Below are 115,343 nucleotides of genomic sequence, written 5' to 3' on the forward strand. Positions count from 1 at the left end.
GAGCTATTGCTTGCCGAATAAGGTTTACCATGCGACAGTGGAAAGCTGCACTCAAATGGTACAGCTCCATAGTAGACAGTGCATGGGCCGGAAGCACATGGAATTAAATTCGTGGGGATCCCTCAGGTTCTGACCCCCTTTCTATTAGGTTTTCTATTAGGGCTTTAACGAACTGTTGGCAGCCTTTTGCTGTCGATGGGTCGTAGTGGCCTTCGTTGGTAAGGTTATTCGATAGCACTCTAACGCCTAGGAAGGGAACACCGTAGCCATGAGCTATCTGCGCCGCTGCTGCGGTTTCCATTTCTTCTGTACTAGTACCAAATTGCTCGTGCAGCCATGCAATTCTATCTAGTTCATTATTCCAAAAGTTACCGCTTGCTATAGTGCCTTCTACTACTTTGCCTCGCTTGTATTCTGGCTTTACTTCTCGTGCAGCATCAAGCAAGGCTTTGTGTCCCATATAATAGCGAATTCGTTCGGCATCTTTCGCTGAGTCGCCTTCACCTGCGCTACCTTGTGAAGCCAGCAAATCCATAGGTAACCATTGCAATGGCGCAGAGCCTTCACCTCTTTTTCTAAACGGGGTTTTAAAGTTACTAGCATTTACTGCGCGCTTACCCAGCACAATATCGCCCACATTGAGAGTAGGATCATGACCACCGCTTGTGCCTTGATTGATAATGGCTACAGGGTGGTAACGCTCTATACCTACTGCTGTAGCGGCAGCAGTGTTTTCTAACCCTTTTCCCGTTTGCGCAACAACGATTGGATATCCATTGAGATTTCCAAGGTAAAAAGTAGCGTGGCCTGCTTTTTCAATGCGCACATCTGTTAATAAGCCAGCAAAATATTCTGCCTCTATTGGCATTGGACCTTGAATCATGAAAGGCGCGGGGTTAGCCACAGAAGTATCGATTTCTATCTTTTTAAAGCGATGTTGTGCGACATCATCATTACTCCCAGTTACGGAATTTGCTGACAATGCAGCAACACTTAGCGCGCAGAACAACCAGCTTGCTAGCGTAATCAATACTGTGAGTGTTTTTGTAGCCTTTGATTTTGAAACCCTCATTTAAACCCCAAATAGATAAATGAATATGAAAAGGAATGTTTTGCGCTGCTACACCGAAAACACCGCCTAAATCGAAGTGTTAAGTACGCAGCGCTCTATTGCTTTTAACGCTTACTGGTTTTATTGCAAACCTGCGGGTCGTAGCTGCAAATAAACGGAAAATGGTTTTCAATATTGGGTAGCGGTGTATTGTTCAACCGCTCGTTTATAAAGTCTTCGGTTTGTTGCTCTAGCTTTAACAACAATGCCTGACGCTTTTCTTCACCAATAAAGCTGTGTTTAATTGCATTACTATTAAGCGCGACCAATTCCTCCCACGACAGGTTGAAGTGCTTTACAGCAAGGTAATACTCATCGGTTAAGTTGCTGCTCCACATGCCTCTGTCATCGGTTGAAAGAGTAACAGGTACGCCTGTTCGTAGGTACTCTGGAAAGGGATGCGTGTCTAAGGAGTTTGTATACTCTAATAAAAGGTTTGATATAAGATTTATCTCAACGAGGTACGGTCCATTACGCATCATCAATAGCGTGTCAGGGTCTTCAATAAGGTTAAATCCATGACCAATTCTGTCGGCACCTAGCAATAAGGTATCTTTAATATGTGTATTGGGCTCATCCGACTCACCTGCGTGAATACTAAGCGGAATTGCCTCAGATTTAGCTCGAAGCTTGCGCAGCGTGGGCAAAAAACGAAGAGGATATCCCTTGTCATTGTCTTCCCTTCCCACCAGGTTTATGCCAACAAATAACTCTCTGTGCGCATTTACAGTCGCCCAGGTTTTTTCTAATTGCTGTTCAGCATCAGGTAGAAAGCGTACCAGGGCGAGCTGAAAGCGAACCGTAACATTGGTTTTTTTTGCAGCATCACTTTTTAACGTGTCACTTAGTATTTGAACTACTTCATCTGACGTGTATGGAGTGCCATCAGGATAGCGCATTTGCGATATTTGTAGCTGAGTCTCCAGATACAACACGTTTTCGCGCTGATAAGCCTGCATATTTTTAAGCAGCAAATGGCCATAAATATATGGGTTTTGCAGCATGTCTCCCATGCGTTGCCAGTGCGCCTGAAAGAATTCATCTCTGCCTTCATGGGGTTTATCTAACTTTATGCTGTTTAAAAATGCCTGTTTTTGTTTTTGGTTTAGCTCGCTAAGCGCTGTGTAATTATCTTGTTCACACGTTGAAAGCTTTTCATAACTCAACGTTGAAACAGTATGGAACAGCAATAATTGTGGGTTAGTGCCAAATTCGTTAGTACCGTATCCTCGACACAGAGAAAGGTCTGTTTTGGTGTAGTAAGTGTAGCCGCCATTTTTGTTTAAATTAGTGGCAATATCCCACCACCAATCTCCCATACCAGAACCGGAAAGATGATGATGAATGTCGCCGCCTTTTGGCATAGCGTGCAGAAAATCGTATAGCTGTGCTGGCGTGGCTTGCTGCTTAAAATCACGAAACCAATCGGACATTACCAATGAAGTATTCGATGCTCCAGCGGGCATACTCGAAACCAGCAGGTATAAAAAAAGGCACACAAACACCTTTATACGATTTATCAAAAGCTATCTCCTATGAGACTGATAATTGAGTTTAATGTTGTAATTTAGTGATTGGGGTCATAATTCTGTAAGCAATTCACAACTGTTTTTCTTGGGTATTTGTGCTTTGCTGTGCAGCTTCAGCCGCCTATGTGCCATATTATATGTTACTTCGGCAAAGCTATAATCTTAGTTGGAGGTTGTTGCAATTATCTATGCAATTCTCTGACCACTCAGTCTATTTTAAAGACTAGTGGTAAAACACTGTTTTGTATATTAATAAAAACTGATTAAAGCAAATAGCTGACAGCTAAATTATGCTAACTGCACCTAAAGTAATAGTGTGGTGAAAAATGGTGCGCAGTAATAAGTGATAAGAAATATTTTTGGTCTGAAGCCTTAGAGCGATTCCCATGGCCGTCTGCAAATCATGCCCCAAAAATAAGCTTTTGGGGCATGACATAGCAACTTCAGCGAAAGCTAAAATTTAACCATTGTTTGGATAGAAATTTATTTGGCTTTCTAAACCCTAACTTTTCTCATTGAGTGCTTTTTTGAAATAGGTATACACACCATTCGTCCAGCCAAAGCCTAATTGAACATCGTATTCACCACCGCCAGCCGTTTCATTCGGCGTGCAGACGTTGTATTTCTCCAACAAGGCTCCGGTAGCTGCAAAGCGGTCTTCTACAGTATTACAAAAGCGTTGCATAATATCGTTTGCTTCTTTCGTGAACCCATATGATTCTAGCCCCAGGGCAGAAAAAAACTGCAGTGGGGCCCAACCATTTGGTGAATCCCATTGTTGAGAGGTTGTATTCTCTGTTGTGACTATACCGCCTTTTTTGAGCAGTTTTTGCATAAGCACGCTTTGAACTACGCTTGCTTGTTCAGTACTGGCAATACCCACATACAAAGGAACGCTCATAGCAGCTGACACTACACTCGTGTTTTTCATAGAGGGAAAGTGAAAGTCAAAATATCCCTGTTTGATATCACTATACAAATAGTTATTTATCGCATCTACACGCTGTTTCGCTGCACCACTGTAAAAGGCCTGCTCTTTGCCATCTGTAACCATTGCTAGAGTTTGCTCTAATGAGACCAAAAGGGCATTCAAATCGACGGGAAGGAGCTCTGTAGTGCGAATGCTTTCTAGTTGTTGTGAATTTTTAAGCCAACGAGAACTAAAATCCCAACCCGATTCACAGGCTGCACGAATATGCTGATAAAACGTCGCACTATCGGTAGTAATATGACTAGCAGTCTCTATATCCTCTCGAAAAGACTCAGGACGAGGCGTGGCTTCAGAATCGAAATAGCGATTCAATATTGCCCCGCAGGGCATACGAACTACACGGAGCACGGCGTGCGCACTTGCACTGCCTGTAACTGTTAGGGTTTTATCTGCTCCCTTCATCCAAAACGCATATTCTTTTTTCAAACCATCAATGACATATTGCTTTTGTTCAGAGGAGAGTTGCTTTTCAAGCAGCTGATAAAATAATGCCAAAATAGGAGGCTGACTTCTCGAATAATAATAAGCACGGTTGCCATTGGGTATACAGCCAACTTCATTGAGAATATCAACGAAGTTCTCAAGCATGTTTACCGCCATTTCTGTACGCCCAGCATCTACAAGACCTTGTGCTGTGAAGAAGCTATCCCAATAATAAATTTCACGAAAACGGCCACCTGGCACAATATAAGGTCTCGACAGTGCTATTAAACTGTCTTTGTCTTGAACATCGGGAGTGCGCGTGAGTACATCCCACATGCTCGCGATATAACTTGTAATGTCATGACTGTGCAGCTGTAAATTAGCATTTTGACCGTCGGGTAGAATGAAGTGCGTATTGACAAATTCACGCAAGTTGACCTGAGTACTATTGTCTTTTGCCTCTAACATCGCCTGTTTATATTGCTCCAAAACAAAGCTCAGGTCCGTTTTGACTATCGCATCGGCAAAGGTTTTACTATCGGGAAAAAGCGATGCCATTTGCACGTGTTTGAACAGATCGCTTGAAAAAAATGCCAAACTGTCGCGCCAATTGTGTAAAGACGAGGTCATTATGATTGTGCACCTTGTTGGTAAATTGAAGATGATGCTTTTTTGAAGAAAAAGAGCGTTGCCATAAGAGCGGCAATGGGGACTAGCGATAAATAAAATGCGTTTTGTCCGCCAATGGCATCGAAGACAAACCCAGTGATAATAGATCCTGTTGTTCCCCCTAATGCCGAAAATACCACGATTAAACCTGTCATGGGGGCATGCTGCGCTAGCGGCAGTGTGCTCAACATTACCGAGTTAATAACTGGGTAAATTGGAGCCATCATTAAGCCAATCATGGGGATAAGAAAAGCAGCCAAGGGGGCATCACTCCAACTTGCCACATCAGTTTGTATGTCGTTGGTTTCGGCCAATGGTAAGCTAATAAGCATTACAACAGCCATGCCTGCTAAGCATATATTTAAAAAAGGATACCAATTCATTTTTCTAAGAACTGCGCCTGCAGTTAATCGCCCAACTGCCAGCGCGATTGCGAATATACTCGTTATTTGAATGCTGACTTGTGTAGGAAGGCCTAGTACCTCATTATTGAAGGTGGGTAACCACGAACCAATGCCTTGCTCAATGAGCACATAGAGAAAAATTGAAAAAATAAATACGAGTACCAGCGGCTTATAGGCAAGCTTGAGCATACTTGTGAATTCACTAGCGATTGTTGATTCGTTTGCCAACTGCACTGGCGCAATAGGAGCGAACATTACAATCAGGAAAGTGAATGCCACCATTGTGGCGAGAAGGTAGTAGACATTCAGCCAAGCAAGTGAAGCGTCGTTATTGGGGTCAATAAAACCAGCGAATATCCAATAGCCAGATAACACGCCCAGCATAAATATGCCTTCAATAGTATTCATTAATGATGAATGCGCTTTTGTGTACGAGGAAAGCTGTCCAATAACGGCGTACACAGATACTTTTACAAGCGCAAACGCTGTTCCTATGCACGCGAAGAGTATTTTAATAAACAAAAAATTAGCTATCGATGGCGCGAGTGAGCAAGCAACAGCCACAAGCGCAAGCCCAAACAACATGGCAAGCTTATATCCAACACGGGGAATAACGCTTGCAATCAGGAAGGACACAATAGCAATAGAAAGATCCTTAAACCCCTCCAAGGTACTAGCCTGAGGTTTACTGATATCGAAGCTATTAATTGACTGGAGAATGACGGTGCCCACACTGTTTAGCAGTATGGCAAACACATAATAGCTCACTGCAATGGCAGCAATAATCATAAAACGAGACATGTGTAAACACTCTGTTAACTTAATTAAGCTGGAGTGTAATGCGAAGAAAATAAAAATGCAAACGTTTGCAAAAGGCGGTTGCTCGAAAATAAAATGCCTCAATAAGTTCGCAGTAGACAAGCAGACTGAGGATGCCTCTTGCCGCTATAGCCTCTATTTACGTGCGCCGGCTTTTATTTAGTTGAGCGCCTTACAATGAGAGATGTTTCCACAACTTGGTTATTTACGGGCTTTCCCTCAAATTGACATAATAATTGATCAACCATGAGTTCGGCCGCTTGCTGCGTGTTCTGTCTTATTGTTGTTAGGGAAGGGTGGATAAGTTCGGCGAGTGGTATGTCATCATATCCGACAATTCCTACGTCACTAGGAATACCAACATAGCGCTCTTTCAAGGCTTTTATTGCGCCAAGCGCTACCATGTCACTCACACAAACAATACCGTCGAAGTCTAGCCCGTTAGCTTTTATACGCTGGTTCATATACTGATAGGCGGTTTTTGATGTAATATCAATAGCGCCCACATGAGATACGCCTGGTTCAATATTGAACTCAGCGTGAGCCTTTTGATACCCCCTTAACCTCTCTCGCATTTCAGCGTGTTCTGAGTCACCGAGAAACAAAATTTGTTCTGCTCCCTGTTCTAGCAAGTATTTGGTTGCCTCATAGCCGCCTAAAAAATTGTTACCACCAACTATTGGATAGCTCGCCTTAGTTTTTGTATCTCCCCACACAACAATGGGTATACCGCTTTTGGCTGCAAGGTCGATCTTTTCGGTTGTTTTTCCCTGTCCGATAACCAAAATGCCATCTGCTCTCTGGCTACGAATGAAGTAATTTGCCCAATCATCGGAGGCCATAAATGAGTTAGAAAGAAGTAACTCATACCCTTTAGCGTTAAGTGCTTGGTTCAATTCACCCACTAACTTGAGAAGAAACGGATCGGTTGTACTTTGTTCAGTGTTATCGATTAAGTTAAGTATGACAGCAATAACATGGGTTTTTTGAGTGCGAAGTCGGCTAGCTGCAGCATTGATACTGAAATTATGCTCGATTGCTAATGCCTGTATCCTTTCACGAGTTTCTTTTCTAATAAGCGGGTTATCTTTGAGTGCTCTTGAGGCAGTAGAGGTAGAAACCCCAGCTAATTCGGCAAGTCTAGCAAGCGTTAGTTTTGTTTCAGCTGTCAATGTAACGATTCTCTGTTGTTGGGTTTTTAGTTTGCAAAGCATTTTGCATGTTTTCTATCAATAAAACAGTTTGATAGCCAAACGGTAACGCGTGGTGCGTCATGCTAAACACAATATAGCGCACTAATACGCCGAAGAAAATCAAAGTGAGATTTGATTATTAAAAAATTGCAAACGATTGCATTTTATTCTTGCAATCGTTTGCAAACAGATCTATTTTGTTATCAATTCGTGATGCAGGTAACAATTTTGAAACGTGTTACCCGCATTCAGTTAACAACGCAATATAACATTTTCGGGAGCACACACCATGAAAACGTTGTTTACAAAAGCTTCGCTAGCCAGCGCAGTTGCAGTGGCGCTGGCACAACCTGCTATCGCACAACAAGAATCAGAGCAAACTACTAAAGAACTCGCAAAAGAAAACGCTGAAGTGATTGTAGTAAGTGGTACGCCGGGCGGTGCTGGAATAAGAAAAATAGACGCGAGCTTTGCCGTTACAAATATCGACGCGAGCGATATAGAAAAATTAGCGCCTAAGTCTACCGCTGATTTGTTTAAGGCCATTCCTGGTGTTTGGGTTGAAAGTTCTGGCGGTGAGTCTGGAGCCAATGTTTTTGTGCGTGGTTTTCCAGGTGGTGGCGATGCTCCGTTCCTTACTATTGCCCTTGATGGGTCGCCTATTTATCCAGCGCCAACCCTTTCATTTTTAGAGAACTCTCAGCTTTTCCGTATCGATGAAACCATCGAAATGGTAGAAGGTTTGCGCGGTGGTCCTAACCCTGTTGTGAGTAACGGCCAACCTGGATTAACAACTAACTTCAGAATGAAGCGCGGCGGCGAGTCTAGTGAGGCAATGGCTAAATATACGGTTTCAGACTACGGGTTAAATCGTGTTGACGTAGTTGCAAGTGGTGCACTCGCTGATGACCTCTACTATATGGTAGGTGGTTATATCAAAAGTTCTGAAGGGATCAGAGACGCTGGCTTTAACTCAGAGCAAGGCAATCAGTTTACTGTAAACATTACGAAAGTGTTCGATAAAGGTGAGCTTAATCTATATACCCGTCAAACTGACGACCGTGGTACTTGGTATTTACCTACGCCGCTTAATGTAGATGGTATTGATGCAAATTATACCCAGATAGGTCCACTTAACAGACAAGCCACCATTACCTATGGGCCAGACGATACTACCGAAGCGTTTGATTTTGGTGATGGGCGAGGCTGGGACGGTCACGTAAGTGGAGGTAGCCTAAAATTAGATCTAGGTAATGACTGGTTTCTTATCGACCGCTTTAACCTAACCAAAGGTAAAGCGAACACGTTTGGTCTTGTACCTAATGGCGCTGCGGTAACTGTCGCCGATGTAGCAGATAATGGTGAGTCGGCCATTGGAGCTGTGACTGGCACTACCTATGCTGGAGATACACCCATTCAGCAAATAGGTCGCTGGGTTGTGCTTAAAGACATTGAAGCCTTTACCAACGATTTGGCTGTGTCGAAAAGCTGGGATGATTTCGATGCATCATTTGGTATTTACAGTGCTTCAACTAAATCTGAAGACTGGTGGAGCATAGGTAACACGGCTTATCACGTATTAGTACCAGGTGGCGAATTGTTAGACGGTATTGAGTGTAATAGTGACGCTGAAGGCTGCGGATTTAACTACGACATAAATTCTGTAGGCGACGCAAGCACTATGGCGTTTTATGCAACGGGTAAATGGTACGCTACCACAGACCTAAGCATCGACTTAGGCTTGCGCCGTGAAAATCACGAAGTCAATTATTCGGTAGACGAAGGCCTCGACGGCACTATTACTAAAGCCCTTGAGTACGATGAGACGAAAACGTCTTGGACACTTGGTGCGAACTACGCTTTAAATGACAATAGTGGTGTTTTCATTCGCACTAACCGTGGGTACAAAATGCCTTACTTTGATGACTTCCGTGACAACTGGGGTGCATACACTGGCGGAAATGATCTTATCCAAGAAATTACGCAAGCAGAATTGGGTTATAAGTTCATGAATGATAGCGTCCAGTTTTTTGCTACTGCTTTTGCTAACGAAGTTGAAGGTGATACTTTTGTACGCAGACCTGGCGCACCAGCCGAAATTCTTACTAATGAAGCTTATGGTGTTGAGCTAGATGGTAGATATAGCCATGATTCTGGTTTCTCACTAAGTGTAAATGCCACCTTGCAAGAAACTGAAATTACAGCAAGCGCGACTAATGAAGGTAATGAGGCCCAGCGTCAGCCGGGTTGGCAAGTGCGAGTAACGCCAAGCTACGATTTTGACATTGGTGACATGTACGCAACAGTTTATGGAACCCTGTCAGCAGTAGATGACCGCTTTGGCAATAACGAAAATACGGTTGTGCTAGAAGGATACGAAAAAATTGATGTGGGTATGACATTAGACCCAACAGAATCACTTCGCCTTCAACTATCGGTTGATAACTTGACCGATGAGCAGGGCATTACCGAAGGCGACCCGCGTAATCCTGATGCGCCAAATGGCCGTTTTATTATGCCGCGCAGCGTACGATTTAGTGTTTCTTACCTCTTTTTCTAAATGTTTGTAGAAAGAAGAATGGTAGATAAAAAGAAACGTGAATCATAAGTAACACAATAAAATTGAAGAGGCTGGCGCCAAATACGCCGGCCTTTTTTATTTGCACTCCCCACTAATATCTCTCGTCAGTATTCATCTTGCCAGCAGAAAGCGAAAAAATGCACAGTTGGTCATAGAGCTCCATTGCCTTGCAAATTCATATGCACCATTGTTATAAAAGTAGAATATCTCTATAGTTCGAAGAAATTTTTGTTTCTGTAAATAAGTGCTTGTATTTAATAGCTTGGCAATTGGGTTTATGAGTTTTTGGCTAGTCTGTTTATAAGTACTTTGCGAGTTCAATATACGCCACTTTATTCATTCCAAACGCATTCTGGTTCCTCAATTATATGAAAATATTGCATACGTCCGACTGGCATTTAGGGCAAAGCTTTTTTACAAAAAGCCGAAAAAATGAACATGACGCATTTCTCAAATGGCTGCTCAACGAAGTTGAAAAACATGCAATAGACGCAGTTATTGTGGCGGGCGATGTGTTTGATACCGGCACACCTCCTAGCTATGCCAGAGAGCTTTATCATGGGTTTATCGGTGCATTGCAGGGCACACAATGTACCTTGATAGTGCTTGGCGGAAATCATGACTCGGTTTCAGTACTTAACGAGAGTAAATCACTGCTTAAGCACCTCAATAGCCACGTTATTGCTAGCACATTTGGTAACAGCAGCGAGCAGGTTATAGCTTTGAATAATAGAGCGGGCAATGTAGGTGCAATACTGTGTGCCGTTCCGTTCATTCGCCCTAAAGATGCAGTAACAAGTGCTGCAGGACAAAGTGGGGTAGATAAACGCCATGCATTGGGTGAGGCAATAAAACAGCACTACGCAATGCTCTATCAGCAAGCCATCGAGCTTCGAAATTCAATTGCCGCAGAAACGCAGCAGCTGGCCGAGACTATTCCTATTGTTGCCACGGGGCATTTAACCGCACTTGGCGTGAGTCAATCGGAAAGCGTACGCGATATTTATATTGGCACGTTAGAAGGGTTTGATGCGGGTGGTTTTCCACCGGCTGATTACATTGCCCTTGGGCATATCCATAGGCCACAAAAAGTGGCCAAAACCGAGCATATACGTTATTGCGGCTCGCCAATTCCCCTTAGCTTCGACGAACTAAATACCCAAAAGCAGGTTGTTATGGTTGAGTTTGCTGCATGTCAAACCGCTATCACACCTCTACCCGTACCGCGCTTTCAAGCCATGGAAGTCATCAAGGGTGATTTACAACACATAGAAGCTGAAATTAACAGCAGCAGTGTTATTGCTGATGCCACCGAACTCTCACCCGTCTGGTTGTGCATTGAGGTAGAAACTCAAGACTATTTAACTGATTTACAGCAGCGTATTCAGAGCTTACTTGAAGGAAAAAATGCTGAAATTCTGCAGCTGAAGCGGGTGAAAAAGAGCCGTTTTAAAAGTTTAGCTGAGGGTGAAAATAGGCAATTAAGTGAGCTGTCTGTTGAAGAGGTTTTTGAAGCAAGATTGGCTTTAGAAAATATCGACGAGTGCGATGAGAATAACGAGGGTGAGGGAGATGAATCTGCAGGCACCTCTCGAAAACACCGAATGAAGCAACTATTTTCTGAGGCGTTAGAGCGAGTGCATGGCAACGATGAGGATAATATGGACACCTCTGTTGAGACTAGTGTTGATGATCGTGCTGATAATAGTGGCGCGAATAAGGAGCAAGCAAAGTGAAAATACTCACGCTGCGACTTAAAAACCTAAATGCATTAAAAGGCGAGTGGAAGATAGATTTCACTCAATCGCCCTTTGTTGATAATGGATTATTTGCCATTACTGGGCCAACGGGAGCCGGTAAAACCACGTTGCTCGATGCCATTTGTCTAGCGCTTTACCACCAAACCCCGCGCTTGGGCACTATATCTTCTACCTCTAACGACATTATGACTCGCGGTACTGCAGAGTGCCTAGCAGAGGTAGAGTTTGATATTAAAGGTAAAGCCTACCGTGCGTTTTGGAGCATGCGACGTGCGCGTGGAAAGCCTGACGGTAATTTACAAAGCGCCGATGTTGAATTGGCCGAGGCAGACACTGGCAAAGTATTAGCCACTCAGGTTCGCCCTAAAAGCGACGAAATAGAACGACTCACCGGGCTTAATTTTGCTCGTTTCACAAAGTCTATGATGTTATCTCAGGGCGACTTCGCGGCGTTTTTAAATGCCAATGAAAACGACCGAGCTGAGTTATTAGAAGAGCTTACGGGAACGGAAATATATGGCCGTATTTCTCAAGAGGTTCACGCACAGTTTTCTGAAGCTAAGCAAAAAAAGAAAGAGTATGCACTGCGGCTAGAAGGTGTAACGCTACTCAATGAGTCTGAGCACAAAGGGTTAACCGATGAACTTGAGCACACCAAAAAGCAGGTGGTTGCTTTAACCGAGGAATTAACTGCGCTACACCAGCAAAAGCAGTGGCAAGAGGCACTTGAAGAAAATGGGAATGCGTTACAAGAAGCTCAGCATTTAAAAACAGCTGCTCAAAAGGCGCATGAAGAGGCAAAAGACAAGCTTGATAAGCTTACGCGCAGTGAACCTGCCGAAACATTGCGTACGCCACATCTTCGGTGTGTATCGTTTCAACAGGATATTGCTTCTTATCAAACCCAATTAGACGAAAAGAAACAACAGCTTCCTCTAACGCAATCCAATAAACAAGAAGCGCAAAAAGCCCTTGCTAGCGAAGAGCAAGCGCTCAAAGAGGTAAAAGATAAAAGCGCACAGTTAGAACACCGGATCAGCAACGATGTATTGCCCATCGACGCAAAAATAGCGCAGGTTTCAGAGTTGCTAGCTGTGTCAAACAACAGTATTGCTGCGTTAACGGCGTCTATTAACCAGCATCAGCAGAGAAAAGCGTCTTTAGAAGAAGAGTTTGCAGAGAAGAAAAATCTGCAAAATGTGTTGAGCAGCTATCTTATAGAAAATAAATCAATAGGGGATATGGCCGAGCACATTAGTGGTTGGAGTGAGTCAGCGCAAACTATTGCTTCAGAAAAGAAGCTGCTTGGCCAGTTAGTAGCTAAACAAGAAAGCAATGCTCGCCAATACGATGAGCTTTCAGTGCAGGCCAACAAGCAGGCTGTTAAAATTGAAGTGCTGAATAAAGAAAATCATGTGCTGAAGGAAAACGTCGAACAATGCCAGCAAGCCTTAAATACACTCTCGGAAAAGGGCAGTAAAGCGCAGTTAAACGATGAAGTATCGGTAAAGCTTAAGCACTGGGACAGCATGGTTCAGTGTCAGCATTTGCAAAAGCAACATGATGAACTCTCACAAAACTATAATAAACTCGTTGCTCAAGAAGCAGAGCTTAACAGCACCAAAGAAGCGCAGCAGGCCGCACGCAAAAACTTGGTGGCGCAGTATCAAGTTACTAAGGCCCGCCTAAAAGATGCAGAGCAGTTAATATCGCTGAATAACGAAGTAGCCCACTTGCGCGCCCAACTTAAAAAAGGCGAGCCTTGCCCTGTCTGCGGGGCAAGGGATCACAACGAAGACTCAGTAATTATTGACGTGCCCGAAACCGTACAAAAGCGTGATGCACTTCAGCGGCAGTTGGACAGTATTGAGCTCGATGGAGCCAAAGCGAGAGATGCATTAGCTAATACTGAGCTTGCTTTAGTGCAAACCACAAAACTAAAAGAAACTACCTCTGAGGAGTTAGAAAACGCAAAGCAAGAGTGGCAAAAGCAGCAGGGTGTAGTGAGTTCTGCAGTAGATGCTGGTTTTAGCGAAATAGCAATAGAAGACAAAGGCGCTTTTTCGGCTTTTGATGCAACCTATAAAAAGCGTATTGAATGGCTACAGCGTCAGATAAAAGCCATAGAGCACACAGAGAAAAATTTTGCTGACGCGCAGCATCTCTATAACCAAGCAATGGCGACGGTGTCGCAAGCGAAAAATGAGTATGAGCTCTTAAATCAGCAGCAGAATACTTTTATTACAACAGCGAATGAGCTTGGCGAAGAAATAAAACATAAGCAATCTGCGTTAGTGAAAAAAGAGCAAAAGCTAGCTGCCGCAATTACTGAGCTTGGACATGCAATTCCAGAGCAAGCTAGCCTCTCTACCTGGCTATCTGAGCAAGCAAACGCACTAAAAACATTTAAAGAAAAACAGCAAGAGTTAGAGCGGTTAACGCCAAGTGTTGATGTGTTTAAAGATGACGTTGCCACCATCGCGCGCGCCATTGAAAGTTTTCAAGAGCGGCTGAATGAAGCAAAAGAAAGCGCAAAACAACACGAAGACGCACTGGCTTTACTTAGGGCAAAAAGACAAGAGGTGTTCCCAGAGCAAGATATTGACACAGTACGCTCAGCCGTTGCCGAACAAATAGCTCAACGAGAACAACAGCTTGAAGCATTAAGGCTCAGGCAAGAGAGTGCTAATAGTGCGTTGTCCCGTTTAGAGGCGGCAATGGAACAGCTCAGTGAGCAGCTAGATAAAAAGCAGCAGCAATACCAAGAGGCTGATAGCGATTTTAGGTCTTTATTAGCCAAAAGCCCTTTTAAAAACGAGGCAGCATTTACCCGTGCTCTACTTGATGAAAATGAGCGAGAACAATTGGTGGCGCTTAAACAAACAATATCTCATCAACAGCAGCACGCAGATTTGCTGTTATCAAATGCTCAGGCACAAGCCGAAAAACTCAACGCAAACGACAATGCCGAGCAGTGGCAACATTACCTAGAGCAGTTCGGCGCGCAGCAAGTAGAAAACGATATTGCAGATAAAACAGAGCGTAAAGATGCTCTGTTATCTGCGCAAGGGCAGATAGCCCAGCAACTGAATGCCAATGAGCAGGCGCAAAGCAAACAGCGCCAGCTGCTCGATGAAATGTCGACGTTTGATGCCTATTACGACGATATTACGTATTTGCATTCCTTAATCGGCTCAGCCAGTGGTGACAAGTTTAGGCGCTTTGCTCAAGGTCTTACTTTAGATAACTTGGTGGTATTGGCTAATCAGCAGCTCGATAAGCTACACGGTCGCTATCAGTTAATTCGCAAAGAAAATGAAGGGTTGGGTTTAAGCGTAGTGGATACATGGCAGGGCGATGTTTTACGAGATACTAAAACCCTATCTGGGGGAGAGAGCTTTTTGGTGAGTTTAGCGTTGGCGCTGTCTCTATCTGATTTAGTGAGTTATAAAACAAGTATCGACTCCTTGTTCTTAGACGAGGGCTTTGGCACCTTGGACGCTGAAACCCTAGACGTCGCCTTAGACGCTCTGGATAACCTAAATGCTAGCGGCAAAATGATAGGTGTTATTAGCCATATAGAAGCTATGAAAGAGCGCATTCCTACTCAGTTGAAAGTCATCAAGCGAAACGGCGTAGGGTTAAGTGCATTGGAAAAACAGTACTCGATGGACTGATGAAACCTAAAAAAGACGCTGGTTGCAGCAACCAGCGCCTTTTTAAGTATACCTATTCTTTGGGGTTATTTGATGAACGGGTCGTCAAAAATATTCACGAATGACGTTTGTGTGTGTTTTTTCGTTACCATTTTGACAGTTGGGGCTAATGTACCGGCAAATTCACCTTGAACGTTGTCTAAGAAAGCCTCAACAAAACCTCCGGGCATAACATACCAAGAGTAAGCCTGCTCATTGTTCTGAGGAGGATTCGCAAGCACCAATCCACTGCCATTTAGTGGAAGGTAGTCACTTCTAATTGACGGGCCGACAAATCCGTAAAGACCATCTACGCCATTGTCTTGTAGCGCAGGCGAGAAGGTGAACTTATGACTTATTGTCCATAAATAAACCAAGCCACCAGAAAAGGTTGCATGAGGTCTTTCAAGCTGTTGGTTAGTGCAGTTAGCATGAAGAATGGGGGGAAGCAGTTCAAAGTCTTCCATACTGTCTTGTTTTGCAGCAGCAAGACCAATGTTGCCGTTATAGTATTTTGCCTGAGGGCTTACTGGCAGAGTGTTGTTCGCCTCGTTACTATTGTTTGCCCTATTATACGGACTAGGAACAACCGGAGCAGGGCCTGAGCCATCATCTACACCACATGATACTTCTTCACCAGGACTATTTCCTTCAAACAGCATATAAACTTGGCCGTCTTGCGGATTTCTGAAAACAAAGGGGTCGCGAAAACCGTATATAATTGGGCCTGCTTTTGATTGCTCTAGCGTTTGATACATGTCGCCATCAGCTTTCGCGATCACTTTATGTTCGCTCCAATCGCTGAAAGATATTCCGTCTGAATCTGCAGAAATAGTGGCACTTGCTACAACTAATTCTTGCGTAAAATATTCCGCATCTGTTGGGCCTGCACCTTCACTACCTGAGGCTGTGTAATAAAAGTAAACCGTGTCGCCCACTAAAATTGTTGAACCTGCCCATTCGCGAAGCCCAGGAGTATCGACTTCTTCCGGGAACACGTCACCTTGGTAATCCCAAGATTTTCCGTCCCTAGAAATAGAATAGCCAATTTCAGCACTCCAGTGTCGTTGGGGAAATTCTAAGTCTCTGTCTGCGGTGAGCGAGAAAATAACTTTATAGCCTTTGTAATTAACTGTGCGAGTATCAAGGTTAGTCATTGGCCACGTATCCCAGATCCACACCTCGTCAGTAACAATATCTACAGGCATTTCATCTAGTAAAGGCAATGTATTATCTTCATTTAATGCAATTTTTGATGCTTCTTCTCGAGACCAAGCGTCGGTATAGTCTGCCCAAACTGGATAGCTCATTTGTTTTCTGGGGTTCTCAGATGGCTCTGCATGCACAACATTAAACGCACTAAATCCTAATGCCACGATAGCAGAGGCTGAAATACTCGTAAGAGGTTTTTTCAGAATCATAATTAAGCTTCCTATTTTTCAATGAAAGAGGCAGCCGCTCCTCGGCATACCTTCAAAGTGTTATCAGCATTCGATATGCCAATTTCCATTTTTATGTGAATTTAAGTTTGCAAGATATTGAAGTTAATTGGTTTTTTGTTTTTTTTAGGCGTGACTAGAAAAAAGGAAAAGTTTTTTTATTCTATAATATGAATCTTTTTTGCAACATCTGGCCCATATGATGATAAATACATTAAAAGTAATTAACTTAAACGATTAAGTTTGGCTTTTTTATAGGTTTAATTGATTTTAATGGTGAGTTTAGACGTTGAATATAAAGGGCTGTAGCGCTTTTTTTTGTAATTGTTGATGGTTTTAGGGGGAACTTTGCTGTGTCGCTAAGTGAAGATACTCTTTTTTATTCGCTCTTGCTCCGCTTCATGAGCCAGCCGCTTGTGATCTCTTGTCTAGCTGAGTAAGTTACAATTACAACACAAAGATAAAAAAGTTAGTTGCTTTACTGTATCGTAAGCTAAACTCACTCGTAATAAGCGATTTGTTTAAGGGCTTTACACTCAAGGCTTGGGTTAGCGACATTGTGATAAAAGAATAGCGGCTGAGGTAATTATCCCCCACTATTTTTGGAAATATCGGCAGGATAAGTATGTACTTGGAAACAGACATTAAGAAGCGAAACAATGTGCGTGTGGTTGGCGACGGTGAGAATACACTGGTTTTAGGTCATGGTTTTGGCTGCGACCAGCGCATGTGGGACTATCTTGTTCCTTATTTTAATAAAGACTACAAGATCGTTTTATTTGATTATGTTGGGTGTGGGCAGTCTGACCTTAGTGCATTCGATAAAGAGAGATATTCTCAGCTTAGCGGTTATGCGAAAGACGTGGAAGAAATCTTTGATGCGCTTGAGCTAAGTAACGCAATTTTTATTGGGCACTCTGTGAGCAGTACCATTGGCATGCACGTAGCCATCGAACGTCCAGACTTAATTAGTAAGCTGATTATGGTTTGTCCTTCTCCATGCTTTTTAAATTTGCCGCCCGACTACATGGGAGGGTTTGAGAAAGAAGACTTGGAAGAGCTCATCAACTTAATGGACAAAAATTATCTTGGGTGGGCTAGCTACTTTGCCCCCTTGGTTGTTGGGGAAGGGCATGATGAGTCGGTTAGACAGGAACTGGAAGATAGTTTTTGCTCAACAGACCCCAGTTACGCCAAGCCTTTTGCAAAAGCCACGTTCTTTGCTGACGATAGGCATTTATTACCAAAGTTAACCGTACCCACCCTTATACTTCAAAGCCAAGACGATAGTCTTGCATCTATTGAGGTTGGCCGGTACATGCATAAAGCAATAAAGCATTCTATATTTACTGTTTTAGAAGCTAAAGGGCACTGCTTACACATGACAACACCAGAACAAGTGGCACATGCTATCGAGGAGTTTCTCGATTGAGCAAAGTCGATATTGATAATTTTCCCTGCTTGCTACTAGTTACTCATATTGATAACACACAGGTATTATCTGGTAATAGTTTCGCAAAACAATTTTTAAATGTTTGCTTTGAGGAGAGCTCGTTAACGCTCACCGACATTCTTTCGAAAGCCTCACTCATTTTTTATGAAAGCTATCTAAAACCTATTCTTATTAGTAATGGTAGTTGTAAAGAGGTGCAACTAACTGTTATTGCAAATGGAGGCTCAAGAATTCCGGCAGTAGCGAATATATGCCTGGTTGATGAAAAACTATTTTGGGCAGTTTACCCCGCCGAAGAGCGCGATAAGCTTTATCAGGAACTGGTCTCGGCTCGAGAAAACTTAGAACAAAAAACCGAAGAGCTCACTCGCTTAACGCGTTTAGATCCGCTTACTTCTTTGCTTAATCGCAGAGCATTAACTACTGATCTCACCAAAATAATCACATTCATAAGGCGTAAATACGTGCCTGTGTGCTTAGTACTCATCGACATCGATTACTTTAAACCTATTAACGATAATTTTGGTCATGAATACGGCGATGAAGTGCTGTCAAAACTAGCGTCTACGTTAACTAATGTTGTCAGGGAAAGTGATCTTGTTTCCCGTTGGGGAGGCGAGGAATTTCTCGTTGCGCTTTACAACACGGACATTCAAGATGCTCAATATTACTGTAATCGAATCCACGAAGCTGTTCAAAAAATTACCCTACCAAACAGCAAAAAACTAACAGTGAGTATTGGTTTAGCCGCACTAGAGCCTCAAGACCTAAGAGATGAAGACGTTATTGCAAAGAAGATTAATAAAGCAGATAACGCGTTATATAAAGCAAAAAACAATGGTAGAAACCAAACACAGTTGGGCTGAACAATTGTGGATAGCTTTTCATGCGCTTACGGGAGTTTTTGGTTTAAAAGTAGCGGTAGAGATCAGCGAAATAGAAGAACGCAATCGAACCAAAGTGGAATGCAAATGAGGATGGAAATGAAAAGATTGATGTTACAGGGTAGTGCTCAAACTAAATTTAGCAAGGTTCTGCGTGGAGCAATTTTCTTAGCTATTGTGGGCACAGCAGGGTGCAGTGATAGTGAAGTAGGCGATGTTTCTCTTGGCGTTTTCACAACCAAAGACATTAAAATTGATGCGTTGGTTGACCCCATTGTTACGGGCGTGACATGTCACATATCGAGTATTGAAGCCGATTTAGACTTTTCCGATCCATCAGATAGTGCAATAGCGTGCAGACAAACTGGGCCTATAACAGCAGAAATGCTAGAGAATATTGATAAATCACCCTCTGGTGACGTTATTTTTAGAAAATCTAAGAGTATATTTTTTAAAAATATGAAACTTCGTAGAATTTATGACGAAGAGTCTAAGACACTCATGTACCTGTCTTATAGCACAAAAGAAACATCAGGTAGTTACAAGCATAGTTTATCCACAGTACCACTGTGGGAAACAGCGGCTTTTAATAATTAAGCGAGTGCTGCGAAAAAGCCTGTGGTGAAAGCTCACTTTTAATAGCGCACGATAAAAACGATTTTTTGTCGTGCGTTATCATAACCAATGTAATTAAAGTCGAGTTTGGTTTTAAATAGCTATTTAGAACATACGCGAGTAGACCAGTGTAGCGCTCAGTGCGGTGTCGTCATCGGTGAGTGGGCTGTCACTTATACTGCTATCGAAAAATGTAGCACCTACGTCAACTCGCGTCATGCCGCCTAAAAACTTACCCGTAGACACTGCTACTCTTACTTCGGTATTTGTCGCGCTGCTGCCTTCATACAAACCTCTAAATGCAGTGACTTCTTCAGGACGCACGCCGTAGTAATAATCTACATAGTTACTGTCTTGAAAGCTAAGACCAACTGAGGGTTCAATCAAAAAGCCATTTACTCTGAACTGTTTGCCTATTCTTGCAGTTGCTTGAAAGCCGTCGTACTTTCCTAGCATATCGGCGTTTGTTGATAGGGAATATGTCCAGCTTTGGGTGTTGTAAGTTGCACTTATTCCAGCGGCAAAGCTGAAGTCTCTGTCTTCCATTCCTTCAAAAATGAAACTGTCAGATTCTTCATAACCTGCAAAGACAGGAACTAATTGAGCATCTATTGTTAAACCCTCACGCTGAAACATTTGATAACTCACGAAGGGCCCATAAACCCGCAGCTTCTCGCCGGCGTAGCCTATAATTGGAATAGGCACAATACGATTGTCGAAGCCTGCATAAACATCTTGAGATGCGCTAACACCAAAACCCCACATCCAACCTTGAGGTTGCTGGGGAGCTTGCGCACTTGCTGAAATAGACGCGGTAAGCGCTGCTAGTGTAAGGCCTATTTTGATACAAGATTGTATTTTCATGGTTTTGGTTTCCTTGTTTACATAGCATTACGATACATTTAAATCATGACAATTGATCAGCAATTCCAATATTTTGTGTGTAACGAAGTATTGCGAAATCTTTTTCATTTCAACTCACTTTCTCTCGGCCATGTTAAAACGCAAACAAATGAAGATTTGAGAGATAAGAGCAGCAAGGTTCTTTTTTGAATAAAAAGCCTGTTAGTTGACGGCGAACCTTGTGATAAAGTGAAGAAATATAAAGTAAATGTTTCGAGATTCGGGTGATACACAATTATATAATTGGCATTGATGGAGGCGGCTCACACTGTCGCGCTATTCTACAAAATAGTGATGGAAAACATATCGGAGAAGGAGTCTCAGGCGCATCAAATATTATGAGCGACCCGCATAAAGCGCTAAGCTCTATAATAAGTGCTTCAGAAACTGCTATTGCAGATGCCAATCTGTCTGTCTCACTTTCCGATGTTGTCGTAATGGCAGGGCTAGCGGGAGCAAACATACCTAAGGCAAAGGATTATTTTCTATCCCTGCCTTTGCCGTTCAAACAAACCCATATAATGAGCGACCTTCACGCAGCGTGTATTGGCGCACACCGGGGCGCTAACGGCGCGTTAATAATTTGCGGCACAGGTTCTGCGGCGACAAATTATATAAACGGTGAGTTTACTGATTTAGGCGGCTATGGACTCAACTTGGGGGATAATGCCAGTGCCGCTTGGCTGGGGCTGCATGCTGTTAAAAGTACGCTACTTACCATGGACGGCGTAGAAAAAGAAAATAAGTTAGCCAGTGATGTCATTGCGCATCTTGGTATTAATAGCGCACAAGAGCTTGTGGCTATATTGTCTGCTTATCAGCCTAGTGAATTTGGCGCTCTCGCTCCTTTAGTTACCAAAAATTATAAACTTGGCTGCAACATGGCGAACGAGCTTATTCAAGCCGGTGCCGACTATATCTCTTCGTTAATCTTTGCTCTTTTAGAACAAAGAAACACGGCTAAAGATGATGAAAAAGATATGTCGGTTTGCTTTGTTGGTGGGTTAGCGAATATATACATACCTCTGTTATCTTCATCAGCAAGAAAGCTGTTAAGCTCGCCAAAGGCTAACGCACAAGAAGGTGCAATCCACTATTTTACGGCTTTCAGCGGTTAAAACTGCAGTAAGCTTAGCTTTCTGAGCACTTCTTTTATCCTCATTCGCGTTGCATTTTGCAACGCGAAATCGAATATTCCCGGTAATTCTTTTTAAAGTTATGTGAGTGAAAAGCATAAGTAGCTGAAAAATATCATTTTCATATTTCCTCCAAGTTGGTATCTATTTTGAAACAGAATAATGTCTAGGAGGCTATCATGCTAAATATAATCGATGTTGTTCGGTGCTTTATTCATCATCAGGGGTACTCACAACGAGGAATATCTTTCATACACAATCGCACGGGCTTTGCACAATGTTTGGTTTCTGAAGAACGTATTAACGCTGTATCGCCTGTTATTGACCAAGCAATAAAAGCGGCGCTGCAAGAGCCCGTTCTATTGCCAATTATTTTTATAAAAGAGCGTTCTGGATTAAAGATATGGTTTAACGACAGTTGTCTTGCCAACTTTGCCGGTGAGGTTTCCTATTTGTCCCCCTGCTTAGCGAAAACAGAGCTTTTACGGTTTGGGCGGCCTCTACACTCCATCGAAGATGTCCAAGCCTATAGCGAATATCGAATGGGGGACGCGCGGTGGCAATGGCGCTGGTCTAGAGACTGTGCAACATCGAACTCGACGAACTCAACAGTCATGGTTTATCCCATTGACGAGATTGAGAGCAGCTTAGATTCAAATCCGCATAGCAAAAAAGTGTTTTTCCCGTTTTTAAGTAGCGAGATAGATGCGGTGCTCAATTCATTAAGAAAAGACCAAGTTTCAGTGCTAATTGCCGATGATAGCCCTTCGAGCCTTGGCGTAACTGCAGCCATTTTGCAAAGCTTGGGGGCTAATGTCTGCACAGCAAAAGATGGCCTGGAAGCGTTATCTTACGCTATGACCAAACATTTCGATGTACTCATTTTAGACGAGAAGATGCCACAACTTTACGGTAGTGATGTGTTTGAGCAAATAAAAGTCTCTGGTCCCAACATCAACTCTGCACGGCTAATTTTGTCGGGTGTAACCTCGCCAAATGCGGCAACTAAAATGGCGAAGAAAGGCGTTGACGGTCTACTTTGCAAACCGGTAACCAAAACAATGCTAAAAAGCACCATGGGCTCGTTAATGTTAAAGCGTAAATCATTTCAATTAACGCCGCTTTGATGCACATTGAGATAAAAGAATGTCCGATACTAGCAATAACTATATGCTGGACATATTGGCACTATCTGGGCAGCACACTGTAATCTGTGATTATTCGCTTTTTGTAAAGCAGTGCAGTTTTGCCAGTGGTGAACAATCGAGCCTGTCTTCATCCCTGTTGATTGGTCTTAATGCTGCCAGTTTTATTGAGGTTGAAGGTGTTGAACTGGGGGCAGTATGTAATTCTATTCGTGTAAATACGAATAAGAGTATCGTCGTTCAGGTCACAAAAATGATTTCGCTTTCAACGCGGTATAACGCGAATATTGTTAAAGCAAAAAACACTATCGTCTTTTTTCTCACCCCAATTAAATCGGCTTGTTCAAACGAAGCAGAGCCAATAAAAAACAAGTTACAGCCAGATACAACTTCATCTCCATCCTCAACCCCATCCTCAACTACTATGCTTAATTCAATGTCAGCATTGTGGTCTCAAGTTGGGCACGAGCTGAGAACGCCACTAAACGCAGTACTGGGTGCGTCGGAATTGTTAAAAGACACGCAGCTTACACCACATCAAACCGAATTGAATAACTTACTGTTCGTTAATGGCAAAATACTATCGCACACAATCAATAATGCGTTGTGCCTTTTAAGCGAGCAGTCTAGTACGGATAAGGAGCAGAGCGTAACTAACGCAAACGCGCCGTTTAGTGTGGCCAGCTTAGTTGACTCCGTGTTGCTTAAAACCGCTGAGTTAGCGCCTGATAAAAAACATCAATTGGTGTGCGATATAGAGCCACGTTGCCCGTTAAGCGTAATTGCTGACAAAGCGTTAATAACTAAGGCTTTGGTCAATGCTGTATTGGAGACGGCGAAATTGGCCTCTACACATTATGTAGTTTTGAAGCTCGTCTACGAAAAACCTGTAGTAAAAAATAAGCCCATTCACCGCCTTCTCTTTCAAATACAATTGCTGGGAGAAGAGCTTGAAACAGTCGACTCTTTAAAAGTTCCTGCAATAGGTGTTCTAGAGAGCATAGCGCCGCAAGGTGCTTATAACTATTTTAATGACTTAAACTTGGGGCTAACGGTATGCCAACACATTATTCATGGTCTTCAAGGTGAAATGATTGCTAATAGCAACACAGAAGGGCACTACTACCATCAAATAACACTTCCTGTTGAGTTGCACGAGCAAGATAAAAAGGCAATAGGCAGCGTTTACCGCTATGTGGTTTTTAGTGCCAACAATATTGTATCTAATGCGCTTAAAAATACGATTGAATGGTTTGGGCAGCAGTGCCATCTGGCCTCATCGCTAGACGAATGCCGAGCTTTTATATCTAAAAATACACGGTTTGTGCTGCACGGAAATACCCCTTCATTTATTGACTTTATTGATGGTGAGCTTCAAGGCGGGCTTGCTTTAATCATCAATAATAAAGACCTAAGAACGGAAACACTCTGCAATATTCAACAGGCTGCGTTTGTCGAAGGGGGCGTTTCACCCTTGCTATTTAAGCATGCCAAACAAGTATTTCATCAGCGCCATTTAGATTTTGGCTTGAAGCACGATGATGAGCTTGATACTTGCAGCCCAATAAACCACTTGGTTAGAGATTATCAGTTAGCTTCTATTCTTGTTGTTGATGACAACATGAATAATCAACGTGTAGCTAAACATCTTCTTGAAAAGTTTAATTGCGAAGTGACGTTGGCTAACAGCGGATATGAAGCTATTAATGCTTATGCCAATCAATCTTTCCGTCTTGTATTTATGGATCTGCGAATGCCAGGAATGGATGGCATTGAAACCACAAAAAACATAAGGGCAATGCTAAGTAAAGAGCGAGCGATTGTGGTGGCGATGACCGCAGAAGATGAAGAAAAGGCAAAACAGCTTTCTTTTAACGCTCAAATGGACGGCTACATACTTAAACCAATCAATACTGAAAATGTGATTGAGACCCTAGATAAGTTTCTAAACCCTACATTTGGTAATGATTCGACGTTGGAAGGTATTGCGAGAGCAAATACTTGGGTGCATAGGATGCTTTCTCCTTAATTGCTTTGCATTTTGCAAATCACTAATGAAAATCTATTAGGTAATTACCTTGTGTGGCTGTTTTTTAATTAAATATCAGCTAATTAGAATAGTTCTAAGTGTGGTCAGTTCCTTGCAGTATCTTTTTTATGAACCTGGGGAGGTAATCATGAAAACGATAATAAAATTCATGCTTTGCATGATGAGTATGCAGGTAATTGCACAAAGCAATTTAAGCTATATCGAAATGGCAGACGGCAATAAGGTAAAAAAAGTTGAGCACTTGGTTAAGTGGACCCATACAAGGTTTGTTTTTAAAAAAGAGGTGAAGCGTGTTGCCGTGGGCCGCGAGACCACGCTTGATGTGCAAGTTGTAGGGGGGAGAGAGTTACTGATATTAGCCAAGAAGCTTGGCAGAACATCAATGATGGTATGGTATCAAGACAATAGCTCCGAAACTTTCTTACTCAGTGTAACTGAAGATTACAGTGTTCTTGAAAACGCGCTTAAAGATATTTATCCCGATTTAAGGCTAACCATCGCTCCAGATCGACACGCAATAGTGCTTCGTGGAACGGTTCCAACCGCCAACTACCGGCAGTCTGCCTATACCGCCGCGAGAAACTATTTGTATGCGAGCAGTTCCCAACAGTCACAGCCCGTATTAAATCCTCAAGCCGACCAGAATTTACTTAACACACTGCAGCAGCGGCTACAGGGCACAGGAAACTTATCCTCTATGATGCAGCAAGCTAACAAGGTTGCCATCATAAACTTAATAAAAGTAACGCAGAAACCGAAGAAGAAAGAAGAGAGGATCGCCGCTTTGCTGCGAGATCTCGGCGCGCCTGATGTAACGGTAGAAAGAATTCGAGTTAGTGAAATTGATACCGACGATCAGGACGTGTTTATGCTTTCTGGCAGTGTAGCGAATCAAATAGAGCTGGTAAGAATACTGAGTGCTGTGAGCAAACTTTTTATTCCCGCCGGACTTGGTATGGCTCAGCAACCTGCACTTAATTTGCCAGGCGGTGGTCAGCAAGCTGCGATAGCTGGCGATCAAGCCATGATAGAAGTACTGGCAAACGAGTCTGGTGCACTAGCATCAGCAGATACCAGCCAACTCAAGTTGAGCAATGTTAATTCAAATGTAGGTAGGGCAACCTTGCTTTCTATTGCGGGTGGTCGTGTGCTTTCAAGTATTGAGGTTAAGGATCTTCCGCAAATTCGAGTGTCAGTGCAGCTATATGAAGTTAATCAGCGACAGCTCGAGCAGTGGCGGCCTGATATAAGTGTACTGACTAACGGATACTCACAAGGCGACGGGCTTTTCGGTTTAGGTGGGCTGTCAGAAAGGCAAAACGGTAGTGCTAGTGTAGAAAATGCGCTTCAGCTTATTAGCGGTCAATTAACGAATAATATTCAGCTCAGTACTTCGCAATTTGCTATCGATATGTTGTTTTCACTACTGGAACAGGAAGGGATATCGCGTACCCTCTCGCGTCCTACATTAACAGTGTTGGCAGGTGAAAGCGCGGTATTTAAAGTGGGTGGGGAAATTCCTGTACCCACAACTTATAGCCCCTCTGGAATACAAGGGCAAGACCAAGGGATAGGGGGCTCTGTATTCAGTGGTACAGAGTTTAAGTCATTTGGTGTTGAGCTAAGTGTGAGGGCCTTGGTAGACGAAAAAGATAGAATAACCCTGGATATAAATCCTGTCATTTCTCTTCCAGACACCACCCTAACAGCGCAAATAGCGCAAAGCAGTGGCTCAGATTTAAACAGCAGTGCGTTTAATACTCGCAGCATGGAAACATCGGCCCGACTGCGCGATGGTCAGCCATTAGTTGTGGGTGGTTTATTAAGCTCAGACAGTAATACAAGCCACGACTTTGTGCCCAACTCCAGCGGCAGAAGTCTTTTTGGGAAATTGAGTGAGTCAACCAGCAACAGCTCAAACAGTAGGGAGCTTATTATTGTTGTAACGCCAACACTGGTGCGGGAGCCCATTAATGACAGTACCCACTGGATGACGCTTTCTTATTCCGACGACATGATGGCATATTTAAAGGAGCTTGTGCTATGAGGCAATACAGCACTGTACTTAGCCGTGCCCTTGCATATGCAAAGCGCCTGTTTATTTTTTCTTTTGCATTTCTGTTGTCAGCTTGCGCAACTGTTGATTTTATCCCTATTTTAAATCCCGATGCGGCGTTAGAAAGTTTAATCATTAATTATGAAATTGAACAAAAAGGCATTACCTGTCGCGGGCCAAATAAAATAGATTGCTCAAGTGCGGCGAGAGAAATTCAGAAGCTCTTGTTAGCTAACCCAGATCACACAGCCACTCAAGTTTTAGCTGCTTCTTTATTTATTAACACAGGGCGCAGAATACAAGCGCAGGTTGAGCTAGATAAAGTGGTGAGGAATTACATGCCGCCTTTAGTTGCGTTAATCATGCGCACCGATTTAGCCCTTGGAGAGGGGAACGTTAAGTTGGCTAAACGGCTCAGCGATTACTCTATTTCACTTTATGCCGGAGAGGCAAAACCCTATCTACAACGCGCTTCAATAGAATATATAAAAGGTGAGTACGACAAGTCGTTAGCGTACTTGAGCACATCCCTTCGCTTCGGGCTCGATGAAAGTATTTATTACTATCACTTGGGCTTGATTAATCAGGCAAAGCACCAAGTTATGCAGGCCTGCCAGTATTACAAGCGCTCATTGTCGCTTATGCCACCAAACAGTGCTTTAGTTACCTCCCGTTTAGCATCATTACAACACCTCCCCAATTGTTAAATTGATGCGCAAAGGCCTTCGGGCCTTTTTTTATTTTAAGTACGAAAATTGTGATTTGCATTTTGCAAAGCAAAATAAGTAAACATGAAGACATTTAGCTCTATTTTTAGGTATGCATTTGAATTATATGGCATTAGTTTTGTGGCACGCTTATAGCAACAAAGCTAACGGGAATAGTCCTTAAAATTTTGATGCACTAAGGTGATAGAGATGAGAAAAGTTAAATCAGGAAACACGGTTAAAAAGCAAAAAGGTTTTGTTCTTACATCTGAGCTAATCATTCTTTCTACTTCTATGGTAGCAGCGTTGGTGATTGGCTTAGCCACATTAAGAGATTCAGTAACCGCAGAGCTCGAAGATGTTGCAGAAGCGATTGGTTCTCTTGACCAAAGCTATGCATTCGACGGAATCATCAGCGGCGGCGCAACTGCAGAGATCAGTGGCTCTGGCTTTATTGACGGTGTAGATACCAACGCAGGTGACCAAGTTGGATTTAGCTTTGTTGATTCTGACTTCAGTGAAACCGCTTCATCACTCGGCGCTACTGCAAGCACAGCAGCAGATGGCCCTGCCGCGAATGGTTCGTTTGACGACTAAGCTGGCTCTGCAATTGTCGTTACGCGTAAAGCGCGTAGCGACACTTTTGGCAGGTAGGGGGTGTGATGAAAGATAGAAATAGTAAGGGTGCAACAACGGTTGGTATTACTCTGCTAATGACTTCGGGTCTCATGGCTTCTGCATTAGGCGTTCGTCAAATAAACAGTGAAGATACACAGGCAATTTGGGTACTTAACAAAAACATACCCGCAGGACATGTGATAACCACTAAAGATATTACGCAAAGCGAGTTTTCTGGTGAGGATTTGAATACAGTTTCCCTCAGTGTCCAAAACCCCAGAGCAATAATTGGAAAGAAAGTTTCCAATGCGAAATATAAAAATGAAATGTTGTTTTCCTCCGACTTTGCGAGAGCGAAAACGAAGGCTTTGTCTGAAGCAATACCTGCAGGAAGAGTGTTATATACGCTTCAACTGCCGAATTTAGATATACCAATTTCTCGCCTTCACAAAGGCGATAGGCTGGACATTGTTGCAAAGACAGGTCGTACCGTAAGAACAGTTGCAAGAGATGTTCAGTTAATCGGTGTCTCCAAACAACCGAGTGGGAGCGGCAAAAGCAAAGGGGCTATTGACTCGGCTTCGTCGCAAAAAAATGGCGGAAATTTAGTCACGTCTCTCGTTCTGGCAGTGCTACCAACTAACGTGTATTCACTTGCAGGTATTGACTCCACCGACAATGTTTCTGTGGTTGTTCACAGTGCGTTTGATATTGAACAAGGCAAGCTACAAGATTTTTCGAGACTTCAAACCACTAGGCCTGTGGAAGTGGTGAAGGGTGTAAAAAAAGAGTTTGTTTATGTTGCGAGGTAATTACCATGTTCAGACGTTCAATAAGCCAAGCTGCACCTCTTGAAATCTCGTTATCAGAACTCAAAAATGAACTGCACCAGGCCATAATAGAAGAGTTTGAGAAAGACCCATCTCAGCTATTCACAGCGAATTTAATGGAAGTGCTCAATGGGCTATGCGACGAACTACCTCGTTTTGTTGATGCTGAGCTATCTTCCTTCCAAAAAAATCAAATTGTTCAGTCTGTAAACGATGAGGTTCAGGGCTTAGGTCCGATAGCCGAGTTGATGTTAGACGACGAAATATCCGACATTCTTATCAATAACTTTGATGAAGTTTGGGTAGAGCAAAGAGGGCAGTTAGTAAGAACCTCTACTCGTTTTGATGACGCTGCCCATTTACGCAGATTTACAGACAGGCTCTTAGAGGGCTGCGGCCGACAGGCAAGCACCGTTAAGCCTATCATTGATGGTAAGTTACCAGACGGCAGCCGTCTGCATGTGCTAGTACCTCCGGCATGTGTTCAGGCGGCTGTAGTCTCTATTAGAAAGTTCAGTCATAAAGTTATTAGCGAACAGTTTCTGGTAGACACTGGGTACGTTGAACGACCGCTAATGAATTTTCTAAAGCGCGCTGTTGAAACAGGCGTAAATATGGTGATATGCGGCAATGCTGGGGCGGGCAAAACATCGTTAATGAATGTTTTGGCCAGTAATATTAAGCCCCACGAGCGTGTTGTTACTATTGAGGAAAGTATTGAGCTTAAATTACACCACCAGCATGTGGTACAGCTTGAAACTCACAATGCTAACAGCGAAGGACACGGAGCACTTACTCTACGAGATCTCGTAAGAGCGTCGCTTCGAATGCGAGCAGATAGAATAATTGTGGGCGAGGTAAGAGGCGGCGAAGCAGTAGACATGCTGCAAGCGATGAGTTGTGGCCACCAAGGTTCCATCACTACAATTCACGCGAATAGCAGTTTTGATGCTGTGACTCGCTTGAGTACACTCATTCAATTAGATAATCAGCAGCTTACCGATAATCATGTTAACGCCATTATTGGCGGCAGTATCCAGCTTATTGTTCATGTCGCTAGAGATGTGAATGGCAAAAGAGAATTAAAAAGTGTCGGTGAAATTTGTCGCGTAGGAAGTGGGTTCGAACACAACACGCTTTACAGCGCAGACGGCAGCGAGCCAACGGTAGACTTTAATCATTATGACTCGCCGGTGCTAAAGTTGATTGGCCATCACGGACATGACATCAATAGTTTTCTCCACTTTTTTGAATTAGAAGGGGAGTATGATCAAAACGGAGATACAAGATTTAAGAGGGCGATAAATGGATAGCACGGACTTTTTGCTAACCGGCGGCGCTCTTGTGGCAAGCGGCATTGCGCTTTCTCTATTGCGTGACCCTGACACGCCTTCGCCGGTTAAACCGGTAACGCTAGATACCTTAAATGAGCGTGACGTGTTAACAACGTCGCTATCGGTTTTGGGTATCAAAGTTCCACCTGCTATTGTCATTCTTAGCTTTCTGATAATCAGCGGCGCGGCTTGGACCGCGACAACATTACTTTATCCTTCAGCCACAACCAGTGCTTTTATTATTGCCCTAGTTATCTTTGTAAGCCTGTTCATCTTAGTGGTTGATGTTGCAAGAATAATTTTGGCAAAGTTTGAGCACGAGTTCTTATCATTCATAGAGTCTGTTCAAGCCTGTTTAAGTACAGGTATGTCTTTGCACATGGCAATAAAATTTGCTCGAGATCACAGTGAAGGCAGGGTGAAACGGGAGAGCACTGCTCTACTAAATAGGTTGTCGCTTACCTCCAATATTGACGCCTGTTTTACACCTTTGGTTCAACGCTATAACTGTGAAACCGTTAGGCTGTTTAGTCACAGCGTAATTACGTACAGTCAAAGTCATTGCGATTTACATGACATGCTCAAGGGCGTGTGCACAATGATGTCCTCAAGAGAGATGGACCGCCAGCAACTAAGGGCCAAATTATCTGGTACTAAATATGCCGCGTTGTTCAGTGGTCTGTTGCCTTACTCTCTTATTCCTCTGTTTAGTCATAAAGACCCTACATGGTTCGATCCTCTTCTTAATCACCCAAGCGGCAGCGCATTCTTAACAGCAGCAATTTTATGTCAGCTGTTTGGGCTGCTGTGGCTTAGGTTATCAGTAAGGATTCCTCTGTGATTGATTTACTGTTACTCATTGGTTTTATTATCAGTGCTGGTCTGTTGATTCGAATTGAAACCAGCGACAGCAATAAGCTTTTTGAGGCTAAGCCTGCGGTAGTAAAGAAACCTTCGTGGAACCCACTTATGGTGATATCAAACAAGCATCTTCGCCAAGCTGGGGTATATGTTAAAACTGATATTGTGCTGATTTATTGTTTAAAAGGATCTGCGTTATTTACAACTTATATTGCGCTTCAGCTTTTTCCGTTGGAATTAGATTTTAGCTCCATTCTTATCATTAGTGGTTTAGCGTTTTTTCTACCTGATATGTGGTTTTACGCTAAACGAAGCTCTCGACAAGCCGCTATAGAAAACACGCTAGAATTCTTTTTGCGGGTTCTTTTGGTTTATATGCGGGCAGGGTTTAACTTTGAGCGGGCCTTCGCTTTAGCCGCAAATCATGGTTTAAGTAAAAAACACCCTCTAGCGGTGGAGCTGAAATTATTTATTTACGAAATAGAAGCAGGTTCACCTCGTAATGATGCATTTAAAGCGCTATACGAAAGAACGGGAGTTAAAGGGGTAAAGCGCTTGGCAAACCTCATGTCAATCGGGGTGGAGCTAGGAACCTCTCTTACCCAAGCCGTTGAAGCTCAACTACAGACTTTCACACTTCAGCGTGGTGCCACGCTAGCTAAAAAAGTAAATAAGAAGGCCTTACATACTACGTTCCCTATCATATTAATTAGTTTTCCAATGTTTTTGGTTCTTGTCTTTTTCCCTGCAGCGCTTCAAGTACTAACGGTACTAAAACTGCTGGTATCTAACTTATGAAGGGCAAGCAATGAAAAAGCGCGAGCGAGGTTTTGTCCTTACCATTGAGTTGATACTGATAATAACCATTCTGGTTATTGGCTCGTTTGCCGGTATCGTAATGGTGAGAGATGCCCTGTTTAAGCGCTATATGTCGAAGGTAGATACTCAGGCTACCGTGGTAGATGCAAATAATACCCCCCTTGGAATAGCCGTTGGTTTTGATGAGCATCAGGCTCCACTTATTTTTTATTTCGACCGCGAGGGTGAGCAAGCGTATCGCACCTTGATTGGTATTAGAGATGATAGGTTTACAAGCCGGGAGGCGGTTTATTACAACGCGCCTAACTGCCAAGGTGACCCGTGTATTAAAGGGTTGAGTGACGAAACGTCAGACTCTAGAGGCACAGGTCAACTAACCGCCACCGGTAACGTGAGCTATCTGAATGCATTACAGGGCGGTCCTAACTATGCAATAGGCTTTAGTGGCGATGTGAAAGGGCAACTATTACGCAGCACTGCACTAGCATGCCCTGCTGAGGATGAAGATATTCAATCTCGTTACGTATCTCAAAAAGTGGTGGCCGGTACGCCATGTGAGCCATTTTCTCTAGAATTGGTGCCAGCAGATTCGAGTTGCTTGGTGGGTTTAACCGCACTTGGTGATTCGCTTCTTGGTACGGCTGATGTTGAGTTGAGTGCCGCGTGCTCTGATTGCCCTTCAGGGTATGAATCGCAAAACGACATAATGGATAATTATCTCCCGGCGGTAGAACTTTTGTTATCAACTGCTTTGGACTCTCTGCAACTCGTTGGGGTAATTGGGGCTGTTGATGTCACGCTTGGAGAAATTTGCTGCCCTGTTGGCACAAAGCTGGAAGAAGATGAAAATATTGTCGAAACACTGGTGTTTACAATATTAGAGGTGATTTTTGACTTGCTCGGTATCGATTTAATTGGCAATCAATTGGTGATCGATACGCTTGCTTTGCTTGGCATTGAACCTGGAATTACTAACTGTCAAACACCCCTCACGCTTTTCGCCGCAGAGACTGTGAATACGCCTGGTACAACAACCCCAGCTTTCTCATTATTGCAACCGCCATTCAGAGTTACCTTGCCACAAGCGGTGGCGAGTTTTTCTGACAACGGCTGGCAATCTGTGTCTCCAACTGGAGAAGGAAGTCGTCTATGATGCCAATTCAGCAAGAGCACGAGATAACTATTGCTAAAGCGACGCCGCAAGAAACTAATGACATTGATAAATCGCTTTGGTTAGTGAAGCAATACTTCGATGTGGCAGTTGTTGACTTTTTTTGTAACAACAAAAGGTTTTCCCGGCGAATTTCTTCTCGGGCTGGAGGCATTGATTTAGATAGAGAGTTACGTCTCTTTCGCTCATTGTTCAAAGACAATAGTTTACACGTTATAGAAAATGCGAATGAAAGCCAATTTGTCGACTCGAGAGTGTTGGGTAACTTACACTTTTACGCCCAATATCCTGTATTTGGCCGTTTCAATGAGCTAATCGGGGTGCTAAGTATCGGTGATCCTAATCCTAGAACACTGTCTAAAATTCACAGGAATCAGTTAATGGGGTTCGCTGCGATGCTGTCGCACCATATTAATGTAGGTGAGGCGGAGCCTCAATCATCCTCTGATGAGATGCCTAAACGTATTAATATACCGCTCATTGGCCTAACTAATTTAACTCAAGCATTTAGTCAGAAGTTAGTGGCGGCGGCAGTGTCATTATTGATTGGTTGGGCGATCGCCACTTTGGTGTTTAATTCAGATAAAGCTGAACACATAAGTGCGCTTCAGCGCCAAGACGTTACAATGAAAAGTGCCCTTTTTGAATCGTTAGAGCGCCTCGATAGGCAGGGAGAAGTACTTAGTACAAGTAGTCTCTTATTGCAGGGCTACCTATCTGCTGAATCCACGTTAACAGATGCTGGCTTAGGTCAAATAATGGCTATTCAATATTCGCGTACGCGTTTTCTAAAAGGCTACGCTGTATTTAATACTCGCTACGAAAAACTCGCAGTGTGGGCCAAGCCCTCTTTTGATATGCAAGCGTATGGGTTGAGCAATTGGCTGCGTCAAAGCTCGGTTGCAGTATCAAAAAATTTGAGTGTGAAAATGGTGGCCGATACAGCATTCATATTTACGTCTGTGGATGTGCCAAATAAAGAACGCTATTTTATTGTAAAAGCGCTTAATTTAACCGGGCTGTTGTCTACTATCACGTCGCAAATGAATACGCCGGGCTATCAGGTATACCTTGATACTCCGGGTCTTTTGCTATCGCAAAATGGCGCCGTTCAAAAACGCAAGCCTGTCAATGGCATCAGTGCAGCAAGCAATGTATTTCCCTCGTCTTGGAAAGTGTTAGTTGTACCGTCGACCCCTGTCATTCCAACGGCACTTCCTCAGCTATTGTTGATTAAAAATATTGCCATTTTTATCGCTGTCATTGGCTTTGTGTATTATTTTTTGAGGCTGCCCAGGCGTTTACACCACAACATCAGACAGGCGCATCAAACTATACTGAGTCGCGAGGAGCTTTACACAGATGCCTTAGACGCGCTGCCTAACGCGTTTGCCGTATTCAATGCCTCTGGCTCCCCGCTTTTATCAAACCAGGCTTTTATCCATTTGTTTGATTGTGGTGAAGAGTATGTTGCAAGCGGGACCACATTCGATGCCTTAGTGGCAGATGCTCAGCGTCGCGGTGTTATAACCCATTTTGAGGAAAGCGAAGACGTTAAGAATAACGGTGATAAAGTAATAGAGATTGGTTTACAAGACGGCCGTTGGCTTAGTGTTTTGAAAAGACAAATGCAAGACAAAGCGGTTGTTTATTACTTTCATGATATTACTGAAAATTATCATCGAGAGAAGAAGCTTTCCGAGTTGTCTCAACAGGTGCAGAGCGAAGCCCTGATAAAAGAAAAGTTTGTGTCTCAGTTTAACGACCAAATTAAAGCACCATTATTGATGCTGCATGAGCTTGTGGAGCATCTTCAAAACTCTCACGATGCATTAAAATCAGATATGTGTTTAATGCAACTTAGGGAGGTTAATCACCAAATACGCTGTGTGACCGAGCAACTCGCAGGAATAGGTAAGGCGCAGTCACAAAAGCTAAAACTCAAGCTTTCCGATTTTGACGTAAATAATGTTATCGACAGGGGTATCGATATTCTGTCTACTAAAGCCCAAAACAGTACTATTGAGTTAGGTGCTGAAACGGAAGGCGATCTTACTGTTAACACGGATGAGAAGTTGCTTTCTCAAGTCCATCTTTATCTTTTGTCGAATCTTCTTGAGGTGGTTAGGGGAGGAAGGCTAATAACGGAAGCGAGAATAAGAAACAAAAATGACAGCCACACTCTTGAAATCATTTATAAAATATATGGGAACATCAAGCCTACAGATTTTTATAACAATGTAATGCGCATGTCGGCAGATACGTTTGACGAAGAGTCACTCTCACAAGCAAGCCTTGAAGTTCGCTACTTCAGGTCGATGCTGCATGCATTATCTATCAAGAATATTCTGTTAAGAGAGAAAAGTGGTTTCACAAGAATAGTGGTTTCTGTGCCGGTTAGTCGACCCTATATCGACCAGTCGACAGAATCTGCAATCAGTATCATTCAAAGCACAGAGGGTAGAGGAGTAAATGATGAAAAACGTCTTTCTATTTTACTCGTAGACGATGACCCAATTAACGAGGTGATCACCCGAAGTATGCTTGAAGCAGAAGGTTATGAAATACAATGTGCTGCTACCGCAGTTGAAGCACTACTAATGGCTTCGCAAAAAGAGTTCGATGTCATTTTAATGGATATCATGCTTCCTGATATATCTGGTGTGCAGGTGATGCGTAAAATTCGTCGCAGTAACACTAATATTGATACAAAAATTATTGCCTACACCGCCAACGAGGATACCGACCAGCAGTATGAAAAACTGGGCTTCGATGATTATATTTCTAAGCCTGTTGATAAAGTGAAGTTGCGGGAAAAGCTCGCTCGATAGCGCGTTAAATCCAAATGCTTTTATCTCATCGCAGCCAGGCAGTCTCGGCAGACTTCCTTTAGTTATACTAAATGTCTATCTTCATTATTTGCAAAATGCGAATGGCTACTCATACTTACTCTTAAATTCTCTACAAATTTTTCTTGATAAAAGATGTTTAATACCGAAGTTCTTGTTTCACTTGGCGGTGATGTTGGCGAAGATGTTTTAGAGCATTTACTTGTTCTATTCGAAGCGGAATTGCGGCAGCAGAGTAGTCAACTCTACTCAAACTCCGACCCCTTAATGGTGGATGAGATCCTAGAAATTCTTCATATTTTAAAAAACACGTCGAGATTATACGGTGTTGAAATGCTTCAAGAGCGCGTTGATGTGCTTTACGAGCGCGCCCAGTTTACGCAAGAGGACATAGCTGAGCTACGCAGCATTATTGATAAAACTGTTGCTCATGTTCCCCTCATTAAGGAATCACTATGAAATCATTACGCGTCTATATTGTTGAAGATAGCGTATCGGCCGGAAATTTATATAAGGCTGTGTTAACTAAGCAAGGTTACCAGTGCTCTCTTTTCTTAGATGGTTACTCTGCGATGGCGGCTATTCAGGCTGACACCCCCGATATTATTTTACAAGATGTCAATTTACCTGATGTGTCTGGCATTGAGGTTATGAAGTTTGCTAAAAAGCAGAACCCGGCAACGCAAGTTATTGCAATAACGTCAAACAGCACGATTGAAGTTGCTGTAGGGGCTATACGAGAGGGCGCTTTCGACTTTTTAGAGAAACCTTTCGACAACGCAATGCTTATTCAGGCTGTTCAAAATGCAGGGCTTGAACTGGATTCTAAAAATAGCGCGGAGCCTGTTTCCGCAGTGACGGGGTTAGAAAAGAAAGCAGGATTTATTGGGCAGTGCCAAAAGATGATTAGCATAAAGCACCAGCTGAAAAGTGCTGCTAGGTCTAAGGCGAGTGTGCTTATAACAGGGGAAAGCGGCTCTGGAAAAGAAGTCTGTGCAGACTTTCTCCACAACTCGAGTAGCAGAGCATTAGGGCCTTTAATTGCGATTAACTGTGCAGCTATTCCCGCTGAACTGTTCGAGTCTGAGTTTTTTGGGCACGTGAAGGGAGCTTTTAGCGGAGCACTGGCAAACCGCGAAGGGGCGGTAGAAGCTGCCAATGGTGGCACTTTGTTCTTAGACGAGCTTTGCGAAATGGCGTTGCCCTTACAAGCAAAGTTACTTCGATTCATCCAAACGGGTACTTATCACAGAGTAGGCAGTTCCGAGCTTCGAAAAAGTGATGTCAGGATTGTTTGTGCAACCAACCGAGCCCCTGAGCTAGAAGTAAAAGACGGCAGGTTTAGAGAAGACTTGTTTTACCGGTTAAGCGTAATTCCTATTACCATTCCACCTCTTCGAGAGCGCGCTGATGATATTCCCGAGTTGTGTCGGCATTTCCTACAGGTAAAGTCTAGAGAAGAGCGAAAGGTGTTTGAGGGGTTCACCGCTGACGCACTAGAAATACTTAAACAGCACTCTTGGCCTGGCAACGTTAGAGAGTTACAGAATATTGTCGAAAAGTGCGTGGTTATGAACGATGGCGGCTGGGTTGACCGCGATATGGTGGAGCAACTGAACACCCATTTCTCGAAGGCAAATTCATCGTCAAATATTGTTAAGCATGCAAGCCAAAACCCAGCAAGTCGGACACAAGCCTCTAGCTTTGCCGATAAAATTGAGCCACTTTGGGTTGTTGAAAAAAGAGCAATAGAAGAGGCTATAGCTGTGTGTAACGGCAATATTCCTGTTGCGGCAGTGCATCTTGGGGTAAGTGCGTCTACTCTGTATCGCAAAATGAAAAACTGGGAGCAACTAGCGGTTTCTTAACAAGCTGCATGTATTCTGTTCAAAGTTACAAAAAAGGGTGGCAATTGCCACCCCTTGTACCTACGAACGTATGTGAAAACGCGTATAAAATCGCACGTAAAGCCGACTTTAATTCAATTACAGCTGCTAGTTACGCAATTTCTTTGTGCGCTAAAAACTCATCGTAGTTACCGTCAAAGTGGTTTAGCTGTTGGTCTTTAATTTCAATTACCTGGGTGGCTAGCGATGAAACAAATTCTCTATCGTGGCTAACAAAAATAACAGTGCCATCAAATTTGTAAATAGCGTTATTAAGCGCCTCGATAGACTCCATGTCCATGTGGTTGGTAGGCTCATCTAGCACAAGTACATTGATATCTTGAAGCATTAGCTTGCCGAATAAGAGGCGGTTTTTCTCACCACCTGAGCACACCTGCACTTTCTTATTGAAGTCGTCAGAGGTAAACAGCAAGCGCCCCAGCATGCCTTTGATGTGCAGGTCGTCGTGCTTCGGGCTGCGCCATTGACTCATCCAGTCAAACAAGGTCATATCCTTTGCGAAGTATTTAGCGTTATCTTGCGGGATGTAACCAATAGCTGCGTTTTCCGCCCACTTTATGGTGCCGCTGGTGGGTTCTAAATCATCCACTAAGGTTTTAAGTAGCGTTGTTTTGCCCGCACCATTTTCACCGATAATCGCTAGGCGCTGACCCGCTTCTAGCAGCAAGTTAACATTGCTAAAAAGCGGAAGGTCAGGATAACTGTGCCCCAGGTCTTCAAGAGTTATTGCTAAGCGATGCAGTTTTTTATGTTGCTTGTAAACAATATAAGGTTTGCGGCGACTAGACGCTTTAACTTCTGACAATTCTATTTTTTCTAAGCGGCGAGCGCGAGAAGTGGCCTGCTTGGCTTTAGAAGCGTTTGCTGAGAAGCGTGCCACAAAGCTTTGAAGTTCTTCAATTTCCGCTGATTTTTTAGCGTTTTCGTTATGCAACTGCTCTTGCACTAGCATAGCGGCTTGAACGTAGTCGTCGTAGTTACCCGGATAAGTACGAAGTTCACCGTAGTCAATATCCGACATATGAGTACACACAGAGTTTAAGAAGTGTCTATCATGGGAAATGATGATCATGGTAGATTTACGCTTGTTTAGCTCTTCCGCTAACCAGCTAATGGTGTAAATATCCAAGTTGTTGGTTGGCTCATCTAAAAGCAGAATGTCTGGCTCGGCGAACAGTGCCTGTGCGAGTAAAACACGCACTTTCTTTCCCGGTGCAACTTCTTTCATTAAGCCAAAGTGATAGCTTTCTTCTATACCGGCTGAGCTTAGGATATCGCCAGCGCGTGCTTCTGCAGTATATCCGTCCATTTCAGCAAACTGGGTTTCGAGATCGGCAACGCGCATGCCGTCTTCTTCACTCATATCAGGTTTACTGTAAATGGCGTCGCGCTCTTGTTTTACTTCCCACAATTCGCGGTCGCCCATTATAACGGTATCAACTACGCTGAATTCTTCAAAAGCAAACTGGTTCTGACTTAAAATACCAAGCTTGGTACCCGGCGCCATAGAAACGTTACCAGACGTAGGTGTAAGCTCACCACTTAAAATTTTCATAAATGTAGATTTGCCGCAGCCGTTCGCGCCTATAAGGCCATAACGGTTGCCGTTGCCGAATTTGGCAGAAATGTTTTCAAACAGCGGCTTAGAGCCAAACTGCATCGTAATATTTGCGGTGGTTATCAAAACAGGTATCCAGGGGAGTAAATCAGAAGATAAAGCTGAGCGTGTTAATACGCCGAGGCAGCTTGCATTGCGCGCGCACTATAAGGAAATAAGCGCCTTATGTCGAGGGAAAATTGAGCAGTGCGTAAAAAAGACGTCCCTGTCAACACACTTACACACAAACTCGTTTACTATTCAATTTATCGCTTTGGGATAGCACCTACTCCAGATGACTGTCCAAATGCTTCTTTCACATAGAAAGACCGTGAGACTTGTACCACTTGCCTTTGTAAAGCCGCTCTATAACCGCCTGTTTTTCCCAGCTAAACAGATACAGCCAATCGTTATTGATAAGCTCTTGCAACATGGTGTGTTTATTTACTATCTCGAGAATTTTATGATTAGGAGCCACAATATAGACACTCAGTCGCTGTGGTTGATGCACCCATCGCGTGCCGTTGTGTAATGATTGTTTTGAGAGGCCTATTCTCAAATCTCCGGAATTACCCTCAAAAACACCAATATTGTTTCCTACCGCGTTGTGAAGAACTTTGTTTCCACTACCCAGTTTTTCGTTGTCGGTGACCGAAGCATTATATTGTGCGTTAATCCAATTTGTGACAATCATGGGAGCAGTCATCAGGGTTTCTAAAACCGATGAGTCTAGGTCGGTTTGCCAAGTATAATCGTGTAGGAAGGTTTTGCCTTCCAAGTCGACACCGCGCGTGCGTTGGCGCGGGCCAATAATAAACGATGAGTTTCCTGCAAGCCCCCATTCTGGCTGCACTTGAGACCAGTCGCTAGCACGCTGCTGAAAACGCTGATCACGCTTTTTGTCCGATTCAAACTGTAAATTGGTACTGTAATGTTTAGCTCGTTCCTTTTGCGCCTGATGCTTGGCTTTTAACAACCAGTTTTTCACTTTCTCTGGCACCGAGTTGTCGAAACACTCAACATCATCGGTGGTGGTATTGTGAAGCGCAGGAATGAATCGCGTATTACCCGCTATTTTGTACCCCATGCTTTGCAGTACATCGCGCACTTTTTCGTCATTAAGTAACTGCGCAAGCACGCGTACATTCACTTCGCCTGACTGGCCGCCACATGCGCCGCAATCAAGGCCCGCGGCATGCAGGTTGTTTCTCGATTTGCTGCCATGACCCACTAGCAATACGGTGGGTGAGAATTTAGACATTCCCATCATTTTTAGTGCACCAGCGGCTAACGCCACTTTGTCATCCAAACTAATAGGGCCATGCTCATTACTAATTTCCCACTCAGCTTCATGACTTAATGAATTCACTGGATTTTCTTTCATAGAGGGAAGCCACGAATTCTTGAGTAACTTGAAGGCATACCACCAGCCGGCAGATTCCACCATAGAAAAGCTTCCAAGTGGAGATTTACTCCACTTGTGCCATGTAGAGCGCTGCTGAATAAACTCTGCGCGATAGGGTTCTGTGCCTTTTTCTGATACAGAGAGTTGCGGGGCAAGTAAGCCAGGTAACTGCGGCCGTTGTGCATCGGTATTGGCGGGAGCGTAAGCTATAGGCATACCAAAAAAGCCCGCAAAACCCATGGTTTTCACGGTTGGACTTTGTAGCTCTAGAACCCGTCGAATAACCTCTGAACGTACATCAATACAGAAAACCGCTTGCACGTCTGCCTGCATTTGTTGCGCGGGCGAGCAGCTTACCAACTTAGCTTGCATTCGCTGCTGTTGCTCGTATTCGTAGGCATACATCATTACCCAAAGGCTGCGCTCTTCGCGTTTGAATTGTTCTATTTTGGCAGACAGATGATTTAGCAAGTAAGACCAACGGGTTTTTACTTGATTTGCCTCCTCACTGTGGTGTTTATTGTAATAGCGATAAACAATAAGCTCCCAAGCTAAACGAATAGCAAGAAGTCCCTGCAGTTCGTTCTCATCCTTTAACCACATCCGATAAGCAATAAACGATGACCAGCCGTTAATACTCATTAAAAGCGCATAAAAATAATCTTGTGCTTTGCTGCTATCCAACTCCAAGCTTTCACTGGCTTCAAGCAGTAGCGCATCGACAGTGGTTGGAAGGGTCTCGAAAATCTTCTTAAGTCCTATCGTATTCATTAACACGTTAATACCAGCATCGTGCTTAAGCCCGTTCAACCAGCTTTTATAAAGCGTGTCGGCAGGCGAATTACCCTCAATGTGAACAAGAGGTGATTCGTGTTGAAAGTAGGCGGCACAAAACTGACTTATTTGAAATAAACACTCTTCTCGCCAAGTCATCTCGCTGGCAGAGCGAAAACCGTCAAAGTGCTCTGTAATAAGAGGAAGCTGAACTTTCACGTTCGAATCGCTTAAGGTCGACAAGAAGCTTTTACTATCTTGATTAACTTCATACTGCACTAAACTATGCGCTATTGCGCTATCTGAGATCTCGCCTTCTTTGTATAAATCTAGCCAGTGCGATGCGGGCATAACGGCTGTGATACCAGCAAGAGCGTGTGCCTTTGCAGACACGTCTTGTTGTGAGTTGCTGATCAACTTCCAAAACGGATTTACCGCAATCAGCTTATCTAAAGGGAAGTTAGGCGCAATACCATCACACGCCTGTGCAGCACTGCGTTTTATTCTTTTCTCATCAATACGAGTAGTGTTGAGTGATATGACCGTCATTATTTACTCCCTATTTTAGATACAGAGGCAACGTGATTAGGCTTCGGTTCTGTGCTTCGTAAAGTGATTGGGTGTATTTTTAGCGTGATTTTGGTGAACCATTCGTCTAGATAAAACCCAGCAAAGAGTAATTGTTTAAAACGCTTTACTAGTCGATGTTGTGCAAATGTTTGCATTGCAACATGAAGACCGAAGAGGGTAACCAGAAGTCCCGAAATCCAGAGATCCATAATAGAAAACATGTCTATTGGCGGCGGGTATGCGCTAGTTATGTAATGCTGCGTTAAGCCCTTTACAAAACCGTAGACACTTATTAGCGCAATACTGATAGCAATTAACATATACATTTGTGTTTGATCTGAATTTGCCGTGCGCATGGCTAGAAACGCTGTAAACGCTAAAGCCATTAGAATCCAAGGGCTGGCAGGGCCTTGGTATTCTGACAAGGAATAACAGACCGCTATAATGAGCGAAGTAATAAATGTCGCATTCAGCCAATCGGCAAACAATGGCGCTCTGTGTGCGCTTATATCGTGTTCTAAGGTTTCGTATACGGCTGAGCCGGTGTTTAAAAATGCGTAGGCTTTATAGAAAGAGTGGGCAACAAGGTGTATAAGGGCCAGAGAGTAAAGTCCCATAGCGCACTCGATTAACATCAGACCCATTTGCGATGACGTAGACCATGCTAGACGCACCTTGATGGTAACGCGTGTGGTCATAATAAGCGCGCTAAAGAAAACACTTAGCCCTGCTACAACCAGCAGTAACCATTGAGCCTGACTGCTTGCTGCTACAAGTGGCGCAAAAGCGAGCAATAAATACCCACCCAAATTGATTACGCCTGCATGCAACAGGGCGCTCACTGGCGTAGGCGCCTCTACAATGTTGATAAGCCAACCATGGGCAGGAAGTTGTGCACATTTTAAAAGTGCAGCACCAGCAATCAGACACGCTGCATAGTTAATATAGTCGGCTTGTTTACTTGTGAGTAGCGTGTAGTTATTAAGCTGATAAGTGATTTCATCGATATACAGTGTATCGAAGGTGAGAAATAACAAAACAAAAGCGGCAGCCATAAGCAACTCTGAAGAGCGTGCTAAAATAAATTTTTTATGTGCGGCTACAATGGCCCTTGAGCGTTCTGGGTAAAGCAGTAATAATTTATGAAGTGATAGGCTTACAGCAAGCCAGCCTGCCCAGAAGATCACTAAATGGTTGGCTAAAATAGTAATAACGACCGAGGAAAGCGTTAGCTGCATCCATCGTAGAAAGCGCGGATAACAAGCCTCTCCAACTAAGTAATTACGAGAGAAGCGCATAAGAATAGTGCCTATGGCAACCACGGTGAATATAACCATGGCTTTCATGGGAGAGATGGATACGAGCATCACACCTGCGTCGGTATTTACAGGCGTTGAAAACCCGGCAAACAAAGACACCACAAGCAAAAATACACTTCCCAAGATAGCGATTTTTTCAATGCTGAACGTTGAAAAAAAATGCCGTTTGGGGCTAATGAACCAAGATAATATGGTCCAAAAAAGAGGCAGCGAAATTAGCAACAGTGCGCTGGTATAAGATGACATGCTTTACTCCTTATGTGTTTGCTTGAGTAAAGCATGGTTTTAAACATCTAAAAAATAGATATATTTTTTTTATTAGTTCTATTTTTTATGTTTGTTAAAAAATTAAATTCCTTATTGCGTTGAATTTTATAGTTTATATTTAATTTCAGGTTTTAATGGTTCTATTTTATTAATGTTTAAGTTTTAAAAATTGAATTTTATTTTACTTTTTGCGGGGTAGATCATACTCACCAATAGCCAACTAAAAACGTATACCACTTATTAAGTACTCAGCAGTATGCAAACAAACACCTCTATTCTTACGTTTCCAAATGATTTACCGCGGGCGGTGAGCCTTATTCAAAGTGGCGAATGCGTTGCCGTAAAAACCGAGACTGTATATGGTTTGGCCGCCGATGCGTCGAATGAAAATGCGGTAAAAGCAATATTTAAAGCCAAAGGACGCCCAGCAAGTAACCCTCTCATTGTTCATATTGCCAGTATTGACGATATGGAGAAGTGGGCCCGAGACATTCCTGAGCGAGCATATCTTTTGGCAAAGCATTATTGGCCTGGCCCTTTGTCATTGTTACTAAAAAAGCAGCCTTGGGTGAGTGATACGGTAACTGGCGGGCAAGATACTGTTGTGCTACGTATACCCTCAAGTGATGACTTTTTAGCTCTAATAGCATCATCTGGGCGCGGACTAGCTGCGCCTTCGGCAAATAAGTATAAATTTATTAGCCCTACTAATGCCGAGCATGTTTTAGCGTCACTCAATGGAAGAATTTCTGCTGTAGTGGACGGCGGAAAGGCTGAAGTAGGGATTGAATCGACAATAATTGATGTGACAACAGACACGCCATTAATACTTAGGCCAGGACCTATCGACCATCACAGTTTGTCAGTAGTGTTAGGGTGCGATGTTAAGTACAAAAATGATGGCGGCGTTACTGTGCCAGGAAGTGTTTTGCAGCATTACCAGCCAAATACGCCGGTAAAATTACTGTCACGTACAGAACTTGAAAGTAAAACATTCTCTTTTGAAGAAGGGGTGATATCTTTTTCGCCCATGTCGCTTTCTGTAATGCAAGATAACCATATTCAGCTACCTTCAACACCAGCCGAGTTTAGTCAAAGTTTTTATGACGCGCTGCATCAAATAGATAAAAAAAGGCTGACTTGTGTTTTTATTGAAGCGTTACCCAACACAGATGCTTGGTTGGCGTTAAATAACCGGGTGAGTAGAGTGGCTGCGAGCTAAAGCATCAACGCTTAGCTTTTTGTCTGTTCAATAAGCTGTTGAACATGAGGAGAGACCTTCTTTTTAGCCAATGTAACGGCATAAAAATGTTCATAAGCATCAGGCAGGCTTTGTTGAATATGTAAAAGCCCGTTGGCAATTTCATCTCGCACGACTACTTCGGGCATAACAGAGAATGCACCACTATCACGAGCTAGCAGTCGCAGCATTGCCATGTCGTTTGTTTCTGCCTTTATCTTGGGAGTGTATTGAAATTTTGCACAGGCAATACTGAATGCCGAACGAATTTCACTGTTTTGAGAGGGCAGAACCCAAGTAGCATCGCCGTAACTATTTGGGAACTTACGGGTGCGCTGAGGTTTTGATGGGCCAATAATTTCAATGGCCTGCCGAGAAACCAGCTCACTATGCCAAATAGCGTTTTGTTGACCTAATTCGACATTATGGTTGGTGAGAATAATGTCGAATTTAAAGCTTGATAATCCATCGAGCAAGTTTTCTAAACTGCCAGTTTGTAACGAGAATGTGGCGAACTTGTCGTTGATAAGCGGCAGCGTAAAACTCTCAACAAAATTTCGAGACAAATTCGATAATACCCCAATAGAAACATGCCTTAGCTGAGTGGGTAACCCCTTGTTGATAAGGCTTTCTAATTCTTCACCCTTAGAAAATATTTCATCTGCATAGGAGAGTACTTGTTTCCCTTCAGGGGTTAAAATTAACGAACGTCCCTTGCGTGTAAGCAACTCAATGCCAAGATGTTGTTGAAACTGCTTTAGCTGAGCAGAAATAGCCGATTGAGAAAGGTGAATTTCGTTTGCAACCTGGGTTAGATTACCCGTATTCGCGACGCGCCAAAAATAGTACAAATGATGATAGTTCATTCTCGACACGAGGTTATCTCCGCTACTTAATTCATTGTAAATAGTACCTTAATTTACATTAGCTGCACATGCTCTTGTGAGCAGCAGTTCAATAGCATAAAAAATTAGAAAAATATTATATGAACTAATGTTTGAAGGAGGCAAAAGAATAACCTGCACTCTCATTAACTCTGGTGCAGGTTTTGCAGCCTCTTTGTTAGTAATCCGTTGAATTACCCGTATTTGCTTGGCAAAAGTCAGGCTTCTGCGTTTAAAGCAGCCAGGGTTTATAACGGCTTAAAGCATGAAGAGGAATACAGTTACGTGGATATCTCAGCGGGTTTAGATCAAAAACAGCTAGTGGCCGTTGGCGGCTTGCTGTTGGCTGTTGTGGTTCTTTTTTTGATAAAACGCCTTGTTTTGGTGCGCTTGAAAGAAAAAGCACGTTCTGAAACTAGCAGTATGTCGGGCATGTATCGCGTGCTCGTTTTATCGTTAAACGCCCCCCTAAGCCTAACTATTTGGGTGATATTTTTATTGCTCGTAAAAAGCGTTGTATCTGTTTTTCAGTTAGACGACGAACGAACACTTACCATACTCAACGTGGTTATTGAGTCGAGTATTATCATTACGCTGTTCCTTTTCCTAGAACGTTTTTCTACTTATTCCCTTCGCCGCTACAAAGACCAATCATCTCTAGTAAAAAATACCAGCGCTATTGCCGGTGGCGCGCTTCGGGCACTATTAGCTGTGCTAGCTATCCTCATTATTTTAAGCGCTATGGGCGTTTCTATAACGCCCATTGTGGCATCACTAGGAATTACTTCTCTGGCGGTGGCGCTAGCGCTGCAGCCTACCCTTGAAAACTTCTTTTCGGGTATTCAACTGGTTATGGATAAACCCATACGAATTGGCGACTTTATAGAGCTCGACTCGAAAGAGCAGGGTTTTGTAGAAAAAATTGGCTGGCGCTCGACATGGGTAAGAATGCTGCCCAACAATATCGTTATTGTGCCAAACAGCAAGCTGTCTAATTCAAAGCTGATTAATTATTACTATCCCGAGCGGGAATTATCGGTACCTGTAGAAGTGGGCGTGCATTATAGTTCTGACTTAGAGCACGTAGAAAAAGTATGTTTAGAAGTAGCCAAACATACCTTGCGTACTCATGAGTACGGAGTAGATACTTACGAGCCGTTTGTGCTTTTTCATACCTTCGATAGTTCGAGTATTAACTTAACCGTAATGCTGCGCACTCGTGAATACTTTAACCGCTTCTTTATTAAAAGTGCATTTATTAAATTGCTTAAAAAGCGTTTTGACGAAGAAGGTATTGTTATTCCGTTTCCTATTGCTGCAATTAACTTTCAGCAAGAGCAGCATCAAGAGCAGAAACATGAGCAGAAATAAAGTGCTTATCGAGACAGGCGCACTTATAGTGAAGTACAAAGCGGTTAGGTTGCCAACATTTCGCTAATGTTTGCTATATCTACAAAGAGACGTATTTTGACGATTAGACTAAATCAGTATGTGAAGAAAAGAACCGGTGTAGGGCTAGGTGATTCTGACTCTTTGCAAAATATGCTTTCACGCTCGTTAGGGGCCAGCACCTTTGGCAATTTTTGGCGATATTGGAACCCGATATGGAGCTACTACTTATCGCTTTATGTCATGCGACCGTTATCAAAGTGGTTACCGCAGTGGCTAGCTATTTTAATGACATTCGCCGTAAGCGGGGCACTTCACGACCTAGCCGTTACATTGATTAAATGGCACCTTGTATTCTTTTTTACACCGTGGTTTTCAGTAATGGGGGTAGCGGTTTTAGTCACAAGTAAGCTGCGTTTCAATTACGCTGGATTTTCATGGGCGATTCGCGCAACTTTTAATTTAGCAATAATAGTCGCGTGTTATTTGCTGACTACGCTAATTGATGAAGTGTTCGTTCAGGCTTATAGATGACGGCGTTTACTGAGGTTTGAAACAAAAAATGGTGGCCCCACCCTGACTTGAACAGGGGACCTGCCGATTATGAGTCGGATGCTCTAACCAACTGAGCTATGGGGCCATTTTGAACGGATTGTCTTGCGCTGCGTTGTTATTGCGGTTATTGACTTAGACTTAATAGCTAATCTCTGCGTCCGCAATTCCAAGCGACCGCAAGTATAAGCAGTTTTATTTGGCTTGTCACGCCTTGGCGATAGCTTTATGAATTGTTTGCTTTATTTTTGTTCACCTTAATAAGGGAGGGCATAAAAATATCCTAAATTTAAGCCAAGGCACTTAAGCCAAGGCACTTAAGTCTAGGTACTTAAGTCTAGGTACTTAGGGTTAATCTTGAGAGTTGCTAACTAAACTGCCGCTTTAGTTTTTCTTTTATATCCGGTCTTTCTTGACTGCCTCCTGTTAAAGGTGCACAAAGGGAGTACTATTGAAATATTTCGCAGGCTTTTTAAACTTTACCCCATCAATACCGTCTACTCATTGTTACGCTCTCATTTACAGGAACAACAGACTCGCATGAACACATACCTTCGCTCTAGCAATGCACTTGCACTTTTTCTAACTACTATGTTGGCATTAAGCGGCTGTGATATAAGCAAATTCAAAGGGCGAGAGGCTGGCGAAATTCCCTTTAACTTGGTTGGGGTTGAGAGCGACGCTTGTCCAATTATACTGAGCGCGGCCAATAATAGGTGGAATATCGACTACTTTGGCTTTTATCTTAGCAACCCTGAAGTGCGAGTAGATGGAAAGTGGCAGCGAGTAAAATTCAAGCAAAACCACTGGCAAACACCGCAAACAGCGCTGTTGAAATTTCACTCTGCATGTAGCGAGCCTAGCGACGCAAATAGCAAAATTGTGCTCGATGTTTCTGAGGAGTTATTAAAGCTATCAACAAACCTGCGGTTTACCATGGGCCTTCCATTTGAACAAAATCATGCAGACGTTAGTGTTCAACCAGTACCTTTGAGTGATGAGTCTATGTTCGCAGACGCACTTAATGGGCATATGTTTTTGAAGTTAGACCTCTCAAAAGTCAATGATGAAAAAGCAACTTGGTCCTATCATTTAGGTAATGCAGGGTGTGAGTTTTCCAACGACGATGGCAACAAGGTCGAAAAGTGTGCTTTTACCAATAGGGTGGAATTTATTTTGCCTATGACACAGCTTGATACCGATTTAGATATTGATATTTCTGTGTCGAATATATTTGCTCAAATAGACATTAATGAATCGCCGGATTGCAAGTTTGCATCTCCTGAATCAGCCCCGTGCGACAAACTAATATACAACCTAGTGAATCGCCCGTGGATTAAGTGGCAGTAAATCGCGTTAATGCTCAATTGATATTAATGTGATAGCAGCTGAATATAATATTTTATGAATGGTGATAATTTCGCAATAATTTGCCTGTTTTATTGCTTTTATGTTTATACTTTAGTCAAAAGTATGAAATTACTGCTTATGTGCTACGCGTGTAAACAGTGGTAAACTTATAATAATTATTTAACATTGCATTGCCTTATACAGCAGGTGCGCTGTCGCGGAGACAAAAATGACAGAAAAAGCCTTTATCACAAGTGGCCGAAACACCATCATTCACAAAATTAGAAAGCTAGATTTACTAGTGACAAATGGTGATGACAATCCACCAATACTCGTTACTTATAAAGGTATAAAGCAATTCGAAGGAAAAGTACCTGATAACAAGCGTGAAGCCAAAATGATGGACATGGAGCTTGTCGATGTAACTACGAGTGACGTTTTTGGCGATGAAAAAACATTGGTATTCATCCAAACGCTAAACGGAAAAGAATACAAAATAGACTATTCGAAAATTGGTACGAGTATGTTTATTAAAATCCACCAAGACAGTTTCTTTTGATCTCCAAAGACTGATTGAAAGTGGCAGGCTGGTGAATCCAGCCTTTTTTTTGCCTGATATCAAGCTAGGTATCCAAGTAGCCATAAAAACAAGTAAACACTAGGGGAACAGGGTGCAAGTAAAAAGTAGGATGATTGGCGGCGTTATGATTTTACTGTCGTACTATTGCGGCATGTTTTTATCTCATCAGCTGAGCTTGCCCATTCCCGGTCCCTTGCTTGGCTTGGTAATTTTGTTAGCCGTGTTATTTTTTGTTCCCAACCTCGAAAAATCCACCACACTAGTTGCTTTGCCTTTTCTCAAGCATATGTCGGTATTATTTGTACCTGCAGTGCTTGGCGTGAGTCTTTACTGGAATGATATTGCATCAAATAGCGTGGCCTTGTTCGTTGCTATTGTGGGCACTACGGCATTGTGTCTTGGGCTAACGGGCTGGTTTGCCGGTAAATTGATGGGGGAAGGTAATGTTATACGCTCTGACTCGAAAAACCGGCGATAGCTTAAAATGATAGATGCGTTAGCGAATACTTTTACATTAAGTGGCTTGTTTTGGGTGTCGGTAACGCTACTTTGCTATTTTGTTAGTCTTAAAGTAAATGTTTATTTTAGTGGGCATCCTGCGTTACATCCCCTTGTGGTCACTGCGGCATTAGTGGCACTTCTTCTATTGCTTACGCAGGTGAACGTTCCTCGTTACCAGCAATCCGTTTCCTTTTTGCATTGGCTGTTAGGCCCGGTAACGGTGGCATTGGCAATACCTATATTCAAGCAATGGCAAAGTTTAAAAAAATACGGGTGGAGGCTGGTTATCAGCATAGCGATTGGCGGCATTATTGCGCCTCTCACGGCTTGGATTACCCTTTATATTTTAAACACCCCTATAGCGTTACAACTTACTATGTTAGCTAAATCTATTACCACGCCACTTGCCATGGAGGCGAGTGCGCAAATAGGTGGCATAGCTCCACTTGCAGCTGTGTTTGTGATAGTAACGGGTATTGTCGGCGCTGTGCTGTCTAACACAATGTTTACGTTGTTCAATGTGATAAGCCCAGTAGCTCAAGGGATTGCATTAGGAACGGTTGCCCATGCGGTGGGTACCGCCAAAGCTATTCATATGGGAGAGGACGTTGCCGCAATGGCCACGCTTGGTCTATGCATAAACGGTATTTTTACTGCCTTTGTGTTACCACTAATTTTCAGTATTATGATGTAAACTGGTTGATAAGATTTTTTAGCGTTATCTTTGGCAATATTGTCCAAAAGTGCTATTTCTTAGTGAAGCATTTCGTATCATTCTGTGGATAGGCAAAAGGAATGGACGATGATGTAAGCGCGGACGAAAGTACGTTTCAGTTTGCTGCTGTCCTGCCGATAATTACCTAATAGGGTAAATAAGTTAACTAAGTCGGTGAAAACTGGTTTCCAAAATTAGGTGGTATTAAAGCTTAATGTTTTCCGTACTCGTTTGTGATGACTCTTTAGTTGCACGAAAGCAAGTGGCAAAGTGCCTCCCGCAAGATTGGGACGTTGCCGTACACTTTGCAAAGAATGGTCAAGAGGGGCTGGCTTCTCTTGCCGCTGGTAAAGGCGATCTTCTCCTTCTCGATTTAAACATGCCTGTGTTAGACGGGTATGGAACGTTAGAAGCCATTCAGCAACAGGGTTTAAAAACAAAGGTTATCGTGGTGTCGGGCGATATTCAGCCTGAAGCGAAAGATAGGGTGTTATCTCTCGGCGCATTAGACTTTATTCGCAAACCTGTCGAGCCTCAAGCCTTGGCAGATGTTTTGGATAAACACAATATACTGCATGTCGACAGTGAACCCGTTCGTGAAGTTACTCCTTTAGACCCAGATATTCGCGACTGCTATCAAGAAATTACCAACATTGCTATGGGGCAGGCTGGCGATCACCTAGCCCGAACAATGGATGTGTTTGTAGAACTGCCCATACCTAATGTTAACCTTATTGAGGTGTCTGAACTTCACATGATGCTGTCTGATATAGAGAGTCATGAAGAGGTGACCGCTGTTTGCCAAGGCTTTTTGGGGCCGGGTATAAGTGGTGAGGCGCTGTGCATTTTAAGTGATTCAAGCTTCGATGACGTTGCTAAAATCCTTAATGTAGAAGGTGAGGTAGACGATCAGCTCCAGTTAGAATTATTGATGGATGCAGCAAGTATCTTAATTGGTACTTGTCTTACTGGCTTGGCAAATCAAATGGATGTGAACTTCAGTCAAGGTCACCCAATTGTTCTTGGCCAGCATCGAGCAATTACAGAAATCATCAGTATGAATCAAATTAAGTGGAAGCGTACATTGGCCATAGAGCTAAGTTACGGACTTGAAGGGTACGACGTACAATGCGACCTCATTTTGCTGTTTACTGAAGAATCGATGAAAATGATGAATTCTAAACTTGCCCATCTATTGGAGGATTTTTAATGAGTCAGAATTTAGATGATTTATTAGAATTCCACTGGATGATGGACATGCTGCAAACTGTGGATGTTGGTATTGTAGTATTAGACAAAAACTTTTCTGTGCAAGTGTGGAATGGTTTTATGGAAAGCCACAGCGGACTGTTGCCAAGTGAGGTAAGAGAAAAATCGCTGTTTGATTTATTTCCCGCAATTAAGAAAGACTGGTTTATGAAAAAAGCTAAGCCAGTATTTGAATTGAAAACCCGTGCTTTCATGACATGGGAACAACGCCCATATTTGTTTAAGTTTCCTAACTACCGGCCGATTACAGGTAGTGAGTCATATATGTATCAAAATATCACGCTGTCGCCGTTAACTTCGGCAACGGGGAACGTGGATTACATCAGTATGATGATTTACGACATGACCGATGTGGCAGTAGGGAAAAAGCAATTAGAAGCGTTACAGGTATCGGTGTCAGAAGCGCAGGAGTTAAAACGAACTCTTTAGTGCTTTTCCGCCATAGCCACCTTTCTTATTCTCCCTCGGTTTTAACATACATACTGTTTTTTTTGCGCACGGTACTCTTGCTACCGTGCGGTTGGAGTTGATATGCAAGTAACGCCTTTTACTTTTTTCAATCGTTTGTCTTCGCGAGCTAGCAGCGCTTCGCAGTTTCTCGCCATGTGCACTGCTATTTTTATTTTAAGTGGTTGTGGAGGCGGTGGAGATTCCGATAGTCCTCCAAATAGCAGTGGGCTTGCCGTCAATGCAGGCCCCGATGCCACAGTTACAGAGGGCGTAACTTACTCATTAAGCGGCGAAGTAACCGGCGGTGACGGTACTTACACTTATAACTGGTCTTCTTCACCTACTTTGGATATTACGCATGAAGACAACACGGTTTCTACGGCAAGTTTTGTCGCTCCGTCAGTCAGTGAGGACACCAACTACACGCTAACTCTATCTGTGAATGACACCAGCGGTAATACAAGAAGCGACTCGACTATTATTACTGTTGCCCCAGTTAATATAGCTCCAGTGGCGAGTATTTTTGTTCCGCAATGGGAAGGTTTAGCAGAAAACCAATTTCCAGGTGGTGTCGATATTGTGCTTGATGGCTCGGGCAGTAGTGATGCCGACGCTCCATCACAAGGGGATGAAATTGCCAGCTTTAGATGGTCGCAAACCGCAGGAATCAATGTAATCACCGGCGTTGATACTCACTCCCCTACGCTTAGCATTAGCACGCCTGTTGCCAACGATCCTCAAGTAATAGAGTTTCAGCTTGAGGTAACCGATAGCGAAGGCGCAAGCAACACAACGTCAGTCTCACTATCTATTCAATCTGAAACCCAAACCCTGCCTGTAGCCGATGCCGGATTTTCGCAAGGGGTATTCAGCGGTGAGGTCATTATTCTTAATGGGCAGGCAAGCACCAGCATCGCCAGCGACGATACATTAACCTACCAGTGGGAGCGATTTGGCAGCGTACTCTCTTCTGCCGGTAATTCCTCTTTTACCAACGAGGCCTCGTCTTCAAACGCAGATGTAAGCATAAGTGCGGTAGATGATAGTGATGCACTATCTACTTTTGCTATTGCGCCTTTAGTATCGAGCCCTACAGTACTGACTTATACGCTTACAGTAACCGATGCTAACAACAATAGCGTGGAAGACAGTATTTCTGTTCGAGTGCAGCCTATGCCAACAGCCCTTATAAACGACACGGGATTTGTGGATCAGGCCACGAATAATGCAATTACCAAGGTACAGCAAAACGAATTTCCAGGCCAAGATGGTCAGCGAGGGGCCGATATTGTTGGTAAAAATGGTTTGATAGAAAAAGCAGGGCGAGGGCTAGCCGGTTTCGACTTCACGCGCTTGAACGCAAACGGCGATGAGCAGGACGCTGATGCGCAGACATGGTCTTGCGTTAGAGACAACGTAACTGGCCTTGTATGGGAAGTTAAAACAGACGACGGATTATTGCGAGATCAGAATTTTACCTACACATGGTATAGCCAAGATGATAACGGCGGCTTTGAGGGTGATGAAGCCGGTTTGGCAGCATCTTGCACTTTGGCAAACTGTAATACAGAAGCTTATGTGGCAGCGGTGAATGCTCAAGGGTTGTGCGGCTTTTTTGACTGGCGAATGCCAACTCATGAAGAGCTTTTCTCTTTGCTGCATTTAGGCTTAAAAGACGTGGTAGCTGTTGATGCAGACTATTTCCCCAACACCGGCGCACTTAGCAATCAGCCTCTGTGGTATTGGACTTCTGTGCCAAGTGCTGACGGGGTAAATAGTGATGATGCGCAGAACGCATGGGCATTAGACTTTGATTCGGGTGTTGATAATTTTTTGAATAAATCAACTGCAGCAAGAGTACGCTTAGTAAGGGCAGGAAGATAATATGGCACTTCATCGAATAACCAATAAAAAAACAGCGGTTGGTGCTGCGCTAGCCACACTATTAACTTCGGCGTTTATTTTTCCTAGTGCTGCCTTTGCCCAAGAATGCCTTTCAAGCGGTTTGGAAACCACTCCGAGTGATAGATTTACCGCGGTGACTACTTCATCCTTACTCGACACTGCGACAGATTTGGTTTGGCGACGTTGCTCGGAAGGACAAACATGGAATGGTTCAACGTGTGAAGGCGAAGCGACAAAGTACACATGGCAACAAGCCCTTCAGCTTGCTCATGAAGCCAGTGATAACGATTTATTAGGTTGGCGGTTGCCGAATGTGAAAGAGCTTGCTTCTATCACCGAGCGAAACTGCGTTAGGCCAGCTGTTAATAGTGGGCTTTTTCCAGAAACTCCCGCCGATGACTTTTGGACATCCACACCTTCTGCAGATGATCCTGATAGAGCCTGGGTTGTGGCGTTCTTTAACGCAAGCCACTCTATTAAAGAGAAAGACCGGTTTATTTATGTTCGTTTGGTAAGAACCTCTACCGGAGAAAATGAGTGAACATTGGGTTTTAAGACAAACACGCCCTAGTTAATTTGCAAAAGAAGCACGTATTCAGCACATATCCTGTTACGTGCTTTCTTTTTATGAGAGCTAGTTCAAGTTCAACCTGATTTTTAGCACGTTAGACTCAACACGGCTTTTTATTTTTCCTTAAGCTAGCCACAATAGAGGTATGAAATTTTTTCCGCGTTTTCACAAATTTTCAGTCTTGTTCTGCTTGTTAGCGGGGCTGCCTTTTTCTACTCAGGCTGAATATACCTGTAATATCGATTTTGCCTATGGGATCGCAGTAAATAGCGATCAGCTGCGAGTTATGGACAAAACTCGAACGGTTGTGCAAATAAACGATCAATCTCAACTTTTTATCGGCGGACGCTGGCAAACCCTTGATAAACAGCAAAGAGAGTGGTTAAAAGAATACGCTAGTGGTTTACATTACGTGGTGCCCAAAATGATTGTGCTGGCCACAGAAGGGGTTGACCTGGCTATCGACACCATTGAGCATGTGTATTTAGGTTTGGTGGGAAGCGATCACGATAGCTACGAGCGTTTGAATTCTGCCATGTCTAGGGTTCAAAGCAGAGTACGCGATAAGTTTAGACATGCCAGTAATCATTATTTTATTGGCCCGGGCTCCCTTGAAAGCGTTGACGAATTTGTTGATAGCGAAATTGAAGCGCAGCTAGAAGAGGCGATCTCGACGTCTGTAGGCGGTATTTTATCTGCAATCAGTGGAATAAATACCGAAAACGGCGAAGTAAACGAAGATAGAGTGGCTGAAATAACCCGTCAGTTGAATACCGTTGGCGAACGTTTGGATGTTGGCGATAAAGCAACAACCTTGCGTAAAAAAGCCGAGTGGTTTTGCGAAAAGCTCAAGCGTTTAGATGTTGCAGAAGAAAATTTGAGAGCAAGCTTACCCGCTTTTGAACCCTACAATATTATTACGTCTCAAGACGAAGAAAGTAATTAGGACCTCTGTTTCATTTACTCATTTGTTTTATTAAACCTTGGCGCATCAAGCCTTGGCGTATTATACAAAGCAAGAGAGTAAGGTGTTTAAGTAGCGACGTCCCATAGATGTTACTTGCCAATGCTGAGACGAAATATCAAGCAGCCCCTTTTGGGCAGCATCTTCGAGCGCGAACTTTACCTCATCAGAAATATCTAGCCCAGTTAGCGCTCTATAGTCGTCAATTGGACAAGGCTCTAGCAAACGAAACCTGTTCATAAAAAATTCGAAGGGAAGGTCGCCTGCTTCCACGGTGTTTTTCTTATCAATGTAGGGTCTGCTCATTTCCATGTAACCCCTAGGGTGTTTTACCTTCACTAACCTTTGAATAGAGCCGGTGTCAACATCCGTTATTTTGCCATGGGCACCGCAGCCAATACCTAAGTAATCACCAAAACGCCAGTAGTTGAGGTTGTGTCTACATTGGTGCCCTTCTTTTGAATAGGCTGATATTTCATACTGCTTGTAGCCGGCGGCCTCTAATACCCTGTGCCCCTGTTCCTGTATTTCCCATAATATGTCATCGTCGGGAAGCTCTGGAGGGCGCGAGTAAAAGGGGGTGTTTGGCTCAATAGTTAATTGGTACCAAGACAAGTGATAAGGATTTAGGTCAATACCCCGATTTAAATCCGACATGGCGTTATCGACGCTTTGCTGAGGTAAGCCGTGCATTAAGTCAAGATTAAAGGTAGGAAGCCCAGCGCTGTGTGCCTGCGCTACCGCATTTACCGCTTGGCTCTCACTATGAATGCGCCCTAATATAGACAAATGTTGAGGCTGAAAACTTTGAATACCAACAGAAATACGGTTAACTCCGGCTTGATAAAAGCCTTCAAATTTTCCAGCTTCAACCGTGCCCGGGTTAGCTTCCATGGTAATTTCAGCATCGCATGCCAAATTAACTCTGCTTTTTATGCCTTCAATAATATCTGCCATGGCTTGTGCCGAGAACAGGCTAGGCGTGCCACCACCGATAAAAACAGTGTCTACAGGTCTATCGCCTACGGCCTTGGCATCTATTGCCAGGTCGTCTAGAAGGTGTGCAACGTATTCCTTTTCCGGTAGGGCCGCCTTTAACCCGTGTGAATTAAAATCGCAGTAGGGGCATTTTTGAACACACCACGGAATATGAACATATAAACTGAGAGGAGGATTACGCAAAGGCCGCTCTCATGTTATCAAGCAAGATAGCCAGCGCTTTGCCGCGATGACTGATGCGGTTCTTTTCACTGTTTTCAAGTTCTGCAGCGGTGCGCCCATGAGACGATACATTGAAAATAGGGTCGTAACCAAAACCGCCATTACCTTGTCGAGCCTGCAATATTTCACCTTGCCATTTACCTTGGCTTACTAAGGGAACCGGATCGCCAGCATGTTGCATAAATACTAGCGTGCAGAAAAAGTGCGCCTTTCGGTTTGCTTCGCCGTCTAATGCGGCGAGTAGCTTGTCGATGTTATCACCGTCGCTCGCATTTTCGCCTGCGTAGCGAGACGAATAAATGCCTGGTGCACCACCTAGGGCATCTACCACTAAGCCTGAATCGTCGGCTATTGCCGGTAAACCAGTGACTTCAGCTGCATGGCGAGCTTTAATAATAGCGTTTTCTACAAAGGTAGTGCCTGTTTCAGGGACATCTTCTACGCCAAGTTCCTTTTGCGCCACTACATCAACGCCATAATCAGCGAAAAGCGCAGTGAACTCACGAACCTTTCCTTGGTTACCCGATGCCAACACAATTTTTTGGGGAAATGACATAGTAATTCCTCAGTCGATTTTGTACCAAAGCTCAAGGCTTTTAGACCTTACAAAGCAGAGCGCTTTAAGTGTAATTACTTAATTCAGCGCTCATGAGACCTTCTGCTATGAAGGTTTATCGCTTGATGGTGCTTTCTTCGCTTTTGACTTAGTTTTAGGCTTTGTTTTTCTCTTCGCCTTAGTCTTGCCTGCTACTTTTTTCTTTTTGGCACCAATTTTTGGCGTTTTGTTCTTGGGTCTCAACTCAGATATAACGCGCCCCTTCATTGGCTCATCCATATAGCGAACCACTTTTGGGATCATGGCAAAGTCGTGAGCTTCAACAAGAGAAATTGCAGTCCCTTTCGCGCCAGCTCTACCTGTTCGACCAATTCGGTGTACGTATATATCGGCTTTTCGAGGCATGTCGAAGTTAATCACATGGCTAACATCTGGTACGTCAATTCCCCGTGCCGCAACATCGGTGGCTAGCAAAATAGGTACTTCACCACTTTTAAAGCGTGCCATTGCGGCATTGCGTTTATCTTGAGGCATTTCGCCTTGAAGCCAGCACACGTTGATATCTTTTGATGCAAGAAAGTCTTTCAGCATTTGCAGGCGTTCTCGTGTTTTAACGAAAACCACGGCAGAAGTAACTTGTTCTTTAAGGATATGCACAAGTAGCGCCTGTTTGTGCGCAAGATCATCAGCTAAATGATACCACTGATGTATTTTGTTCTTTTCTTTACGGGAAGGGTTTGCTTCAACTACTTCTGGGTTATTTAAAATGTCTTTAGCGAAAGCTTTAACTCCAGCACCCTCAAGGGTGGCAGAAAATAAGAGGTTTTGTTTACGCCAGCGCGCTTCTGTGGCTATTTGATTGACGACAGATGAAAAGCCCATATCAAGCATACGATCAGCTTCATCAAGAATTAAGCACTCGATATCACGGCAGTCGGCGGTTTCTTTTTCAATATGCTCTAATAAACGGCCAGGTGTAGCAACCAAGATGTCTAAGTTCTGACTGAGGGTTTCTTTATCGGTGCCGTAATTAATGCCGCCAGTAATAACGCCGCACACCAATTGAGTATGTTTGGTGATGCTTTTGGCTTGCTCATAAACCTGCAGTGCGAGTTCACGTGTTGGCGTAAGTATTAAAATACGGGTTGCGCCAGGCTGTTTTCGGGGGTAATCAAGCAAGAACTGGCAGGCGGGTAAAAGAAACGCCGCAGTTTTGCCCGTACCTGTGGGAGCAGAGGCTAAAATGTCTCTCCCGTCCATAGCGTGGGGGATAACCAATTCTTGGATGCTGGTAGGGGTTTCGTACCCCATTTCTGCCACTGCATGGCATAGAGTTTCGTCTAATTCGAGTTCTTCGAAAGTCATAGTAAAAATACGCTCATATTGAATGCGCGTATTGTAGCATTGATGGGTGAAAACGCAGAAAAAAACTCTGCAAGAATTGCGAATAACTGGGCCACTTTTTAATCGGGCTCTTAATGGTAACGCCATCGGACGTTTTATTGGCTAATGCAGCTTACTCGACAAGCTTAACCGTAAATTTAAGCAACGAGAAAATAGAAGCTTGAAAACCGCGAATAGAATATGAACGTAATAGCATTAGTGAACTCGCACTATGTTATAGCCTCGTAAGTAATGTGCAGTCTTTAAATGGCCTAAATAAAAGAGTAAATAGATAATTTTATGAAAAATATATTAGCGATAGTAATAACCTGTGCAGCACTGCTTACCGTTCCATTCACTATGGCAAAAAACACTGAGCAGGCCATACTAGCTGGCGGATGTTTTTGGTGCATGGAGAAAGATTTTGAAACGCTTGAGGGGGTTACCGATGTAATTTCTGGCTTTACGGGCGGTAAGTTAAAGAACCCAACCTACAATGGTAACCATAAAGGCCACTACGAAGCGGTATTGATAACGTATGATACCAGTGTACTGAGCTATCAAGATATTCTCGACCACTACTGGGTGAATATTGACCCATTTGACGACAAAGGGCAGTTTTGTGACAAAGGGCCTAGTTATCGAAGTGCGATTTTCGTTGCCAACGATAAAGAGCGCAAGTTAGCAGAGCAGTCTAAAAAAGCTGTTATGGATATGTTTCCTAATCAAACGGTTGTCACTCCCATTCTAAATACATCTAAGTTTTATCCCATCAAAGGCGATGAAAGCTATCACCAAGATTTTTATAAAAAGAGCCCTATTCGTTACACAACATATCGTTGGGGCTGCGGTCGCGATAGCCGTTTAGAAGATATATGGGGTGACAAAGCAGGGGGAGCTTAAAAATAGAGCGTTTGCCTATGCGCGTTCATGCCCTCGGAAAAACGCGCTGTAAAAGCGAGCAGGAAGTATTTGTTTACACTTGCTAACAAATCTCTTCTCACCATTGTGTTTATCTTTTGCAACAATGCTAAATTGATTTTACCCGCTAAATAAGCTCTGTTGCGTGTTAAACGGCGGCATCTTGAACGCAGTCTACTGACGATAATAAGGACTATCTAATGTCAAAAATAAAAATGTTATGTGTTTACTCCGCGTTGCTGGGCACCGCTTTGCAGGTAAACGCAAAGGAGGGCATGTTCACGCCAGAGCAGCTTCCATCAATTGCAGGCGATTTAAAACAAACCGGTCTTGCGATCCCCGCTGACAGTATTAACGACTTAACGTCTTTTCCTATGGGAGCGATTGTGTCACTTGGCGGCTGCTCGGCGTCTTTTGTTTCTGAAAAAGGCTTAGCGGTTACCAACCACCACTGCGCAAGAGGCTCCGTTCAATACAACAGCACGCCAGAGAACAATTATTTAGAAGATGGCTTTTTAGCAAAGCAAATTGGTGATGAACTACCAGCGGCTCCTGGCACGCGTATGTTCGTTACGGTCGACTTCTCAGATGTTACCAATAAGGTTTTGGGTGACCTAGACGATGATGTGCAAGGTCGGGAACGCTACGATTTAATTGAAGCGAACCGTAAAGCGTTAATTGCAGAATGTGAATCTGAGCCGGGTTTTCGCTGTTCAGTACCTTCGTTTTTTCAAGGACTGGAATACAAACTGATTAAACAAATGGAAATTCGCGATGTTCGTATCGCCTACGCGCCAGCTGACTCTATTGGTAAATACGGCGGCGATATCGATAATTGGATGTGGCCTCGTCATACCGGCGACTTTTCATTTTACCGTGCTTATGTTGGCAAAGACGGTAAGCCTGCAGACTTTAGCGAAGATAATGTACCTTACGAGCCAGACCATTTCTTAAAAGTATCTGCAGCGGGTCTTAGCGACGGCGATTTTGTTATGGCTGCGGGCTATCCGGGGTCTACCAATCGCTATGCTCGTCTATCCCGTGTTTCGTATACATTCGAGTGGTTGTATCCAACCTATTTAGATTTAGTTGGTGAGTGGATTGACACTATAGAAAATGCATCGGAAGAGGGTAGTGATGCACGCATCAAGTACGAATCAACCTTAGCGGGGCTAAATAACTTTCATAAGAATACCCAAGGGCAGCTCTCGGGCGCGAAGCGTGTAGGTTTAGTTCCTCGCAGGGCTGAGCGCGAAGAGCAGCTTGCAGCATGGCTAGATAAGAACGATAAAAGTGAACTTAAACAAGCATTAGCTGAACTTGATGAAGTAAGCGCACAGCAAATGCAAATGAACAAGCAGAACTTCTGGTACAACAATCTAAGCCGGGCACAGTTGTTGTCGTCAGCCCAGAGGCTTTACCGCAATGCTATAGAAAGAAAAAAACCAGATGCCGAGCGCGAATCTGGCTTTCAAGAGCGAGATCAAATTCGAATTAAAGAGGCCATTGAGAGAATAGAGCGTCGTTTTGACCCTGTTGTCGACCAAGCAGTGTGGCAAAAAATGATTAGCATGTATCTAGAGCAGCCGGAGGAAAATCGTGTAGCCGCTTTCGATAATGCCGTTGGTATTGATAGCGCTACAACTAAGGAGCAACTCGAAAGTAAGCTTAAAGCCTTTTACGAAGACACCTTACTGACAGACACCGAAAGTCGCGCAAAATGGCTAACGGCAAGTCCAGAGGAATTTGAGAAAAGCAGCGACCCCTTTATTCGCCTTGCTGTGGCGCTTTTCGATACTGAAATGAGTATAGAAGATAAGAGTAAAGCATTGAGTGGTAAAGCTGCAGCGCTTCGCCCTAAGTACATGAAAGCGATTATCGAATGGCAAAAATCAATGGGTAGCCTTGCTTATCCAGATGCCAACAGTACGCTGCGTGTTACTTACGGTAACGTTACAGGCGGCTCACCAAAAGATGGTTTAATATACGAACCTTTTACCCGTCTTGAAGGCATCACTGAAAAAGACACGGGTGAAGCACCGTTTAATTCACCTGAAAAACAGCTTAGTTTGATTAACGAGTCTCAGTATGGTCCTTACAAGCTTGATGACATCAATAGTGTGCCGGTTAACTTTTTAACCGACTTAGATTCCACTGGCGGTAACTCGGGTTCAGCTACCTTAAATGCTAAGGCAGAGCTAATAGGGCTTCTGTTCGACGGCACCTTTGAAAGTGTTAATTCAGATTGGGATTTTGACCCTAAAACAACCCGTACTATTCATGTGGACAGTCGTTACATGCTTTGGGTGATGGAGTATGTTGACGGCGCTACAAATCTTATTGAAGAGATGACTATTGTTAAATAGACCGTTTGTTTGGTATTTCAAAGCAATATAGCGCTTTGTCTGTAAAAAACAGTGGCGATAATAAAGGCCGAGTTCAACACTCGGCTTTTTGCTATTCCGCTTTTTATTGTTAGGCTTGTCGTTATGTAACGCAGCAATGCGCGCAATCTGTGCTCGCGCTTTATTGCCTTGTGTGGTTTTCAATGGCGTTGCAAATTGCCACTCGCTTTTCTTGATTCAACGCTTCCTTGATAGCCGCCCCTTTATGCCCTCTGGCAATAATATCTTTAACATTTACATTATTAGCAGCGGAAAGTGCTTGAGATATCAGCGCTTGCCTGTTGGTCCAGTCTATTCCTTTTTCTTGGGCAGACGGTGACATGGCCGCAAGTAACATTGCAAAGCGCTCTGGTCGTCGCCATGCATCAACACCATTAAAAATCGAGAGCAGTTCTTCTGCCTCTTGTGTAGCGGTGTCAGTATTTCCAGCTTCGATATTATTGGTCAACAATCGGTTTTTATACTTACAGGCAAGTTCAACAATTTCAGAGACCTGATTTTGTACTTTTAAGCGTTTACACAATGCAGTGGCTTGTTGCTCATCTAGTGGAATACATAGTGAAGTAAATCGAGTAATAAGAGCATTGTCATCTTTTATTTCTAGCGCTTTAGCCAGTAACGGTAATGCTTCGTCAATTAAATCCGTTAACTCGCAGAACCAGCTATTTAACGCACCGACTTTCACTAAAACTGAAAAATACACTTCGGGTGAGCGTTCTAAAAGACTTCGTTTGGTTTCTTGCCATACTCGCTCTGCGCTGAGCGCTGTTAATTCGCCGCTTTTCGACATTGATGACATTAGCGCCAATGTTTCATCGGCAATATGAAAGCCAAGGTATGCATATCGGGCGGCGAAGCGGGCGCCTCGAAATACCCTAAGGGGGTCTTCACTAAACGCTTCTGATACGTGGCGTAGACATCTTTTTTCTAAATCAACTTTGCCATGGTAGGGGTCTATAATGTGGCCTAAGTTGTCCTGCGCCATGGCGTTAACAGTGAAGTCTCGACGGCGTAGGTCGTCTTCAAGCGTCACGTCTTTGGAGGCGTCGCAGACAAACCCTGTATATCCGGCGCCGGATTTTCTCTCAGTGCGCGCAAGAGCGTACTCTTCGCCTGTTTTTGGGTGCAAAAATACAGGAAAATCTTTTCCTACTTGAGTAAAGCCTTTAGCTAGCATGTCCTCAACAGTGGCCCCAACCACAACATAATCTCGTTCGGTAACGGTCCGTCCTAAAAGTGCGTCTCTTACGGCACCGCCAACCAAATATACTTGCATGTACTTGCGCTCTTCTAAATCAAGGGAAACAGTGGATAGTATACCAATGTTACAAATAAATTTGTTGCTGCACATAATGACGCTTTTACTTACTGCCTTGCTCTGGTAGTTTAATCATCGTTTTTTGATTAATTAGCGAATACCATGTATTTGAATTACTTCGGGTTAAATGACAACCCGTTTTCGATAGCGCCCAACCCCCATTACCTGTACATGAGCCCTCGGCACAAAGAGGCGCTTGCGCACCTAACCTTTGGACTGCGTGAAAGCGGAGGGTTTGTTATGCTTACTGGCGAAGTGGGCACAGGTAAAACAACGGTATCGCGAAAGCTATTACAGCAGCTACCCGACAATACTCAGGTAGCGATGATTTTAAATCCCACGCTGTCAGCGTTAGAGTTGTTGGCAACGGTTTGCGACGAGTTAGGGCTATCGTATTCCTCTGACAAGGCTAGTCTTAAATACTTCACCGACCTTATTTTATCTAAGCTAGCCGAGAACCATCAGTCTGGCATGAATACTGTACTGATGGTAGATGAAGCGCAGCACCTTTTGCCCGAAGTCTTAGAGCAACTTAGACTGCTAACCAACTTAGAGACTAATAGAGAAAAATTACTTAAAGTTGTATTGATTGGTCAGCCGGAATTACAACAACTTCTCAAACGCAATGAGTTGCGTCAGTTAGCGCAGCGTATAACCGCTCGGTATCATTTATTGCCTCTTACCGCACCAGAAGTTAGTTCATATATTGCCCACCGTTTAAGCGTGGCAGATGGTGATATTAGTATATTCAGTAAGGGCACGTTGCGTGCAGTACATCAAATAACTGGAGGGATCCCTCGGGTTATAAATTTGCTGTGCGATAGGGCGCTAACGCTCTCATTTACAAAACAGCACGCTGTGGTTAAAAAGCCCATCTTTCTTGCCGCTGCCGAGCAAATCTTGGGAGAAGATGTTGTAAGCCAGAGGGTACGAGGGCAAAACAGATGGTATCTTGCTTGTGCGTTTGTACTAGCGCTTGTGTGCGGGTATGGCATTGGGAGTTTGTATGTCTAGCATTATTGCCATAGAGAACGTAAAGCCGGGCATGGTAATAATTCAAATTACCAAGCAAAACGGCCCTGTAAAAATTCGTAAGTCGGGGCTGGTCTCAAGCGACGCCATGGTACAAGGTTTGTCTGAAATGGGCGTGCAAGAGGTAGAGATTGACCCAGAGCAGACGGTTGAGGTTGCTACACCTACTCACCATCGAACCCAGACACAGGCATTGTTACGCGGACAGCACGACACGTCTGCGCGGTTCGATAAATCATTGAATGATCAATTTAATCGCAGCTTGTTTCTACCTACTGTTGAAAGTCTCCCATCGTCGTTTTCGCTATATGCAAAGCAAGCTTTAACCTTTGCTGTGGTCATTGTGGGAGGATTAGCTTTAGGGTTCACTGCTGCAACGAAAAGCCACTGGTGGCCAGCACTGTCGGCATCGTTTTCAGAGCCTTCAACATCGCCTGTTACTAACGTGAATAATGCTCAGAAAAGCGATGATTTGAAAGAGGCGTCAGCTAACTCAACTGAAGAAGACAGTGCTTCAAACGGTGCTATTGATAATAGTGTTCAAATGCCAGGGCAGGGCACTGAGCGAATTTCAGAGCCAACTACAGATAAAAGTACATATAACAGCATAGAGCAAGCTTCTGAATCAACTCCTGCGGGAACACAAGTTGCCGCTTCAAATGCTAATAGAAACTCCAGTAACCCCAACTCCAGTAATACGATCCCTAGCAATTCTAACACCCCAGAAGTGAACGATGAGCTTCTCACTCAAGCTCCGTTGCCAGACAATGGCACTAGCATAGATGTTACTAATGAATATGAAGGCAAGGTATTAAACGAATCAGAAGACTCGGGAAAGATAGAAGTTTCACCCGAACTTATGGCGAGGTTCAACGCAGCTGTTGAAGCGCTAGACGATAAAACATCGAGCGCAAATGCTGAACCTGAAACAAAGGTAACAGTTCGTGATGACACACTACGCGTAGATCAGTTACCGGTTAGGTTGTTAACTCGCTTACCTACTATGAACTTTAGCGCGCACATGTATGCGTCTAATCCTCGCGATCGCTGGGTAAGAGTAAATGGTCGTCAACTTTCTGAGGGTGACTGGATTGCTGATAAAGTACAAATAATCAATATTGAGGCGCAGCGCGTAGTGCTAGCTTTCGAAGATGAGATATTCACCATGGCAGCGCTAACTGACTGGTAAGGACGCGATAGTAGGGTTTAAATGGGAGCGTTGACTGCATGAAAGGCTAGGGATGCAGTCAACAGGTCTCTCTTAATTTGGGGCTTGATGGACAAAAACTTCTTTGAAAAACTTTGGGAGATTAATTCTAAACTCTTCAGGTTTTACGCCCGACACCACTTCATCATCGTAATGGCTTAAATCGATTTTTTTGATTTCGTTGAAATGGTTGCCCTTTACACTGTAGAACGTCATTACATGCGGGCTTATCGGGTCTGCTGGATTAACCTTGCTTACAATGCCCAATTTGCCACTCTTAAGCTTTACTAATGAGCCAACGGGATGGACCCCTATGCACTTAATAAATTGTTTAACAAGTTCTTGGTCGAGACCGTCAGAGCTTGAAAGGCGTTTTAGCGCCTGAATTGGCGTTAGACTGGGCTGAGCATTGTTGTTTGATGTCATTTCATCGTAGTTATCGATGATAGCAGCAATGCGGGCAAACTCCGTTATTTCATCTCCTCGTAGACCTCTTGGGTAGCCGCTGCCGTCTATACGTTCTTGGTGCTGTTCGATAATCTGCAATGATAAATCTGAGATGTCTCCGCATTGTTCAACTAACGATGTGCCTATTTCAACGTGGGTTTTTAACACGGCAAAATCGTCGTCTGATAACGGAAGTTGGGCATTTCGCACGTCGGCTGGTATCGAAGACATACCAATATCCATGAGCAGAGCACCTAAGCTTGCTTGTTCGATAATATCTCTATCGTAGCCGAGGAATTTGCAAAAAATACCGGTGAGTATTGAGCAGTTAATAGAGTGCTCTAGTAAATAGTTGTCAGCATCTTTTATAAGAGTTAGGCAGCTAAGTGCATCGCCGTTATCAAATACGCTTTCAATAAGACTGTGAGATAAGGACGACATTGGCGACAAGTCTGTTACTGCACCTTTATTTAACGCGGTTATAAACTTACTTTGAATAGAAAGCGCATTTTCGTACAGATCGCTCGCTTCATTGATGGAGTCTTTGCCTACAGGTTTGGGCTTTGACGCGCTTACGCTTTCTGAAGTCTCAGCTTGCTCGACTGTATTGGCGTTTATATCGCCGGCACTATTATCATTGAGGTGTTTTGACTTTGTTAAGTCGACCTCCAGCAATAAAATGCCCTTGTTTTTCAATGTTTGTATGATGCTTTGCGATTTTACAACGCCTTTAGAGCGTATTTGCAAGTTACCAGACTGCTCGAGAACTTGAGTCACATACATTCCTGGCTTCAGTTCATCGATAGGCACTTGTTCTAGCATTTGTTTTTCCATTTACTGCAATTTTTGAATTCGATAGTTTCAAGCGTAGTTAAAGTAGCATAGGGTGCTTTGATTTAATATGCCAAATAATGCTTCATGTATTTGAATGTTTTCTTGTGTCATTCATATCTAAATAGCGAGTTTGGCACTTTTGCAATTTGGCTTAGCAAATTTGTAGCCACTCGTTCATATAACATGTTCCCGATCTGTTCTGTAAAACCTGACGTAACAAATAGACTAAAGTCTAAAGTGGTTAGCTTTTTTGTAAGAGGTGATTTTAGTACGCCCTTGATTCAACATTTAAGGAATTAGCATGAAAGATGAACAACAGGTTACGCCTGGTTTATTACTAGCACTAACGCCCGTTGTATTAACACTTTTCATTTTGGGAACTCAGATATTTTATTTTGGGGTGTTTGAGCCTCATATCCCGCTTGCTATAGGGTTGGCTTTGGCTAGCTTTGTTGGTATTTATCTCGGCCTTAGCTGGGAGGATATACGCGCGGGCATTTTCAAAGTTATTCACGTGGCACTGCCTTCGGTCAGTGTACTTATTACCGTGGGTATGATTATTGGTATTTGGATTGCCAGCGGAACGGTTCCAACCATTATCTACTATGGGTTAAAAACACTTTCTCCCGAGATTTTCTTGGCAGCGGGTATGATCATATGTGCGGTTGTATCTGTGTCTTTAGGAACGAGTTGGGGGAGTGTGGGCACTGTTGGGTTAGCGCTAATGGGTATAGGCGAGGGCTTTGACATACCTATGTATTGGACAGCTGGTGCCGTGGTATCCGGTGCGTTTTTTGGGGACAAAGTGTCGCCTCTTTCCGATACAACTAATCTCGCCCCTGCTGTTACCGGCACTGATGTGTTCTCCCACATTAAAAATATGATGGCCACCACTATCCCTGCGATGGTTATAGCTCTTCTTATTTATATTGCCGTTGGTTTTTTTGTGATCGATGCTCAAAGTGTGTCTTTTGAAAAAATTGAGGGCATAACTAACGCACTGGAAGATAACTTTTATATATCTGCATGGGCATTGCTACCTGCTTTGGTGGTAATGGGCTTAGCATTAAAGAAATTTCCGCCGCTGCCTTCTTTGTTTGCGGGTGTTGTAGTAGGTGCCGCTTTTGCCATGATTACTCAAGGTGAAAGCTTACAAGCTGTTTTTGATTATGCGAACAACGGATATTCAATTCAAACAAACATTAGCGAAATAGATAGTTTGCTGAATCGCGGCGGTATACAGTCGATGATGTGGACAATTTCATTGGTGCTAATTGCGCTAGGGTTTGGAGGGGCGTTAGAGACGACAGGCTGTTTGAGAAGCATTATTAATGCGATAAAAAGTAAAGCAAAAACGTTCGCAGGTACTCAAGTTGCAGCGGTAGGAACTGCGTTTGCAACTAATCTCGTTGCCGGCGACCCCTACTTGTCTGTTGCTCTACCAGGACGTATGTATTCTCCTGTTTATCGCGGCATGGGGTATTCAACGCTTAATCTTTCTCGTGGCATCGAAGAGGGCGGAACACTTATGTCGCCACTGATCCCTTGGAACGCTGGTGGTGCTTTTGTTATCTCGGCGCTAGGGCTAGGAATTTCTGGCGATAATTTGCAAAACCTATTGTACATTCCCCTGGCTTTCGCATGCTGGACAGCGCCGCTTATTGGAATATTTTACGCTTACGTTGGCTGGTTCTCGCCGAAAGCAACTGACGAAGAGCGAAAAGAGTGGGAGTCATCCGGTGCTGATATTGCTAAATTCAACGATGACGGCACACCAGTGACAAGTTAGGAGTGTCCGTCCGGTAATCCCCATGTTCAATTCATAAGTTAACTGCGGCATGATGTTCTCTTTTTGCTAAAGAGAATACCCATGCAGCAATATCAACGAAGAGAAGTGCAAGACTGGCTCAATTTATTTGAGCAACAAAAACAAAGCGGTCTCACTGCGGTGGCGTTTTGTCGCCAGCAGCTGATTAACGTTCAAACATATTACACCAGGCGCCGTGATATTCGGCTACAGCGAACAATCAGCAAGTTCGTTCAGGTGAAGCGTGAAGTCACGAAGGTTAAGTCATACACTGAAGAAATGGGTGGCCTCTTCCTGAAATTGGTAAACGCTCAACTTAGGGTGCCAACAAATATTCCCCCCGCTGGGTTGTATCAATGAGGCCAATGCCAGATAAACAGAGATAATTCAGCAGAGATACTCTCAGGCGCCAGAAAAAAGCAATCAATATGTTGCGAGCCGAGACAAATAAAAAAATTTAGCATTCCGCGTAAACAATAACGTGCCCATGGCAGCACCGGCTATTTGTAACAGGTATTAACAGTTGGCTTGGCCGAGCTGAGTAAAAATCAAGCACTCATGCTCTCGCCCTGCAAACAGCCGGAAGTCGTCTTTACTAAATTACGCAGAGCGGCCTAATTTAGTAAGTGGTGCACTTCGAACTTGATTTCGCAGCAAACTGAATTAGATAACAGCTATTTCTTATCTAGCTCAAGTCGCTCTTGGTAAAGATTGCGTGCTTCAACCAGTTTGTTGTATCTCTCAAGTAATTTGGGATTGGTTTTTAAATGTTCAATGATGTTATTAAGCTGTTGTTCGCTATAGTCATCAATCGCACCTTTTAGGCGAGAACGTTGTACGGATAAAAATAAAGAATTATCACCCAAATATTCGCTCGGAGCTCGTAGAGAGTTCATGAGGTCCATTTGCTCAAACATAGCGATATCAGCAAATGCCGGAATACATTTTCTTTCCTTTATTCTTGAAAACGAATGGCGAGCCACCTGCTTGCATTCGACCTTAAATTTTCGATTTGTCGTTATGTCATTGTAGAGTTCGTAAAAATTTAGTTCAGCGCTGTTGACCAGCTTCTTAAAAAAGGAAACCGGTCGTTTTCCTGTAACCTCTATTACTTCGATCTTTTTAGAGTCGGTTGTGCTACCAAAACTCATGGTAGAAAACACTGTTGTCAACACCAAAACAGACCATGGTACTAATTGTCTTATATTAGTCATCACTTGTTTAATTCCTTTTATTTCGCGACTTAGATAAAGTATCGGGTTGTGAGTACAAAAACTACCCTTTACCCATATTTATTTCAACTTAGCTAGCAGAAAGCAGGGCCATCGCCACCAAAACCTGGCGTAGTAGTCGGTTCTCTACCCCAGCCGAAATCAACTAATGTGCAACCACCACATCCGTTTTGACCATTGCCACCACCAGGAAGTGGATTCGGATTACCGCAAGCATCTGCATCTTTTCTATTACTCGTCCACTTCTGTGAGTCACTTTGTTTTGCCACATTAAACACAAACGATTTTGTTTTTATCATAAGTTTTTTACTCTTCAAATTAGGTTGAATTATGTAATCTTAATTGCATCGTCGACGAGCTAACTGCTACTAAAGCGTATAAAATAATTCGAGAAATGAAACATTAAATCGAAAAAATGATTTTTATTTGATTATTAATTCATTTTTTACAGTTCCCATTGACGCTAAGTAAATTGCCACTGATTGAACGTTAAAGCGAGAGCGTCCTTCGGAGGCGACCGAAAAACATATTAACTAATGGCAGTTACACAGAATCTGTTACAGGCTCCTTTAAACATTCGCAATTTCCCTAAAACGCCATTTATTGTATTGCTACTTTAATAAGTATCTAAATCAACTTTTTCATCACTTTCAGATGCCATTTTTTCGTAGGTTTCTAGTGATTCCATCAATGCGCGATATTTTTTTTGTAAAACTTCTGAATTAAGAATCGCTTGTTCAAGAACTTCTCCGTGCTTCTCTAGCATTTTTCTATATTGTTCTTGTTGCTTGCTGCCTGACGCTAGTTGTAAACCATCTAAACTACCACCGCGGCTTAGTGCTAAATTTTGTTGCAGCGTAGACGATTTAATTTTAGACAGATAATTTGGATGGCACTGTCTGGTTTTGATTCTCGTAAACGACTTCCTGGGCCTTGATTTACACCTTACTTTAAACAAATCGTCAGAGGTTATTGAATTAAAAACATCATAGAAGTCGAAAACAGTTTTTTGGTACTGCTTTTTATAGAAATTGACAGGCTTCCGCCCTACGACTTCAATTACTTCAACTTCTTTTTCTTTACCCTCTGTATCAGCAGCGTGGACAGCTAGTGGACAAAGAAAAAGTGTGATAGTTATGATAGTCCTATTCATATCCCCTCCTGACACACTTTAATTTCGAGTAAAGGCCGACAGAGTGTCAGCCCTTACTAATAGAATTAGCGGAATTAACAGAACATATTTCCATCACCACCGATGCCAGATTTAAACATCGGTTCAGTACCCCATCCCAAATCTACCATCGTGCAGCCACCTCCAGGACCACAAGTCTTGCTTTTTGGGACACAAATCGCACCCGCGTCTTTGCTATTACCCACCCACTTCTGTGAGTCACTTTGCTTTGCCACATTAAACACAAACGATTTTGTATTTGTCATAAGTTTTTTACTCTTCAAATTAGGTTGAATTATGTAATCTAGATTGCATCGTCGACGAACTAACTGCTACTAAAGCGTATAAAATAATTCGAGAAATGAAACATTAAATCGAAAAAATGATTTTCATTTGATTATTAATTCATTTTTACAGTTCCCATTGGCGCTAAGTAAGTTGCCACTGATTGAACCTTAAAGCCCAGATACTGTTCGTTAACTTTCAGTAATTTTTGATTTAATAATCATATGAAAATCAAATAAAAATCATTTCTTATCCTTCACTCTCGCTGAATGTATGAAATTGCTTATAGTAATTACGCTTTGCCCAAGTCCAAGATAATTATTTTGAGTGCCACTCAACTACCCATTTGGAGAATAAACCAGAACTGCAGTTTCAACAAAAAAAAGGAGTTTTATTTTGAACCAGCAACTCGTGGTGATTACCCATCAAAATGACATTCATGCAGATAAGTTGTTAGCACGTTTTGAAGGAAAAGTGTTTCGTTTAAATATTGATATGTTTCCCGCTGACTATTCGTTCAGTTTCAAAACATATGACAAGCAAGCCTTCCCCTTAGGAAGTATAAGGTGTTTAAAAACGGATGAGGAAATTGATATCTCTTCAATTAGTGCCATCTGGACACGTAAACCAGCAGAATATAGCTTCTCAGAAACGTCATTACATGCGCAAGAGCTTGCATACGCAAAACAGGAAACCGAATACGCATTTAAAGGTCTTCTGCACTGCCTTGAGTGTTTCTGGGTAAGTCACCCCCTTGCCAACCGTTCAGCATATTGGAAACAAGAGCAGCAGATAAGAGCGCATCGCATGGGCTTTAAGGTGCTGGATTTACTCATCACTAACTCACCAGAAACAGTTAAAGATTTTTATAACGATGCAAAAGATGGCATCGTTCTCAAATCCCTGTCATCACCGTTCCTAGCTGCAGACAAAGTTGGTTCAGAAGATATTATTCATCGAAGCGGTCTACCTACCACCAAAATTACTACAGAGCATCTCGACAAAATTGAGACAGTGCGGCTATTTCCTACAAGCTTTCAGGCTTTCCTCGATAAGGTTTTTGACCTTCGCGTTACTGTTATTGGCAGCAAAGTATTTGCCGCAAAGATTTGTTCACAAGATGATGAGCGTACGCGTATTGATTTCAGAAATTACGAAGCCGATATTCGCTACGAACACTATATATTACCTCATGTGATTGAAAAGCGCTGTCTCGACTTCGTTCACAGTTACGGTCTTGAATACGGAGCCATAGATTTACTTGTTGATGTGAATGGCGATTATTACTTCCTTGAAAATAACCCTGCCGGTGAGTTTTGGTTTATTGAGGAACGTGTTCCCACCTTAACATGATGGAAGCGCTTGCAAAAACTTTGCTAGCAGGAGCACGCTTATGACAACACCCACTTCACCTTTCAACGCACTTAAATTGCTTGAACAACACGTTGAACATACCTTGTTTTTACTTGCCATCGACAAGATGGATATGTCGTTTATGCCTACAATTTATGACGCACTTATCAAGTTGCTTATACCAGAGTGCGAAGCCCGTTTTATCCCAATAGAGTATTTTGAGCTTATCGCGCTTTTTATTGCAAAACACAAACAGTGCATCGCGAAACGGATTCAGGTTCATATCCTGCTCAACGACGACAATTAAGCCGTTAATCGATTTGCGGAAGTCGACGATATCCGTGCATAAATAAATGTCGGTAGGCTCAACAAACATCTTCATTCGCCCAATGCCTTCATCACAGCAGCAACCCAGTGAGGGTTAATATCGGTTGGCAAGCTAAGTTGAGCGTTTCCCAATTTCAGGAGGAGGTCGCCAGCCATTTCTTCGGTGTAGGATTCAACCTTCGTGACTTCACGCTTCACCTGAACGAACTTGCTGCTTGTTCGCTGTAGCCGAATATCACGACGTCGGGTGTAGTAAGTTTGAACATTAATCTGCTGTTGGCGACAAAACTCCACCGCAGTGAGTACACTTTGTTTTTGTTGCTCAAATAGGTTGAGCCAGTCTTGTATGTCTCTTCGTTGAAGACGCTGCATGGTCATTCTCCTTAGCAAAAAAGAACATCATGCTGTAGCTAACTTATGAATTGAATGTGGGGATTTCCGGACGCTCACAGTTAGGACGGATCAGTCACCATAAAAAAAGCGAGCGTAATAAAATTACGCTCGCTTTTCTTTTATCAGTTTGTTGCGTCTAAGGCCAGGCTGGCCAGTTTAGTCTTCAGCAACAGGGCAGGTAATGCTAAACGTCTATAACCAACTAGGTTGCTTTGCCTCAAATGCATCAATAGCATCAGCTAATTCTAGTGTTTGACCTATGGCATCAAGACCTTTTATTAGGTTAGTTTTGTGGTGAGGGGCAATATCGAAGCTAAATGATACATCGCCAAAACTAACGGTTTGTGCAGGTAAATCAACAGTAATGGTAATAGCAGCATCTGCTTTTACCGCATCGAATAGCGCATCCATTTGTTCGCTCGTTAAAGCGACTGGAACCAACTGGTTGTTGATGCAGTTACCATAAAAAATGTCAGCGAAGCTTGTTGCGATTACAGCTTTGAAGCCAAAATCTGCAAGCGCCCACGGGGCATGCTCTCTACTAGAGCCGCAACCAAAGTTTTCCCTGGCGAGTAAAATGCTAGCGCCTTTATGTTCAGGCTTATTGAGAGAGAAGTCTGGGTTTGGCTCTTGCTCTTTTAAATCTAAATAGCGCCAATCGTGAAATAAATGCTTTCCATAGCCAATACGGGTAACCCCGGTTAAAAATTGCTTTGGAATAATTTGGTCGGTGTCCACGTTAGCTTGATCTAGCGGAGCCGCTATGCCGGTATGTTGTGTAAAGCCTTGTTCTGACATGTGTTACTCCTGATAATCTCTAACGTCGGCGAAACGACCATTAATAGCCGCCGCTGCAGCCATTGCCGGACTCACTAGGTGGGTGCGCGCTCCACGGCCCTGACGACCTTCGAAATTCCTGTTGCTGGTAGATGCACAGCGATCGCCAGAAACAAGTTTGTCATCGTTCATACCTAAACACATTGAACAGCCAGGTAAGCGCCACTCAAAGCCAGCCTCTTCGAAAATCTTATCTAAACCTTCAGCTTCAGCTTGGCGTTTTACTGCCCCAGAGCCTGGTACTACGATGGCGGTAACGGATGATGATACTTTGCCTTTTTTGGCAACGTGAGCAGCAGCTCGCAAGTCTTCTATACGGCCATTGGTACACGAGCCAATGAAAACATGATTCACTGCTACGTCAGCGAGTTTTTCGCCAGCTTTTAAGCCCATGTAGCTCAGCGCTTTTTTCGCGCTCTCTATTTCAATTGGGTCGGTAAAGTCTTCAGGTGCAGGAACAGGCGTATTAACCCCAATTACTTGGCCTGGGTTGGTTCCCCATGTAACCTGTGGTGCTATATCGGCAGCTTCTAATTCAACAACAGTGTCGAAGCTTGCGCCTTCTTCGGTATATAAGGTTTTCCAATAGGCTAGGGCTTCATCCCATGCTTGGTCTTTCGGCGCATATTCACGATTTTTTAGGTAATTAAAAGTAACGTCATCTGGCGCAATTAAACCTGCTTTTGCACCTGCTTCAATACTCATATTACACACAGTCATACGCTCTTCCATTGTAAGACTGCGTATAGCTTCACCAGCGTATTCAATGACATGCCCTGTTGCGCCGGCATGGCCAATTTTGCCGATGATGGCCAAAATAATATCTTTCGCTGTAATTCCTACAGGAAGCTTGCCATTAACATTAATAAGCATGCTTTTTGCGCGGCTTTGTTTGAGGGTTTGCGTTGCTAAAACATGCTCTACTTGAGATGTGCCGATTCCAAAAGCAAGAGCGCCAAAAGCTCCGTGTGTAGCGGTGTGAGAGTCTCCGCATACTACCGTCATACCAGGCTGAATGAGTCCTAACTCCGGCCCCATTACATGCACAATACCCTGCTTTTGATGGCCGACAGGGTAAAGCTGAATTCCGTGCTCTTCACAGTTTTTTGCAAGAGTGTGAAGTTGTAGCGCGTTATCTGGGCCGCAGGCATCAATCGCAAGTGAACGGGTTGAAATGCTGTGATCCATAGTACCAACAGTCTTTTCTGGGCGTCGCACTTTACGGCCTTTTTCGTTAAGGCCAGCAAAAGCTTGCGGAGAAGTTACTTCGTGAATTAGGTGACGATCGATATAAATTAGGCTGTCATCGCCTAGTTGGTCAACAATATGTGCTTGCCATACTTTGTCATATAAGGTCTTGGCCATGTGGAATTTCTACTCCTGCGCCATTAATTGTTTAACAATTTCATCGCCTACTTGCGATGTACTTGAAGCTTGATCTCTTTTATCTTCAGGCAGCAACTCGCCGGTAAGTACGCCTTTTTCAAGAGTCGCTACCACTGCTTTTTCTATTGCATCTGCGGCGTCATTTAGGTTCATACTGAACCGCAACATCATAGCTGCTGATAAAATTTGAGCGATGGGATTTGCAATACCTTGTCCCGCGATATCTGGCGCTGAACCGCCTGCAGGCTCGTATAAGCCAAATCCTTCTTCATTCATGCTAGCTGAAGGTAAAAGCCCCATAGAGCCGGTCATCATTGCGCACTCATCAGATACGATGTCGCCAAACAAGTTTGAACACAGCATGACGTCAAATTGCGCGGGGTTCTTCATTATTTGCATGGTCGCATTGTCGATGTAGATATGATCTAGCTCTACATCCGGAAAGTCTTTTGCTACTTCTTCTGCTACTTCTCGCCACAATCTACTAGTAACCAGTACATTGGCTTTATCTACTGAGGTCACTTTTCCGCGGCGCTTTTGCGCAGCTTCAAACGCTGCCACTGCGATGCGGCGAATTTCTCGTTTGCTGTAGCGCATGGTATCGTAGGCAAACTCTTCTTCGCCTTCACCTTCGCGACCTTTGGGTTGGCCAAAATATATTCCGCTAGTAAGTTCACGCACTACCAATACGTCTACGCCAGACTTAGCGATGTCTTCACGAAGTGGAGATAAACCTTCAAGGCCAGGATAGATACGGGTAGGTCGCAGGTTACTGAATAAATCGAAGTGGCTTCTTAAAGTAAGCAGCGCGGCGCGTTCAGGACGCTGTTCAAGTGGCAGTGTGTCCCACTTAGGCCCGCCTATACTGCCAAACAAAATCGCGTCTGCTTGTTCACAACCTAGTAGCGTTTTCGCTGGAAGCGCTTCGCCTTCGGTATCAATAGCGTAACCACCCACGGGAAACTCAGTGCGCTTCAATGTAATGCTAAACTTCTTTTCTACAGCATCTAAGACCTTGTTGGCCTCTTGCATAACTTCTGGACCGATACCGTCACCGGCTAATACGGCAATTGAAAACTGGCTCATTTATTCTCCTACAACGCGTTCTTGTTGATTCTTTTGCTGATCAATCTGGTCGGCCAGATAAGTATTGTTCAGTACGAATATCAATGCTTTTACACCGGCTTCTACGATATCTGTGGCTAAGCCGATACCGTGGAACCGACGTTCTTTATATGTGGCAATAACACTGACTTGCGCTAATGCATCTGCACCTTCGCCCTTCGAGTCTAGTTTAAAGTCGACAATTTCTAAGTCTTCATGACCCAAAATAGAGATTATGGCTTTAAATGCGGCATCTACTGGTCCATTACCTGTACATGCTTGCGTAATCTCTTGCTCACCTACTTTCATCTTTACGGTAGCACTAGGGATAATTTCTCTGCCTGAATTAGCTTGAAGGTAAAGAAGCTGATAGTGCGCTTGGTCGTGCTTTTGTTTATCGAAAAACAACAGTGCCTCAAGGTCATAGTCGTAGACCTGTCCTTTCTTATCAGCCAGTTTCAAAAATGCGTCGTAAACGGCCTCTAAATCAAACTCTTCAGGCTTGTAACCTAACTCGGTTAGCCTGTGTTTTATTACATGGCGACCCGAACGAGAGGTTAGGTTAAGGTTGTTCTTGTTAATACCGACACTCTCAGGTGTCATAATTTCATAGGTATTTTGCGCTTTTAAGACACCGTCTTGATGTATGCCTGACGAGTGACTAAAGGCGTTGGCCCCAACAATAGCCTTGTTAGATTGAACTGGCATATTGCATAATTGGCTGACGAGTTTCGAGGTACGTGAGATTTCTGTTGAGTTAATATTGGTATCAATACCAAGCAAGCCTTTTCGGGTTTGCAAGATCATTGCAATCTCTTCAAGCGACGCGTTACCCGCACGCTCACCAATGCCATTAATAGTGCACTCCACCTGACGAGCACCTTGCTCTACTGCGGCGAGTGAATTAGCAACAGCTAGGCCCAAATCGTTGTGGCAATGCACAGAGATAATGGCTTTATCGATATTAGGAACTCGATTAAACAGCTGCTGAATAATACCGCCGAACTCAGTGGGCGTTGTGTAGCCAACAGTATCAGGAATATTTACTGTGGCGGCGCCGGCTGTAATAGCGGCTTCTACCATACGGCACAGGTAGTCGATATGCGTTCTGCCTGCGTCTTCACATGAAAACTCCACGTCATCGGTGTATTTACGGGCATGCTTTACCGCAGCTACGGCCATGTCTACCACATCATCATGGGATTTGCGTAATTTCGCACCAACGTGTATTTCCGATGTGGCAATAAAGGTATGTATTCTAAACTGCTCAGCTACGCTAAGGGCTTGGCCGCATGCATCAATGTCACCGGGAAGGGCGCGTGACAGACCGCAGATAACAGAATTTTTAATCTCTTTCGCAATCATTTGTACTGATTGGAAATCGCCAGGTGAAGACACAGGAAAACCTGCTTCTATGATGTCTACGCCCAATCGCTCGAGCGCCAGCGCAATCTGTAACTTCTCTTTGGCACTTAGACTTGCTGGCAAGGCCTGCTCACCGTCTCGCAATGTGGTATCAAAGATTTTCACTTGATTTGTCATGACGCTCTCTCAATAGAATAGTTAAAAAAAAACCCGTGCTGTGCACGGGTTTTGTGTAATTAATCGCTGGTCGCAATCTACCCGTGCAGTCTAGCTGCCATCAGGAGTAGTGTAAGAAGAAAACGGATACGCATTTTTCAGTTATCTTTGCAGACCAAAATTTATAGCGACAATTTAACCATGTGAGCCTTAAACGTCAACCATTGTTTACCATAATGATTATATTTTTATGAAATAGTTGATCTTGATGCCTATATTAGGATGCCTGTCCTAATTGGTGGTGGAGACTCTCTGGTTTCATGTCTTAAACGTCTGTTTGAATGCTGCTAATGCAGATAAGGAGTCTGACTTTTGACATGGTTAGTATGTTTGTACTCTTTTTGACTAGTATGAGGAAGTTTCTAAATGAATTGATAGTTATTATTTTTGTATTTTTATTCATATTTTTGTTCGTGGGCGCATTGCTACTGTCGCTTTGGTAGAAAGAAGCAGCGTCGACAAGTCCTTTATTTTAATAAGGTAAAGTTCTTCCAGTTTATTTGAGTAGACAGCCGCATTTCTCTAATAGACAGTGCACGCGGTGATACTCGAGATTTGAAGTTCCAAGCATGACCTGAGCAGGCGCTCGCCATGATAGTTTTCGTTGGTTTAAGAAGAACTTTGCTATCAAAAGAGCCGCGGTTTTCAAGTCCCTTTTGTTGTGACTCTCTATAGGAGTCTTCATCGTGAGAACTCGCCCGCTTCTCGCTTTGCTTAGCTTCCTGACTGTTTCCCCGATTGATTCCTTCAACTGTAAACCAACCGTGTTTGTTCAAATGAACGACATCATCTACCAACATCGTTTTGTCGATAGCATCTAATTCAAGGTGAATACCTTCGATGGTTTTTATCAATACAGGAACAATTAATCCATAATCTGCGTGTTTTCTAAACCACTGAGCAGTTGCGTCGGTGTCTTGAGGTAAACGAGGTGCTGCTTTAGGCTGCTTGGCATACCAGCTTCCGTTGTATGTGTCGGTAGATAGAGGCGTTGGGTTAGTGACAAAATATCGAGCGACGCTTCTAATGTGATGAGGTAATCCGCCGATTCGGCGTTTAAGAATAGACGCATTAGTGATCCCGCTGTGTGCAATAAACAAAAGCTCCCTTTCGTACAGCGCCGTACACACTTCAGAAAACTGTGCGTGATTACCACCCAGTTCGCCTAAGTCGTTAAAAAAACCTGATTGTGTTTTTGGCGGATGACTGTTTGTGCTCACGTTAACATCGCGTTTTAACTATCTCTGCGCTAACCGTATCAAGAATATGAGAAGCTAGCCACTTCTAGAAACAAGAATTAGTCTTTGTTTGAGAATAACCATCCCTCAGCGCCCAATTAAAATTTGCCCTCAGTTGCACTAAAAACAAAAAAGGCGTTAGTACATGTAGCACTAACGCCTTCTCAAAGGTAGAGCCTGTCTACTCTCGTTGAGCTATATTAGGCAACGCTTTACTGACCTTTAATTTCAGAAAGACCATTATAGGTTGCTGCACTACCAAGCGCTTCTTCGATACGTAGAAGTTGGTTGTACTTAGCTACACGGTCAGAACGGCAAAGAGAGCCAGTTTTGATTTGACCTGCAGCAGTACCTACCGCTAAATCAGCAATGGTCGCGTCTTCAGTTTCGCCAGAACGGTGAGAGATAACAGCAGTGAAGCCAGCGTCTTTCGCCATCTTAATTGCATTAAGCGTTTCTGTTAGCGAGCCAATTTGGTTGAACTTGATAAGGATTGAGTTACCAATACCGTTATCGATACCGCGCTTAAGAATTTTGGTATTAGTGACGAACAAGTCATCGCCAACAAGCTGTACTTTGTCACCAATCTTCTTCGTTAAGCTCGCCCAGCCATCCCAGTCGCTTTCATCTAAGCCATCTTCGATAGATACAATAGGGTATTGTGAAGAAAGGTCGGCTAAATAGTCGCCAAACGCTTCAGAATCGAAGCTCTTGTCTTCACCAGACAACACATACTTACCGTCTTTGTAGAATTCAGACGCGGCACAATCTAGCGCAAGAGTAATGTCTTCATTCATTTTGTAGCCAGCGTTTTCAACTGCTTGCACGATAACAGCAAGTGCCTCTGCATTTGAGCTAAGGTTAGGTGCAAAACCACCTTCATCTCCTACTGCTGTGTTAAGGCCTTTCGCTGAAAGCACTTTCTTAAGCGCGTGGAAGATTTCAGCACCCATACGCAGTGCTTCTTTAAAGCTTTTCGCGCCAACTGGCTGAACCATGAATTCTTGAATATCAACGTTGTTGTCTGCGTGCTCGCCACCATTGATGATGTTCATCATAGGCACCGGCATTGAGTATTGGCCAGACGTACCATTTAGGTCAGCGATGTGCTCATAAAGTGCAACGCCTTTTTCAAGCGCGGCTGCCTTTGCAACTGCAAGAGACACAGCCAAAATAGCATTAGCGCCAAGAGTCTCTTTGTTTTCGGTGCCGTCTAAGTCAATCATCACCTGATCGATATCAGACTGTGCAAGTGCGTCTTTGCCTAGCAGCGCTGGAGCAATTGCGTCGTTAATAGCCGCTACTGCTTTAGTTACACCTTTACCAAGGTAACGAGACTTGTCGCCGTCGCGCAGTTCTAATGCTTCGCGGCTACCAGTAGACGCGCCAGATGGTGCAGCCGCACGACCCATTACGCCAGACTCTAAGTAAACGTCTGCTTCTACAGTTGGATTACCGCGTGAATCTAAGATTTCACGTCCGATTATGCGACTAATTTTCGCCATGTTATTTCCTCAACATTTGATGTGGGAACGCAACGGGAAAGCGTTCCCTTTATTAGAAACTAGTGATTTTCTTTTTGATATTTACCCGCGGCTTCAACAAACCCCTTAAACAATGGGTGACCATCGCGAGGTGTTGAAGTAAATTCAGGGTGGAACTGACCAGCGATAAACCAAGGATGGTCAGGTATTTCTATAACTTCTACAAGTCGTTTGTCAGTGGACAAACCACTTACCTTAAGGCCTGCAGCTTCGATTTCATCGCGTAAGTTGTTGTTCACTTCGTAGCGGTGACGGTGACGCTCGTAAATTTCAACGTTCCCATATATCTCATGAACTTTGGTGCCTTCAATTAAATGGCACAGCTGGCTGCCCAATCGCATTGTACCGCCAAGATCTGATGTTTCAGTGCGTGTCTCGGTAGTTCCAGCAGCGTCTAACCACTCCGTTATTAAACCTACTACAGGATATGCAGTTTCAGGGTCGAATTCAGTACTGTTGGCATTGGCCATGCCTGCAACGTTTCGAGCAAACTCAATAAGTGCAACCTGCATCCCAAGGCAAATACCTAAATATGGAACTTTATTTTCTCGGGCGTAGCGAGCTGCTGCAATTTTACCTTCGATGCCGCGTTCACCAAAACCGCCGGGCACTAGGATAGCGTCTAGCTTTTCAAGTATTTGCGTTCCTTTACTCTCCACATCTTGAGAGTCGATATGGTGAATGTTGACTGTCAGTCTATTTTTAAGGCCTGCATGTTTTAATGCTTCGTTTACCGACTTATAAGCATCGGGTAATTCAACATATTTACCAATCATGCCTATATTCACTTCGGCAGTTGGGTTGGACTCTGCGTAAAGTACTTGTTCCCACTCAACTAAATCGGCTTCTGGGCAATCAAACCCAAAGCGGTCGACAACAAGCTGGTCCATGCCTTGTGCTTTAAGCGCAGCTGGAATGCGGTAAATACTATCCACATCTTTTAACGAGATAACCGCTTTGTCTGCTACGTTGGTGAAAAGCGCAATTTTAGAGCGTTCGCTGGTAGGTAGTGCACCTACAGAACGACACACAAGAATATCTGGTTGAATACCAATAGAGCGCAATTCTTTAACCGAGTGCTGAGTGGGTTTTGTTTTCACTTCACCTGACGCAGGCATATAAGGCACAAGTGTTAAGTGCATGTACATAGCACGCTCGCGACCCACCTCAGTGCCTAGTTGACGAATGGCTTCTAAGAAAGGTTGTGACTCAATGTCACCCACGGTACCGCCCACTTCTACGATGGCAACGTCATGACCTTCAGCACCTTCAATAACGCGACGCTTAATTTCGTTAGTAATGTGCGGAATAACCTGAATGGTCGCCCCTAAGTAATCGCCACGACGCTCACGTTTTAGTACTTCTTCGTAAACACGGCCGGTAGTGAAGTTGTTGCGTTTTGTCATACGGGTGCGAATAAATCGCTCGTAGTGACCAAGATCAAGGTCTGTCTCTGCACCGTCATCGGTAACAAATACTTCACCATGCTGTATAGGGCTCATTGTGCCCGGGTCGACGTTGATGTAAGGATCGAGTTTTAACATGGTAACGGTGAGACCGCGAGCTTCAAGAATTGCGGCCAGAGATGCTGCTGCAATACCTTTTCCAAGCGATGAAACTACACCACCAGTGACGAAAATATAATGTGTCATGCGAAACCTAGAACGTTAGGGTTGTATGGTAAATATAGGCCGATTTCAGAAAGAAACCATCTACACTTTGGACGGGGCGATAGTATACGCAAAACCATGTAAACAGACAATCTATTTGCCTACATGATGTGCAAATTTACGCCAGATTTACGCCAAGTTTAGGCTAGTTGTGACCTAAACTTGGCCTTGCGGCTAAGACTGACTTAAGCGCTTTAAGGTGTATATAAGGTCGAGCGCTTGCCGCGGAGAGAGTTCATCGGGAGATATGTTCGCTAGAGCATCGACAGCAGGGTTGGGTTTATCTGGAAACAGCAGTTCTGCTTGGCCTTTTGGCTTTGCCTTTGATGCAGGCTCAGATGTAGCTTTAGATGTGCCTGCTGCCTTATCGGGCGCACTCTCTTCCCCTTGAGTCATAATATGAGAAGACTCTAATGCCGCTAGCTTAAGTTGAGCCGCTTGAATAACCGCTTTTGGTACACCAGCTAACTGGGCTACCTGTAGCCCGAAACTCTTACTTGCTGCTCCTTCTGATACCGTGTGCATAAAGCGAATAGTATCTTCAAACTCAACAGCATCCAAATGCACGTTGACCACACCTTGCTGTGTGTCTGGCAGCTCGGTTAGTTCAAAGTAATGGGTAGCAAAAAGGGTGTAGGCATTAAGCTGCTTGGCAAGGTAACTTGCACATGCCCACGCCAGTGACAGTCCATCGTAAGTACTCGTACCGCGACCAATTTCGTCCATTAACACCAAGGAGTTTTCTGTAGCGTTGTTTAAAATATTGGCCGTTTCTGTCATCTCTACCATGAAGGTTGAGCGCCCTGAAGCAAGATCATCAGATGCACCAATACGGGTGAAGATACGATCTAATTTCCCTATATGCGCTTGCTGAGCTGGAACGAAACTACCTATGCACGCTAGCAGAGCAATAAGCGCTGTTTGACGCATGTAAGTAGATTTACCACCCATGTTCGGGCCAGTAATTATCAGCATTCGTCGAGCGGTATCTAGTTGCAGTGGATTGGCGATGAATGGTGTTTTCATTACATTTTCGACAACAGGATGACGCCCTTCCTCGTAAGTAAGTGCACACTCGTTACTGAGCTTTGGCCTGTGCCAATCCAAAGCAATTGCCCGTTCGGCGAAACAACACAAAACATCGAGTTTTGCCAGTGCAGCGGCACTGTCTATTAGGTTATTTAAGTGCGGCGTAAACGCATCAAATAGTGCTTCGTACAGCTTTTTCTCAAGTGCAAGCGCCGCGCCTTGACTGCTAAGCACCTTGTCTTCGTGCTCTTTTAATTCTGGGGTAATAAAGCGTTCGGTATTTTTAAGCGTTTGGCGACGGATATACTCCGCCGGTGCATTTGCGCTGTTGGCGCGGCTTATTTCTATAAAAAAGCCATGTACTCGGTTATAGCCTACCTTTAGGGTGGAAATGCCAGTGCGCTCTCTTTCTCGGCGTTCCATTGCATCAAGATAGTCGGTAGCACCCTGAGAGAGGGCTCGCAATTCGTCTAATTCTTCGTTGTAGCCAGGTGCTATTACGCCACCTTCTCGGATGATAACAGGCGGGTTATCAATAATGGCGTGATTAAGCAGCGTTTGCAGCTCGGGATAAGTACCGACAGTTTGGCTGATTTGCCTTATTTGCCCCGTTTCATAGCGCGATAATGCGTCGTGTAAGTCAGGCAATGCGTTAAACGCGTTTTTTAATCTGGCAAAATCTCTAGGCCGTGCAGACCGGAGAGCTAAGCGCGCCATAATACGCTCAATGTCACCAATGTGCTTAAGGGCGCTGCGAATATCATCAGGGTTATCTTCAATAAAGGCTTCTACGGCGTCTAATCGACTCTCAAGTTCATGTTGGTCGGTAAGCGGCGAGTGGATAACCCGTTGCAACATACGGCTACCCATGGCCGTTGTGGTGGTGTCCATCACACTAAAAAGCGTGTTTTCTTGACCGCCAGATAAGTTATGGGTGAGCTCTAAATTGCGCCTTGTCGCTGCGTCTAGCTGAACGCGGCTGTCCTGCTGTTCGGTTTGTATTTGTCTAATATGGGGTAGGGCGGTTCGCTGGGTGTCTTTTACATATTGTAATACGCAACCCGCTGCGCCTAAGCCTTTGGTGATACCTTTAAGTCCGAAACCATCGAGGGTTTTAGTTCCAAACTGTAGATTAAGCTGCTCATCTGCGGTATCAATATCAAATTCCCATTCAGGACGTCTTCTTAATCCTTTTCGGTTCTCAATGAGTGAGAGTTGCTCGAAACCTTCTGGATAGAGCAGTTCGGCTGGATTAACTCGCTGTATTTCCGCTAACAAATTTTCATCGTTATCGCATTCAAATACTACAAAACGTCCGCTAGTAACGTCCAGCGTGGCTAAGCCATAATGCATAGAGTGGCCACACACTGCGGCTAATATATTATCTCGCCGCTCTTCTAAAAGCGCTTCGTCGGTAACCGTACCTGGTGTGACAATACGCTGGACCTGTCGCTCTACTGGCCCTTTGCTGGTAGCCGGATCGCCAACCTGCTCACATATCGCTACCGACTCCCCCATTTTAACCAAGCGAGACAGGTAACTTTCTACCGCATGATAGGGTACCCCAGCCATTGGGATGGGGTCGCCGCCAGATTTACCTCTGGCAGTTAACGAAATGTCGAGGAGTTCTGCGGCTTTTTTGGCATCATCAAAAAACAATTCATAAAAATCGCCCATGCGATAAAACAAGAGAATATTCGGATGCTGCGCCTTAATCGTAAGGTATTGGCGCATCATAGGAGTATGTGATTCCAAAAAACGACCTCAATAGATTTGTTAACGGTGTTAATGCGTATGGTAACAAATAAATGATAAACTCTCCGCTACCAAACACGCTGATGATAAATTGACATGACTACGCCATTTTCAACCGATTCCGACACAAAAACCATACCTTTAACGATTGATAGCGCGTTAACTACTCAAGTGATGGCTATTGGCGATGTATTGCGTGTTAAAAAGTGGACGGCATCGACTGCAGAGTCGTGTACAGGTGGAGGAATTGCGTTTGCTTTTACCAGTGTTGCAGGCAGTTCAGACTGGTTTAATCAGTCTTGGGTTACTTATTCGAACGCGGCTAAAAACTGTGAGTTATCGGTAAAAAGCGAAACGTTGGAAAAATATGGCGCTGTCTCCGAACAGACCGTAACTGAAATGGCGGCGGGTGTTCAAAAGCGAAGCGGTGCAGAACTAGTGATTACGGTTAGCGGCATCGCTGGGCCCGGCGGCGGTAGTGAAAGTAAGCCTGTTGGCACTGTGTGGTTCGGTTTTATATGCGGTACTCATGCACAGCAAGTAAAACAAGTATTCAGTGGCAATAGAGATGATGTTCGCGGTCAAGCGGTGAAGTTTGCTCTCAATTATGCATTGAAAATGCTTAGCGAAGTGTAACTGTTGAGCAGCCGCAAACATGAATATTGAGCTTATTTGTAAAAGTTTTAGTATCAGCTAGACAGCGGTTAAATGTCTTTTTGTGTTGTACCGTTTTGCAAGACAAAATAATTAAAACACTGGTTGAAACTGTATGCTTGTACAGTATAGAATGTGTGTAGAAGTTGTTAGGGTATGATTATAGAAGTTCTTGTTTAAAAATTCGTATTTAAAAGTGCGTTCATAAAAGCAAGTAGCAACCCATTGGGAATAAATAAAGCGCGTAAAGTAATCGCTAAACAGCATAACAAATTACAGGCGAGTAAGAACAAGCAGCAGCGGTCTCACTCCCACCCGTGTCCATACAATCAAAGATGTGACGCACCAAAGATCAAGCATAGGCATAGTTAAGATGACAGATCAGAATAGAAGCAAAGCATTAGATGCAGCGTTATCCCAAATTGAAAAGCAATTTGGTAAAGGCTCAATTATGAAGTTGGGCGAAAACAAGACAATGGATGTAGAAACTATTTCTACGGGCTCGCTTGGGCTAGACGTTGCGCTTGGTGCTGGTGGATTGCCCCTAGGCCGTATTGTTGAGATTTACGGTCCTGAGTCATCGGGTAAAACAACGCTTACACTTGAAGTTATTGCTGAAGCTCAGCGTCAGGGCAAAACTTGTGCGTTCGTTGATGCAGAACACGCACTTGACCCAATTTACGCAGAAAAGCTTGGTGTTAATATTGATGAGCTACTGGTTTCTCAGCCAGACACCGGTGAACAAGCGCTAGAGATTTGTGACATGCTGACACGCTCTGGTGCTGTAGACGTTATTGTTGTCGACTCAGTAGCAGCGTTAACACCACGTGCAGAGATTGAAGGCGATATCGGTGATTCACACGTTGGTCTTGCGGCGAGAATGATGTCGCAAAGCATGCGTAAAATTACAGGTAACTTGAAGCGCTCGAATACAATGATGATTTTCATCAACCAAATTCGTATGAAGATTGGCGTTATGTTCGGAAGCCCTGAAACAACGACAGGTGGTAATGCACTTAAGTTCTATGCGTCGGTACGTTTGGATATCAGAAGAATTGGTTCTGTTAAAGAGGGCGATGAAGTTGTTGGTAACGAGACTCGCGTAAAAGTTGTTAAAAATAAGATTGCTCCTCCTTTCAAGCAAGCCGAGTTTATCATCAAGTACGGTGAAGGTATTTCTAAGCATGGCGAATTGATTGATTTAGGTGTTAAGCATAAGCTCATTGATAAAGCAGGTGCTTGGTATAGCTACAACTCTGATCGCATTGGTCAGGGTAAAGCAAACAGCATGCAATTTTTGAAAAACAACCCTGAAGTTTCAAATGAAATTGAAGCAAAGTTAAGAGAATTGCTTTTGCCTAGTAAGGTTGCAGTAGATAATAGTGAAGACGTAAACGAAGAGTCGTAAGTACGAACTTTATCCAAACTGACTATTATCAATGAGATTCATTTAAAAACCCGCCTTTAAGCGGGTTTTTTTATGGCCAGTAAACGAAAAAACGGCTTTCAGATAACACATTTGCTAACACTTATTATTGGTAGTTATCTTGCGCAAGCCAAAAATTAAATGAATTCTGTAATTAAGAATAAAAAACAAAGACTATAGATTTGTAGAGGCGGCAGTTTTACTGTTTAGTATAAGTAGTTGCCATCGCTATAAAAGTAATAAAACGAGTTCGTATTACATCAAAATAGAAACCTGTGAGTCGACATTTCGATAAGCATAGTCGAAGAAAATAATAATAAACGAGGAGAGGGACGCATCCATGATTGAAATAACTGGCCTCGCTAAACGTTTTGAGGTGGAAAACCCCAAAAAGCTTAGCGAGCAAGAGAAAAAAGACCCACGCTTAAAAGGACGCTACTTCCAGTCTGTAAGAGATGTATCATTTACCTGTCAAAGCGGTGAGGTACTCGGACTGCTAGGGCCTAACGGCGCAGGAAAGACAACCACACTTCGCATGCTGTCTACAGCGCTACGCCCTGATAGCGGAAGCGTGACGATAGACGGTCAAGACGTATTGGCAAATCCAAATGTTGCACGAAAGAAAATCGGCTTTTTATCAAGCTCTACTGGTCTGTACGGCAGATTAACAGGTCGTGAAAATATCAGCTATTTTGGTGAGTTGTATGGTTTGTCGAAAAGTACCATTAACGCGCGTATAGAAGAAATGGCTGATTTGCTCGATATGCAGAGCTTTTTGGAAAGACGCGCTGAGAATTTCTCATCAGGTATGAAGCAAAAAGTATCCATTGCACGTGCTGTTATTCACGAGCCCTCGCTTGTAGTACTTGATGAGCCCACTACCGGCCTGGACATTATGGCGACCAGTACCGTTATGGAGTTTATTCAACGATTGAAAGATAAAGGAACGCCGGTGATCTTCTCCACCCATCACTTAGATGAGGTGCAAGCGCTGTGTGACAAGGTCACCGTCATCAATCAGGGCGAAACTGTATTTAATGACTCACTTGCTGCGTTCAGCGCACTGTCTGATGGGCAGATGCATAAGAGTTTCCTTAAAACACTGTCAACAGAATCACAGGAGAAGAGCAATGTGGTTAATCTTTAAGAAGGAATTTAAAGAGTTATTGCGGGATAAAAAAACCATTATCTTTATGATTCTGTTACCGCTTTTACTGTTCCCTGCTATTTTCGGCGTAGGCATTTTCTTTATGAGTAATGCCGCTGAAAAAGCGGAAAATGAAATTCTAAAATATGCCATCGTTGGTGAAGCATATGCGCCTGACATTGTAGAATCTTTTGCTGAGGCGTCTGAAAAGTTTGAATTGGTGAGTGTTGACGGTGCTTTTGAGAACGAGAGTGACTACGCCACGTTGATCAAAAACGAAACTTTAGACTTTGTGTTAGTAATACCTGACACTTTTGATGCAGATATTTTGGCATCGGGACAGCATAAAATTGGGCTTTATTTAAATGATGCAGGGCTTAACAAAGTCTATGGGCGAGTAGCCGAAATCATTGACGTTTATATGGACGAATTTCAGCTAGCGGCATTTACCGAGCTGGGGTTAAATGAAGCGCAACAAGAAGCTTTGCTAAAACCTATTTCGATAGAAAAGCAAAACGTAGCTGATGATAGAGAGGTTTGGGGCGAGCGTATTGGCGGCTTCTTACCTTACTTCATTTTTATCTTGTGCTTACAGGGGGCTATGGCACCCGCTGCTGATTTGGGGGCAGGGGAAAAAGAAAGAGGTACGCTGGAAACACTGCTAATTTCACCAATGGACAGATACAAACTGGTACTTGGCAAGTTCTTTACGGTAAGCGCCGCGGGTATCATTACTGCTCTCATCACCGTATCTTCCATGGCTGTTTGGGGTATTGTTTTATCTCAGGGCATGGCAATTGAATTTGTTGTTGAAGTTATGTCGATGATAGGCATAGTCGATTTTGTACTTATCTTTCTTATGCTCGTGCCGGTTGTTGCTGTGTTTGCCGCGATCCTACTCTCACTATCGATATATGCACGCTCGTTTAAAGAGGCGCAAAGTTACATGGGGTCTTTAATCATGGTCGTGATCTTCCCCGTGCTAATTGCCATGATGCCGGGCGTTGAGCTAAAAGGAGCATGGGTTTGGGTGCCCCTGACTAATGTTGCACTTGCTATGAAGGAACTGTTCAAAGGAACGATGGACTACTTCGCATTGTTTGGCATTTTTACCTCTACCGCAGTCATCGCTATTGGATTAATAATGTTCTGTATTCATTGGTTTAATAAAGAGAAAGTACTGTTTAGGTAATAGCAGGTAATTAAGGCTGTTAACGAAGTGATATCACGTTAAAAGAAAAAGACGCCACATGTTGTTTTAGAGATTTGTTAAAAACGCATTGTGGCGTTTTTGTTTGTGCTGTTTAAACCTCAAAATCAATCCTCTTAATTATACTTTCCCAACCAGGAGGAACTTTCCCCTGTAACACGTAAGAATAGGCAAGAAGTTCGGCGATAACATAGTACAAGGATTCTGGTATATCTTGACCTACATCCAATGTAGCCAGCACTTCGCTAAGATAGGGATCTTCATGTATGAGTATGCCTGTCTCTTCAGCCATAGCAATTATCGCTTCGGCTAAGTCGCCATAGCCCTTTGCTACCACTTTAGGGGTGTTTTTCTTGTCTCCGCCTTCATATTTGAGACCAATTGCCCGCTTAGCTTTGTTCTGTTTGTCAGTACTCATACTGTCTTCTCGCAATTAGCACTCATACTCTAGTCTCAAAAATTTGATGAGGACGGCTATTGAGGGTATCTGGAATATGCCCGCGCTGAAAACTACTCTTTTCTACTTGTAATCCAAGTTCCTCCAAGCGTTTAGTGAGATAAGGCAATGTGTCGGCAACTCTTGCCAAGATAACTTCATTTGAGGCATATAAGTCGAGGGTAATTGTCTCTTTGTCTATTTTTGACTTGGCAAGTACTTGTCCAACAGTGCCTATATCCAACTTCATGGTAACGTTCCACAGAGACTGCTGCCCTTTACTCTCTTGTTGTTCATGCTGCTTTTTAGGCTCGCGCTGAATGAGAAGCTCTGGTGGCGTATTATGTTGGGTGAGCGAGGGGAGTACATAGTAAAAACTATCTTGCCCTTGAATACGTGCGTCGGCTTGAGTCAATTTACTTTGCTGATGATTTGCCAGTAACGTTTTAAGCTGGCTGAGAATTTGCTGACGACTGTCTAATTGATGCAAATCTTGACTTACTTTGCTTGGCTGTGAGTTTCCACCCACACTTGCCAACGTCTTAGAAACGATTGAATCAGGTGCATCGAGCTGTGCCTTTAAGCTGGGTTGTCGTTGCAATGCCCTGCCAGCTAACGCAAGTTGCACCAGTGCAACGAGTCCTTGCACAAAGCTCGATACCGCAACCGGTGAAGCGAGTGCCGACGGCGTTGCCAAAAGTGCAGGGCTGCTTAATAAGTTTTGTATCCGTTGCGGCAGCGTTGACTCCGGTGTTGACACCTCATTCGGTGCTTTGCTCTTTCCGCTATCGTCTATCGCTTTTGTTCCTGTACCTACTTGCGTATTTGCCTCTTCTTTGAGGCCATTTAGGCGTTCAGCCCCTGTTGTTTGCTGTTTACTATTTGTATTTGAAAGTTGCTGTAAAAGGTTGTTTATCAGATTTACTGAAGCATTTCTTGCCTCAGATTTCAGTAATTGCGCAATGCTGCCTAAAGATGCCTTTCCACCATCAACTTCCTTATTCACAGAAATAGGTTTCTCGGCTTCGCTACTCGGATAATTTGTTGAGGTTTGTAAAAGGTTTTGTTTTTGTTCTGCTTGATGCAGTTTAGATAATGCAGCGGGAGCAGTACCTACATCAAGACCTTTTATGTGCTGTATTAATCTTGATATTGCCGCAGACGGTGATTGTTTGTCCGCTATTGAAGCTTCAACTTGAGTTTTGGATAACGAGTTCGGATTCCCCTCAACAATGGAAATAAGCGAGGCTAATGCGGTGGTTGTATTTCCAGTTTGATTGAGGAGTACCCTGGAAAGTGCTTGAATAGCCTTATGCACCTCACTACCTTTGAGTACTTCTGGCGATGCTTTGAGATTGTCTAACTGTATTTTGCTGGGCGAAGTATATTGAAAGGAGGCATCTTGAGAAGCGGCAGTGCTACCGCTGTTATTTGCCTTGAACGATTCCGAGCCTATAAGTTGCGACACTGGAAGCTTCTTTATCTCAATATTGCGTATTTGTTCTTTTGCTAGAGGGGGCGTTGAAAGTGCGCTTTCCGGCATGGTAAATGTAGTTACCACATTGTTCCTAGCCGTATGTACAGTAAGCGTAGCGTTTGAACTGTTTTTAGCAGACAAAGACAACAAGCTGACGGTTTTTAATGTGTTGTTCCCCGCATCCAAAGGTGTGGGCATAAAAGCCTTTAATGCCGAGGGCGTCCTATCGTTTTGAGATATAGCCACAGCGCCCTGTTTGAGGGCGCTCTCAATGAATTGGCTTTGCATTTTTATATCTACATTTCCCAGTGATATGCCTTTTCCATTCTGCCCGCTAAGACCTGGCTGATTGGAAGATACGCTAAGAGAAATATTACCGCTTTGCGTGCGACTCATGGCTAATGTCACATTTTTACCGACAAGGCTTTGAAATGACGATAATAACTTTGCGTCTAACTGCGTCGTTGGGAATTTAAGTGGCTTTTCGCCATTTACATTGAGCGAGATTTCTTTGTTGGTTACCGCAAATACCTGTGCTTTCAGTGATACAGCTGTGCCGTCCACGTTCTTTAAAGCCTCGGCAATGGCTTTGAAAAGTTGGCCTTGCTTATCAAATGGAATATTAATTTCTTGCGAAACAATGCCTGTTGAAGTTAAGGCCGCTTGTATCGATCGGGTTTGCGCTGAGTTAGCTTGAGCAGAACTAGTTTGAACCGAGCCCAGAGAAAGTAACTGAATTTGCTGTGACGAGTGAAAAGATAGCCCGTTTGGTAAGCGTATGTTTGCATTTAATTGAGGTGAATTAATGGCAAGAATATTTTCAGGTAGTTTAGCAATCACGACTTTAGCTGCGTTATCTAGAGCAGCCGCTTGCGTAAGCGCTTTACTTTGCGCTGGATTCAACACTGCACTTGGTGCTGTGCTAGTGGTCCTATTCTGAACCTCGTTTGGCGAAGCGCTCCGTGTAGCATCTTGCACAGAAGCTTTCGAGGCGCTTTGCATAATGTTGGCAAGGATGTTGGAGAGTTGCTGCGTCATAGTTGAGCTATCGGCCTAAAGGTCGTTTTCCTTAGTGATATTAAAGCAGGCCTTTAGTTTTTTAGATATCTTTTGCGATGAGTTTGTTGATGATTTTAGCTACGACTTTAGCTATGTATTTATCCACCTCACGCCCTAGGTATATCTGTTCACTTTTATCTGCCTAAATGCACAGGTGAAACCTATATTTAGTGGGCTAAGGCCTTAATTTTTTATTAGAAATACCTTTGAAGTAAATCATATTTAATTGATATTCGCGACTGCGAAAAAGTCATCCTGTGATAAACTATGGCCATTTTTTAAAGATCTATTTTGTGACTAAGGCTGGCTTAGTAGTGCTAGAAGCATGTGAAATAACTTGCATCAAAAGAGATAGAACCTTGTTCGAGGGCATTTCTCTGTCGGTAGATGCCGGAGATCTTCTTTACTTACGAGGGCCAAATGGTGCGGGTAAGACAAGTTTGCTGCGAATTTTAACAGGACTGAGTGCACCTGACTCGGGGACTGTACGATTTAATTCTGTAGACATTGCCGTAAATGCATCTGCGTATTTGTCAAACTTGGTGTATTTAGGCCACAAAAGCGGTACAAACGGCAGCCTGTCTGCCATAGATAATTTGAAGTTCTGGCTTGCGCAACATAGTGCAAATGCAGATGACGATGCACTTTATGAAACGTTAGCGCGCATCGGGCTGGTAGGGCTTGAAGATGTTCCTGTGCGTTATCTATCAGCAGGACAGCAACGTCGAGTTGCACTTTCTCGATTGTGGTTAAAAAAAGCGAGTGTGTGGGTTTTAGATGAGCCTTTTACTGCCCTCGATACAAAAGGCGTAGCACTGCTTGAGCAATTTATGAAACATCATGTTGAAAACGGTGGGGTTGTTATAACGACCTCTCACCAAGCTTTGTCTGAAGAAGCGGGCAGGTACAGAGTATTCGATTTGGAGTATCGATTTTAATGTCGTTATACCAAGGCATTTTTGTCAGAGATATGCACATAGCGTTTAAGCAAAAAGCGGAGCTGGTTCAGCCGATCATGTTTTTGCTGATGGTAGTTACTTTGTTTCCACTAGGGGTTAGCCCATCGCCAGATACGTTACAGAGGATTGGTCCTGGAGTACTGTGGATTGCTGCGATTTTGTCTTCGCTCATGGCAATGGAGCGTATGTTCCGCGATGATTTTCAAGATGGCACCATGGAGCAATATGTGCTTTCTGGTATGTCTTTGGCTGGCATTAGCGCAGTGAAAGTATGTGCACACTGGTTAGTGAGCTTTGTTCCTATGCTTGTGCTCTCACCTCTATTGGCGATGTTTTTAAATTTAACATTTGATATGTATGTGGCGCTTATTATTACTTTGTTACTAGGCACGCCTTTGCTGTCATTCATTGGCGCCATTGCGGTTGGTTTAACAGTGGGACTGCAGAAAGGTGGGGTATTGTTGGCTCTGTTGCTAATTCCCGTTTTTATTCCGTTACTAATTTTTGCCACATCTGCTGTGGATTCTGCCGCACTGCAATTACCTTATTACCCGCAAATTGCTATTATTGCCGCCATGCTATTGCTCTCGGCTGCAATAGCGCCTTTTGCGATAGCGTATTCTTTAAAAGTGAGTCAAAACTGATGTGGAAGTGGTTACATCCTTACGCAAAAACTGAGCGAGCTTATCAGCTTTGCATAACGTTACAGCCTTGGTTTTGGGCTGGTGCGTGTATTTGTCTTGTTGTTGGAACTGTATGGGGGCTTGCTTTCGCTCCGCAAGACTATCAGCAGGGTGATTCCTTTCGTATTATTTATATCCACGTGCCAAGCGCTATTTTGTCCATGGGCACGTATGTAGCTATGGCGGTGGCCGCGCTTGTAGGTATGGTATGGCAGTGGCGTACCGCATATATGACTATGATAGCCATGGCCCCTATTGGCGCTGTAATGACGTTTGTCGCACTTTTTACTGGAGCTGCGTGGGGTAAACCTATGTGGGGCGCTTGGTGGGTGTGGGATGCTCGATTGACTTCCGAACTAATTTTATTGTTTTTGTATGTTGGCGTAATTGCTTTGTATGGCGCGTTTGAGGACAAACAGCAGGCTGGCAAGGCCGCAGGTGTCATGGCGTTGGTGGGCGTTGTCAATATCCCTATTATTCATTATTCCGTTGAATGGTGGAATACGCTTCACCAGGGAGCGACGATAAGTAAATTTGATAACCCATCCATAGCACCGGAAATGCTTTGGCCGCTACTTATTAACTTATTGGGCTTTGCTCTTTTTATAGGTGCAGTAACAACAATTCGATTACGCAATGAAATTGTATTGCGAGAACTACACCGTCCTTGGGTACAAGCGCTCGCTCAACAGCGATTAGAAAAGGAGGCTTAAAAATGCAGTTTGACTCCTTTGCTAGCTTTATCGCCATGGGCGGCTACGCGTTTTACGTCTGGATATCGTTTTTTATTACCTTTGGAGCTATGGCCGTGATTGCGGTGCAAAGCTACCTCAAACAAAAAACACTGCTTAGAGCAGTGATCAAAGAGCGAGAGCGCAGAGCGCGTATTCAAAGAGCGCATAAAAGCGCGCAGAATAAAATCGACTAAGTCAGTAGCGTCGACGAGACGCGGATTGTGATTAATATTTTTCCATTTTCTATATATCGAAGTGAGATAGTTGCATGAACCCAAGACGTAAGCAGCGTTTAGCTGTAGTCGCTACAATCGGCCTTTTAGTTGCCAGTGCAATTGGGCTGATGCTTTACGCATTGAATGACAGTATCGACCTGTTTTACACACCAAGCGAAATCATTGAGGGTAAAAACGGACAAAAACCACAGGTAGGTCAGCGCCTACGGATAGGCGGAATGGTAGTGCCAGGTAGCGTAAGTCGCGACCCCGAAAGCCTTGCCGTAAGTTTCGATTTGGTAGATACAGGGCCAACTGTTACGGTGACATTTACGGGCATTTTGCCGGATCTGTTTCGTGAGGGTCAGGGAATTGTTGCTACAGGTGTACTCACTGAAAAAAGACAGATTAACGCCCAAGAAGTCCTCGCTAAACACGATGAAGAATATATGCCGCCGGAATTGGCTGAAAAAATGAAAGGGATTAAACACGTTAAGCCAACTGAGAGCTTAGGCTATAACTCGGCGACCAATGAGGCTAGCAGTTCGGCAGGTAAAAACGGAGGGCTGTATTAATGATCCCTGAAATTGGTAACATTGCCCTGACATTAGCCTTAGTACTGTCTATTTTATTGGCTGTATATCCGCTATGGGGAGCTCATCGTCAGCATGAAACTCTTATGGCAACAGCGAAACCTCTGGCCATCGGGCTCTTTGTTTTTACACTTATTGCCTATGTGTGTTTAACGTACGCATTTGTTACCGATGACTTCAGCGTGGCCTACGTTGCACAGCATTCAAACAGCAAGCTGCCTATATATTACAAAATTACCGCTGTGTGGGGAGGCCATGAAGGCTCATTTTTATTATGGGTGCTAATGCTTTCTTTATGGACGGTAGCTGTAGCCATTTTTAGCCGAGGGATCCCTTTGGCGATGGTCGCACGAGTTCTTTCTGTGCTGGGAATGATCGGCATTGGGTTTTATTTGTTTATGCTGCTGACATCAAATCCCTTTGACAGCATGCTGCCATTTTTCCCTGTTGATGGGCGGGATTTGAATCCGCTGCTGCAAGACTTTGGCATGATCATTCACCCTCCAATGCTTTACATGGGCTACGTTGGGTTTTCGGTGGCGTTTGCATTTGCTATATCAGCGCTAATATCAGGGCAGTTAGATTCAACCTGGGCCAGGTGGTCTCGGCCATGGGTTATCGCGGCTTGGGCATTTCTTACCGTAGGTATTGCCCTTGGTAGCTGGTGGGCCTATTACGAACTTGGCTGGGGAGGCTGGTGGTTTTGGGACCCGGTAGAAAATGCCTCATTCATGCCTTGGCTGGTAGGAACGGCACTAATGCACTCTCTTGCTGTAACTGAAAAGCGAAAAGCATTTAAATCATGGACAGTGTTGCTCGCGATAGCAGCTTTTAGCATGAGTTTACTGGGAACCTTCTTAGTGCGTTCTGGGGTGATTGTATCGGTGCATTCTTTTGCCAGCGATCCTACTCGAGGGCTATTTATCTTGGGGATCCTTATTGTGCTCAGTGGCTTTGGTTTATTAATGTATGCCATGCGAGCTGCGTCACTTAAAAGTCCGGGCCGATACCAAGCGTTTTCGCGCGAAGTATTGCTCATGGGGAACAATGTCTTCTTGTGCGCCGCTACCCTTGTTGTGCTGCTAGGGACATTATTTCCTCTAGTTCACAAAGAGTTAGGTTTAGGTAGCATTTCCGTTGGAGCGCCGTTTTTCAACCAAATGTTTACACTTCTGATTGTACCTTTTGTACTTATGCTTGGCCTTGGGCCATTAACTCGATGGAAGCATCAAAAGGCAGGTGATTTAAAGAAACAGCTTCTCATTTCATCAGGTATTGCGTTAAGCGCTGGCGTGCTTGTGAATTTTGCCTATGACACGCCAACTTATATGGGCGTGCTCGGAATGGTGCTGGTATTTTGGATATTGGTTATGACAGTGCAAGAGGTTATTCAAAGGGTGTCGTCTATGCCCAATGAGAGTGGCACACTTCACTCACTTAAGAAATTAACACCCAGCCACTGGGGCATGGTGTTAGGCCATGTTGGCTTTGCTATTTCTATTATTGGTATAACGCTTGTGTCTAATTATGAGCTAGAGCGGGATATCAGGATGGACGTGGGTGAAACAGTAAGTTTAGGTGGTTACGACTTCACCTTTACTGATGTTAAGCGCGCGGATGGTCCAAACTACAATGCCGATGCAGGAGTTTTTGACGTTTATAAGAATGGCGAAAAAGTGGTAAGGCTAGAGCCAGAGAAACGACTTTATACCGTTCAGCGTATGCCAATGACGGAAGCAGCAATTCATTCTACGATAACACGAGATGTGTTTATCGCTATGGGAGAACCTCTTGATAATGGTGCCTGGGCAATTCGAATTTACATTAAGCCTTTTGTTATCTGGCTATGGGCAGGCGCGGTCGTGATGGCGTTAGGTGGTGTTTTTTCTATTAGCGATAAACGCTATAGGATCGCAAAAGTGCAAAAGGTTAAAAACGCGCTGAAAAATGTAAAAGTGTCTAGTGCGGGTACTTCGCACTCATCGGCATCTTCACACAACGCTGCTACTAATACGCCTGCTAATGAGACAAGTGGTGGGCCTTTATGAAAAATGCCCGTTTAGTTGTAATACCGCTCGTACTATTTTTGCTTTTGGTTGTGTTTCTATTCAAAGGATTATTTTCAGATCCAAGAGAGCTTGATTCACAAGTACAAGACAAAATGCTGCCTGAGTTTTCGTTACCGGATTTGATGCAGCCTGATGTTATCTACACTCCCGATAGTCTTAAAGGTAAGGTGACGCTGTTAAATGTATGGGGCGTTTGGTGCGTTACGTGTGCCGTGGAGATGCCTTATCTTACTCAATTAAAAAATGAGCAGGGTGTTCACATAGTCGGGTTGTATTTCGATCAAGATTTAGACCCCGACTTTGGAACTAAAACTTTAAATCGTGTTCAACAAGAAGTCACATCGATGTTGAGTCGCTATGGTAACCCCTATGCATTTAATATATTTGATGTTTATCGTGATACATCATTGGATTTAGGCGTAACAGGGGCGCCTGAGCACTTTGTTATCGATACAAATGGCGTAATTCGCATGCATCATATCGGCGATATAAATGAACGCGTTTGGCGCAACAAAGTGGGGCCGCTTTACAATAAACTGGTCGCTGAAGCGTCTACTGCTGGGCTTAAAACGGGCACTGAAAAAAGTGCAAGCGCCGATAATGGCATTGATGCCTCTTTGAATAGCACAAGGGATGCGGTGAAATAATGAAGCACTTTTTTATCACGGCGCTAAAAATCATCGCGGTGGGAGTTTTTTTACTCACTGGAAAAGCTTACTCAGCACAGGACAATTTTTCCTTCGATACGCCAGAGCAGCGCGCTGTTTTTCTTGAGCTCACCGCAGAGCTTCGTTGCCCAATGTGTCAAAACCAAAATATTGCTGATAGCGACGCCATGATTGCACACGATATGCGGCGCAAAGTGTATAGCCTTCTAAAGCAGGGTAAGACTGAAGCTGAGGTCATTGATTATATGAAGGCGCGGTATGGTGATTTCGTTCATTATAAGCCCCCCGTTACTATTGCTACCCTATGGTTGTGGGCAATTCCAGTACTTTTTGTGTTTATAGCCATGCTATTTATTGTTAAGCGAAAATCAAATCAACCGCCACAAGATATGGCAGCAAAATTAGCGAAAGCCGATGAAATGTTGGAGCAAGATAAAGAATGAGTTGGGCTGAGTTTTATTTAATAGTTTCTGGGCTGATTACGCTTGTTCTTTTAATTGTTGCCTTTCCATTTTTACGCAACAAAAAACACGCAAAGCAAGATAGCTTAAGTAATACGCAAATTATTAGGCAACGCCTTGTTGAACTGGAGCGGGAAGTTAAAGAAGGGCTAATAAGCGAAATAGATAAGCGCCAAGCAGTTGATGAACTCAAAGTAGCGCTAGTCGACGAAAGCGCATTTGAATCGAAAAAAACAGGAACGGCCCCTCTTGTATTGTTGGTGGGTGGTGTTATTGCGCTTATTTGCGGTGGTGTTGTCTACTCTCAAGTTAATCAAATGTCACAAGTAAAGCGCTCTACAGATGCCATTGCTGCTCTTCCTCAACTAAGCGAGCAGTTGGCTACTGGCAATGCCAACAACCTGACTCAACAAGATATTGCTGATTTAGCATTAGCTATTCGTCAGCGGCTTCGTGAAGACCCTCAGGACGATACCGGGTGGATGTATTTGGGAAGACTTCTGCTTAGTATTGGTCAAGAAGTACAGGCAATTGAAGCTATCGATAAAGCGACCAAGCTGGCTCCTAAAAATAGCGCACACAAAGTCACACTCGCACAGGCGCTTATGACAACTGGAGATGTGAATAATCTTCAACGGGCGCAGTCTATACTCAGCGGCCTACTAGCAAATACCCCCGGTAATGATAATTTAGCATTAATGATGGCGGTGGTATCAGCTCAAGTAGGTGATGTAGAACAAACCAAGCGTTATTACGAGCAGGTGAAAGATAAGCTTCCTGCCGATAGCGACATGACGAAGCGATTGACATCACGCATAGACGAACTAGAGGGGCGAGCAAACGAAGTTGCCAAACTGAGTGATGCCAGTTCAAACACTGAAGCTTCTACTGTATCTGAACAGGTAAGCGAGACCGGCTTCTTAATTAACATCGAACTATCTGAGGCGGCAAAGCAAGCAGCTCCAAAGGAAGGTTTTCTTATTGTATTTGCTCAGGATGCTTTATCTGAAAATAGAATGCCCGCTGCCGTAGTGAAAATGCCGATAGGCACACTGCCTACATCAGTTACTTTGACCAATAAAAATGCAATGATGCCTCAATACAATATTACTTCTCTCTCACAGGTCAATGTTACCGCAAGACTCTCTATCGATGGCGATGTGTCTGTCTCAGAAGGCGAGTGGCAGGGTAGTGCATCAGCGCAGGTATTAGAAGGGCAGACGCCTGAGTTAACAGTTATCATAAATAAGGAATTGTAGTAATGGATATAACCAGATATCTGGTGGCTGGCGCTTTTGTTGTTAGTAGCCTTCTAAGCGGATGTGCATCTAATAATGCGTCAGAACAGACATCTCAAGTAGCATCAAACAGCGCTGAAATAGATTCATCAGACCCTCGCGACCCGTTGGAGCCGATAAACCGTTTAATGTGGGACTTTAACTGGGAAGTTCTTGATGCCTATTTTGTGCGTCCTTTGACTGTTGGCTATGTAACCGTCATGCCTCAGTTTGCGAGAACTGGATTGCTGAATGCCTCACGGAACTTACAAGAGCCTGCTAACTTTATGAACAATGTATTGCAAGGGAAGGTAGACGACGGTTTAGATAGCATAGCCCGTTTTTTATTAAACTCTACCATTGGCTTGTTTGGTACTATCGACGTCGCAACAGACATCGGCATAGCGCGAAAAGATGAGGAGTTTGGAGAAACCTTAGGAACATGGGGCGTAGAAACAGGTCCATTTGCCATGCTGCCTGTGTTAGGACCCAACGATCCGAGAAGTTTTGCCGGTCAGTTTGTTGATGGCACGGTATATCCTATGGCGGTTATCGCTAGCAATTTCTTTATCGCGCGCTATGTGGTTTCTCTAGTTGAGACTCGTGCTCAATTAATGGACCAAGAGGCTCAACTTGAGCAATCTGTAGATGACTATGCTTTCGTTAAAAACGCTTATTTTGAAAACTTAGCGTTTCGCGTAACCGATGGTAAAAGTGGCGATAAAGCCATTGATGAACAGCAGCTTGATGATTTTGCTGACTTCGAGGCCATGTTAGAAGACTCCAGCTTTGAAGACTTTGATTATGAAGAAGAACAAAGCGACGAGCCTGAAGATGATAAAGAGATTAAGAAAGATAAAAATCCAAAGGATGACAAAAGCCAATCTTCAGATAATGATCAAATTGAGTACTGATAAATGAGGTCAAAGCTTTAGTGTTTTGACGCCTCTTTGCTAAAAACGCAGAGAGAAAAAACGCCGAGAGAAAAAATGTAGTAGTCAGTGAAAAAAACCATGCGAGAGCATGGTTTTTTCAACATTTAGCGAAAGCTAACTCAGTCCTTAGGATAACCCATGGGGTTTTGAGACTGCCAATTCCATGTATCAGCACACATATCTTCTAATCCTTTTTCAGCGTGCCAGTTAAGCTCTTTGGCAGCTTTAGTAGGGTCTGCATAGCACGCGGCAACATCTCCGCTGCGTCTCGGTGCAATTTTGTAAGAAACGGTTTTGCCAGACCCTTTTTCAAAGGCTGCTATCATTTCAAGCACTGAATAACCCTGGCCTGTACCTAAATTGTATTTATCTAAGCCCATGTTTAGCGATAAGCGGTCAAGAGCTTTTAAATGACCATTGGCCAAATCAACAACATGGATATAATCTCTCACACCGGTGCCATCTTTGGTGTCATAGTCATCGCCGAACACGCTTAACTGCTGAAGTTTGCCCGTTGCTACTTGCGATATGTAAGGCATTAAATTGTTAGGAATACCATTAGGATCCTCTCCAATCTGCCCTGATTTGTGCGCACCTACGGGGTTGAAGTAGCGCAGTAATACGATATTCCATTCGTTATCTGAGCTATACAGGTCGCTGAGCATGTGCTCAACCATAAGTTTTGACATACCGTAGGGGTTAGTTGGATGCCCGGTGGACATATGTTCGCTTAGAGGCAGAGAAGCGGGATCTCCGTATACGGTAGCAGAAGAACTGAATACTATATTCTTAACACCATGTTTTTGCATGACTTTACACAAAGTGAGCGTGCCATAAACATTATTTTCATAATAAGACAGTGGTTTGGCTACAGACTCCCCAACAGCCTTTAAACCAGCAAAGTGTATGACGGCAAAAATACTGTGCTCGCTGAAAATATCATCTAAAACTGCTGTGTCGCGAATATCGCCTTGCACGAAAGTTACTGACTTCCCGGTAAGCCCTTCAACACGTCTAAGTGACTCGGGGCTGGCGTTACACAGGTTGTCGAGTACAACAACAGAATAATCTTGTTCGAGCAACTGTAAAACGGTGTGGCTACCAATGTAACCTGCACCGCCCGTGACTAAGATGGTTTTCATTCATTCTCCTTGTTTGAAGGTTGCGCTATGTATTTAGCACATAAGGAATACTGTATAGGTTTTATGACCAGTGGATAAAATAAAAATACCACAAATGCCCACAGTAGCGACGTCCAATTCGTTGCTGTTTGAAGGATAAATGCAAATACCGGTACTATGACGAGTAATTTTAGAACATTGAGCAGTGTTTTTTCAGGAACAGAAAGTCGCTTAGAGGCTTGCTCGAGCAAACGTGCTCGTTCAGCTAAAGGTAAACCTTTCAATGCTGGGATGTTGCGTGTAGAAAAATAAAACGTCATTACGTACTCTCAGTAAAAATTTACTTTCAATAAAAAACCGCCGAAACACAACTGTTACGGCGGTTATTGTAGGGCAATCTTTGGGTAGTTAAAACAGCGTTAGCATAAAACTGTCTTAACCCAAGGCTCTGCTAACCTAAGGCTATGTAACCAAAACCAAGCCTAGTCTTAAACTTCGGCTTTATTTTGAATGCCCGCTTTCTCCCAAAAGCGTGACTTAACGCTTAGAAGCGCAATGACAATCCCTACTGCAATGCTAAACAAGGCGATTTGTAAGTAGAGGTTAGGCATTTCTTGGACATTTTCCGGATCGAAATTACCAGAAAGAAGACCCGCAATGATGTTACCAATTGAATAGGTAAGTACGAATACACCCATCATTTGTCCTGCAAATCGCTTAGGCGAGAGCTTGCTTACCGCGCTTAATGCCACAGGGCTTAAGCATAGCTCGCCTACTGTATGTAGAAAGTAGGTTGTTACCAACCACATAGGCGCTACTTTGAGACCTTGTGCTGCATACTGTGATGCCATAAACATAACTAAGAAGCCTGAAGCCATAATAATGATACCCACGGCACATTTGATGGTGTAAGACGGGTCAATCATTCGCTTGGCAAGGTTGATCCAAAGCGCGGCAAAAAATGGCGATAGTATGATGATAAATAATGAATTTGATAGCTGGAACCAAACCGTAGGTATGGCAGACATACCAAACCAAGAGGTAAGGAACGAACCATCACTCAACACACGATCGGTATAATTTTGGGCAAATAAATTAAGCGAAGAGCCTGCTTGTTCAAAACCTGACCAAAAGCACGCTGAGGCAACACAAACAAGGAAAAGAGCCCACATGCGTCTTTTTTCGTTCTCTGATAGTTCACCTTTAAAATAAATAAAGCCGAAGTATAAAAAGAATATAGCGGTGAAAAATATTGCGACTTTTTGTGCAAGGGCAACGGGCTCAATAATTATAGTTCCCATATGAGCCATAATGATTACAGCAATGGCAGCTGCAACAACCACAAGCACGCCTGTCCAAGCGCGCTTTCTCGCTACGCCTTGATAGGCATTTGCAGGTGCAACTGATTCTGCAGAAAGTGTGCGATTTGAGAAATAATATTGAATAAGGCCAATCGCCATACCTACGGCGGCAGCACCGAAGGCGTAGTGCCATCCCCAGTTTTCTTGAAGATAACCGGTAACGAGATAGGCAATCAAAGAACCGATGTTAATACCCATATAATAAAGGGCATAGCCACTGTCGCGACGACCATCGTTTTCACCATATTGCTGCCCAACCATGGCAGAAATATTAGGCTTTAATAACCCTGTTCCTGATGCCACTAAGATAAGACCAACGAAGAATAGGTTCTGTAAATCAATAGCAAGTACAACGTGCCCTGCAAAGATAATTAGGCCGCCGTACCATACAGCTTGCTTACCGCCGATAAGTCTGTCAGCTAACCAACCACCGGGTAATCCAAGAAAGTAAACGGCACCGGTATATAAGCCATAAATAGCGCCTGCTGTCGCTACGGTGAACCCAAGCCCCTGGGTTTGAAGACTTGCGGTCATAAATAGTACGAGCAGAGCACGCATACCGTAGTAACTCATGCGTTCCCACATTTCAGTGAAGAAAAGCGTTCTCAGGCCCCCTGGATGACCAAAAAAGCTTGTATCAATAGATGGTTTCATAATTATTTTTTAATTCCACATTGCTTATGGTTGTTATTGTAGAGCTCTCTGTCGGTTGGCTCTTTGATAATGGTCCGAATACGGATAACTTCTTATACTAGAGCTAGGCATAAGACACAAGATTATGCGCATAAAGAACTAGGCTTAGGTGTCAACCGACCAAGTTTTGAGCAAGTTTACTGAAAAATCATTTATCGTAAGCGAGGTAATATGCTTGAATTGTCGGGCTACGCTTTTTGCTCAAAGTTTTAAAAATACTTTAAGATTTTTTGGCGGTCATCATTAAAGGTTAAAAAAGTCAGTGTTTACTGGAAAGACGTAAGTATATTACCTTTCACCATCTTGGTGCGTGTTATACCATTATAACCCCAATATGGTGCTTAAAAGAGACAGAATTTAAAGCTTTGCTCATAGAAAGGTCATCTATGCGCAAAGTTAGTTAATTGGAACATCGATTGCATTGTTTCGAAAAGTGCACGCATTTTTTCGAAACGCAAATCCGCTAAACGGACTTGCAGCGATTGCGTCGAGGAATTTGAACAAAAGGATAGAGACTATGAGCCAGGTAAAAAAAGCTGTTATTCCGGTAGCAGGACTAGGAACGCGGATGCTTCCAGCAACAAAAGCAATCCCAAAGGAAATGCTACCCGTTGTAGATAAGCCACTTATTCAATATGTTGTGAGTGAATGTGTCGCTGCAGGGCTAAAAGAGATTATTCTTGTTACCCACGCGAGTAAGAACAGTATAGAAAACCACTTTGATACCTCTTTCGAACTTGAGGCTACATTGGAAGCGCGGGTAAAGCGGCAGTTACTTGAAGAGGTCCAATCTATTTGTCCTAAGGACGTTACAATAATGCACATCCGTCAAGGCGTAGCAAACGGTCTTGGGCATGCTGTCTTGTGTGCTCGCCCCCTTATTGGTGATGCGCCTTTCGCCGTTGTGTTACCTGACGTTATTATTGATGATGCTGCCTGCAATCCGAAAAAAGACAATCTTGCCGACATGGTTGCTAAGTTTAATACGAGCAGAGTTAGTCAGGTCATGGTAGAGCAAGTAGCGCAGGAAGATGTATCTAAGTTTGGTATTGCAGACCTTGATGGGGCAGCTATTACTCAAGGTGAATCTGCTAAGATTCACAAAATGGTAGAAAAACCACCTCTAGATGAAGCTCCATCAGATTTAGCTGTTGTGGGTCGCTATGTGCTATCGGAGAAAATTTGGGATCTACTCGAATTTACCCCTCCTGGTGCAGGTGGGGAAGTGCAGCTTACCGATGCTATCGATGCCCTTATGAATTTAGAGCAGGTTGATGCTTACTACATGAAAGGCAAAAGCCACGACTGCGGAAGTAAACTTGGCTACATGAAGGCTAATGTGGAGTACGCATTGCGTCACCCTTCATTAGGCGAAGAGTTCAAAGAGTTTTTAGCTACAATAAAGTAGTTGGATTCTAAAACATAAAAATGCGCCCATGAAAAGGCGCATTTTTTATGTCAACGAAACGTCTCATTTAACCACAACTAAATCACTTATCTTCGCTAGCATCTTATTGCCAATCCCCTTGACTTCAGTGAGTTGCGCCACTTCCAAAAAAGGCCCTACCTGCTCACGATAGCTAATAATCGCCTTCGCTTTTGATATGCCTACACCAGGCAGGGTTTGCAGTTCTGCCAAAGTCGCGAGGTTTAAATCTATTTTATTGCCTATTGAAACGCTACTTGTAGAAGAAACTGGATCAGTTTTAGCGACTTCTGCCTGTGCTAAAGGTGTTTGTAAAGCAATTGCGGTGAGTAACATTAAGCTTGAGAGTTGTTTTTTCATCATCATTCCTTGTTTGTAGCGATATGCACCATTTGCATATCGTTTGTACGCGGTGTGTACAACAACGAATGTTACGAGATTAATGACAGAGGGGTAGTCCAGTTTTAGTACAGTTTTACTGCCTTCTTAAAACGAGGAGATGGTGACGGGTAAAAAAATAGCGGGCAATGCCCGCTATTTTTAATTCAGTGAGAATTTATAGGCGCTCGATTAATGCGTCTGTAAATTCAATAGTACCGGCCTCACCGCCAAGGTCGCGAGTAGTGCGGTCGCCACTTTCAATAACGTCTTTAAGCGCCGTGCGAATTTTTTCAGCTTTGTCACTCATATTTAAGTACTCAAGCATTTGCGCAGCGGCCAAGATGACTGATGTTGGGTTTGCAAGATTTTTTCCTGCAATATCAGGTGCCGAACCATGAACTGCCTCAAAAATAGCGCAGTCTTCGCCAATATTCGCGCCTGGGGCCATACCTAATCCGCCAACAAGACCTGCACATAGGTCAGAAAGAATGTCGCCAAATAGGTTGGTCGTTACGATCACGTCGAATTGGTGAGGGTTCATTACAAGCTGCATACAGCAGTTGTCTACAATCATTTCAGCCGACTCAATGTCAGGGTAACGCTCGCCAACTTCGCGCGCTACTTTAAGGAACAGACCAGATGTCGATTTTAGGATGTTTGCTTTATGAACAGCAGTTACTTTCTTTCTACCTTCACGGCGAGCAAGTTCGTAGGCGAAAGTAACAATTTTCTCTGCACCTTCGCGAGTTATCTTACTCATAGCTTCTGCTTCGTTGCCGTCTTCAGATACCACTTGTCCAAGACCAGAGTACATGCCTTGGGTGTTTTCACGTACTGTAATGATGTCGATATCTTCATAGCGTGCCTTGGTGCCCTTAAAAGAAATTACAGGGCGAAGGTTTGCATACAGCTTAAACTGTTTGCGAAGGCTAACGTTAATAGAAGTAAATCCCTCGCCTACTGGGGTAGTCAAAGGGCCTTTAAGTGCCACTTTATTTTTTGCGATAAGATCGAGTGTCTCTTGTGGTAACAACTCGCCATGCTCTTCTAATGCAACTAAACCTGCGTCGGCATACTCGTAAACGAAGTCACAGCCAACTTTATCTAAAATTTTTGTGGTTGCATCTATGATGTCTGGGCCAATGCCGTCACCGCGGATGACGGTAATGTGTTGCTGAGTCATGATGAGAGATCCTCTGGTAATTCTGTTGTCTAAATCGTTAGGTTTTTATTGCACTGCTTTATTGCTGCTGGCACAACACGCCATCGCTTGCCTGCCTATTATTAAACTGAAAAACGTAGGGATTATTTATGTTGAGCAGTGCAAAAGTTCGCGTATTTTATACGATACAGGGCGTAAGTTATAGCCATTCGTAAATATAAATTAAGCGGTGTGAGTAATAACTATTGTCGCTCCATGGCGTAAGACAGCATTGTTGTATAAAGAGCGTGAGCTATAAGTTCATAATTAGACTCTTCAGTGGGGAAGAGGGCAGTAAAATTGCTCCCGATGTTCATCAATAATTCGTGATAAATCTGACGGTGAGAGCGAAAGCACAGACAACCAAGGGGCAATTTCTTTATCAACGCCGTTGAGTGCGTTGTAGTCGTTAAAAAGGCAGGTTTTAGCAAGATAAAACGCAGACAATATTATGGCGTGCTCCTTTCTTAATGATTTAGGTACTTTGTCATTTGTCTTATTGCAGTGATGCAACAAAGCACGCCAAGTAGAGCTCTGATGCCAATTTCCCGACAGTTCTCCCGCTATAGAAAGCCATGTGGATGAGGAGGCTATTTTAAATGTGGTGTTAATGGAGAACTTCGCCGTTTCTCGAATTTGTAATCTGGTCATCACTTTTAGTTCTGGCTGCGTAAAAAGTGGCGAGCATACAAATGTCATGGTCAGCGCTGCAGATTGTGGCGAAAACTTTGTTTTTGTTAGCGATGAAAGTTTACTAGCAAATGCGCTCGCCAATAAAGTGAAATGCTTACATGTTTCTACAAGAGGATATTTGTGCTGTGTTAGCCGTTCCATCAAGGCAAATTGAATAAGCATATCTCCCACGCGCTCAGTGCCATAAGTGAGTACTGCTTGTTTGATACTCTTAACTGGTAGTTTAAGGCGATTATCTTGGCTGGCCGTATAAACTAAAAAGTTATTGAAAGAAGGCACTCGCTCGATTTTTTCGCAAAGCGATGGTATGTCGATGTCTCTTTTTTGCAGTTCATCAATAATGTGTAACAAAGGTGTCGGAGGTTTCTGAATCCCATATGTCGAAGGGAAAAAGCCTTGCCCTCCTGTCGCAACTCTATCCGCTGCGGTTTTATAGTAAACAGCAATAAACTCATCAAGCTCAATATGCTGTTCAATAGGCGCACGAATTGATGCATTTTTTATCCAAGCATTTTGAGGCTCGCTGATTTTAGAACTGCTGTTTTTAACTTGGGCGCCTCTTTTTTCCTTTGTATTTTTAGCGGTTGGGATATAAACATAGCTATGACCCTGCTTTATATCTATAACTGTGGCCGGCATGCCGTTGGCATACACTTTTGCTCCTGGTAAGGGGCGCTCGAACAGTTCAATAAGTGGCTTAACTAAATTCCGCTGATGTGTCGGAATAAGCCGAATGCATCTCAAAAATACTGCAGAGCGATGTTCTTGCTTGCAACTGCTTACTACACTAGCAAGCACACATAAACGCTGGGCACTGTTAAGCTTAATATGACTGAGAGCATGGCTGCTTTTTGTGGTGAATAAAACTCGCTGAAGACGAACTATGTCAAGCCACAGCAGTAACCCTTTTGAGCGTAAAAATTGAGTGATAGCTTTTTTACAGCGAGTTTGAGCTTTTGTGTTAGCAAGATAATTTGTTGCATAAACTGCCGCAATAATGTGCTGTAAATAATGATCGTTAAAATGATTGAGTTTGCCAAATATCGCAGTACTTATTAGGTGACTTAATTGGAATGGTAACGTGCTACTTATGGATATTGTCGCAATAGCAACGGCTGGCTCTTCATTAACTAAGGCAACAATACCTTTTGCATTTTTCAGCCATAAATTAACTTTTTCTTCAGCGCTTTCATCGCTATCTGGGGCGGTCAATAAATTGGAAAGCGGGGTTGGTATGCTGGCCTCTGCCATTATATGCTAGCTTTCTTGATAGCTAGAATAGGCACCATCTCCCCACGCTATTAGTTTGTCGTTTTCGAAAAGTAGCGGTGTGCATTCATCTTGGGTGGTTAAGCCATCTGCGCGAACATGTTGAGTTCTAAAAAACATAACTTGAATAGCATTAACGCCTTGGCGTTTGGCCTCTGTAAGGTCTGGTGAGCCGAGAAGTGCTAGTACTTCTTCGCGAGTGCTGCCTAGTTTTAACTTAGTAATTTGAACACGATTGTATTCCTCTCGATCTTTCCAATCCATGTTCTCGGGCTTGTCGGGATAAAATGCAATGATCATAAAAACAAACAGTGCGTAAAGTCCTACGCCAGCAAAGATAAGCCGAATAACTTTGGTGTTCATAACCGTTACTTCTCGTCTCTTAATATATTAATCTGATAAGCCTTGGGAAAAATGCATTGAGTTCGCTTGGTTATAAAAATTAGCAAAACCTCAGTTTCTGCAGCCCAATTTCTGTTATTTGTTTTAGTCTACCTTAAAATGCGTAGGAATAATAAGTGATTATAGTTGCTACGCACCCTAAGCATAATTGAATGATAGAGCACGCTTGTAAAACTTCTACTTTGAATAAATTTCTGCACTCTATCGGTAAAAATGCCGACAGCAATATTGCGATATGTTGCAATGTTGGCAGATTCTTACGCAGTACATTTAACCCAGCTTACTAACGTCACTTTATTTAAATCTTTTTATTTAAGCTACTTTTGTTTAACCACGTAGCACGGTTCATAAGCGCTGCCGGGTAATTTCATTCTGTGCTGTTTTACGAAAGACTCTAGCAGCACATCAATATTGCTCATTAGCGCTTTGTCACCGGTTATTTCGAATGGCCCGTGTTTTTTAATCTGCTTTATGCCCTCAGCTTTCACGTTACCTGCCACAATACCTGAAAAGGCTTTTCTCAAGTTAGAGGCTAAATCGCTACCCTCCTGATTATGATCCAGCTGTAGTGAGGACATACTTTTGTGGGTGGGAATAAACGGCTGCTGAAAGTCGCGCTCTATTTTCAAAGACCAGTTAAAACTAAAAGCATCACCCATAGCGCCGCGATACCTTTTTACTTTTTCAAGGCCGCTGCATAGAGCTCTGGCAACTTCTTCTGGGTCATTGACTATAATTTGATACTTCTTCTGAGCCTCTTTGCCCAAGGTGTCGGCAATAAATTTATCTACTGCCTCAAAATATTCCTCACTCCCGGCGGGGCCCGTCAATATAACGGGTATTGGCTGCTGATGGTTTCTCTCGTTCATCAATATGCCCAGTAAATAAAGCAACTCTTCGGCTGTACCCACGCCCCCGGGGAAAATGACAATACCATGGGCAAGTCTGACGAATGCCTCTAGGCGCTTCTCAATATCTGGCATAATGATGAGCTCATTAACAATGGCATTGGGAGGCTCTGCGGCAATAATGCTGGGCTCTGATATACCGATATATCTTCCGGTTTTATTCCTTTGTTTGGCATGTCCAATGGCGGCACCTTTCATTGGTCCCTTCATCGCGCCAGGGCCACAACCGGTGCAAATATCCATATCTCTTAAGCCAAGCTGATAGCCAACTTCTTTAGTGTATTTGTATTCAGTTTGGTTAATAGAGTGGCCGCCCCAGCACACGATAGTATTCACATTGTCATTCCCCTCAAGCGCTTTGGCATGGCGCAGCATGTCAAATACCATATCTGTAATTTGAGCACCGTCTGAGGGAGCATGCTCATGCAAGAGATCGTATTTATCTCCCATGTAAAGCAGATCACGAAGTACAGCAAATAGATGCTCGTGCACACCTTTTACCAATTTGTCATCAACAAATGCCACTTCAGGGGGATTGATGAGTTCTATTTTTACCCCTCGCTCTCGGCGAATCAGTTTAATGTCGAAATTTTCATAAGGGGCAAATAACGTCTCAAAATTGTCTTCATCTACGCCACTATTGAGCACTGCTAGTGAGCAATTTCGAAACATGGAGAATAATTCGCTGTCTGAAGCGTCTTGTAAGCGTGCTACCTCAGCTTGTGAAAGCTGACTCATCCAACCTAAAGGGTTTAGCTGTACTTTTTTTATCACGTTACATCCTATTTATCGGCATTTACGTCAGTAATAACTTGATTACGACCGTTGTGTTTGGCTTGGTAAAGATGTCTGTCTGCCCTGTCAAACGCTGAATCAATGCTGTCTTTTGCCATGAAGCAGGTGCCGCCGAGGGATGCGGTGATCACAACTCTCTCTTGCTTGAACTTGAGTTGCATATTCTCTAAGTCACTTCTAATAAGCTCTAACCTCTGGCGTAACTTATCTTCATTAAGATCGGGAAGAAGGATGACAAACTCCTCACCTCCCCACCTAGCTAAAAATTCATTACCTTTTATATGGCGTTTAAATACTCGGCTTACAAGTTGCAGAGTTTTGTCACCTGCAGAGTGGCCAAACTTATCGTTGATAGATTTAAAGAAGTCGATATCAATAACGGCTATTGAGAGCTCTCCACCGTTTGCGTTATACAGCTGGTAAGCTTTTTCAAGCTCTTCATTGTAAGCTTGGCGATTGGGTAGGCGAGTAAGCGCATCGGTTTTACTTTGTATTACTTGCTCGGCCAATTTTCGACGGTAAGAGTTTGTTTGCTGCTGAAGAGTATCAATTCGCTCTTGCATTGATGAAAGCAAAGAGATTAACGCCGCCTGACCATCGTTATCGCTTATTTGGCTAGCGCTCAGCGTTTTAGATAATGCTTTAACGCAAGATTGAGTTTGCGTTTTCAATGCATCAAATGAATCACTTGTTGAGACGGCATCTTCAATGTTGTCAATGTAAGACTTAAGCTTTGCATTATTTTCATTACGCTGCTCAAATTGCGCCTGGCTCCCCGCAATGCTTTTGTTAACGTCATCACCTATCTTACTTAAAGAAGTGTGTAAGCCTTGAATAACTTTACCGGTGAGACTGGCCTCAGTCATCGCATCTTGTACAATCATGCGAAGAATAACAATGCAGCTTTCTAGTAATTGCTCATCAGCCATGCCCTCATCGAGCCTATGCTTAATATCTAGTAACTGTTTATCGTTGGGTTTTTTTTGAGTGTATGAAGTAACTAACTGATTAAGTTCTATAAAAATGGAACGGTAGAAGTGTGAACTGCCACGCTTACTGTCAGATACGTTGCGTTCACTGCTGCCATCCATTGAGCCTTTGCTCTCTTCAGGCGTACTGGTTTCAGAACGTGCGCTAGATTCGCTTAAAATCCCTTTTACTTGTTTGTTTAATGCAACACGGTGAAGCTGAAGGGCCCTGGCGTACAATCGATATATGCTAAAAATATCTGACACCGGCTGATTTAACTTTATCAGTTCTTGTGTAGCCAGCCCGCGTAAGTCTTCATCATCAAACACAATCTTCTGCAGCTGCTTCATTGCGTCTTCTATAGATGAAACAGTCTCTAAACTGTATTTACGAAGACTAATATCCTGGTTTTGTAAGGCTGTATTTAACTTTCCAATACTCACTGTCGCCAGACTAAAATTGGGTGTTCCAGAGAGATGGCCTCTCAGGGTTTGAAGCTCACCATCAACTCTATCTGAAAAGCCTTCGTAGAAAGAGGACAGTTTCACAATAAATTGGCAAAGAAGCGCATTATTTTTTTTAATTGCCTGCAGCTGTTTATCTTCCATGTGTACCGTCTTCTTTTTTGTTACGGGATAATTATGATTATTGAGGGTCGTATGGCATCGATAACACGGTTATTGTCGAGCCTGCCTATCGTTTGGATAGGGGGCCTCGAAATTGGTGCGAAATGGGTTAATGTCTAACCCGCCTCTTCGAGTGTATCGAGCACAAACAGTGAGTTTTTTTGGTTTGCATTGCGTGTAGATGTCGGTATAAATGCGCTCGACGCATTGTTCGTGAAACTCATTGTGCTGCCTAAAACTTATGAGATAGCGAAGCAAACCTTCATGATCTATTGGCGCTCCCTCGTACCTAATTTGAATGCTTGCCCAATCGGGTTGGCTGGTTATTAAACAGTTTGACTTGAGTAAGTGAGATACAAGGGTTTCGCTAATTTCTTGCGGCTTTTCGGTGGATATAGAAGTGCGCAGATAGCTCGAGTCAGGTTCATAGTTATCAACTTCAATATCAAGATCATCTAGCAATGTGCCTTTAAACTCACGAAATTTCAGGTCCTCAAATGCACTGGGTAAAATCAGGTTCACTTCCACTTGTTCTCCGGCACAGGCGGATAAATCTTTTACAAGAACCTGTTTTACATCATCGCTATCATCAAACTTAGTTTGGTTAAAACTGTTTAAATAAAGCTTAAATGACTTTGATTCAATCAGGTTCATTGAGCTGATTGGAACCATGCATTCAAGTATAGCAACTTGCGGTTTGCCTTTTGCATTAAGCCAAGACAACTCATAACCAGTCCAAGTATCAATGCCTTCAAATGGAAGCGTTGATGAAGTAAGAGATAATGTGTCTCTACTTAAACTACGAGGCACTCCCTGCAACAACTCAGGATTGTATTCAAACTCGTAGTCTACTGTTTTGCCCAGCGATAAATTGTCTGGTGCGGATATCGTAATTTTTTCTTTCTTGCTGTCTGTTGGCATAAAAACTCTAGGACTTTAATGGGTATATCGGGGCTAACAGTTGACTTAGCCATCTTTACGTATAGTGTAACTCAAAAATACGAAGGTAATTGAATTATGGCTCTTTCAATGTCTGAAGAACTCGACAATTTTGTATCATCTTATGTAGAAAATGCCAACGAATGTGGTCTCGCTGTTCCTTTCGATAAAGATTGGCCGTCGTCTTGTTACCAGAGTGAAGGAAGTCAAGGGCAACTCGTTCAATGGAGGCCTGTTCGACAAAATGTATCGGTATCCTTTGATAA

At 43.5% G+C, this 115,343-nt stretch carries 96 protein-coding genes and 1 tRNA gene (1 of these 97 running past the window's edge); 55 read left to right on the top strand and 42 right to left on the bottom strand.

What is annotated here, in order from left to right:
* Nucleotides 1-103: 103 nt before the first annotated feature.
* The 5 genes from GTW09_RS02970 to GTW09_RS02990 all read right to left on the bottom strand — a co-directional run bounded on the left by GTW09_RS02970 (nucleotide 104) and on the right by GTW09_RS02990 (nucleotide 7,127).
* Nucleotides 104-1,072 carry a 5'-methylthioadenosine/S-adenosylhomocysteine nucleosidase gene (locus GTW09_RS02970; protein ID WP_163109991.1) on the bottom strand — a complete coding sequence of 323 codons (969 nt, stop codon included), beginning with the start codon at nucleotides 1,070-1,072 and terminating at the stop codon, nucleotides 104-106.
* A 104-nt stretch (nucleotides 1,073-1,176) separates the two neighbouring features.
* A complete protein-coding gene (locus GTW09_RS02975) occupies nucleotides 1,177-2,634 on the bottom strand; it encodes an adenosine deaminase family protein (protein WP_239059262.1) in 1,458 nt (485 codons plus the stop codon).
* Nucleotides 2,635-3,142: 508 nt separating this feature from the next.
* On the bottom strand, nucleotides 3,143-4,684 hold the full coding sequence (locus GTW09_RS02980; protein ID WP_163109993.1) for a trehalase family glycosidase: 1,542 nt from the start codon (nucleotides 4,682-4,684) through the stop codon (nucleotides 3,143-3,145).
* Entirely contained in the window at nucleotides 4,684-5,928 is a 1,245-nt protein-coding gene (locus GTW09_RS02985; protein ID WP_239059263.1) for an MFS transporter, read from the bottom strand. Before GTW09_RS02985 ends, GTW09_RS02980 begins: the two co-directional genes overlap by 1 nt.
* A 173-nt stretch (nucleotides 5,929-6,101) precedes the next feature.
* The gene (locus GTW09_RS02990) at nucleotides 6,102-7,127 is read right to left on the bottom strand and encodes a LacI family DNA-binding transcriptional regulator (protein WP_083595351.1); all 1,026 of its coding nucleotides are present in this window, start codon (nucleotides 7,125-7,127) and stop codon (nucleotides 6,102-6,104) included.
* Nucleotides 7,128-7,428: 301 nt separating this feature from the next.
* Between GTW09_RS02990 and GTW09_RS02995 the strand changes: the two genes are divergently transcribed.
* The 3 genes from GTW09_RS02995 to GTW09_RS03005 all read left to right on the top strand — a co-directional run bounded on the left by GTW09_RS02995 (nucleotide 7,429) and on the right by GTW09_RS03005 (nucleotide 15,157).
* On the top strand, nucleotides 7,429-9,699 hold the full coding sequence (locus GTW09_RS02995) for a TonB-dependent receptor (RefSeq protein ID WP_071978401.1): 2,271 nt from the start codon (nucleotides 7,429-7,431) through the stop codon (nucleotides 9,697-9,699).
* 389 nt (nucleotides 9,700-10,088) lie between these two features.
* Nucleotides 10,089-11,456, top strand: coding sequence for an exonuclease subunit SbcD (sbcD, locus tag GTW09_RS03000; protein ID WP_163109995.1), 1,368 nt, complete (start codon nucleotides 10,089-10,091; stop codon nucleotides 11,454-11,456).
* Nucleotides 11,453-15,157, top strand: a complete 3,705-nt coding sequence (locus GTW09_RS03005; RefSeq protein WP_163109998.1) for an AAA family ATPase — start codon at nucleotides 11,453-11,455, stop codon at nucleotides 15,155-15,157. The genes sbcD and GTW09_RS03005 overlap by 4 nt, the downstream gene beginning before the upstream one ends.
* A gap of 65 nt (nucleotides 15,158-15,222) precedes the next feature.
* Here GTW09_RS03005 and GTW09_RS03010 read toward each other — a convergent pair whose 3' ends face one another.
* Entirely contained in the window at nucleotides 15,223-16,596 is a 1,374-nt protein-coding gene (locus GTW09_RS03010) for a glycoside hydrolase family 68 protein (RefSeq protein ID WP_163110000.1), read from the bottom strand.
* A gap of 643 nt (nucleotides 16,597-17,239) precedes the next feature.
* Here GTW09_RS03010 and GTW09_RS03015 point away from each other — a divergent pair.
* From GTW09_RS03015 to GTW09_RS03025, 3 genes are all read left to right on the top strand, one after another.
* Nucleotides 17,240-18,046 carry an alpha/beta fold hydrolase gene (locus GTW09_RS03015; protein ID WP_163110002.1) on the top strand — a complete coding sequence of 269 codons (807 nt, stop codon included), beginning with the start codon at nucleotides 17,240-17,242 and terminating at the stop codon, nucleotides 18,044-18,046.
* Nucleotides 18,043-18,933, top strand: coding sequence for a GGDEF domain-containing protein (locus tag GTW09_RS03020; RefSeq protein WP_163110004.1), 891 nt, complete (start codon nucleotides 18,043-18,045; stop codon nucleotides 18,931-18,933). The genes GTW09_RS03015 and GTW09_RS03020 overlap by 4 nt, the downstream gene beginning before the upstream one ends.
* A 117-nt stretch (nucleotides 18,934-19,050) precedes the next feature.
* The gene (locus GTW09_RS03025; protein ID WP_239059264.1) at nucleotides 19,051-19,548 is read left to right on the top strand and encodes a CreA family protein; all 498 of its coding nucleotides are present in this window, start codon (nucleotides 19,051-19,053) and stop codon (nucleotides 19,546-19,548) included.
* Between the two features lie 123 nt (nucleotides 19,549-19,671).
* On the opposite strand, the gene GTW09_RS03030 is transcribed toward GTW09_RS03025, so the two are convergent.
* On the bottom strand, nucleotides 19,672-20,430 hold the full coding sequence (locus tag GTW09_RS03030; RefSeq protein WP_163110006.1) for a MipA/OmpV family protein: 759 nt from the start codon (nucleotides 20,428-20,430) through the stop codon (nucleotides 19,672-19,674).
* Nucleotides 20,431-20,693: 263 nt separating this feature from the next.
* Between GTW09_RS03030 and GTW09_RS03035 the strand changes: the two genes are divergently transcribed.
* From GTW09_RS03035 to GTW09_RS03100, 14 genes are all read left to right on the top strand, one after another.
* Nucleotides 20,694-21,587: a BadF/BadG/BcrA/BcrD ATPase family protein gene (locus GTW09_RS03035; RefSeq protein WP_163110008.1), complete on the top strand. Its 894-nt coding sequence runs from the start codon at nucleotides 20,694-20,696 to the stop codon at nucleotides 21,585-21,587.
* 197 nt (nucleotides 21,588-21,784) lie between these two features.
* Nucleotides 21,785-22,732, top strand: a complete 948-nt coding sequence (locus tag GTW09_RS03040; RefSeq protein ID WP_163110010.1) for a response regulator — start codon at nucleotides 21,785-21,787, stop codon at nucleotides 22,730-22,732.
* A 19-nt stretch (nucleotides 22,733-22,751) separates the two neighbouring features.
* Nucleotides 22,752-24,779 (top strand): response regulator, encoded by a 2,028-nt coding sequence (locus tag GTW09_RS03045; protein WP_163110012.1) that lies wholly within the window; start codon nucleotides 22,752-22,754, stop codon nucleotides 24,777-24,779.
* A gap of 148 nt (nucleotides 24,780-24,927) precedes the next feature.
* A complete protein-coding gene (locus GTW09_RS03050) occupies nucleotides 24,928-26,847 on the top strand; it encodes a pilus assembly protein N-terminal domain-containing protein (RefSeq protein WP_203565615.1) in 1,920 nt (639 codons plus the stop codon).
* Nucleotides 26,844-27,563: a tetratricopeptide repeat protein gene (locus GTW09_RS03055; RefSeq protein WP_163110014.1), complete on the top strand. Its 720-nt coding sequence runs from the start codon at nucleotides 26,844-26,846 to the stop codon at nucleotides 27,561-27,563. The genes GTW09_RS03050 and GTW09_RS03055 overlap by 4 nt, the downstream gene beginning before the upstream one ends.
* Before the next feature lie 210 nt (nucleotides 27,564-27,773).
* Nucleotides 27,774-28,160, top strand: a complete 387-nt coding sequence (locus GTW09_RS03060) for a hypothetical protein (protein WP_163110016.1) — start codon at nucleotides 27,774-27,776, stop codon at nucleotides 28,158-28,160.
* A 65-nt stretch (nucleotides 28,161-28,225) separates the two neighbouring features.
* Nucleotides 28,226-28,993: a CpaB family protein gene (locus tag GTW09_RS03065; protein ID WP_163110019.1), complete on the top strand. Its 768-nt coding sequence runs from the start codon at nucleotides 28,226-28,228 to the stop codon at nucleotides 28,991-28,993.
* 5 nt (nucleotides 28,994-28,998) lie between these two features.
* Nucleotides 28,999-30,324 carry a TadA family conjugal transfer-associated ATPase gene (locus GTW09_RS03070; RefSeq protein ID WP_163110021.1) on the top strand — a complete coding sequence of 442 codons (1,326 nt, stop codon included), beginning with the start codon at nucleotides 28,999-29,001 and terminating at the stop codon, nucleotides 30,322-30,324.
* Nucleotides 30,317-31,186 (top strand): type II secretion system F family protein, encoded by an 870-nt coding sequence (locus GTW09_RS03075; protein ID WP_163110022.1) that lies wholly within the window; start codon nucleotides 30,317-30,319, stop codon nucleotides 31,184-31,186. Before GTW09_RS03070 ends, GTW09_RS03075 begins: the two co-directional genes overlap by 8 nt.
* Nucleotides 31,183-32,004, top strand: a complete 822-nt coding sequence (locus GTW09_RS03080) for a type II secretion system F family protein (protein ID WP_163110025.1) — start codon at nucleotides 31,183-31,185, stop codon at nucleotides 32,002-32,004. Before GTW09_RS03075 ends, GTW09_RS03080 begins: the two co-directional genes overlap by 4 nt.
* A gap of 10 nt (nucleotides 32,005-32,014) precedes the next feature.
* Nucleotides 32,015-33,178: a hypothetical protein gene (locus tag GTW09_RS03085; protein ID WP_163110027.1), complete on the top strand. Its 1,164-nt coding sequence runs from the start codon at nucleotides 32,015-32,017 to the stop codon at nucleotides 33,176-33,178.
* On the top strand, nucleotides 33,175-36,027 hold the full coding sequence (locus GTW09_RS03090; RefSeq protein WP_163110029.1) for a response regulator: 2,853 nt from the start codon (nucleotides 33,175-33,177) through the stop codon (nucleotides 36,025-36,027). The genes GTW09_RS03085 and GTW09_RS03090 overlap by 4 nt, the downstream gene beginning before the upstream one ends.
* Before the next feature lie 153 nt (nucleotides 36,028-36,180).
* On the top strand, nucleotides 36,181-36,504 hold the full coding sequence (locus GTW09_RS03095; protein WP_163110031.1) for a hypothetical protein: 324 nt from the start codon (nucleotides 36,181-36,183) through the stop codon (nucleotides 36,502-36,504).
* Entirely contained in the window at nucleotides 36,501-37,913 is a 1,413-nt protein-coding gene (locus GTW09_RS03100; RefSeq protein WP_163110033.1) for a sigma-54-dependent transcriptional regulator, read from the top strand. The genes GTW09_RS03095 and GTW09_RS03100 overlap by 4 nt, the downstream gene beginning before the upstream one ends.
* A gap of 130 nt (nucleotides 37,914-38,043) precedes the next feature.
* Here the strand turns inward: GTW09_RS03100 and GTW09_RS03105 are convergent, their stop codons facing one another.
* The 3 genes from GTW09_RS03105 to GTW09_RS03115 form a co-directional block, all read right to left on the bottom strand.
* The gene (locus tag GTW09_RS03105) at nucleotides 38,044-39,636 is read right to left on the bottom strand and encodes an ABC-F family ATPase (RefSeq protein WP_100971043.1); all 1,593 of its coding nucleotides are present in this window, start codon (nucleotides 39,634-39,636) and stop codon (nucleotides 38,044-38,046) included.
* A 229-nt stretch (nucleotides 39,637-39,865) separates the two neighbouring features.
* The gene (locus GTW09_RS03110; RefSeq protein ID WP_163110035.1) at nucleotides 39,866-42,277 is read right to left on the bottom strand and encodes a YbcC family protein; all 2,412 of its coding nucleotides are present in this window, start codon (nucleotides 42,275-42,277) and stop codon (nucleotides 39,866-39,868) included.
* A complete protein-coding gene (locus GTW09_RS03115) occupies nucleotides 42,277-43,863 on the bottom strand; it encodes an NADH-quinone oxidoreductase subunit L (RefSeq protein WP_163110037.1) in 1,587 nt (528 codons plus the stop codon). The genes GTW09_RS03110 and GTW09_RS03115 overlap by 1 nt, the downstream gene beginning before the upstream one ends.
* Nucleotides 43,864-44,140: 277 nt before the next feature.
* On the opposite strand from GTW09_RS03115, the gene GTW09_RS03120 reads away from it, so the two are divergent.
* A complete protein-coding gene (locus tag GTW09_RS03120; RefSeq protein WP_163110039.1) occupies nucleotides 44,141-45,106 on the top strand; it encodes an L-threonylcarbamoyladenylate synthase in 966 nt (321 codons plus the stop codon).
* A gap of 11 nt (nucleotides 45,107-45,117) precedes the next feature.
* On the opposite strand, the gene GTW09_RS03125 is transcribed toward GTW09_RS03120, so the two are convergent.
* On the bottom strand, nucleotides 45,118-45,990 hold the full coding sequence (locus GTW09_RS03125; RefSeq protein ID WP_203565627.1) for a LysR family transcriptional regulator: 873 nt from the start codon (nucleotides 45,988-45,990) through the stop codon (nucleotides 45,118-45,120).
* A 303-nt stretch (nucleotides 45,991-46,293) separates the two neighbouring features.
* Between GTW09_RS03125 and GTW09_RS03130 the strand changes: the two genes are divergently transcribed.
* Nucleotides 46,294-47,379, top strand: a complete 1,086-nt coding sequence (locus GTW09_RS03130; protein WP_163110678.1) for a mechanosensitive ion channel domain-containing protein — start codon at nucleotides 46,294-46,296, stop codon at nucleotides 47,377-47,379.
* Between the two features lie 96 nt (nucleotides 47,380-47,475).
* Nucleotides 47,476-47,931: an MBOAT family O-acyltransferase gene (locus GTW09_RS03135; RefSeq protein WP_239059265.1), complete on the top strand. Its 456-nt coding sequence runs from the start codon at nucleotides 47,476-47,478 to the stop codon at nucleotides 47,929-47,931.
* A gap of 29 nt (nucleotides 47,932-47,960) precedes the next feature.
* On the opposite strand, the gene GTW09_RS03140 is transcribed toward GTW09_RS03135, so the two are convergent.
* Nucleotides 47,961-48,037 (bottom strand) — tRNA-Ile (locus tag GTW09_RS03140).
* Between the two features lie 452 nt (nucleotides 48,038-48,489).
* Between GTW09_RS03140 and GTW09_RS03145 the strand changes: the two genes are divergently transcribed.
* From GTW09_RS03145 to GTW09_RS03185, 9 genes are all read left to right on the top strand, one after another.
* Nucleotides 48,490-49,299 carry an MbnP family protein gene (locus GTW09_RS03145; RefSeq protein ID WP_163110043.1) on the top strand — a complete coding sequence of 270 codons (810 nt, stop codon included), beginning with the start codon at nucleotides 48,490-48,492 and terminating at the stop codon, nucleotides 49,297-49,299.
* Nucleotides 49,300-49,528: 229 nt separating this feature from the next.
* A complete protein-coding gene (locus tag GTW09_RS03150) occupies nucleotides 49,529-49,858 on the top strand; it encodes a hypothetical protein (RefSeq protein ID WP_071978783.1) in 330 nt (109 codons plus the stop codon).
* 145 nt (nucleotides 49,859-50,003) lie between these two features.
* A complete protein-coding gene (locus tag GTW09_RS03155; RefSeq protein WP_239059266.1) occupies nucleotides 50,004-50,357 on the top strand; it encodes a CidA/LrgA family protein in 354 nt (117 codons plus the stop codon).
* A 6-nt stretch (nucleotides 50,358-50,363) separates the two neighbouring features.
* The gene (locus GTW09_RS03160; protein WP_163110045.1) at nucleotides 50,364-51,074 is read left to right on the top strand and encodes an LrgB family protein; all 711 of its coding nucleotides are present in this window, start codon (nucleotides 50,364-50,366) and stop codon (nucleotides 51,072-51,074) included.
* Nucleotides 51,075-51,309: 235 nt separating this feature from the next.
* Nucleotides 51,310-52,305 carry a response regulator gene (locus GTW09_RS03165; protein WP_100971082.1) on the top strand — a complete coding sequence of 332 codons (996 nt, stop codon included), beginning with the start codon at nucleotides 51,310-51,312 and terminating at the stop codon, nucleotides 52,303-52,305.
* Entirely contained in the window at nucleotides 52,305-52,793 is a 489-nt protein-coding gene (locus tag GTW09_RS03170) for a PAS domain-containing protein (protein ID WP_071978787.1), read from the top strand. Before GTW09_RS03165 ends, GTW09_RS03170 begins: the two co-directional genes overlap by 1 nt.
* 102 nt (nucleotides 52,794-52,895) lie before the next feature.
* A complete protein-coding gene (locus GTW09_RS03175) occupies nucleotides 52,896-54,698 on the top strand; it encodes an Lcl C-terminal domain-containing protein (RefSeq protein ID WP_203565616.1) in 1,803 nt (600 codons plus the stop codon).
* A gap of 1 nt (nucleotide 54,699) precedes the next feature.
* The gene (locus GTW09_RS03180) at nucleotides 54,700-55,260 is read left to right on the top strand and encodes an Lcl C-terminal domain-containing protein (RefSeq protein WP_163110047.1); all 561 of its coding nucleotides are present in this window, start codon (nucleotides 54,700-54,702) and stop codon (nucleotides 55,258-55,260) included.
* A gap of 175 nt (nucleotides 55,261-55,435) precedes the next feature.
* Nucleotides 55,436-56,236, top strand: coding sequence for a DUF2884 family protein (locus GTW09_RS03185; RefSeq protein ID WP_100971086.1), 801 nt, complete (start codon nucleotides 55,436-55,438; stop codon nucleotides 56,234-56,236).
* Nucleotides 56,237-56,296: 60 nt separating this feature from the next.
* Here the strand turns inward: GTW09_RS03185 and hemW are convergent, their stop codons facing one another.
* The 3 genes from hemW to srmB all read right to left on the bottom strand — a co-directional run bounded on the left by hemW (nucleotide 56,297) and on the right by srmB (nucleotide 59,396).
* Nucleotides 56,297-57,436 carry a radical SAM family heme chaperone HemW gene (hemW, locus tag GTW09_RS03190; protein WP_163110049.1) on the bottom strand — a complete coding sequence of 380 codons (1,140 nt, stop codon included), beginning with the start codon at nucleotides 57,434-57,436 and terminating at the stop codon, nucleotides 56,297-56,299.
* Nucleotides 57,429-58,031, bottom strand: a complete 603-nt coding sequence (rdgB, locus tag GTW09_RS03195) for an RdgB/HAM1 family non-canonical purine NTP pyrophosphatase (RefSeq protein ID WP_071978790.1) — start codon at nucleotides 58,029-58,031, stop codon at nucleotides 57,429-57,431. Before rdgB ends, hemW begins: the two co-directional genes overlap by 8 nt.
* Before the next feature lie 105 nt (nucleotides 58,032-58,136).
* Nucleotides 58,137-59,396, bottom strand: a complete 1,260-nt coding sequence (srmB, locus tag GTW09_RS03200) for an ATP-dependent RNA helicase SrmB (RefSeq protein WP_163110051.1) — start codon at nucleotides 59,394-59,396, stop codon at nucleotides 58,137-58,139.
* 318 nt (nucleotides 59,397-59,714) lie between these two features.
* On the opposite strand from srmB, the gene msrA reads away from it, so the two are divergent.
* Complete coding sequence (msrA, locus tag GTW09_RS03205) at nucleotides 59,715-60,317, top strand: peptide-methionine (S)-S-oxide reductase MsrA (protein WP_163110053.1); 603 nt, start codon at nucleotides 59,715-59,717, stop codon at nucleotides 60,315-60,317.
* A 218-nt stretch (nucleotides 60,318-60,535) separates the two neighbouring features.
* On the top strand, nucleotides 60,536-62,701 hold the full coding sequence (locus tag GTW09_RS03210) for a S46 family peptidase (protein WP_163110055.1): 2,166 nt from the start codon (nucleotides 60,536-60,538) through the stop codon (nucleotides 62,699-62,701).
* Nucleotides 62,702-62,861: 160 nt separating this feature from the next.
* On the opposite strand, the gene GTW09_RS03215 is transcribed toward GTW09_RS03210, so the two are convergent.
* Nucleotides 62,862-64,016 carry a tRNA nucleotidyltransferase/poly(A) polymerase-related protein gene (locus GTW09_RS03215; RefSeq protein ID WP_163110057.1) on the bottom strand — a complete coding sequence of 385 codons (1,155 nt, stop codon included), beginning with the start codon at nucleotides 64,014-64,016 and terminating at the stop codon, nucleotides 62,862-62,864.
* Between the two features lie 144 nt (nucleotides 64,017-64,160).
* On the opposite strand from GTW09_RS03215, the gene GTW09_RS03220 reads away from it, so the two are divergent.
* On the top strand, nucleotides 64,161-65,072 hold the full coding sequence (locus tag GTW09_RS03220; RefSeq protein WP_071978793.1) for an ExeA family protein: 912 nt from the start codon (nucleotides 64,161-64,163) through the stop codon (nucleotides 65,070-65,072).
* Complete coding sequence (locus GTW09_RS03225) at nucleotides 65,065-66,279, top strand: general secretion pathway protein GspB (RefSeq protein WP_163110059.1); 1,215 nt, start codon at nucleotides 65,065-65,067, stop codon at nucleotides 66,277-66,279. The genes GTW09_RS03220 and GTW09_RS03225 overlap by 8 nt, the downstream gene beginning before the upstream one ends.
* Nucleotides 66,280-66,351: 72 nt before the next feature.
* Here GTW09_RS03225 and GTW09_RS03230 read toward each other — a convergent pair whose 3' ends face one another.
* Nucleotides 66,352-67,566 (bottom strand): cyclic di-GMP phosphodiesterase, encoded by a 1,215-nt coding sequence (locus GTW09_RS03230; RefSeq protein WP_163110061.1) that lies wholly within the window; start codon nucleotides 67,564-67,566, stop codon nucleotides 66,352-66,354.
* Between the two features lie 313 nt (nucleotides 67,567-67,879).
* Here GTW09_RS03230 and nhaC point away from each other — a divergent pair, with 313 nt between their 5' ends.
* A complete protein-coding gene (gene nhaC, locus GTW09_RS03235) occupies nucleotides 67,880-69,367 on the top strand; it encodes a Na+/H+ antiporter NhaC (protein ID WP_163110063.1) in 1,488 nt (495 codons plus the stop codon).
* A gap of 81 nt (nucleotides 69,368-69,448) precedes the next feature.
* A complete protein-coding gene (gene tnpA, locus GTW09_RS03240) occupies nucleotides 69,449-69,745 on the top strand; it encodes an IS66 family insertion sequence element accessory protein TnpA (RefSeq protein ID WP_163110065.1) in 297 nt (98 codons plus the stop codon).
* A 314-nt stretch (nucleotides 69,746-70,059) separates the two neighbouring features.
* Here the strand turns inward: tnpA (GTW09_RS03240) and GTW09_RS03245 are convergent, their stop codons facing one another.
* From GTW09_RS03245 to GTW09_RS03255, 3 genes are all read right to left on the bottom strand, one after another.
* Nucleotides 70,060-70,602, bottom strand: coding sequence for a hypothetical protein (locus GTW09_RS03245; RefSeq protein WP_163110067.1), 543 nt, complete (start codon nucleotides 70,600-70,602; stop codon nucleotides 70,060-70,062).
* Nucleotides 70,603-70,691: 89 nt separating this feature from the next.
* Complete coding sequence (locus tag GTW09_RS03250; protein WP_163110069.1) at nucleotides 70,692-70,916, bottom strand: hypothetical protein; 225 nt, start codon at nucleotides 70,914-70,916, stop codon at nucleotides 70,692-70,694.
* A gap of 317 nt (nucleotides 70,917-71,233) precedes the next feature.
* On the bottom strand, nucleotides 71,234-71,770 hold the full coding sequence (locus tag GTW09_RS03255) for a hypothetical protein (protein WP_163110070.1): 537 nt from the start codon (nucleotides 71,768-71,770) through the stop codon (nucleotides 71,234-71,236).
* A gap of 699 nt (nucleotides 71,771-72,469) precedes the next feature.
* On the opposite strand from GTW09_RS03255, the gene GTW09_RS03260 reads away from it, so the two are divergent.
* Nucleotides 72,470-73,426 carry an ATP-grasp domain-containing protein gene (locus tag GTW09_RS03260; protein WP_163110072.1) on the top strand — a complete coding sequence of 319 codons (957 nt, stop codon included), beginning with the start codon at nucleotides 72,470-72,472 and terminating at the stop codon, nucleotides 73,424-73,426.
* Nucleotides 73,427-73,535: 109 nt separating this feature from the next.
* On the opposite strand, the gene tnpB is transcribed toward GTW09_RS03260, so the two are convergent.
* The 10 genes from tnpB to mutS all read right to left on the bottom strand — a co-directional run bounded on the left by tnpB (nucleotide 73,536) and on the right by mutS (nucleotide 86,272).
* Nucleotides 73,536-73,808 carry an IS66 family insertion sequence element accessory protein TnpB gene (tnpB, locus tag GTW09_RS17790; RefSeq protein WP_163110074.1) on the bottom strand — a complete coding sequence of 91 codons (273 nt, stop codon included), beginning with the start codon at nucleotides 73,806-73,808 and terminating at the stop codon, nucleotides 73,536-73,538.
* Nucleotides 73,805-74,125, bottom strand: coding sequence for an IS66 family insertion sequence element accessory protein TnpA (gene tnpA, locus GTW09_RS03270; RefSeq protein ID WP_163110076.1), 321 nt, complete (start codon nucleotides 74,123-74,125; stop codon nucleotides 73,805-73,807). The genes tnpB and tnpA (GTW09_RS03270) overlap by 4 nt, the downstream gene beginning before the upstream one ends.
* 213 nt (nucleotides 74,126-74,338) lie before the next feature.
* Nucleotides 74,339-74,944, bottom strand: a complete 606-nt coding sequence (gene leuD, locus GTW09_RS03275; RefSeq protein WP_163110078.1) for a 3-isopropylmalate dehydratase small subunit — start codon at nucleotides 74,942-74,944, stop codon at nucleotides 74,339-74,341.
* 3 nt (nucleotides 74,945-74,947) lie between these two features.
* Nucleotides 74,948-76,348, bottom strand: a complete 1,401-nt coding sequence (gene leuC / locus GTW09_RS03280) for a 3-isopropylmalate dehydratase large subunit (protein WP_163110080.1) — start codon at nucleotides 76,346-76,348, stop codon at nucleotides 74,948-74,950.
* A 9-nt stretch (nucleotides 76,349-76,357) separates the two neighbouring features.
* Nucleotides 76,358-77,455: a 3-isopropylmalate dehydrogenase gene (gene leuB / locus GTW09_RS03285; protein WP_163110082.1), complete on the bottom strand. Its 1,098-nt coding sequence runs from the start codon at nucleotides 77,453-77,455 to the stop codon at nucleotides 76,358-76,360.
* Nucleotides 77,456-79,015, bottom strand: coding sequence for a 2-isopropylmalate synthase (leuA, locus tag GTW09_RS03290; protein ID WP_163110084.1), 1,560 nt, complete (start codon nucleotides 79,013-79,015; stop codon nucleotides 77,456-77,458).
* 506 nt (nucleotides 79,016-79,521) lie between these two features.
* A complete protein-coding gene (locus GTW09_RS03295) occupies nucleotides 79,522-80,274 on the bottom strand; it encodes a hypothetical protein (RefSeq protein ID WP_163110086.1) in 753 nt (250 codons plus the stop codon).
* 230 nt (nucleotides 80,275-80,504) lie between these two features.
* Complete coding sequence (eno, locus tag GTW09_RS03300; RefSeq protein WP_163110088.1) at nucleotides 80,505-81,797, bottom strand: phosphopyruvate hydratase; 1,293 nt, start codon at nucleotides 81,795-81,797, stop codon at nucleotides 80,505-80,507.
* Between the two features lie 59 nt (nucleotides 81,798-81,856).
* Complete coding sequence (locus tag GTW09_RS03305) at nucleotides 81,857-83,488, bottom strand: CTP synthase (RefSeq protein ID WP_071978803.1); 1,632 nt, start codon at nucleotides 83,486-83,488, stop codon at nucleotides 81,857-81,859.
* A 192-nt stretch (nucleotides 83,489-83,680) separates the two neighbouring features.
* Nucleotides 83,681-86,272: a DNA mismatch repair protein MutS gene (gene mutS / locus GTW09_RS03310; protein WP_163110684.1), complete on the bottom strand. Its 2,592-nt coding sequence runs from the start codon at nucleotides 86,270-86,272 to the stop codon at nucleotides 83,681-83,683.
* Nucleotides 86,273-86,386: 114 nt separating this feature from the next.
* Here mutS and GTW09_RS03315 point away from each other — a divergent pair, with 114 nt between their 5' ends.
* From GTW09_RS03315 to GTW09_RS03330, 4 genes are all read left to right on the top strand, one after another.
* Nucleotides 86,387-86,926 carry a CinA family protein gene (locus tag GTW09_RS03315; protein WP_163110090.1) on the top strand — a complete coding sequence of 180 codons (540 nt, stop codon included), beginning with the start codon at nucleotides 86,387-86,389 and terminating at the stop codon, nucleotides 86,924-86,926.
* A 391-nt stretch (nucleotides 86,927-87,317) separates the two neighbouring features.
* The gene (gene recA / locus GTW09_RS03320) at nucleotides 87,318-88,352 is read left to right on the top strand and encodes a recombinase RecA (RefSeq protein WP_071978805.1); all 1,035 of its coding nucleotides are present in this window, start codon (nucleotides 87,318-87,320) and stop codon (nucleotides 88,350-88,352) included.
* A gap of 358 nt (nucleotides 88,353-88,710) precedes the next feature.
* Complete coding sequence (locus GTW09_RS03325) at nucleotides 88,711-89,517, top strand: ATP-binding cassette domain-containing protein (protein ID WP_163110092.1); 807 nt, start codon at nucleotides 88,711-88,713, stop codon at nucleotides 89,515-89,517.
* A complete protein-coding gene (locus tag GTW09_RS03330) occupies nucleotides 89,501-90,709 on the top strand; it encodes an ABC transporter permease (protein ID WP_163110094.1) in 1,209 nt (402 codons plus the stop codon). The genes GTW09_RS03325 and GTW09_RS03330 overlap by 17 nt, the downstream gene beginning before the upstream one ends.
* 112 nt (nucleotides 90,710-90,821) lie before the next feature.
* On the opposite strand, the gene GTW09_RS03335 is transcribed toward GTW09_RS03330, so the two are convergent.
* Nucleotides 90,822-91,145, bottom strand: a complete 324-nt coding sequence (locus GTW09_RS03335; RefSeq protein WP_163110096.1) for an EscU/YscU/HrcU family type III secretion system export apparatus switch protein — start codon at nucleotides 91,143-91,145, stop codon at nucleotides 90,822-90,824.
* Between the two features lie 22 nt (nucleotides 91,146-91,167).
* Nucleotides 91,168-93,678 (bottom strand): flagellar hook-length control protein FliK, encoded by a 2,511-nt coding sequence (locus tag GTW09_RS03340; protein ID WP_163110098.1) that lies wholly within the window; start codon nucleotides 93,676-93,678, stop codon nucleotides 91,168-91,170.
* A 335-nt stretch (nucleotides 93,679-94,013) separates the two neighbouring features.
* Between GTW09_RS03340 and ccmA the strand changes: the two genes are divergently transcribed.
* From ccmA to GTW09_RS03390, 10 genes are all read left to right on the top strand, one after another.
* The gene (ccmA, locus tag GTW09_RS03345) at nucleotides 94,014-94,637 is read left to right on the top strand and encodes a cytochrome c biogenesis heme-transporting ATPase CcmA (protein ID WP_163110686.1); all 624 of its coding nucleotides are present in this window, start codon (nucleotides 94,014-94,016) and stop codon (nucleotides 94,635-94,637) included.
* Complete coding sequence (gene ccmB, locus GTW09_RS03350) at nucleotides 94,637-95,302, top strand: heme exporter protein CcmB (protein WP_163110100.1); 666 nt, start codon at nucleotides 94,637-94,639, stop codon at nucleotides 95,300-95,302. Before ccmA ends, ccmB begins: the two co-directional genes overlap by 1 nt.
* A complete protein-coding gene (locus GTW09_RS03355) occupies nucleotides 95,302-96,054 on the top strand; it encodes a heme ABC transporter permease (RefSeq protein WP_163110102.1) in 753 nt (250 codons plus the stop codon). Before ccmB ends, GTW09_RS03355 begins: the two co-directional genes overlap by 1 nt.
* Before the next feature lie 2 nt (nucleotides 96,055-96,056).
* Complete coding sequence (gene ccmD, locus GTW09_RS03360) at nucleotides 96,057-96,269, top strand: heme exporter protein CcmD (RefSeq protein ID WP_163110103.1); 213 nt, start codon at nucleotides 96,057-96,059, stop codon at nucleotides 96,267-96,269.
* Nucleotides 96,270-96,343: 74 nt separating this feature from the next.
* Nucleotides 96,344-96,865: a cytochrome c maturation protein CcmE gene (gene ccmE, locus GTW09_RS03365; protein WP_163110105.1), complete on the top strand. Its 522-nt coding sequence runs from the start codon at nucleotides 96,344-96,346 to the stop codon at nucleotides 96,863-96,865.
* The gene (locus tag GTW09_RS03370; protein WP_163110106.1) at nucleotides 96,865-98,931 is read left to right on the top strand and encodes a heme lyase CcmF/NrfE family subunit; all 2,067 of its coding nucleotides are present in this window, start codon (nucleotides 96,865-96,867) and stop codon (nucleotides 98,929-98,931) included. Before ccmE ends, GTW09_RS03370 begins: the two co-directional genes overlap by 1 nt.
* A complete protein-coding gene (locus GTW09_RS03375; RefSeq protein ID WP_163110108.1) occupies nucleotides 98,928-99,599 on the top strand; it encodes a redoxin family protein in 672 nt (223 codons plus the stop codon). Before GTW09_RS03370 ends, GTW09_RS03375 begins: the two co-directional genes overlap by 4 nt.
* Nucleotides 99,599-100,063 carry a cytochrome c-type biogenesis protein gene (locus GTW09_RS03380; RefSeq protein ID WP_163110109.1) on the top strand — a complete coding sequence of 155 codons (465 nt, stop codon included), beginning with the start codon at nucleotides 99,599-99,601 and terminating at the stop codon, nucleotides 100,061-100,063. The genes GTW09_RS03375 and GTW09_RS03380 overlap by 1 nt, the downstream gene beginning before the upstream one ends.
* On the top strand, nucleotides 100,060-101,340 hold the full coding sequence (gene ccmI / locus GTW09_RS03385) for a c-type cytochrome biogenesis protein CcmI (protein WP_163110111.1): 1,281 nt from the start codon (nucleotides 100,060-100,062) through the stop codon (nucleotides 101,338-101,340). The genes GTW09_RS03380 and ccmI overlap by 4 nt, the downstream gene beginning before the upstream one ends.
* 2 nt (nucleotides 101,341-101,342) lie before the next feature.
* Complete coding sequence (locus tag GTW09_RS03390) at nucleotides 101,343-102,272, top strand: MlaA family lipoprotein (protein ID WP_163110112.1); 930 nt, start codon at nucleotides 101,343-101,345, stop codon at nucleotides 102,270-102,272.
* Nucleotides 102,273-102,412: 140 nt separating this feature from the next.
* On the opposite strand, the gene galE is transcribed toward GTW09_RS03390, so the two are convergent.
* The 3 genes from galE to GTW09_RS03405 all read right to left on the bottom strand — a co-directional run bounded on the left by galE (nucleotide 102,413) and on the right by GTW09_RS03405 (nucleotide 105,429).
* On the bottom strand, nucleotides 102,413-103,435 hold the full coding sequence (galE, locus tag GTW09_RS03395) for a UDP-glucose 4-epimerase GalE (RefSeq protein WP_163110114.1): 1,023 nt from the start codon (nucleotides 103,433-103,435) through the stop codon (nucleotides 102,413-102,415).
* Entirely contained in the window at nucleotides 103,432-103,734 is a 303-nt protein-coding gene (locus GTW09_RS03400; protein ID WP_071978818.1) for a DUF6170 family protein, read from the bottom strand. The genes galE and GTW09_RS03400 overlap by 4 nt, the downstream gene beginning before the upstream one ends.
* A gap of 168 nt (nucleotides 103,735-103,902) precedes the next feature.
* Nucleotides 103,903-105,429 carry a peptide MFS transporter gene (locus tag GTW09_RS03405; protein WP_163110116.1) on the bottom strand — a complete coding sequence of 509 codons (1,527 nt, stop codon included), beginning with the start codon at nucleotides 105,427-105,429 and terminating at the stop codon, nucleotides 103,903-103,905.
* A 556-nt stretch (nucleotides 105,430-105,985) separates the two neighbouring features.
* Here GTW09_RS03405 and galU point away from each other — a divergent pair.
* Nucleotides 105,986-106,876: a UTP--glucose-1-phosphate uridylyltransferase GalU gene (gene galU, locus GTW09_RS03410; RefSeq protein WP_071978820.1), complete on the top strand. Its 891-nt coding sequence runs from the start codon at nucleotides 105,986-105,988 to the stop codon at nucleotides 106,874-106,876.
* Nucleotides 106,877-106,939: 63 nt separating this feature from the next.
* Here the strand turns inward: galU and GTW09_RS03415 are convergent, their stop codons facing one another.
* The 7 genes from GTW09_RS03415 to queF all read right to left on the bottom strand — a co-directional run bounded on the left by GTW09_RS03415 (nucleotide 106,940) and on the right by queF (nucleotide 115,059).
* Complete coding sequence (locus GTW09_RS03415) at nucleotides 106,940-107,254, bottom strand: ComEA family DNA-binding protein (protein ID WP_163110118.1); 315 nt, start codon at nucleotides 107,252-107,254, stop codon at nucleotides 106,940-106,942.
* 196 nt (nucleotides 107,255-107,450) lie between these two features.
* The gene (locus tag GTW09_RS03420; protein ID WP_071978822.1) at nucleotides 107,451-108,458 is read right to left on the bottom strand and encodes an isocitrate dehydrogenase; all 1,008 of its coding nucleotides are present in this window, start codon (nucleotides 108,456-108,458) and stop codon (nucleotides 107,451-107,453) included.
* Between the two features lie 294 nt (nucleotides 108,459-108,752).
* On the bottom strand, nucleotides 108,753-110,420 hold the full coding sequence (locus tag GTW09_RS03425) for a histidine kinase (RefSeq protein ID WP_163110120.1): 1,668 nt from the start codon (nucleotides 110,418-110,420) through the stop codon (nucleotides 108,753-108,755).
* A gap of 6 nt (nucleotides 110,421-110,426) precedes the next feature.
* Nucleotides 110,427-110,801, bottom strand: coding sequence for a DUF3192 domain-containing protein (locus GTW09_RS03430; RefSeq protein WP_071978825.1), 375 nt, complete (start codon nucleotides 110,799-110,801; stop codon nucleotides 110,427-110,429).
* A gap of 356 nt (nucleotides 110,802-111,157) precedes the next feature.
* Entirely contained in the window at nucleotides 111,158-112,519 is a 1,362-nt protein-coding gene (gene ppnN / locus GTW09_RS03435; RefSeq protein WP_163110688.1) for a nucleotide 5'-monophosphate nucleosidase PpnN, read from the bottom strand.
* Nucleotides 112,520-112,530: 11 nt separating this feature from the next.
* Entirely contained in the window at nucleotides 112,531-114,120 is a 1,590-nt protein-coding gene (locus GTW09_RS03440) for a GGDEF domain-containing protein (protein ID WP_163110122.1), read from the bottom strand.
* Nucleotides 114,121-114,189: 69 nt separating this feature from the next.
* A complete protein-coding gene (gene queF / locus GTW09_RS03445; protein ID WP_163110123.1) occupies nucleotides 114,190-115,059 on the bottom strand; it encodes an NADPH-dependent 7-cyano-7-deazaguanine reductase QueF in 870 nt (289 codons plus the stop codon).
* A 96-nt stretch (nucleotides 115,060-115,155) separates the two neighbouring features.
* On the opposite strand from queF, the gene syd reads away from it, so the two are divergent.
* On the top strand, nucleotides 115,156-115,343 hold the 5' end (the start) of the coding sequence (gene syd / locus GTW09_RS03450) for a SecY-interacting protein (protein ID WP_163110124.1). The gene runs 367 nt beyond the window's last position; only the first 188 of its 555 coding nucleotides appear in the window; its start codon is at nucleotides 115,156-115,158; its stop codon lies off the right edge, out of view.

This window comes from Alteromonas hispanica, from assembly GCF_010500915.1.
Lineage (GTDB): Bacteria > Pseudomonadota > Gammaproteobacteria > Enterobacterales > Alteromonadaceae > Alteromonas > Alteromonas hispanica.

What these genes read in the sequence shown, in the direction of transcription:
- GTW09_RS02970 (WP_163109991.1), bottom strand. Translation starts at nt 1,072, where the DNA reads ATGAGGGTTTCAAAATCAAAGGCTACAAAAACACTCACAGTATTGATT.
- GTW09_RS02980 (WP_163109993.1), bottom strand. Translation starts at nt 4,684, where the DNA reads ATGACCTCGTCTTTACACAATTGGCGCGACAGTTTGGCATTTTTTTCA.
- GTW09_RS02985 (WP_239059263.1), bottom strand. Translation starts at nt 5,928, where the DNA reads ATGTCTCGTTTTATGATTATTGCTGCCATTGCAGTGAGCTATTATGTG.
- GTW09_RS02995 (WP_071978401.1), top strand. Translation starts at nt 7,429, where the DNA reads ATGAAAACGTTGTTTACAAAAGCTTCGCTAGCCAGCGCAGTTGCAGTG.
- sbcD (WP_163109995.1), top strand. Translation starts at nt 10,089, where the DNA reads ATGAAAATATTGCATACGTCCGACTGGCATTTAGGGCAAAGCTTTTTT.
- GTW09_RS03010 (WP_163110000.1), bottom strand. Translation starts at nt 16,596, where the DNA reads ATGATTCTGAAAAAACCTCTTACGAGTATTTCAGCCTCTGCTATCGTG.
- GTW09_RS03015 (WP_163110002.1), top strand. Translation starts at nt 17,240, where the DNA reads ATGTACTTGGAAACAGACATTAAGAAGCGAAACAATGTGCGTGTGGTT.
- GTW09_RS03025 (WP_239059264.1), top strand. Translation starts at nt 19,051, where the DNA reads ATGAAAAGATTGATGTTACAGGGTAGTGCTCAAACTAAATTTAGCAAG.
- GTW09_RS03030 (WP_163110006.1), bottom strand. Translation starts at nt 20,430, where the DNA reads ATGAAAATACAATCTTGTATCAAAATAGGCCTTACACTAGCAGCGCTT.
- GTW09_RS03040 (WP_163110010.1), top strand. Translation starts at nt 21,785, where the DNA reads ATGCTAAATATAATCGATGTTGTTCGGTGCTTTATTCATCATCAGGGG.
- GTW09_RS03045 (WP_163110012.1), top strand. Translation starts at nt 22,752, where the DNA reads ATGTCCGATACTAGCAATAACTATATGCTGGACATATTGGCACTATCT.
- GTW09_RS03050 (WP_203565615.1), top strand. Translation starts at nt 24,928, where the DNA reads ATGAAAACGATAATAAAATTCATGCTTTGCATGATGAGTATGCAGGTA.
- GTW09_RS03055 (WP_163110014.1), top strand. Translation starts at nt 26,844, where the DNA reads ATGAGGCAATACAGCACTGTACTTAGCCGTGCCCTTGCATATGCAAAG.
- GTW09_RS03060 (WP_163110016.1), top strand. Translation starts at nt 27,774, where the DNA reads ATGAGAAAAGTTAAATCAGGAAACACGGTTAAAAAGCAAAAAGGTTTT.
- GTW09_RS03065 (WP_163110019.1), top strand. Translation starts at nt 28,226, where the DNA reads ATGAAAGATAGAAATAGTAAGGGTGCAACAACGGTTGGTATTACTCTG.
- GTW09_RS03070 (WP_163110021.1), top strand. Translation starts at nt 28,999, where the DNA reads ATGTTCAGACGTTCAATAAGCCAAGCTGCACCTCTTGAAATCTCGTTA.
- GTW09_RS03075 (WP_163110022.1), top strand. Translation starts at nt 30,317, where the DNA reads ATGGATAGCACGGACTTTTTGCTAACCGGCGGCGCTCTTGTGGCAAGC.
- GTW09_RS03085 (WP_163110027.1), top strand. Translation starts at nt 32,015, where the DNA reads ATGAAAAAGCGCGAGCGAGGTTTTGTCCTTACCATTGAGTTGATACTG.
- GTW09_RS03090 (WP_163110029.1), top strand. Translation starts at nt 33,175, where the DNA reads ATGATGCCAATTCAGCAAGAGCACGAGATAACTATTGCTAAAGCGACG.
- GTW09_RS03095 (WP_163110031.1), top strand. Translation starts at nt 36,181, where the DNA reads ATGTTTAATACCGAAGTTCTTGTTTCACTTGGCGGTGATGTTGGCGAA.
- GTW09_RS03100 (WP_163110033.1), top strand. Translation starts at nt 36,501, where the DNA reads ATGAAATCATTACGCGTCTATATTGTTGAAGATAGCGTATCGGCCGGA.
- GTW09_RS03110 (WP_163110035.1), bottom strand. Translation starts at nt 42,277, where the DNA reads ATGACGGTCATATCACTCAACACTACTCGTATTGATGAGAAAAGAATA.
- GTW09_RS03115 (WP_163110037.1), bottom strand. Translation starts at nt 43,863, where the DNA reads ATGTCATCTTATACCAGCGCACTGTTGCTAATTTCGCTGCCTCTTTTT.
- GTW09_RS03120 (WP_163110039.1), top strand. Translation starts at nt 44,141, where the DNA reads ATGCAAACAAACACCTCTATTCTTACGTTTCCAAATGATTTACCGCGG.
- GTW09_RS03125 (WP_203565627.1), bottom strand. Translation starts at nt 45,990, where the DNA reads ATGAACTATCATCATTTGTACTATTTTTGGCGCGTCGCGAATACGGGT.
- GTW09_RS03145 (WP_163110043.1), top strand. Translation starts at nt 48,490, where the DNA reads ATGAACACATACCTTCGCTCTAGCAATGCACTTGCACTTTTTCTAACT.
- GTW09_RS03150 (WP_071978783.1), top strand. Translation starts at nt 49,529, where the DNA reads ATGACAGAAAAAGCCTTTATCACAAGTGGCCGAAACACCATCATTCAC.
- GTW09_RS03155 (WP_239059266.1), top strand. Translation starts at nt 50,004, where the DNA reads ATGATTTTACTGTCGTACTATTGCGGCATGTTTTTATCTCATCAGCTG.
- GTW09_RS03160 (WP_163110045.1), top strand. Translation starts at nt 50,364, where the DNA reads ATGATAGATGCGTTAGCGAATACTTTTACATTAAGTGGCTTGTTTTGG.
- GTW09_RS03165 (WP_100971082.1), top strand. Translation starts at nt 51,310, where the DNA reads ATGTTTTCCGTACTCGTTTGTGATGACTCTTTAGTTGCACGAAAGCAA.
- GTW09_RS03170 (WP_071978787.1), top strand. Translation starts at nt 52,305, where the DNA reads ATGAGTCAGAATTTAGATGATTTATTAGAATTCCACTGGATGATGGAC.
- GTW09_RS03175 (WP_203565616.1), top strand. Translation starts at nt 52,896, where the DNA reads ATGCAAGTAACGCCTTTTACTTTTTTCAATCGTTTGTCTTCGCGAGCT.
- GTW09_RS03180 (WP_163110047.1), top strand. Translation starts at nt 54,700, where the DNA reads ATGGCACTTCATCGAATAACCAATAAAAAAACAGCGGTTGGTGCTGCG.
- GTW09_RS03185 (WP_100971086.1), top strand. Translation starts at nt 55,436, where the DNA reads ATGAAATTTTTTCCGCGTTTTCACAAATTTTCAGTCTTGTTCTGCTTG.
- rdgB (WP_071978790.1), bottom strand. Translation starts at nt 58,031, where the DNA reads ATGTCATTTCCCCAAAAAATTGTGTTGGCATCGGGTAACCAAGGAAAG.
- srmB (WP_163110051.1), bottom strand. Translation starts at nt 59,396, where the DNA reads ATGACTTTCGAAGAACTCGAATTAGACGAAACTCTATGCCATGCAGTG.
- msrA (WP_163110053.1), top strand. Translation starts at nt 59,715, where the DNA reads ATGAAAAATATATTAGCGATAGTAATAACCTGTGCAGCACTGCTTACC.
- GTW09_RS03210 (WP_163110055.1), top strand. Translation starts at nt 60,536, where the DNA reads ATGTCAAAAATAAAAATGTTATGTGTTTACTCCGCGTTGCTGGGCACC.
- GTW09_RS03215 (WP_163110057.1), bottom strand. Translation starts at nt 64,016, where the DNA reads ATGCAAGTATATTTGGTTGGCGGTGCCGTAAGAGACGCACTTTTAGGA.
- GTW09_RS03220 (WP_071978793.1), top strand. Translation starts at nt 64,161, where the DNA reads ATGTATTTGAATTACTTCGGGTTAAATGACAACCCGTTTTCGATAGCG.
- GTW09_RS03225 (WP_163110059.1), top strand. Translation starts at nt 65,065, where the DNA reads ATGTCTAGCATTATTGCCATAGAGAACGTAAAGCCGGGCATGGTAATA.
- GTW09_RS03230 (WP_163110061.1), bottom strand. Translation starts at nt 67,566, where the DNA reads ATGCTAGAACAAGTGCCTATCGATGAACTGAAGCCAGGAATGTATGTG.
- nhaC (WP_163110063.1), top strand. Translation starts at nt 67,880, where the DNA reads ATGAAAGATGAACAACAGGTTACGCCTGGTTTATTACTAGCACTAACG.
- tnpA (WP_163110065.1), top strand. Translation starts at nt 69,449, where the DNA reads ATGCAGCAATATCAACGAAGAGAAGTGCAAGACTGGCTCAATTTATTT.
- GTW09_RS03250 (WP_163110069.1), bottom strand. Translation starts at nt 70,916, where the DNA reads ATGATAAAAACAAAATCGTTTGTGTTTAATGTGGCAAAACAAAGTGAC.
- GTW09_RS03255 (WP_163110070.1), bottom strand. Translation starts at nt 71,770, where the DNA reads ATGAATAGGACTATCATAACTATCACACTTTTTCTTTGTCCACTAGCT.
- tnpB (WP_163110074.1), bottom strand. Translation starts at nt 73,808, where the DNA reads ATGAAGATGTTTGTTGAGCCTACCGACATTTATTTATGCACGGATATC.
- tnpA (WP_163110076.1), bottom strand. Translation starts at nt 74,125, where the DNA reads ATGCAGCGTCTTCAACGAAGAGACATACAAGACTGGCTCAACCTATTT.
- leuD (WP_163110078.1), bottom strand. Translation starts at nt 74,944, where the DNA reads ATGTCAGAACAAGGCTTTACACAACATACCGGCATAGCGGCTCCGCTA.
- leuC (WP_163110080.1), bottom strand. Translation starts at nt 76,348, where the DNA reads ATGGCCAAGACCTTATATGACAAAGTATGGCAAGCACATATTGTTGAC.
- leuB (WP_163110082.1), bottom strand. Translation starts at nt 77,455, where the DNA reads ATGAGCCAGTTTTCAATTGCCGTATTAGCCGGTGACGGTATCGGTCCA.
- leuA (WP_163110084.1), bottom strand. Translation starts at nt 79,015, where the DNA reads ATGACAAATCAAGTGAAAATCTTTGATACCACATTGCGAGACGGTGAG.
- eno (WP_163110088.1), bottom strand. Translation starts at nt 81,797, where the DNA reads ATGGCGAAAATTAGTCGCATAATCGGACGTGAAATCTTAGATTCACGC.
- GTW09_RS03305 (WP_071978803.1), bottom strand. Translation starts at nt 83,488, where the DNA reads ATGACACATTATATTTTCGTCACTGGTGGTGTAGTTTCATCGCTTGGA.
- mutS (WP_163110684.1), bottom strand. Translation starts at nt 86,272, where the DNA reads ATGATGCGCCAATACCTTACGATTAAGGCGCAGCATCCGAATATTCTC.
- GTW09_RS03315 (WP_163110090.1), top strand. Translation starts at nt 86,387, where the DNA reads ATGACTACGCCATTTTCAACCGATTCCGACACAAAAACCATACCTTTA.
- recA (WP_071978805.1), top strand. Translation starts at nt 87,318, where the DNA reads ATGACAGATCAGAATAGAAGCAAAGCATTAGATGCAGCGTTATCCCAA.
- GTW09_RS03325 (WP_163110092.1), top strand. Translation starts at nt 88,711, where the DNA reads ATGATTGAAATAACTGGCCTCGCTAAACGTTTTGAGGTGGAAAACCCC.
- GTW09_RS03330 (WP_163110094.1), top strand. Translation starts at nt 89,501, where the DNA reads ATGTGGTTAATCTTTAAGAAGGAATTTAAAGAGTTATTGCGGGATAAA.
- GTW09_RS03335 (WP_163110096.1), bottom strand. Translation starts at nt 91,145, where the DNA reads ATGAGTACTGACAAACAGAACAAAGCTAAGCGGGCAATTGGTCTCAAA.
- GTW09_RS03340 (WP_163110098.1), bottom strand. Translation starts at nt 93,678, where the DNA reads ATGACGCAGCAACTCTCCAACATCCTTGCCAACATTATGCAAAGCGCC.
- ccmB (WP_163110100.1), top strand. Translation starts at nt 94,637, where the DNA reads ATGTCGTTATACCAAGGCATTTTTGTCAGAGATATGCACATAGCGTTT.
- GTW09_RS03355 (WP_163110102.1), top strand. Translation starts at nt 95,302, where the DNA reads ATGTGGAAGTGGTTACATCCTTACGCAAAAACTGAGCGAGCTTATCAG.
- ccmD (WP_163110103.1), top strand. Translation starts at nt 96,057, where the DNA reads ATGCAGTTTGACTCCTTTGCTAGCTTTATCGCCATGGGCGGCTACGCG.
- ccmE (WP_163110105.1), top strand. Translation starts at nt 96,344, where the DNA reads ATGAACCCAAGACGTAAGCAGCGTTTAGCTGTAGTCGCTACAATCGGC.
- GTW09_RS03370 (WP_163110106.1), top strand. Translation starts at nt 96,865, where the DNA reads ATGATCCCTGAAATTGGTAACATTGCCCTGACATTAGCCTTAGTACTG.
- GTW09_RS03375 (WP_163110108.1), top strand. Translation starts at nt 98,928, where the DNA reads ATGAAAAATGCCCGTTTAGTTGTAATACCGCTCGTACTATTTTTGCTT.
- GTW09_RS03380 (WP_163110109.1), top strand. Translation starts at nt 99,599, where the DNA reads ATGAAGCACTTTTTTATCACGGCGCTAAAAATCATCGCGGTGGGAGTT.
- ccmI (WP_163110111.1), top strand. Translation starts at nt 100,060, where the DNA reads ATGAGTTGGGCTGAGTTTTATTTAATAGTTTCTGGGCTGATTACGCTT.
- GTW09_RS03390 (WP_163110112.1), top strand. Translation starts at nt 101,343, where the DNA reads ATGGATATAACCAGATATCTGGTGGCTGGCGCTTTTGTTGTTAGTAGC.
- galE (WP_163110114.1), bottom strand. Translation starts at nt 103,435, where the DNA reads ATGAAAACCATCTTAGTCACGGGCGGTGCAGGTTACATTGGTAGCCAC.
- GTW09_RS03400 (WP_071978818.1), bottom strand. Translation starts at nt 103,734, where the DNA reads ATGACGTTTTATTTTTCTACACGCAACATCCCAGCATTGAAAGGTTTA.
- GTW09_RS03405 (WP_163110116.1), bottom strand. Translation starts at nt 105,429, where the DNA reads ATGAAACCATCTATTGATACAAGCTTTTTTGGTCATCCAGGGGGCCTG.
- galU (WP_071978820.1), top strand. Translation starts at nt 105,986, where the DNA reads ATGAGCCAGGTAAAAAAAGCTGTTATTCCGGTAGCAGGACTAGGAACG.
- GTW09_RS03415 (WP_163110118.1), bottom strand. Translation starts at nt 107,254, where the DNA reads ATGAAAAAACAACTCTCAAGCTTAATGTTACTCACCGCAATTGCTTTA.
- GTW09_RS03420 (WP_071978822.1), bottom strand. Translation starts at nt 108,458, where the DNA reads ATGACTCAGCAACACATTACCGTCATCCGCGGTGACGGCATTGGCCCA.
- GTW09_RS03425 (WP_163110120.1), bottom strand. Translation starts at nt 110,420, where the DNA reads ATGGCAGAGGCCAGCATACCAACCCCGCTTTCCAATTTATTGACCGCC.
- GTW09_RS03430 (WP_071978825.1), bottom strand. Translation starts at nt 110,801, where the DNA reads ATGAACACCAAAGTTATTCGGCTTATCTTTGCTGGCGTAGGACTTTAC.
- GTW09_RS03440 (WP_163110122.1), bottom strand. Translation starts at nt 114,120, where the DNA reads ATGGAAGATAAACAGCTGCAGGCAATTAAAAAAAATAATGCGCTTCTT.
- queF (WP_163110123.1), bottom strand. Translation starts at nt 115,059, where the DNA reads ATGCCAACAGACAGCAAGAAAGAAAAAATTACGATATCCGCACCAGAC.